105 protein-coding genes, 1 tRNA gene, 1 pseudogene and 1 riboswitch are annotated in these 106,741 nt (G+C 63.4%); of the genes and pseudogenes, 59 read left to right on the top strand and 48 right to left on the bottom strand.

Annotated elements, in window-relative coordinates:
- From M653_RS0111920 to M653_RS0111895, 5 genes are all read left to right on the top strand, one after another.
- Window positions 1–369 (top strand): 2-oxo acid dehydrogenase subunit E2 (locus tag M653_RS0111920; protein WP_027143565.1); only part of this gene is annotated, 369 nt, incomplete at its 5' end.
- Between the two features lie 238 nt (window positions 370–607).
- Window positions 608–1,594 carry an ABC transporter substrate-binding protein gene (locus tag M653_RS0111915; RefSeq protein ID WP_027143564.1) on the top strand — a complete coding sequence of 329 codons (987 nt, stop codon included), beginning with the start codon at window positions 608–610 and terminating at the stop codon, window positions 1,592–1,594.
- A gap of 143 nt (window positions 1,595–1,737) precedes the next feature.
- Window positions 1,738–3,441: an iron ABC transporter permease gene (locus tag M653_RS0111910; protein ID WP_027143563.1), complete on the top strand. Its 1,704-nt coding sequence runs from the start codon at window positions 1,738–1,740 to the stop codon at window positions 3,439–3,441.
- A complete protein-coding gene (locus M653_RS0111905) occupies window positions 3,429–4,508 on the top strand; it encodes an ABC transporter ATP-binding protein (RefSeq protein ID WP_027143562.1) in 1,080 nt (359 codons plus the stop codon). Before M653_RS0111910 ends, M653_RS0111905 begins: the two co-directional genes overlap by 13 nt.
- A gap of 215 nt (window positions 4,509–4,723) precedes the next feature.
- The gene (locus M653_RS0111895; protein WP_027143561.1) at window positions 4,724–5,872 is read left to right on the top strand and encodes a DUF930 domain-containing protein; all 1,149 of its coding nucleotides are present in this window, start codon (window positions 4,724–4,726) and stop codon (window positions 5,870–5,872) included.
- On the opposite strand, the gene M653_RS0111890 is transcribed toward M653_RS0111895, so the two are convergent.
- Window positions 5,869–6,543: an HAD family phosphatase gene (locus M653_RS0111890; protein WP_027143560.1), complete on the bottom strand. Its 675-nt coding sequence runs from the start codon at window positions 6,541–6,543 to the stop codon at window positions 5,869–5,871. The two genes, M653_RS0111895 and M653_RS0111890, sit on opposite strands and share 4 nt — an antisense overlap.
- A 107-nt stretch (window positions 6,544–6,650) precedes the next feature.
- Window positions 6,651–7,292, bottom strand: a complete 642-nt coding sequence (locus tag M653_RS0111885) for a hypothetical protein (protein ID WP_027143559.1) — start codon at window positions 7,290–7,292, stop codon at window positions 6,651–6,653.
- Between the two features lie 192 nt (window positions 7,293–7,484).
- On the opposite strand from M653_RS0111885, the gene M653_RS0111880 reads away from it, so the two are divergent.
- The 5 genes from M653_RS0111880 to ptsP all read left to right on the top strand — a co-directional run bounded on the left by M653_RS0111880 (window position 7,485) and on the right by ptsP (window position 12,356).
- A complete protein-coding gene (locus M653_RS0111880) occupies window positions 7,485–7,922 on the top strand; it encodes a transcriptional regulator GutM (protein ID WP_015315467.1) in 438 nt (145 codons plus the stop codon).
- A gap of 113 nt (window positions 7,923–8,035) precedes the next feature.
- Window positions 8,036–8,803 (top strand): PTS glucitol/sorbitol transporter subunit IIC, encoded by a 768-nt coding sequence (locus M653_RS0111875; protein ID WP_027143558.1) that lies wholly within the window; start codon window positions 8,036–8,038, stop codon window positions 8,801–8,803.
- A gap of 16 nt (window positions 8,804–8,819) precedes the next feature.
- Window positions 8,820–9,818 (top strand): PTS glucitol/sorbitol transporter subunit IIB, encoded by a 999-nt coding sequence (locus M653_RS0111870; protein ID WP_027143557.1) that lies wholly within the window; start codon window positions 8,820–8,822, stop codon window positions 9,816–9,818.
- Window positions 9,819–9,844: 26 nt separating this feature from the next.
- Entirely contained in the window at window positions 9,845–10,225 is a 381-nt protein-coding gene (locus M653_RS0111865) for a PTS glucitol/sorbitol transporter subunit IIA (RefSeq protein WP_027143556.1), read from the top strand.
- A gap of 151 nt (window positions 10,226–10,376) precedes the next feature.
- Window positions 10,377–12,356 carry a phosphoenolpyruvate--protein phosphotransferase gene (gene ptsP, locus M653_RS0111860; RefSeq protein ID WP_027143555.1) on the top strand — a complete coding sequence of 660 codons (1,980 nt, stop codon included), beginning with the start codon at window positions 10,377–10,379 and terminating at the stop codon, window positions 12,354–12,356.
- 40 nt (window positions 12,357–12,396) lie between these two features.
- Here the strand turns inward: ptsP and M653_RS0111855 are convergent, their stop codons facing one another.
- Window positions 12,397–13,197, bottom strand: coding sequence for a hypothetical protein (locus M653_RS0111855; RefSeq protein WP_027143554.1), 801 nt, complete (start codon window positions 13,195–13,197; stop codon window positions 12,397–12,399).
- A gap of 157 nt (window positions 13,198–13,354) precedes the next feature.
- On the opposite strand from M653_RS0111855, the gene M653_RS0111850 reads away from it, so the two are divergent.
- A complete protein-coding gene (locus M653_RS0111850; protein WP_027143553.1) occupies window positions 13,355–14,410 on the top strand; it encodes a sugar-binding domain-containing protein in 1,056 nt (351 codons plus the stop codon).
- Here the strand turns inward: M653_RS0111850 and M653_RS0111845 are convergent.
- The 3 genes from M653_RS0111845 to M653_RS0111835 all read right to left on the bottom strand — a co-directional run bounded on the left by M653_RS0111845 (window position 14,397) and on the right by M653_RS0111835 (window position 17,575).
- On the bottom strand, window positions 14,397–15,248 hold the full coding sequence (locus M653_RS0111845) for a TIGR01459 family HAD-type hydrolase (RefSeq protein WP_027143552.1): 852 nt from the start codon (window positions 15,246–15,248) through the stop codon (window positions 14,397–14,399). The two genes, M653_RS0111850 and M653_RS0111845, sit on opposite strands and share 14 nt — an antisense overlap.
- Entirely contained in the window at window positions 15,245–16,519 is a 1,275-nt protein-coding gene (locus M653_RS0111840; protein WP_027143551.1) for an FGGY-family carbohydrate kinase, read from the bottom strand. Before M653_RS0111840 ends, M653_RS0111845 begins: the two co-directional genes overlap by 4 nt.
- Window positions 16,520–16,534: 15 nt before the next feature.
- Window positions 16,535–17,575: a class II aldolase/adducin family protein gene (locus M653_RS0111835; RefSeq protein ID WP_027143550.1), complete on the bottom strand. Its 1,041-nt coding sequence runs from the start codon at window positions 17,573–17,575 to the stop codon at window positions 16,535–16,537.
- 180 nt (window positions 17,576–17,755) lie between these two features.
- Here M653_RS0111835 and M653_RS0111830 point away from each other — a divergent pair, with 180 nt between their 5' ends.
- The 9 genes from M653_RS0111830 to M653_RS0111790 all read left to right on the top strand — a co-directional run bounded on the left by M653_RS0111830 (window position 17,756) and on the right by M653_RS0111790 (window position 26,790).
- The gene (locus M653_RS0111830; protein WP_027143549.1) at window positions 17,756–18,538 is read left to right on the top strand and encodes a DeoR/GlpR family DNA-binding transcription regulator; all 783 of its coding nucleotides are present in this window, start codon (window positions 17,756–17,758) and stop codon (window positions 18,536–18,538) included.
- Complete coding sequence (locus M653_RS0111825) at window positions 18,535–19,914, top strand: FGGY-family carbohydrate kinase (protein WP_027143548.1); 1,380 nt, start codon at window positions 18,535–18,537, stop codon at window positions 19,912–19,914. Before M653_RS0111830 ends, M653_RS0111825 begins: the two co-directional genes overlap by 4 nt.
- The gene (locus tag M653_RS0111820; protein WP_027143547.1) at window positions 19,911–21,455 is read left to right on the top strand and encodes a sugar ABC transporter ATP-binding protein; all 1,545 of its coding nucleotides are present in this window, start codon (window positions 19,911–19,913) and stop codon (window positions 21,453–21,455) included. The genes M653_RS0111825 and M653_RS0111820 overlap by 4 nt, the downstream gene beginning before the upstream one ends.
- Window positions 21,452–22,450: a ribose ABC transporter permease gene (locus M653_RS0111815; protein WP_027143546.1), complete on the top strand. Its 999-nt coding sequence runs from the start codon at window positions 21,452–21,454 to the stop codon at window positions 22,448–22,450. Before M653_RS0111820 ends, M653_RS0111815 begins: the two co-directional genes overlap by 4 nt.
- Before the next feature lie 80 nt (window positions 22,451–22,530).
- Window positions 22,531–23,469 (top strand): ABC transporter substrate-binding protein, encoded by a 939-nt coding sequence (locus M653_RS0111810; RefSeq protein ID WP_027143545.1) that lies wholly within the window; start codon window positions 22,531–22,533, stop codon window positions 23,467–23,469.
- Window positions 23,470–23,543: 74 nt separating this feature from the next.
- Window positions 23,544–24,437: a sugar phosphate isomerase/epimerase gene (locus tag M653_RS0111805; protein WP_027143544.1), complete on the top strand. Its 894-nt coding sequence runs from the start codon at window positions 23,544–23,546 to the stop codon at window positions 24,435–24,437.
- A 133-nt stretch (window positions 24,438–24,570) separates the two neighbouring features.
- Window positions 24,571–24,924: a cupin domain-containing protein gene (locus tag M653_RS0111800; RefSeq protein WP_027143543.1), complete on the top strand. Its 354-nt coding sequence runs from the start codon at window positions 24,571–24,573 to the stop codon at window positions 24,922–24,924.
- A gap of 279 nt (window positions 24,925–25,203) precedes the next feature.
- Window positions 25,204–25,668 carry a DUF2231 domain-containing protein gene (locus tag M653_RS0111795; protein ID WP_027143542.1) on the top strand — a complete coding sequence of 155 codons (465 nt, stop codon included), beginning with the start codon at window positions 25,204–25,206 and terminating at the stop codon, window positions 25,666–25,668.
- Between the two features lie 234 nt (window positions 25,669–25,902).
- Complete coding sequence (locus M653_RS0111790) at window positions 25,903–26,790, top strand: MBL fold metallo-hydrolase (protein WP_084636609.1); 888 nt, start codon at window positions 25,903–25,905, stop codon at window positions 26,788–26,790.
- Window positions 26,791–26,833: 43 nt separating this feature from the next.
- Here M653_RS0111790 and M653_RS0111785 read toward each other — a convergent pair.
- Window positions 26,834–26,910, bottom strand: a tRNA-Arg gene (locus M653_RS0111785).
- A gap of 86 nt (window positions 26,911–26,996) precedes the next feature.
- Window positions 26,997–28,160: a M20 aminoacylase family protein gene (locus M653_RS0111780; protein ID WP_027143540.1), complete on the bottom strand. Its 1,164-nt coding sequence runs from the start codon at window positions 28,158–28,160 to the stop codon at window positions 26,997–26,999.
- Window positions 28,161–28,454: 294 nt separating this feature from the next.
- Between M653_RS0111780 and M653_RS0111775 the strand changes: the two genes are divergently transcribed.
- Complete coding sequence (locus tag M653_RS0111775) at window positions 28,455–29,621, top strand: D-alanyl-D-alanine carboxypeptidase family protein (protein ID WP_027143539.1); 1,167 nt, start codon at window positions 28,455–28,457, stop codon at window positions 29,619–29,621.
- A gap of 62 nt (window positions 29,622–29,683) precedes the next feature.
- Window positions 29,684–30,793 (top strand): GTP-binding protein, encoded by a 1,110-nt coding sequence (locus M653_RS0111770; protein ID WP_027143538.1) that lies wholly within the window; start codon window positions 29,684–29,686, stop codon window positions 30,791–30,793.
- Window positions 30,794–30,796: 3 nt separating this feature from the next.
- On the opposite strand, the gene M653_RS0111765 is transcribed toward M653_RS0111770, so the two are convergent.
- From M653_RS0111765 to M653_RS0111745, 5 genes are all read right to left on the bottom strand, one after another.
- Window positions 30,797–31,045 (bottom strand): sulfurtransferase TusA family protein, encoded by a 249-nt coding sequence (locus M653_RS0111765; RefSeq protein ID WP_027143537.1) that lies wholly within the window; start codon window positions 31,043–31,045, stop codon window positions 30,797–30,799.
- Between the two features lie 51 nt (window positions 31,046–31,096).
- The gene (locus M653_RS0111760; RefSeq protein ID WP_027143536.1) at window positions 31,097–32,416 is read right to left on the bottom strand and encodes a murein L,D-transpeptidase family protein; all 1,320 of its coding nucleotides are present in this window, start codon (window positions 32,414–32,416) and stop codon (window positions 31,097–31,099) included.
- Window positions 32,417–32,658: 242 nt separating this feature from the next.
- Window positions 32,659–33,609 (bottom strand): acetyl-CoA carboxylase carboxyltransferase subunit alpha, encoded by a 951-nt coding sequence (locus tag M653_RS0111755; protein ID WP_027143535.1) that lies wholly within the window; start codon window positions 33,607–33,609, stop codon window positions 32,659–32,661.
- Between the two features lie 97 nt (window positions 33,610–33,706).
- Entirely contained in the window at window positions 33,707–34,624 is a 918-nt protein-coding gene (locus M653_RS0111750; protein ID WP_027143534.1) for a site-specific tyrosine recombinase XerD, read from the bottom strand.
- A gap of 35 nt (window positions 34,625–34,659) precedes the next feature.
- Complete coding sequence (locus tag M653_RS0111745; protein ID WP_027143533.1) at window positions 34,660–34,812, bottom strand: hypothetical protein; 153 nt, start codon at window positions 34,810–34,812, stop codon at window positions 34,660–34,662.
- Between the two features lie 210 nt (window positions 34,813–35,022).
- Between M653_RS0111745 and M653_RS0111740 the strand changes: the two genes are divergently transcribed.
- The 3 genes from M653_RS0111740 to M653_RS0111730 are packed head-to-tail and all read left to right on the top strand — an operon-like array spanning window position 35,023 to window position 37,659.
- Complete coding sequence (locus M653_RS0111740; RefSeq protein ID WP_027143532.1) at window positions 35,023–35,634, top strand: shikimate kinase; 612 nt, start codon at window positions 35,023–35,025, stop codon at window positions 35,632–35,634.
- On the top strand, window positions 35,631–36,767 hold the full coding sequence (gene aroB / locus M653_RS0111735; protein WP_027143531.1) for a 3-dehydroquinate synthase: 1,137 nt from the start codon (window positions 35,631–35,633) through the stop codon (window positions 36,765–36,767). The genes M653_RS0111740 and aroB overlap by 4 nt, the downstream gene beginning before the upstream one ends.
- A 1-nt stretch (window position 36,768) precedes the next feature.
- A complete protein-coding gene (locus M653_RS0111730) occupies window positions 36,769–37,659 on the top strand; it encodes an HlyC/CorC family transporter (RefSeq protein WP_027143530.1) in 891 nt (296 codons plus the stop codon).
- Between the two features lie 286 nt (window positions 37,660–37,945).
- Here the strand turns inward: M653_RS0111730 and M653_RS1000000137615 are convergent, their stop codons facing one another.
- Together M653_RS1000000137615 and M653_RS1000000137610 are read right to left on the bottom strand one after the other, a co-directional pair.
- Window positions 37,946–38,209, bottom strand: coding sequence for a hypothetical protein (locus M653_RS1000000137615; RefSeq protein ID WP_245262099.1), 264 nt, complete (start codon window positions 38,207–38,209; stop codon window positions 37,946–37,948).
- Window positions 38,210–38,261: 52 nt separating this feature from the next.
- Window positions 38,262–38,555 (bottom strand): FAD-dependent monooxygenase, encoded by a 294-nt coding sequence (locus M653_RS1000000137610; protein WP_027143528.1) that lies wholly within the window; start codon window positions 38,553–38,555, stop codon window positions 38,262–38,264.
- A 339-nt stretch (window positions 38,556–38,894) separates the two neighbouring features.
- Between M653_RS1000000137610 and M653_RS1000000137605 the strand changes: the two genes are divergently transcribed.
- Entirely contained in the window at window positions 38,895–41,171 is a 2,277-nt protein-coding gene (locus tag M653_RS1000000137605; RefSeq protein WP_051442647.1) for a sulfotransferase family protein, read from the top strand.
- 91 nt (window positions 41,172–41,262) lie between these two features.
- Here M653_RS1000000137605 and M653_RS1000000138080 read toward each other — a convergent pair whose 3' ends face one another.
- Window positions 41,263–41,631, bottom strand: coding sequence for a DUF1515 family protein (locus M653_RS1000000138080; RefSeq protein ID WP_280940101.1), 369 nt, complete (start codon window positions 41,629–41,631; stop codon window positions 41,263–41,265).
- Between M653_RS1000000138080 and M653_RS1000000138220 the strand changes: the two are divergent.
- A pseudogene (locus M653_RS1000000138220) lies at window positions 41,567–42,237 on the top strand (alpha/beta hydrolase); the annotation flags it as partial. The gene M653_RS1000000138080 and the pseudogene M653_RS1000000138220 overlap by 65 nt on opposite strands.
- Before the next feature lie 75 nt (window positions 42,238–42,312).
- Here the strand turns inward: M653_RS1000000138220 and M653_RS0111700 are convergent.
- The 3 genes from M653_RS0111700 to M653_RS0111690 are packed head-to-tail and all read right to left on the bottom strand — an operon-like array spanning window position 42,313 to window position 47,149.
- Window positions 42,313–43,857, bottom strand: a complete 1,545-nt coding sequence (locus M653_RS0111700) for a SpoVR family protein (protein WP_027143527.1) — start codon at window positions 43,855–43,857, stop codon at window positions 42,313–42,315.
- 9 nt (window positions 43,858–43,866) lie between these two features.
- Window positions 43,867–45,180 (bottom strand): YeaH/YhbH family protein, encoded by a 1,314-nt coding sequence (locus M653_RS0111695; protein ID WP_027143526.1) that lies wholly within the window; start codon window positions 45,178–45,180, stop codon window positions 43,867–43,869.
- Between the two features lie 19 nt (window positions 45,181–45,199).
- The gene (locus M653_RS0111690) at window positions 45,200–47,149 is read right to left on the bottom strand and encodes a PrkA family serine protein kinase (protein ID WP_027143525.1); all 1,950 of its coding nucleotides are present in this window, start codon (window positions 47,147–47,149) and stop codon (window positions 45,200–45,202) included.
- Window positions 47,150–47,467: 318 nt separating this feature from the next.
- Between M653_RS0111690 and M653_RS0111685 the strand changes: the two genes are divergently transcribed.
- Complete coding sequence (locus tag M653_RS0111685; RefSeq protein ID WP_027143524.1) at window positions 47,468–49,021, top strand: acetolactate synthase large subunit; 1,554 nt, start codon at window positions 47,468–47,470, stop codon at window positions 49,019–49,021.
- 39 nt (window positions 49,022–49,060) lie between these two features.
- Here M653_RS0111685 and M653_RS0111680 read toward each other — a convergent pair whose 3' ends face one another.
- Window positions 49,061–49,363, bottom strand: a complete 303-nt coding sequence (locus M653_RS0111680; RefSeq protein ID WP_027143523.1) for a BolA family transcriptional regulator — start codon at window positions 49,361–49,363, stop codon at window positions 49,061–49,063.
- Between the two features lie 177 nt (window positions 49,364–49,540).
- On the opposite strand from M653_RS0111680, the gene M653_RS0111675 reads away from it, so the two are divergent.
- The 6 genes from M653_RS0111675 (at window position 49,541) to M653_RS0111650 (ending at window position 55,228) form a co-directional block, all read left to right on the top strand.
- The gene (locus M653_RS0111675; RefSeq protein ID WP_032922426.1) at window positions 49,541–50,170 is read left to right on the top strand and encodes a J domain-containing protein; all 630 of its coding nucleotides are present in this window, start codon (window positions 49,541–49,543) and stop codon (window positions 50,168–50,170) included.
- Between the two features lie 123 nt (window positions 50,171–50,293).
- A complete protein-coding gene (gene cobS, locus M653_RS0111670) occupies window positions 50,294–51,280 on the top strand; it encodes a cobaltochelatase subunit CobS (RefSeq protein WP_027143522.1) in 987 nt (328 codons plus the stop codon).
- An 11-nt stretch (window positions 51,281–51,291) separates the two neighbouring features.
- Window positions 51,292–53,190, top strand: a complete 1,899-nt coding sequence (gene cobT, locus M653_RS0111665) for a cobaltochelatase subunit CobT (RefSeq protein WP_027143521.1) — start codon at window positions 51,292–51,294, stop codon at window positions 53,188–53,190.
- Window positions 53,187–54,209, top strand: coding sequence for an esterase-like activity of phytase family protein (locus M653_RS0111660; RefSeq protein ID WP_027143520.1), 1,023 nt, complete (start codon window positions 53,187–53,189; stop codon window positions 54,207–54,209). Before cobT ends, M653_RS0111660 begins: the two co-directional genes overlap by 4 nt.
- A 168-nt stretch (window positions 54,210–54,377) precedes the next feature.
- A complete protein-coding gene (locus M653_RS0111655; protein ID WP_027143519.1) occupies window positions 54,378–54,746 on the top strand; it encodes a metalloregulator ArsR/SmtB family transcription factor in 369 nt (122 codons plus the stop codon).
- Entirely contained in the window at window positions 54,743–55,228 is a 486-nt protein-coding gene (locus M653_RS0111650) for an SRPBCC family protein (protein WP_027143518.1), read from the top strand. The genes M653_RS0111655 and M653_RS0111650 overlap by 4 nt, the downstream gene beginning before the upstream one ends.
- A 28-nt stretch (window positions 55,229–55,256) precedes the next feature.
- On the opposite strand, the gene M653_RS0111645 is transcribed toward M653_RS0111650, so the two are convergent.
- The 3 genes from M653_RS0111645 to rpmB all read right to left on the bottom strand — a co-directional run bounded on the left by M653_RS0111645 (window position 55,257) and on the right by rpmB (window position 57,078).
- A complete protein-coding gene (locus M653_RS0111645; RefSeq protein WP_027143517.1) occupies window positions 55,257–55,931 on the bottom strand; it encodes a hypothetical protein in 675 nt (224 codons plus the stop codon).
- Between the two features lie 3 nt (window positions 55,932–55,934).
- Window positions 55,935–56,618, bottom strand: a complete 684-nt coding sequence (locus tag M653_RS0111640; protein ID WP_027143516.1) for a queuosine precursor transporter — start codon at window positions 56,616–56,618, stop codon at window positions 55,935–55,937.
- A gap of 163 nt (window positions 56,619–56,781) precedes the next feature.
- The gene (gene rpmB / locus M653_RS0111635; RefSeq protein WP_027143515.1) at window positions 56,782–57,078 is read right to left on the bottom strand and encodes a 50S ribosomal protein L28; all 297 of its coding nucleotides are present in this window, start codon (window positions 57,076–57,078) and stop codon (window positions 56,782–56,784) included.
- A 258-nt stretch (window positions 57,079–57,336) separates the two neighbouring features.
- Between rpmB and M653_RS0111630 the strand changes: the two genes are divergently transcribed.
- The 3 genes from M653_RS0111630 to M653_RS0111620 are packed head-to-tail and all read left to right on the top strand — an operon-like array spanning window position 57,337 to window position 59,818.
- Window positions 57,337–58,125: a DUF3108 domain-containing protein gene (locus M653_RS0111630; protein WP_027143514.1), complete on the top strand. Its 789-nt coding sequence runs from the start codon at window positions 57,337–57,339 to the stop codon at window positions 58,123–58,125.
- Window positions 58,126–58,169: 44 nt separating this feature from the next.
- Window positions 58,170–59,147: an EamA family transporter gene (locus tag M653_RS0111625; protein WP_027143513.1), complete on the top strand. Its 978-nt coding sequence runs from the start codon at window positions 58,170–58,172 to the stop codon at window positions 59,145–59,147.
- Complete coding sequence (locus tag M653_RS0111620) at window positions 59,144–59,818, top strand: lysoplasmalogenase family protein (RefSeq protein ID WP_027143512.1); 675 nt, start codon at window positions 59,144–59,146, stop codon at window positions 59,816–59,818. Before M653_RS0111625 ends, M653_RS0111620 begins: the two co-directional genes overlap by 4 nt.
- Here the strand turns inward: M653_RS0111620 and M653_RS0111615 are convergent.
- Both M653_RS0111615 and gloB read right to left on the bottom strand, forming a co-directional pair.
- The gene (locus M653_RS0111615; protein ID WP_027143511.1) at window positions 59,815–60,234 is read right to left on the bottom strand and encodes a cupin domain-containing protein; all 420 of its coding nucleotides are present in this window, start codon (window positions 60,232–60,234) and stop codon (window positions 59,815–59,817) included. The two genes, M653_RS0111620 and M653_RS0111615, sit on opposite strands and share 4 nt — an antisense overlap.
- 22 nt (window positions 60,235–60,256) lie before the next feature.
- Entirely contained in the window at window positions 60,257–61,024 is a 768-nt protein-coding gene (gene gloB, locus M653_RS0111610; protein WP_027143510.1) for a hydroxyacylglutathione hydrolase, read from the bottom strand.
- A 196-nt stretch (window positions 61,025–61,220) separates the two neighbouring features.
- Between gloB and M653_RS0111600 the strand changes: the two genes are divergently transcribed.
- The 3 genes from M653_RS0111600 to M653_RS0111590 all read left to right on the top strand — a co-directional run bounded on the left by M653_RS0111600 (window position 61,221) and on the right by M653_RS0111590 (window position 64,857).
- Window positions 61,221–62,009: a methyltransferase domain-containing protein gene (locus M653_RS0111600; protein WP_027143509.1), complete on the top strand. Its 789-nt coding sequence runs from the start codon at window positions 61,221–61,223 to the stop codon at window positions 62,007–62,009.
- A 126-nt stretch (window positions 62,010–62,135) separates the two neighbouring features.
- On the top strand, window positions 62,136–63,953 hold the full coding sequence (locus M653_RS0111595; protein ID WP_027143508.1) for an ABC transporter ATP-binding protein/permease: 1,818 nt from the start codon (window positions 62,136–62,138) through the stop codon (window positions 63,951–63,953).
- Window positions 63,954–64,053: 100 nt separating this feature from the next.
- The gene (locus M653_RS0111590) at window positions 64,054–64,857 is read left to right on the top strand and encodes a DUF1194 domain-containing protein (protein WP_027143507.1); all 804 of its coding nucleotides are present in this window, start codon (window positions 64,054–64,056) and stop codon (window positions 64,855–64,857) included.
- A 13-nt stretch (window positions 64,858–64,870) separates the two neighbouring features.
- Here M653_RS0111590 and M653_RS0111585 read toward each other — a convergent pair whose 3' ends face one another.
- The 5 genes from M653_RS0111585 to M653_RS0111560 all read right to left on the bottom strand — a co-directional run bounded on the left by M653_RS0111585 (window position 64,871) and on the right by M653_RS0111560 (window position 69,896).
- A complete protein-coding gene (locus M653_RS0111585; protein ID WP_027143506.1) occupies window positions 64,871–65,806 on the bottom strand; it encodes a glycosyltransferase family A protein in 936 nt (311 codons plus the stop codon).
- 289 nt (window positions 65,807–66,095) lie between these two features.
- Window positions 66,096–67,118, bottom strand: a complete 1,023-nt coding sequence (locus M653_RS0111575; RefSeq protein ID WP_245262095.1) for a glycosyltransferase — start codon at window positions 67,116–67,118, stop codon at window positions 66,096–66,098.
- 78 nt (window positions 67,119–67,196) lie between these two features.
- On the bottom strand, window positions 67,197–68,045 hold the full coding sequence (locus M653_RS1000000135465) for a Stf0 family sulfotransferase (protein ID WP_156938184.1): 849 nt from the start codon (window positions 68,043–68,045) through the stop codon (window positions 67,197–67,199).
- Window positions 67,991–68,605 (bottom strand): methionine biosynthesis protein MetW, encoded by a 615-nt coding sequence (gene metW / locus M653_RS0111565; RefSeq protein ID WP_027143503.1) that lies wholly within the window; start codon window positions 68,603–68,605, stop codon window positions 67,991–67,993. The genes M653_RS1000000135465 and metW overlap by 55 nt, the downstream gene beginning before the upstream one ends.
- 121 nt (window positions 68,606–68,726) lie before the next feature.
- Window positions 68,727–69,896 carry a homoserine O-acetyltransferase gene (locus tag M653_RS0111560; RefSeq protein WP_027143502.1) on the bottom strand — a complete coding sequence of 390 codons (1,170 nt, stop codon included), beginning with the start codon at window positions 69,894–69,896 and terminating at the stop codon, window positions 68,727–68,729.
- A 120-nt stretch (window positions 69,897–70,016) separates the two neighbouring features.
- Window positions 70,017–70,094, bottom strand: a riboswitch (SAM riboswitch).
- 136 nt (window positions 70,095–70,230) lie between these two features.
- Between M653_RS0111560 and hisC the strand changes: the two genes are divergently transcribed.
- Window positions 70,231–71,340, top strand: a complete 1,110-nt coding sequence (gene hisC, locus M653_RS0111550; protein ID WP_027143501.1) for a histidinol-phosphate transaminase — start codon at window positions 70,231–70,233, stop codon at window positions 71,338–71,340.
- Window positions 71,341–71,345: 5 nt separating this feature from the next.
- Complete coding sequence (locus tag M653_RS0111545) at window positions 71,346–72,281, top strand: prephenate/arogenate dehydrogenase family protein (RefSeq protein WP_027143500.1); 936 nt, start codon at window positions 71,346–71,348, stop codon at window positions 72,279–72,281.
- Here M653_RS0111545 and M653_RS0111540 read toward each other — a convergent pair.
- Both M653_RS0111540 and M653_RS0111535 read right to left on the bottom strand, forming a co-directional pair.
- Window positions 72,278–73,207 (bottom strand): sugar kinase, encoded by a 930-nt coding sequence (locus M653_RS0111540; protein WP_027143499.1) that lies wholly within the window; start codon window positions 73,205–73,207, stop codon window positions 72,278–72,280. The two genes, M653_RS0111545 and M653_RS0111540, sit on opposite strands and share 4 nt — an antisense overlap.
- A 7-nt stretch (window positions 73,208–73,214) precedes the next feature.
- Window positions 73,215–74,213, bottom strand: a complete 999-nt coding sequence (locus M653_RS0111535; RefSeq protein WP_027143498.1) for a DUF2125 domain-containing protein — start codon at window positions 74,211–74,213, stop codon at window positions 73,215–73,217.
- A gap of 153 nt (window positions 74,214–74,366) precedes the next feature.
- On the opposite strand from M653_RS0111535, the gene M653_RS0111530 reads away from it, so the two are divergent.
- From M653_RS0111530 to M653_RS0111520, 3 genes are all read left to right on the top strand, one after another.
- Window positions 74,367–74,888, top strand: a complete 522-nt coding sequence (locus M653_RS0111530) for a gamma-glutamylcyclotransferase (protein ID WP_027143497.1) — start codon at window positions 74,367–74,369, stop codon at window positions 74,886–74,888.
- Window positions 74,889–75,010: 122 nt separating this feature from the next.
- Entirely contained in the window at window positions 75,011–75,958 is a 948-nt protein-coding gene (locus tag M653_RS0111525) for an aldo/keto reductase (protein WP_027143496.1), read from the top strand.
- A 93-nt stretch (window positions 75,959–76,051) separates the two neighbouring features.
- Window positions 76,052–76,678 (top strand): LysE family translocator, encoded by a 627-nt coding sequence (locus M653_RS0111520; protein ID WP_032935221.1) that lies wholly within the window; start codon window positions 76,052–76,054, stop codon window positions 76,676–76,678.
- A 19-nt stretch (window positions 76,679–76,697) separates the two neighbouring features.
- Here the strand turns inward: M653_RS0111520 and M653_RS0111515 are convergent, their stop codons facing one another.
- A complete protein-coding gene (locus tag M653_RS0111515) occupies window positions 76,698–77,486 on the bottom strand; it encodes a 1-acyl-sn-glycerol-3-phosphate acyltransferase (protein WP_027143494.1) in 789 nt (262 codons plus the stop codon).
- Between the two features lie 77 nt (window positions 77,487–77,563).
- Complete coding sequence (locus M653_RS0111510; protein WP_027143493.1) at window positions 77,564–78,469, bottom strand: LysR family transcriptional regulator; 906 nt, start codon at window positions 78,467–78,469, stop codon at window positions 77,564–77,566.
- Window positions 78,470–78,570: 101 nt separating this feature from the next.
- On the opposite strand from M653_RS0111510, the gene M653_RS0111505 reads away from it, so the two are divergent.
- From M653_RS0111505 to M653_RS0111495, 3 genes are read left to right on the top strand one after another with little or no spacing between them, the layout of a single operon-like run.
- The gene (locus M653_RS0111505) at window positions 78,571–79,122 is read left to right on the top strand and encodes a peroxidase-related enzyme (RefSeq protein WP_027143492.1); all 552 of its coding nucleotides are present in this window, start codon (window positions 78,571–78,573) and stop codon (window positions 79,120–79,122) included.
- A gap of 60 nt (window positions 79,123–79,182) precedes the next feature.
- Entirely contained in the window at window positions 79,183–79,653 is a 471-nt protein-coding gene (locus tag M653_RS0111500; protein ID WP_027143491.1) for a DUF1348 family protein, read from the top strand.
- Between the two features lie 25 nt (window positions 79,654–79,678).
- Window positions 79,679–80,311 (top strand): pyridoxamine 5'-phosphate oxidase family protein, encoded by a 633-nt coding sequence (locus tag M653_RS0111495; protein ID WP_027143490.1) that lies wholly within the window; start codon window positions 79,679–79,681, stop codon window positions 80,309–80,311.
- 7 nt (window positions 80,312–80,318) lie between these two features.
- Here M653_RS0111495 and M653_RS0111490 read toward each other — a convergent pair whose 3' ends face one another.
- The 3 genes from M653_RS0111490 to ftsE all read right to left on the bottom strand — a co-directional run bounded on the left by M653_RS0111490 (window position 80,319) and on the right by ftsE (window position 82,792).
- Window positions 80,319–81,044: a YdcF family protein gene (locus M653_RS0111490; RefSeq protein WP_027143489.1), complete on the bottom strand. Its 726-nt coding sequence runs from the start codon at window positions 81,042–81,044 to the stop codon at window positions 80,319–80,321.
- 109 nt (window positions 81,045–81,153) lie between these two features.
- Entirely contained in the window at window positions 81,154–82,140 is a 987-nt protein-coding gene (locus M653_RS0111485; RefSeq protein WP_027143488.1) for an ABC transporter permease, read from the bottom strand.
- Entirely contained in the window at window positions 82,133–82,792 is a 660-nt protein-coding gene (ftsE, locus tag M653_RS0111480; protein WP_010911739.1) for a cell division ATP-binding protein FtsE, read from the bottom strand. Before ftsE ends, M653_RS0111485 begins: the two co-directional genes overlap by 8 nt.
- A 188-nt stretch (window positions 82,793–82,980) precedes the next feature.
- Between ftsE and M653_RS0111475 the strand changes: the two genes are divergently transcribed.
- From M653_RS0111475 to M653_RS0111465, 3 genes are all read left to right on the top strand, one after another.
- Complete coding sequence (locus M653_RS0111475; RefSeq protein ID WP_027143487.1) at window positions 82,981–83,622, top strand: hypothetical protein; 642 nt, start codon at window positions 82,981–82,983, stop codon at window positions 83,620–83,622.
- 23 nt (window positions 83,623–83,645) lie between these two features.
- A complete protein-coding gene (hpt, locus tag M653_RS0111470) occupies window positions 83,646–84,188 on the top strand; it encodes a hypoxanthine phosphoribosyltransferase (RefSeq protein ID WP_027143486.1) in 543 nt (180 codons plus the stop codon).
- A 75-nt stretch (window positions 84,189–84,263) separates the two neighbouring features.
- Window positions 84,264–84,635, top strand: a complete 372-nt coding sequence (locus M653_RS0111465; RefSeq protein WP_027143485.1) for a response regulator — start codon at window positions 84,264–84,266, stop codon at window positions 84,633–84,635.
- On the opposite strand, the gene M653_RS0111460 is transcribed toward M653_RS0111465, so the two are convergent.
- A complete protein-coding gene (locus M653_RS0111460) occupies window positions 84,636–85,583 on the bottom strand; it encodes a DMT family transporter (protein WP_027143484.1) in 948 nt (315 codons plus the stop codon).
- A 220-nt stretch (window positions 85,584–85,803) separates the two neighbouring features.
- Here M653_RS0111460 and M653_RS0111455 point away from each other — a divergent pair, with 220 nt between their 5' ends.
- Window positions 85,804–86,682 (top strand): LysR substrate-binding domain-containing protein, encoded by an 879-nt coding sequence (locus tag M653_RS0111455; protein WP_027143483.1) that lies wholly within the window; start codon window positions 85,804–85,806, stop codon window positions 86,680–86,682.
- Window positions 86,683–86,708: 26 nt separating this feature from the next.
- Here the strand turns inward: M653_RS0111455 and M653_RS0111450 are convergent, their stop codons facing one another.
- Both M653_RS0111450 and M653_RS0111445 read right to left on the bottom strand, forming a co-directional pair.
- Window positions 86,709–89,306 (bottom strand): TIGR02302 family protein, encoded by a 2,598-nt coding sequence (locus M653_RS0111450; protein WP_027143482.1) that lies wholly within the window; start codon window positions 89,304–89,306, stop codon window positions 86,709–86,711.
- A gap of 213 nt (window positions 89,307–89,519) precedes the next feature.
- Window positions 89,520–90,461, bottom strand: coding sequence for a threonine/serine dehydratase (locus tag M653_RS0111445; RefSeq protein WP_027143481.1), 942 nt, complete (start codon window positions 90,459–90,461; stop codon window positions 89,520–89,522).
- A gap of 50 nt (window positions 90,462–90,511) precedes the next feature.
- Here M653_RS0111445 and M653_RS0111440 point away from each other — a divergent pair, with 50 nt between their 5' ends.
- Window positions 90,512–90,814, top strand: coding sequence for a metalloregulator ArsR/SmtB family transcription factor (locus M653_RS0111440; RefSeq protein ID WP_027143480.1), 303 nt, complete (start codon window positions 90,512–90,514; stop codon window positions 90,812–90,814).
- A 19-nt stretch (window positions 90,815–90,833) separates the two neighbouring features.
- Here the strand turns inward: M653_RS0111440 and lysA are convergent, their stop codons facing one another.
- The 3 genes from lysA to argH all read right to left on the bottom strand — a co-directional run bounded on the left by lysA (window position 90,834) and on the right by argH (window position 93,894).
- Window positions 90,834–92,102 (bottom strand): diaminopimelate decarboxylase, encoded by a 1,269-nt coding sequence (lysA, locus tag M653_RS0111435; RefSeq protein ID WP_027143479.1) that lies wholly within the window; start codon window positions 92,100–92,102, stop codon window positions 90,834–90,836.
- Between the two features lie 69 nt (window positions 92,103–92,171).
- The gene (locus M653_RS0111430) at window positions 92,172–92,378 is read right to left on the bottom strand and encodes a lipoprotein (protein ID WP_015315543.1); all 207 of its coding nucleotides are present in this window, start codon (window positions 92,376–92,378) and stop codon (window positions 92,172–92,174) included.
- Between the two features lie 115 nt (window positions 92,379–92,493).
- Window positions 92,494–93,894, bottom strand: a complete 1,401-nt coding sequence (gene argH / locus M653_RS0111425; RefSeq protein ID WP_032935218.1) for an argininosuccinate lyase — start codon at window positions 93,892–93,894, stop codon at window positions 92,494–92,496.
- Between the two features lie 36 nt (window positions 93,895–93,930).
- Between argH and M653_RS0111420 the strand changes: the two genes are divergently transcribed.
- The 6 genes from M653_RS0111420 (at window position 93,931) to M653_RS0111395 (ending at window position 100,188) form a co-directional block, all read left to right on the top strand.
- Window positions 93,931–94,611, top strand: a complete 681-nt coding sequence (locus M653_RS0111420; protein ID WP_027143477.1) for a TlpA disulfide reductase family protein — start codon at window positions 93,931–93,933, stop codon at window positions 94,609–94,611.
- Between the two features lie 356 nt (window positions 94,612–94,967).
- Window positions 94,968–96,320, top strand: a complete 1,353-nt coding sequence (locus tag M653_RS0111415; RefSeq protein ID WP_027143476.1) for an extracellular solute-binding protein — start codon at window positions 94,968–94,970, stop codon at window positions 96,318–96,320.
- Window positions 96,321–96,423: 103 nt separating this feature from the next.
- Window positions 96,424–97,308 (top strand): ABC transporter permease subunit, encoded by an 885-nt coding sequence (locus M653_RS0111410; protein WP_027143475.1) that lies wholly within the window; start codon window positions 96,424–96,426, stop codon window positions 97,306–97,308.
- A gap of 7 nt (window positions 97,309–97,315) precedes the next feature.
- Complete coding sequence (locus M653_RS0111405; protein WP_027143474.1) at window positions 97,316–98,230, top strand: ABC transporter permease subunit; 915 nt, start codon at window positions 97,316–97,318, stop codon at window positions 98,228–98,230.
- Window positions 98,231–98,244: 14 nt separating this feature from the next.
- Complete coding sequence (locus M653_RS0111400; RefSeq protein WP_027143473.1) at window positions 98,245–99,345, top strand: sn-glycerol-3-phosphate import ATP-binding protein UgpC; 1,101 nt, start codon at window positions 98,245–98,247, stop codon at window positions 99,343–99,345.
- 33 nt (window positions 99,346–99,378) lie between these two features.
- Entirely contained in the window at window positions 99,379–100,188 is an 810-nt protein-coding gene (locus tag M653_RS0111395; RefSeq protein ID WP_027143472.1) for a phosphodiesterase, read from the top strand.
- Between the two features lie 28 nt (window positions 100,189–100,216).
- On the opposite strand, the gene M653_RS0111390 is transcribed toward M653_RS0111395, so the two are convergent.
- The 5 genes from M653_RS0111390 to M653_RS0111370 all read right to left on the bottom strand — a co-directional run bounded on the left by M653_RS0111390 (window position 100,217) and on the right by M653_RS0111370 (window position 106,587).
- A complete protein-coding gene (locus tag M653_RS0111390; RefSeq protein ID WP_027143471.1) occupies window positions 100,217–101,299 on the bottom strand; it encodes an ABC transporter ATP-binding protein in 1,083 nt (360 codons plus the stop codon).
- Window positions 101,296–102,876, bottom strand: a complete 1,581-nt coding sequence (locus tag M653_RS0111385) for an iron ABC transporter permease (protein ID WP_027143470.1) — start codon at window positions 102,874–102,876, stop codon at window positions 101,296–101,298. The genes M653_RS0111390 and M653_RS0111385 overlap by 4 nt, the downstream gene beginning before the upstream one ends.
- Window positions 102,877–103,047: 171 nt before the next feature.
- Complete coding sequence (locus tag M653_RS0111380) at window positions 103,048–104,055, bottom strand: iron ABC transporter substrate-binding protein (protein ID WP_027143469.1); 1,008 nt, start codon at window positions 104,053–104,055, stop codon at window positions 103,048–103,050.
- A gap of 120 nt (window positions 104,056–104,175) precedes the next feature.
- Window positions 104,176–105,528: a hypothetical protein gene (locus tag M653_RS0111375; RefSeq protein WP_027143468.1), complete on the bottom strand. Its 1,353-nt coding sequence runs from the start codon at window positions 105,526–105,528 to the stop codon at window positions 104,176–104,178.
- 9 nt (window positions 105,529–105,537) lie between these two features.
- Entirely contained in the window at window positions 105,538–106,587 is a 1,050-nt protein-coding gene (locus M653_RS0111370) for a hypothetical protein (RefSeq protein WP_027143467.1), read from the bottom strand.
- Window positions 106,588–106,741: the final 154 nt, after the last annotated feature.

Here is a 106,741-nt window from a genome sequence, read left to right as displayed (position 1 = left end):
CCGATCATCCGGCATGCGGACGAAAAGACGCTGTCCGTCATCTCCAACGAGATGAAGGATCTGGCCAGCCGCGCCCGCAGCCGCAAGCTGAAGCCGGAGGAGTATCAGGGTGGCACGACCGCGGTCTCCAATCTCGGCATGTTCGGCATCAAGGACTTCGCCGCGGTGATCAACCCGCCGCATGCGACGATCCTGGCGGTCGGCGCCGGCGAGGAGCGGGCGGTGGTCAAGAACGGCGAGATCAAAATAGCCACGGTGATGTCGGTGACGCTGTCGACCGATCATCGCGCCGTCGACGGAGCCCTGGGTGCCGAACTGCTGGTCGCCTTCAAGAAGCTGATCGAAAATCCGATGGGCATGCTGGTGTAGCACCGATCTCCGGCTTTATCGGATGACCTCCCGCCCAGGCTCCTCCCGGCGGAGCCTTACACAAAGCGCCTGTCGGGCGTCGACGCGCCTCTCGCGCGAGAAGGCGGCCATGATCTCATGTTGATCCAAGCCTTGATGCGCTGTGTCATCCACCAGTCATATGCGCCGTGCAGGGAGGAAGAGACGGGGTGCTGGTCAGGGGCCAGACCGGTCATGCACAGACAGGACAGGAGGTCTCATGAAGACGCTATTCATCAAGCTGTTGGCCAGCCAGCTGGCGCTCGCGGCAACTTTGTTCGCCGGCGTGGCAAATGCCGAAACACTGACGCTCTACACATCCCAGCCGGAAGCGGACGCGGCCAAGACGGTGGATGCCTTCAAGAAGGCGCAGCCCGGCATCGACGTCACCATCTATCGCTCCGGAACCAGCGACATCCTGACCAAGATGGCGGCCGAGTTCGCCGCAGGCAGCCCGCAGCCCGACGTGCTGCTCATCGCCGACGCGGTCTCGATGGAACTGCTGAAGAAGGACGACAGGCTGATGGCCTATCCCGAGGCCAAGCTCGACGGGGTCGACGCGGATGCCTATGATGCCGACAAGACCTATTTCGGCAGCAAGCTGATCACCACCGGCATTGTCTACAACACCGCCGCCGCCGAAAAGCCGCAGCATTGGGCCGATCTCGCCAAGCCGGCCTATGCCGATGGCCTGGTCATGCCAAGCCCGCTCTATTCGGGTGCGGCCGCCTACCTGCTTTCGGGCTTCGCCGGCGATACCAACTATGGCTGGGATTTCTTCCAGAAGCTGAAGACCAACAATACCGTCAGCGTGCGCGGCAATGGCGCGGTACTGAAGTCGGTGGCTTCGGGCGAGAAGCCCTATGGCATCCTCGTCGATTTCATGGCGATGAACGCCAAGAAGAAGGGCTCGCCGGTCGAGTTCGTGTTCCCTAGCGAAGGCGTGCCTGCCGTGACCGAGCCGGTCGCCATCATGAAGACCGCCAAGAACGTCGATGGCGCCAAGAAGTTCGTCGACTTCATTCTGTGCGATGAGGGCCAGAAGCTGGCGCTGTCTATGGGCTACCTGCCGGCACGCGCCTCGGTCGGCCGTCCCGACTGGCTGCCGGAAGGCGTCAAGGTCAAGGTGATGAAGTTCGACACCAAGGCGATCGTCGCCAAGACCGACGCCGACAAGGCGAAATTCCAGGAACTGTTCGGCGGCTGAACCGTCGATCGCGGCGGCATGCCGGCAGCGGCATCCCGCTCGCTTCGCCAGAGCAATTCCAGGAAAAGTGCGAAGCGTTTTCCGTCCGGAATTGCGCCGAAAATGAACCGCACCCGGTCGCATTGACCCCAGGAAACGCAATCATGCCGACACGCATCAGGGAAAGCCGTGGCCAGGAAATGGTCCTGACGGCGGCGGCGGCCGTCGTCATCGTCCTGCTTTCGATGTTGCCCATGCTACGCCTCGTCAAGGAGATCGTGGCGCCCGGCGGCATCTTGTCGACCGCGGCCGTGGAAGCCGGGCTGAGAAGCCCGGCAACCTGGATCGCGACCTGGCACACGCTGGTCGTCGGCATCGGCGGCACGCTTCTGGCGGTGCTTTCGGGAACACTGGTGGCCGTGCTCGTCTCGCTGACCGACATACGCTGCCGAAGCGCCCTGGTGCTCTGCTACGTCATGCCGCTGATGATCGCGCCGCAGGTGACGGCGCTGGCCTGGCTGCAACTGTTCGGCCCGGCGAGCCCGTTCCTCAAGCTTTTCGGGGCGGCTCCCCCGCTCGGCACGAAGAACCCGCTCTATTCGACCTCGGGCATCATCCTGCTGCTTGGCGTACAGTACGGGCCGCTGGTCTTCCTGCTGGTGCGTGCCGGCCTGCGCAAGCTGCCGCGCGAACTGGTCGAGGCCGCACGTGCCGGCGGTGCAAACTGGTTCACCGTACTGGCCACCATCGTCCTGCCCTTGATGACGCCCTCCATCATGGCGGCGGCAGCACTTGCCTTCGTCTCCTGCGTCGGCAATTTCGGCATTCCGGCCTTTCTCGGCATTCCCGCCAACTACCTGGTGCTGCCGACGCTCATCTATCAGAAGTTGGCCGGCGGCGGTCCAGCGGTGCTTGGCGAGACCGCGTTCCTGTCCGTGCTGATCGGCATGATCGCCATGGCCGGCATCCTCGCCCAGGAGGTGATGAGCCGCCGCCGCGACTACCGCATCTCTTCGACATCGCTGCCGGCCGAACCTTATGAACTGGGCCGCTGGCGGCCGGTCGTCCAGGCCGGCATGTGGCTGCTCATCGTATTGGTGCTGGTCCTGCCGCTGTTCGGGCTGGTGCTGACCTCGCTGGTGCCGGGCTACGGCATTGCGCTCACCGCCAAGACGGCGACGCTCGACAATTACCGTTTCGTGCTGTTCGAGCATGATGCCGCCACTCGCGCCTTCTTCAACAGTTTCTGGCTGTCGATCGCGGCAGCGTTCTTCGCCGTCATCGTTGCCGTGCCGGTTGGCTATCTCATCGCCTGGGGCAAGCAGCGCTGGGTGCGGCTGCTCAATCTCTCGGTCGAACTGCCCTACGCCTTGCCCGGCGTGGTGCTGGCGATCGCTTCCCTGCTGTTGTTCCTGCGGCCAATCCCGCTGACCGGCATCCAGCTGTACAACACTGTCTGGATCATCCTCTATGCCTATCTCGCCCGTTTCCTGGTGCTGGCGCTGCGGCCGACCATCAGCGGCTATCACCAGATCGACCGGGCACTGGAGGAGGCAGCGCAGGTGGCGGGCGCCGGCCTGTTCACGCGCATGCGCACCATCATCTTTCCGCTGGTCGCGCCGGCTGCGGTCGCCGGTGGCCTTTTGATTTTCATGACGGCGCTTAGTGAACTCACGGTCTCGGCATTGCTGTGGTCCTCGGGTTCGGAGACCATCGGCGTGGTGATGTTTTCCTTCGAGCAGGGCGGCGATTCCAACTACGCGGCGACGATGTCAGTCGTCACGGTCGCCGTCACCTTCGCGCTGATGCTGGTGACCAACCTACTTGCCCCTCATCTTCCGAACGGAGTTCTGCCATGGCGCGACTGACCCTGGACCATGTGACCAAGAGCTTCGCCGATTTCGATGCCGTGAAGGATGTCTCGATCGATGTCGCTGACGGCGAGTTTCTGGCGGTGCTCGGACCTTCCGGCTGCGGCAAGACGACGTTGCTGCGGCTGATCGCCGGTTTCGAGAAAGTGACCTCGGGCGAAATCCGCATCGGCGGCGACGTCGTTTCGAACAGCGGCGGCAGCGTCGGGCCGGAAAGGCGGCGCGTCGGCATCGTCTTCCAGAATTACGCACTGTGGCCGCACATGAGTGTCGCCGAGAATATCGGCTATTCGCTGAAGGTGGCCAAGCTCGACAAGGCGGTTGCGCGTCAAAAAGTGGAAGACGCGCTTGCCTTGGTCAATCTGCAGGGCCTGGGTGAGCGCAGGCCCGCCAATCTTTCCGGCGGCCAGCGGCAGCGCGTGGCATTGGCGCGATGCCTGGTGGCGGCACCCTCGCTGGTGCTGTTCGACGAGCCGCTCGCCAACCTCGACGTGCATCTCAGGGCCTCGATGGAGGACGAGTTCGCCGCCTTCCACGAGCGCACGGGCACGACCATCGTCTACATCACCCATGACCAGACCGAGGCGATGGCGCTGGCCGACCGCATCGCGGTGATGGATCGTGGACGCCTGGTGCAGCTTGCGAGGCCGCGCGACCTCTATCATGAGCCGGCAAATGAAATGGTCGCCTCCTTCATTTCGCAAGGCATCCTGCTGACGGCGGACGTGCTGACGGGCGAGGAAAGCGGCCATTGCAAGGTCCGGGTTCTCGGAAGCGAGCTGGTGGTCCGCTGCCGGCCTGGCGAGCGGCCGCGCGCCGGCGCCAAAATCTGCTGCCGCTCCGCCGACATCGAGATTTCGGCCGATGCCTCGGGCTTTGACGGTCTCGTCAAGCGGGCGGTTTACCAAGGTGGCGCGGCGCGTATCGAATTCTCGCCCAAGGCCGGTCCCGACCTCATCTTGCATTTCGAGCAGCCCGATCCGGTTGTGCTGGAGAACGGGGCGCAGGCGCGCCTGCGCATAAAATCCGGCTGGCTGATCCCGGCGGCAGGAACAGCCTTTTGATGATGCTGGACCTGCTTGGCGGTTTCGGCGAAAAGGGCCGCACCAGCCTCGCCGCGAGCCGCGGCAATGATCGCATCCTGCTCGATGTCGTGCCGACGCCTCGCTAACACGGATCTGCTCGTGGTGATCCAGATCACCAACCTGTCAGCGGCCAAATTGCGCCAATCCAATGCTTATGCTTGAAGCCGCCGCTATTTCATTCCACATCGGTCAGGATGAAGGGCGAGACAGGAGAGCGGCGTCGGAATTTGCTGTGGGGTATCCCCGCATCGCTGATCCTGCATGCGCTTGTCGCGGGGCTCCTGATCTATGGCCTGCCCACGCCTCGCCAACAGCCGCAGGAGGAGGAACCGGTCAATGTCGCGCTCGTGCCCCCGCCCGAGCAGCCAAAACCGAAACCGGCCCCTAAGCCACCGGAACCGAAGGTTGAAAAACCGCCTGAGCAGAAAGTTGAAAAGCCGGCTCCGCAGCCGCAGAAGCCTCCGCCAATCGAGGTGCTGAAGCCTGTTTTTCAGTTCGGCGACAAGGATGCGGGCCCCCGGAAATCCCTGGATGGGACCAGCGCTCAAGACAGTCCGTCGTCGCCGACCAAGGATGCGAAACCGCCGGTCGTGCAGAAGCCTGCTGAGACCCAATCCGGCGTGCCGGCAGGCACCGAGAAGCCGGCGGATTCAGCTGAGGCCGGCGAAAAGCCGGTAGCCCACGCGAAGGACACCGAGCCCGCGCAGGACAAGCAGGCAACTCTGACCCAGGACGCAGATAAGCAGCAGGCCGCCAAACAACAGGCGGGATCGCAGGATGCCGCCAAGCAGACAGGCGCGGCACCAACGCCGCTGGCCACCGACGGGGACGGTGAGGTCGAGCTTCCAATGTCGGCTGCGAAGCCGGAGCCTAAACCGACAAATACACCGAAGCCCAGCTCCTCAAAGGTTGCGAAGTCCCGAAGTGGGGGCGCCGGAAGCCCAGGTTCCACTGATGTAGCCAGCGCCGCATCGCGCAGGTATTCAGGCCTTCCGGGCGTTCGCAGGCTTTACTCGCAGGGCGCTACGGGTGACGCGCTGGCCACGACCTCGATGGGTGGCGTGCCTCGCGGTCAGCGTGGTGCCAAACTTTGCGCCAGCGCGTTGCAGCAGCAATTGCTGGACGCCTCCTATTTTCCCATTTTGATCCCAAGTGTTCCGCTGAAGGCCGGCAATGTTCTTGACGCCCCTGACGTTGCTTTCCGTACCTCAACCACATGGTACCATCTGGGCTTCCGCTGCGAGGTCGACAGCGACGCGACCAGGGTCTTGTCCTTCGACTTCCGCGTCGGAGCTGTGATTCCGCCTGGCGAATGGGCGCGCCTTGGACTACCCGCTCGCTAGGCCGGCACGCCGAGCCCCGACAATTGCCGGCTAACTTCATGCCAGTCGGCGCAGATGAAATCAGCACCGGCGGCCGTCAGCCGTGCGCCATGTTCCGCATAAGTATGTCCGCCACCGATATAGCCGATCGCGGTCATGCCGGCGGCGACCGCGGCCTGGATGCCGAAAGGTGAATCCTCGATGACGATGCAGTCCGCCGGGTTGGCACCCATCTTCGCAGCGGCGAACAGGAAGATGTCCGGCGCCGGCTTGCCGTTCTTGACCATCGAGGAGCTGTAGATCGCATCGCCGAAGAACCGCGCCAGTCCGGTGATGGCCAGGCTGTGGTTGATGCGCTCGACGGAGGACGACGAGGCAACGCAACTGCCGCCCTCGAGCGTTTCCAGGAATGCGGTGATTCCCGGTGTCGGCTTCAATTCCTGCGAAAACAGGGCTTTAGTCTCGGCCCAGATATCGCCATCGGCCGTCGCGGGAAACTGATGGCCGGTCAATTCCTTGATCCTGACGATGATGTCGGCCTGCTTCATGCCGACGCACTGGGCGATGATACCGCCGTGAACGCCCGGCATGCCATGCTTATCGTAGACACGTTCATAGGCCTTGGCGGCCAGTGGCTCGCTGTCGACGAGAACGCCGTCGCAATCGAAAATGATCAGTCTTGACGGCGCCACGCGTTTCTCCCGGCCTCTGTCAGATTTGGCACATCGCTATCGACAAAAAGTCAAATGTTCAATGGCGGGCACTCACGGCCTCGTGAATAGGGGCAATAGAGGCCAATTCAAAGCTGGCGCAAGGCGTCGCTGGCGCGGGAGGACCCCAACGCTCGTTGCATGGCCTGCCGCGACTGCGCACGGTCGGGCGTGATCCAGTTCGGTTCCGCACCCAGGAAGCGGTCGAGGAAAGCCACGGCATAAGCCGGCATTTCGGTGACGTTTTCGCGATAGGACCACCAGGTGCGCAGGTCGTCGGCGCATTTGTCGATGCTAGGCGCTGAACCGAACTCCTGCTCGTAGATGGCCGAAATCACCGAGACGCAGTAGTTGGTGTAGAGAAAGCCTTCCGGCCAGAAGCGGATGATGTCCAGCGTGCCGGCATTCTGATCCGTTTCGATGAGCTGGGTAAGGCCGGAGATCTCCCTGGCCGGCGCCTGCTTGATCAGTTCGCGCAGCACGAGGCCGGCGGCAAAGACGATGAAATCGGCGCGGTCGATCGCGGCGAAGCGCTTCTGCGCTTCCATCACCTCGATCCAGTCGAGAAAAGCCCGGGTCAGCTTCGCCTCGTCGATTTCGAAGCGTACGCCGAATGTGTCCGAAACCACCTTGGCGCTGCCGCGGAAGGTGGCGCGGAACCAGCGCAACTGCCGAAGCCGGTGGCGCAGATCGGGCATGAGGGCAAGTTCATCCCTGAAGGGCAGTTCCATTTCCTGTATCCCGTTTCCCCACAGGCTAGCACAGTCGTGCCCCCGCCGAAATCGCGCGGCGGCCCTGTGGATGACCGTGGTTGAGGCTAATATCATACATATTGACATTCGCGGAAACAAATGTTCTCACTTTGCTGTTGTCGCGTGCCGGTCCAAGGTGCGCCTCGACTGAGGCTTCGGGAGGAGAACCGAATGGCGATTTGGCAGTGGGGACTGCTCCTGCTGGTTATTGTGTGGGCGTTGCAGTCGCTCGGCGTCTGGCTGCAGATGCGGCACTATTCGGATGTCTTTCGGGGCGTCACCGATCAGTACAAGGATGGCTTCGTCGGAGCTGGCAATTTTCGGGGCCGATTTGCCAAGGGAACAATCGCGCTGGTCGTGGTTACGCCCGACCTGATCGTGCGCCGCATGATGGTGATGAGCGGCCGTTCCGTGTTCACCAAATTCAAGCGACATGAAGAATTCGAGGGTGTCCCCCTCGATCGACTCCGGTCCAACCCTGCGATCATGGGGGAGGGGGAACCCGGTGTGGCCGAGGCCGTGAAGCGGGCGATCGAACAGATCGACAAAGCACGGTCGGAGCCGGGGAAGAAGCCGGGCCTGGCCGGCTTGAATGTAGCAAGGGCCTAGAGTCGGATGATTTCCAGGTCAAACCTGAAATCTGAATCCGCCTCTGGATCAAAGGGATAGAGGAGGCCGTGCGCCGACTGGGATCAACCGGCGGGCCGGCATAAGGAGGAGAAATGTCTGTATTTTCGTTGTTGGCGCAGCATGCCGACATGGCCGTGCATAACCTGCATATCGCGGGTGCCATGGTTTCGGACGCTGCATTGCATGGCAGGCTCGCCGTCGAGCATGCTTCCGATCATCTCGTGATCCTTGCGCAGGCGCAGACCGACGGGGCGCCGGTTACCGCCGAGCAGCTGAAGGAACAGCTGAAAAATGTGCAGCAGGAGGAGCAGCTTGGCTGGCTCACTGCCATCGGCAAGTACTTCATCGGCATCTTCCAGAAGGGCGGCGAGGTTTTCGCCGGCTTTGTCACCGGCATCATCCCGACACTTGTCGTGCTGATGACAGCCTTCTACGCCGTCACCGAACTGGTAGGCGAAGAGCGTGTCCACGGCCTGGCGCGTGGTGCTGGCCGCATCGCGCTGACCCGCTATACCGTGCTGCCGCTGCTGGCGGTGTTTTTCCTCACCAACCCGATGGCCTACACCTTCGGGTCGTTTCTGGAAGAGAAGCACAAGCCCGCCTTCTACGACGCGGCCGTGTCCTACGTGCATCCGCCGCTCGGCCTTTTCCCGCACATCAACCCTGGCGAATATTTCGTCTGGGGAGGCATGCTCGTTGCCTTGCTCGATCTCGAGAAGCGGGGCGTTGTCGTCGCCGGTTACCACGTCAAGGTGGCGATCTGGTACGCGATCGTTGGTCTCGTCGTCATCCTGCTCAAGGGCATGCTGACCGAGCGCATCACAGCCATCATGGCACGCCGCCAGGGCGTTGAGCTGTAAGGGCGGGGAGGACATCATGGCCAAGACATACAAAGCCGTAAAAGTATCCCGGGGTTCCACCGGCTGGGGCGGCCCGCTCGTCATCGAGCCGACCGCGCAGCGCGACAAGGTCGTCTCCGTCACCGGTGGCGGGATCCATCCCGTGGCCCAGCTCATCGCCGACATGACCGGCGCCACAGCCGTAGACGGTTTCAAGGCGCCGCCGGTGGAAGGCGAGATGGCGGTTGTCGTCGTCGATTGCGGTGGCACCGCGCGATGCGGCGTCTATCCGCGCAAGCGTATCCCGACCGTCAACCTGACGCCGGTCGGCCAGGCTGGGCCGCTCGCCCAGTTCATCACTGAGGATATCTACGTTTCGGGCGTGAAACCGGCCAATGTCACAATGGCGGACGGTTCCGAGGCGGTCACAACTGCGGGGGGAGCAGCGTCGATGAGTTCTACCAACAACACTGCGACGCCGACGGCGCTGCCCAGCGAAGGTGGCTTGATCGGGTTCATCAGCACGATCGGCCGCGTCATGGGTCGTGTCGTCGGCATTTTCTTCAATGCCGGCCGCCGGACCATCGACCAGGTCGTCCGCAACGTGCTGCCGTTCATGGCCTTCGTGACCATGCTTATCGGCCTGATCCTGTACACCGGCATCGGCGACGTGCTGGCGCAGCCGATGGGACCGCTGGCCAACAACATCGTCGGCCTGCTGGTCATCTCGGCCATCTGCGGCCTGCCGTTCCTGTCGCCCATCCTGGGGCCAGGCGCGGTCATCGCGCAGGTCATCGGCGTCGCCATCATCGGCCCGCAGATCGCCAACGGCACGATTTCGCCGGCAATGGCGCTGCCGGCGCTGTTTGCCTACAACACCCAAGTCGGCTGCGACTTCGTTCCTGTCGGCCTTGCACTGGGTGAAGCCAAGCCGAAAACCATCGAAATCGGCGTGCCGGCGGTGCTCATCAGCCGCCAGATCATGGGGCCGGTCTCGGTGCTGATCGCCTGGATCGTCTCCCTGATCGTGTTCTAAACACCAGAAATAACGAGGTTCGCCATATGTCGGTTCTTCTCAAGACACGGGTCACGGCAATAGGACCCGAAGTGGCGGACCTCGCCGAGGGCGGCGTGGTCATCCTGTTCGCGGATGGCTCGCCACCGGAGCTTGCCGAGGTTTCCGTGCTCCACAAGACCGAGATCGGACCCAGCGACGGCGGGCCTGAAAAGGGCGCGTCGATCACCCTTGGCCCGGTTTCGGCCGTTATAACCGCCGTCGGCTCCAGCGCCTGGAGCAAGGTCCTCGAGATGGGCCACGTCGTCATCTCGTTCAACGGCGCCACCGAGGCCGAAAGGCCGGGCGAGATCTGCGCATCGCAGGTCGATACACAAGCGCTCGTGGCCGCCCTGAAAACAGACGCGATCATCACCATCGCCGCCTGAAAGCATTCGCGCCCCAGCCGGTCTGGCTTTGGCGCTGGAGCAATTCCAGGAAAGTGGAAACGGTTTTTCCGTCCGGAATTGCGTTAAAACAAAGAAGTAGAGCAGTTCGCCGTGAGACGGCGATCTGCTAGGAAACAGCAGAGTATTTGCCATGGAACGCTCGACCATCGTCAGAGTGCATGAAGGTTTGCACGCCCGTCCCGCCACGCGCTTCGTCAAGCTCGCCAAGGCTTTCGAATCCGACGTCGAACTGGTCAAGGACGGCAAGGCGGTCAGCGCCAAGAGCTCGGTCAAGCTGATGCTGCTGGCGGTCAAGGAAAACCAGGAAGTCACCGTGCGGGCGAACGGCGCCGATGCCATCGAGGCGATCGAGGCGCTGATCGGCTATCTCGAGAACCCCAAAGCGGGTCTCGACGACGACGAAGCCCACGCCCCGGCGAATGACGCAGGCAAGGAAGCGGCGCCCGCGTTCCAATCCGCGCCGGCGGTATCAGCCGAAGCAAGCAGTGGTTTGCGCGGTGTCGCCGCAAGCGAAGGCGTCGCCATCGGGCCGGCCTTCGCGCATTTCCCGCCTGATATCGCTGGACAGGGACGGATGCTGCGGGCCGATGAGATCGCTGGCGAGATCGACAGGTTCCGCGCCGCCGTTGCCGCCGTCCAGACGCGCATGGATCGGGCGCTGGCGCAGGATAGTCTGTCGGCCGGTGACCGGGGCATCGTCGCGGCGCTCAGGGATATCGCCGCCGACGACAGCCTGACCGGCGAGGCCGAGAAGGCGATCAATGGCGGCAATGACGCGGTCTCGGCCACGATCACCGCCGCTTCCACCATCGCCGCCGATTTCAGCGCCGTCGACGATCACTATCTCAATGCACGGGCGGACGATGTCCATGCGGTCGGACGGCAGATCTGCCTGGTGCTGCTNGGGCAAGACGACGTCAGCCTCGAAAATATTCCGCAGGGTGCCATCCTGATCGCCGACGACATCGGCGCCTGGGACCTGGCGCGTGCGCCGCTGAAACGCATCGGCGGCGTGGTGTGCGGCCATGGCGGCGCCACTTCGCACATCGCCATCATCGCTCGCTCGCATGGCATCCCGGCGGTACTGGGCCTTGGCGACCGGATCAATGCCTTGCGCACGGCGCAAGAAGTAGCGCTCGACGGCAATACCGGCCAGGTTATCATCGATCCCGATGCGGCGACACGCGCCGATTTCGCCGGCCGTGTCGAAGCGGCGGCGACGGAACGTGCCGGCCTGGCCGCCTTCAAGACGGTGACGCCGAAGCTGGCGGACGGCAAGGTGATCGAAGTCGCGGCCAATATAGGCTCGCTCGAGGAGATCGAGGCGGCGCAGGAAGCCGGCGCCATGGGTGTCGGCCTGTTCCGCACCGAACTCCTGTTCATGCGCCATATGCACCTGCCGTCGGAAGACATGCAGGCCGAGACCTATGCGGCGCTGGCCAAGGCCTTCGCGCCTTATCCGGTCATCGTGCGCACGCTCGACATCGGCGGCGACAAGCCGATTGCCGGCATCGAGTTTCCCGAGGAGGAAAATCCGTTCCTCGGCTGGCGCGGCATCCGCATGTGCCTCGACCGGCCCGATATCTTCAAGCGCCAACTCAGGGCGCTGCTAAGGGCCGCCGTACACGGCAACATCAAGGTGATGCTGCCGATGGTTTCCGATCTTGGCGAGGTGCGGCAGACGCGCGTTCTTGTCGACGAATGCGCCATCGAACTCAAGGCCGAAGGCGTGCCGCACGCTACGTTCGATCTCGGCGTGATGATCGAAACCCCGGCCGCCGTGCTGATCGCCCCGGCACTGGCCAAGGAGGTGGCTTTCTTCTCGATAGGCACCAACGACCTGACCCAGTACATCATGGCCGCCGACCGGCTCAACCCGACCGTTGCGAAGCTCAACGACGTCACCAATCCAGCCGTCATGTCTGCGATCGAACTGACGGCCAGGGCCGGCGTCGCCGCCGGTATCATGGTGGGCATGTGCGGCGAGGCGGCGGGTCGGCCGGATCTCATTCCCGCCTTCCTGGAGATGGGTCTCACCGAACTGTCGATGAGCCCGGCCTCGATTCAGCGCGCCAAGAAGACGATCATGGCGATGGCGGCCGGGGAGTAGCCCTGCGGCCGCTCTGTTTTCTGAACCGCGCCAGGAGGCCTTATGGCAAATGCGCAAGCAAGGTGGCGAAGACAGGTGTCAATTCATCGGCCGGGCTCGTTTTGGCGCAGGCCTGGATGATGCGGTCGCGGCGGATATCGGCGGCCAGGATCGCGATTTCCAGCACGTCGGGCTCCGGCGCGTCGTTGCGGCCGTTTGTCGCCAGCCCGCAGGCCAGGACGACCGGCGCCAGGCAGCTTATGTCGAGCGCCCTATCACCCATTGCCGTCGCTTCCGGGGCGGTGTCATCAAAACGGATCGGGCGCTGGCCGAGGCACTCGATCAGCAACGCCGAACACGTCGCCGCGATCGCCTGCAGTCCAGCACCAGGCGCGGCCAGCGCAGCCAACAGATCGCCATGGCGCCTGCGCATGGCCGCGTGGACGGCGGCGAACCCGGCTTCATGAATACGGGCATGGTCGATCTTCAGCCCGGCAAGCACCGCCTTGGTCAGATAATACATGTCGCGCCGGAACAGGCGCTCGGCGCTCAATTGCTGGTCTTCGTCCCCTACCGGGAAATAGGTGCCGAGGCCTTTTACGGTCGTTCCGTCGACCCTTATCGGACGTTCATGCGGGACGAAGGATTCGGCGATCGACAGCGCTTCGTCGACGGCACTCGCGGCATGGCTGAGCAGGCCTTCGATGCCTTTGCCTGGAAACGGCGGCAGATGGCTGGTCGCTTCGTGCAGCAGGCTGGCCTCGCTGGCGCCGTCATGGCGGCTCTGGCGGATGATGTCACGGACTTCCCGCAGCCGGTCCTTGAGGTTGACGCGGACATCTTCGGAGATTTGTCGGAGCATCGCGGTTCGCCTCGAATGTGCCGTGCGGGGCCACCTACAATGGCCCGCCCACCGACTCTACATTGTTCCTATCGATTGGTAGATCAATAGGCGATACTAGACCAGCACGCAGAATCGGCGACGGCGCGCGCGTCCGCCGCCGCGGGGGAGGGATCATTTGGCCAGGGGACGACAAACCGACGAAAGGCGGGCCGACGAAAGGCGGGCCGATGAAAGGCGGGCCGATGAAAGGCGGGCAGGAGCCGAAGCGACCGAGCAGGTCGTCAGCGAGAGCCGGACGGACCGCCTCAGGATCCGCGCCGCCTGGATGTATTTCGTCGAGCAGATGACGCAGAACGAGATCGCCGACGTGCTTGGGGTCGGCCGTGTCACCATCGTGCGCATGCTGGCGGAGGCGCGGTCGCGCAACGAGGTCAAGATCACCATCGAGAGCGAGCTTCTGGAGATCGTGCGGCTGGAACGCGCGCTCGAAAAGACCTTCGGTCTGCAGCAGGCGCTGGTGGCGCCGCTGACAGCGGCCAATGCCGACCCGATCCCGGCAATCGCCGCCAAGACCGGCATGTTCCTGTCCGACGCGATGAAGTCCGGGATGCAGGTCGGCGTCGGCTGGGGCAATACGCTGTTCCACACCTTGCCGTTCATCAGCGCCAAATCGCTGACCGATTTCAAGGTGATTTCGCTGCTTGGCGGCGTCGGCATCGCACGCCGGACCAACCCGGCCGAGTTCGCCTGGCGCTTCGCCCAAATCTTCCAGGGCGACGGCTATCTGATGCCGACGCCGGCCGTCGTCGACAGCGTCGAGACCAAGATCGCGCTGGTCGAACGTTGCGGTCTGCAGGAGGTTTTTGAAATGGCCGACGCGCTCGATGCCGTTCTGCTGAGTGTTGGCGGCATCGCTTCAGCCACCACCTTCTCGCGCGGCGGCTTCCTCAGGGAAGCGGACCGGGAGGCGCTGCTGGCGCGCGGCGCCGTCGGCGACCTCCTGTTCCATTTCTACGACCGCAATGGCGATCTGGTCGACCATCCCGTCAACAACCATGTGATGTCGGTGAACGTCGACCGGCTGCGCAAGGCGCCGATCCGCATTCTGACCTCCGGCGGCGCGGAAAAGACCGATGCGCTGCTCGGCGCCATGAACCTGATTGCGCCGACAATCTTGATCACCGACGAGGAAAGCGCAAGGCGGATGCTGGAAGCGGTCAGCGAAAGCTGAACGAACTCGTGGTGTAATCCGGCCAGGCCTTGTGTTCGTCGAAAACAGCGGCAAGGTCAGGCGTGCCGGCCAGTATTCCACCCAGCACCAGCGCCGTTGCGATTCCGACACCATTGCCGCCTGCAACATCGTGTTCGACACTGTCGCCGACGCAGATCACGCTGCCGTGCTCTGGTTCGCCGGCCAGTGCGAGTGCCGCCTCGAAGATCGCCGGATAGGGCTTGCCGATGCGGGTGACCTTGCCGCCCAGGGTTTCGTAGAGATCGGCGATCTCGCCGGCGCCGAAGCGAGGTCCGCCCGCCGTCAGCATGATTTTGTCGGGATTGGTGCAGAAGCACGGTACTTGCCGCGCCGCCGCCGGGGCGAGCAGCCGGCGATAATGGTCGAGGTCGTGGCGGTCCCCCTCGCTGGCCGAAATCAGCACCAGTTCGGCGTCTTCGCCAGCCTCCGCCAGCCCGAAGGGCAGGCCTTCGATCGCGCTGCGGTCGCCGTCGCGGCTGATCAGCAGGCACCTCGTGCCGGCCCGCAAGGCTCCGGTTGCCGCCATCTCGTGGAAACGTCGCCACGCCACCTCGCCGGAGGACACGAAATGGTCCCAACTGCCGGCCTCGAAGCCAAGCTTCAGCAGGCGTGCCTCGTTGGGCCGGGCGCGCTTGCCGGAATTGGAGATCAGCACCACGGTCTTGCCGGCGCGCTTCAGCGTGGACAGTGCCGCCACCGCGCCGGGATAGGGAGCCTGCCCGTCATGCAGCACGCCAAACTGGTCGAGCAGGAAGACCTGATAGCGTTCCGCCAGCGGCCCGATGCCGTCGAGACGTTCGAGCTTTTTCGTATTCATAGAAGCCCTGCCTCGCTTGCGCCTTTCAGCGCCAGCCGTGCCGTACCCGCGGCGGCCTCGTCCGACAATGCCGGCAGGAACGCGACGCCGAGCTTGCGCTGCCGGATCGCGCTCCACACCGGGTTAGCGGCGCCGCCACCGACGCTGCGAATGGAGGTCAGGGCCGGCGCGCCAAGTTCGGCCAGCCTGCTGTAACCAAGCGCCTCAATCGCCGCCATGCCCTCGAACATCGCCTTGAGGTAATCGGCATCGTCAGCGGGCCGTNGGGTGAGACGCGGCGGCAAGGCCGGATCGGCCACGGGAAACCGTTCGCCAGCCGTACCAAGCGGATAGTAGTCGAGGCCGGTCTCGGTCGTGGGGTCGATGATCGCGCTGAGTTCGATGATCCGCGCGAGCGGAAAATGCTGCGCCAGCACCTTGCCGCCGGAATTCGAGGCGCCGCCCGCCAGCCAAACATCGCCGAGCCGATGGCTGTAGATGCCGAAGCGCGGCGCCGAGATCGGCCGGTCGGACAGGATCTTGATGGTTAGCGAGGAGCCCAAAGCGGTGACGCCGTCGCCGGCCGCGGTGGCGCCCGTCGCCAGGAACGAGGCACAGCCGTCAGTGGTGCCGGCAACCACGACCACATCGCGAGGCAGGCCGAAAAGCTCCGCGGCGGCCGCGGTGAGCGTGCCGGTGACATCGCCCGGTTCGATGACATCAGGCAGCAGGTCCATGCGCATGCCGGTGGTCGCGATCCAGTCCGGCCAGCGGCGGGCCTCGACATCATAGCCGGTCTTGAGCGCATTGTTCTCGTCGCTGACGCCGAAGCGTCCGGACAGGTTGCCGGCGATCCAGTCGGCCTGGTGCAGCACGGCCGCTATGCCGGGCTGAGGCTGGAACCGCAAGGCTTTGGCGAGGCCGGAAGTCGCCCCGTGGGCGGCGCTCGCCGCCGGCGCCTCACGGGCGACCATGGCCAGGATGTCGGCGTCATCGATCTTGTCGTTGTACATCAGCGGCTCGGCCAGCGGCCGCCCATCGATGTCGACCGGCAGCAGCGTGCCCGACGTGCCGTCGACGGCGACGGCCCGGATCGCGGCGCGGTCAATGCCCGAAAGCAGATCCGCCAGCGCCGCCTGGACCGCTTGCCACCAAGTCCGGGGATCACGGGGGTTCTGGCCAAATCTGTCGAGTGGCACGGCGGATTGGCCGGCGATGGAAAAATCCTGACGCATGGCGACGGCGCGGGCGCCGGAGGTGCCGATGTCGATGCCGACGACAAGTGGCGTCATGTCGTCCGTCCCCTGTTAGGCCGTGCTGGCGGCGTTTAGCTTCTGGCGATACTGCTCGGCGTCCCAGTTGACCAGCTCGTCGTTCTCGGCGGCGGTGAGATAGTTCAGCCGCGCCTCGCCATCGACGCGCGCGGTCACGTCGGCGAGGCAACGCTGCATGGCATCGGCACCGGCGCTGGCGTCGCCGCGCATCAGCACGCCGGCGCGGGGAAACAGGATTGCCACGGGTGCCGCGCCGAGCCGCGCGATGACGCCGGCCACGTCCTCGCCCGGCTTCGCAACGACCGAGCCCTGGCCGAGGAAGATGACATGGTCCGGATAGAGGCTGCCGGCCTCGGCCATATCCAGGCTTTCCGCATCGAGCGCGACCGCGTGCGCTTCGACATCCGCCGGCAATCGGTAGTTGCCGGCCAGCGCCGTCAAAGCGGCGATATCAGGTGCTGCGGTCGTGCGCGGCTGCCGCGCCAGCAGCGACCGGACGCGGTGCAGCAAGGCTTCCGCCGCGGCGACGGTTTCGGCGGCGACCACCAGCCCGTGATTGCCAAGGATGAGCACGTCGACCCCCGGCCGCAATTTCTCGGCAATGCCGCGGGCGAGCGGTAGGCCTGGCCGGAAATAGGGCACCCAGGCCCATTCGATGCCGCCCAGCCGCCTGGCGACCTCGGCCTCGCCATCGGCTTGGACGGCAAGCGAAATCGTGTCGACGCAGTGGACATGCAGAACCACGCGTTGCGGCATCAAGGCATGCACCGTGGTCTCGATCGACGGGCGCAGGCCACGCGGATTGAGGTCATCGATGGCGAAGGCCTGTGGTTTGTCGGCGGCTGGATCACGCTGTTCGACGGCCTTGAGCAGCGGTGCCATCGCCACCGGCACCATGATGTCGTCGCTGAGCGCATCCTTCAGCCAGGTTCCCGAGGCCTTGATCCACAGCGTGTCGCCGGCCTTGAGCGAGGTGTTGCCGCCCGCCGCCTGCGTCATATGCGGGTTCAGTCCGATGCTGGCCGAAAGCGCCCGCAAGGCGGCAAGTTCCTGTGCATCAGCTTGGGTTGCCATGGCCCTTTTCTCCAGCGCTCGCACAAAATCCCGTCGTCGGGATCGGTGTTGGCGATGGTATCGCAGATGTGAGTGATCTGCGTCAATGCTGATCTACTATCGTCAAATCAGCTTGCAATCCGACTAATGTTGAGTAAGTTGCACCAATTGACACGGAAAATGGCGTCAGGGAGGAAAAGGTTGAGCGACCTCGGCCGCCAACGTCAGATCGTCGAACTGCTGCGGGACCGCCCGTTCGCCTCCGTGCGCGAGTTGCAGGAGCGGCTCGGTGTCTCGGCGGCGACGGTCAGGCGCGATATCGACCGAATCGATGAGGCCGGTGAAGCCCGCAAGGTCTATGGCGGTATCTCGGCACTCGACGGCGCTTCGCATGCGGACGTGGCCTTTGCCCGACCCTATGACGAGAACCGTGACCTTGCCGTCGAGGCCAAGCGGCAGATCGCGGCGGTCGCCGCGACCATGGTGCGCGATGGCGATGCCGTCATCGTCCATGGCGGCTCGACCTGCTTTCATCTCGGCGTCAAGCTCGCCGACCGCAGCATCCGGCTCTACACCAACTCGATGCCGCTCGCGGCCTATCTCAGCGATCATGGCCATTGCAGCCTAACGGTTGCCGGCGGCGACCTGCACCGCGAACCAGGCATCATCCATTCGCTGACCCAGGCAACGCCTTTCTATGCCTCGAAATTCTTTCTCGGCACGCAAGGCCTCAACCAGGAAGGGCTGCTGGAATCGCATCCGCTGCTGGTGCGCTCCATCGTCGACCTCAGCCTCTGCGCCGATCAGATCGTGGTGCTGGCCGACAGCCGCAAACTGTCGATCCACGCCCGCAATGTCGCGCTGCCCCTGTCGCGCATCGGCACGCTGGTCACCGATGACGGGCTCTCCGATGCCGATGCACGCATGCTGGAGGATGCCGGCGTCATGGTACGCATTGCTTCAACCTCGGGAGCCCTCGCGTGAACGTGGCGGTGCTCGACTTCGGCAAGACCAATTCGAAGCTGTTCGTCTTCGGCCAGGACGGACGCATCCTCGACGAGCGCCGCACACAGCCGAAATGGACGCGACAAGGCGGTTTCAGCGTACTCGACGAGGCCGGCCTCCATGGCTGGGCGTTCGGTGCCGTCACCGACGTGGTCGAAAGCCACGGTGTGGAAGGAGTAATGGTGTCGGGCCATGGCTGCACCTTCGCCCTTGTCGACGACAAGGCGCTGACCCATCCGATCCTCGACTACGAGCAGGAGCCGCCGGCCGAAATCGCGGCGCGGATCGACCGCCGTATTCCGGATTTCGCCGAGACGTTCTCTCCCCGCCTGCCGCTCGGCTTCAACTATGGCCGTCACATGCTGTGGCTGCAGGAAGTCGATCCCGACACGTTCGCGGCGGCGAAATGGTTCCTCGGCTATCCCCAGTACTGGAGCTGGCGCCTCGGCGGCCTGCCGGTCTGCGAAGTGTCCTATCTCGGTTGCCATTCGCATTTGTGGGCGCCGCGCGAACGCGACTTTTCCTCGCTGGTCGACGCCGAGGGTTGGCGCGGCCAGATGCCGGCTTTCGAACGCGCCGGCGCGGTCATCGGCGAGCAGCGCTTCGGCAGTGCCGGGCGCCCGATCGCCATCCACAACGGCGTCCACGACTCCAATGCGGCGCTGTACGCCTATCGACGGCAAGGGCTTGGACCGCTGACCGTCGTGTCGACCGGCACCTGGGTCGTCGTGCTCAATCCCGACTGTCCGCTCGAAGCGCTCGACCGCGACCGCGACATGCTGGTCAATGTCGATGTCGACGGCGGCCCGGTGCCGACCATACGCTTCATGGGCGGGCGCGAATTCGCCGTCATCAGCGGCGGCTGGCAAGGCGCCATCCCGCATGGCCCGATACAGCAGGCGATCGATGCCGGCATCATGGCGCTGCCGAGCTTCGCGCCGGGCGGGCCGATGCCGGATCACCCTGGCCGGCTGGTCGGACGCATGCCCGATGCCGGTGAACGCGCGGCGGTGGCGCTGCTTTACGTGGCGCTGATGATCGATCTCTGCCTCGACCTCATCCATTCCGACAACACTGTCATCGTCGATGGCGGGTTGAACACCGGCGGCCTGCTCGCCGGGCTGCTGGCGCAGCTGCGTCCCGGTCAGGCCTTCCTGCAAGGTGCCTCGCTGGAAGGCAGCGCCACGGGCGCCGCAGCGCTCGCCTTCGAGAGCGTGGGCCGAGACTTCGCCGCCGAGCCGCCGGAGCCGGTGCAGGCGACACAATTCGGCGGCCTCGCCGGCTATCGCGACACCTGGCGCGATCGCGTTGCCGGGCATGATAGCGCCGCCAAGACGGCAGGGGGTGCGCGATGAGCGCGGCAGTCCGCACGCCAGCGGCGCGCCAGCCGGTGCTGGAGATGCGCCACATCTCCAAGACCTTCGGCGCGATACGCGCCCTGCAGGACGTCTCGCTCAGCGTCCACGCAGGCGAACTGCACGCGCTGATGGGCGAGAACGGCGCCGGCAAGTCGACGCTGATGAAGGTGCTGTCCGGCGCCTATCGGCCGGATCCCGGCGGTGAGATACTGATCGATGGCGCGCCCGCCGCGACCGGCGATCCGATCAAGGCGCGCGCCGCCGGCATCGCGGTGATCTACCAGGAACTGTCACTGGCGCCGAACCTGACGGTGGCGCAGAACATTTTCCTCGGCAACGAGCCGCGCCGGTTCGGCGTCGTCGACCGCGACCAGTGCAACCGGCGCGCCGCCGAGATCGTCGGCCGGCTCGGTGTCTCCTTCTCGGCGCGTGCCCTGGTTTCCAGCCTGTCGCTCGGCGAGCGCCAGCTGGTCGAGATCGCCCGGGCGCTGTCGACCAATGCGCGCATCATCGTCATGGACGAGCCGACCACGTCGCTGACCTCGCGCGAGACCGACCGCCTGTTCGAGGTGATCGCGACGCTGAAAGCGCAAGGCATCGCCATCATCTACATCAGCCACCGCATGGAAGAGGTCTACCAACTCGCCGACCGCGTCAGCGTGCTGCGCGACAGCGGCTATGTCGGTACGCTCGATCGCGCCGACCTCAACGCGTCGCGCCTGGTCTCGATGATGGTCGGCCGCGATCTCTCCGCCTTCTACAAGAAGGATCATCGTCCGCCGGACGAGAAACGCGCCGTCGCGCTCTCGGTGCGCGGCATGTCCGACGGGCGTCTGCTGAAGAACTGTTCGTTCGACCTCCATCACGGCGAGGTGCTGGCACTGGCAGGCCTCGTCGGCTCGGGCCGCACCGAGCTTGCCAGGCTGATCTTCGGCGCCGACAAGCGCAGCGCCGGCACGATGCAACTCGACGGCAAGCCCGTGACCGTCGGTTCGCCGCGCGAGGCGCTCGACGCCGGCATCGCCTATCTCACCGAGGACCGCAAGGAACTCGGCCTGTTCCTCGACATGTCGATTTCGGACAACATCAGCATGGGCGTGCTGGCCGGGGATGCGCGAGCCGGCGGCTTTCGCGATTTCACCGCCGCCGACAGGAGAGCGGCAAAGGCTATTGCCGACCTGTCCATCCGCACCGGCTCGGCACAGGCCAATGCCGGCTCGCTGTCGGGCGGCAACCAGCAGAAGGTGCTGCTCGCGCGCCTGCTGGAGACCGAGCCGAAGGTCGTCATCCTCGACGAGCCGACCCGCGGCGTCGATGTCGGCGCCAAGTCGGAAATCTACCGGCTGATCGACAATCTCGCCAACAAGGGCATCGCTATCCTGATGATCTCCAGCGAATTGCCCGAGGTGATCGGCGTCGCCGACCGCGTGCTGGTGATGCGCGATGGCGCGATCGCTGGCGAGGTGACGGCATCCGAAGGCGAGCCGCTTCGCCAGGAAGCGATCATGGAACTTGCGACGGGAGCGTCTCAGCGATGACAGACAGGACGACCGGGACGAAGAGCGTGGATCAGGTGGCGGTCAGGAGCCGGCGGCTGCGCACCGCGCTTGCGGCGCTTGGCATGCTACCGGTGCTGGTGCTGCTGGCCGCCGGCTTCCAGTTCATCAATCCGCGCTTTCTGACCGGCACCAACCTGCTCATCGTCACCCAACAATCGTCGATCAACATCGTGCTTGCCGCCGGCATGACCTTCGTCATCCTGACCGGCGGCATCGACCTGTCGGTCGGCTCCATTCTCGCCGCCTCGGCGATGGTGGCGGTGCTGGTGTCGCTGGTGCCGGACTGGGGCCTGCTCGGCGTGCCGGCGGCCATCCTGGTCGGTCTCGGTTTCGGGCTCATCAACGGGCTGCTGGTCGCCTATATCAGGCTGCCGCCGTTCATCGTCACGTTGGGTTCGCTGACCGCCGTGCGCGGCGTTGCCCGCCTGCTCGGGCAGGACACGACGGTGTTCAACTCCGACCTGCCGTTCGACTTCATCGGCAACGGGTCGGTGCTCGGCATCCCCTGGCTGGTCATCATCGCGCTGTCGGTGGTGGTGCTGTCCTGGCTGGTGCTGAAACGCACCGTGCTCGGCACCTGGATCTATGCCGTCGGCGGCAATGCCGAGGCAGCCAGACTGACCGGTATCAAGGTGCCGCTGGTGCTGCTCTTCGTCTACGGCGTTTCCGGCCTGCTCGCCGGTCTCGGCGGGGCGATGTCGGCGGCCCGGCTCTACGCCGCCAACGGCTTACAACTCGGGCAGAGCTATGAACTCGACGCCATCGCCGCCGTCATCCTCGGCGGCACCAGCTTCGTGGGCGGCGTCGGGTCGATCTGGGGCACGCTGATCGGCGGCCTGATCATCGCGGTGCTGTCCAACGGGCTCATCTTGGCCGGTGTCTCTGATATCTGGCAGTACATCATCAAGGGATTGGTCATCATCGTGGCGGTCGCCCTCGACCGCTACCGGCTCCAAGCAGGGGCGAGAACGTGAGTGACCTGGTCGCCGGCATTAAAGACCGGCTTGTGTAACGCACCGTGAGAGGCGCGGGGCATCAGGAGGAAGTAAGCGTAATGAAGACCATCGCCAAACTGCTCTGCGGCGCCGCCCTCGCGGCCGTCGCCATCGCGCCGGCATCGGCCAAGGACCTCAACAAGGTCGGCATCTCGGTCGGCCTGCTCGGCAACCCCTTCTTCGTCGCCACCATCAAGGGCATCGAGGATGCGGCCAGGAAGATCAATCCGAAGGTCGAGGTGACGTCGGTGTCGGCCGACTATGACCTCAACAAGCAGGTCTCGCAGGTCGATTCCTTCATCGCCGCCGGCGTCGACGTGATCATGCTCAACGCGGTCGACGCCAAGGCAATCGCTCCCGCGGTGAAGAAGGCGCAGGCCGCCGGCATCGTCGTCGCCGCCTTCGACGTTTCGGCACCGGGCGCCGACGTCACTGTGATGACCAACAACGTCAAGGCCGGCGAGGAAGCCTGCCAATACCTGGTCGACCACACCGGCGGTAAGGGCGACTACGTCATCCTCAACGGACCGGCGTCTTCGTCGATCCTGGAGCGGGTGAAGGGCTGCAAGAACGTGCTTGCCCAGCATCCCGACATCAAGATCCTGTCCGACGACCAGAATGCCGAAGGCTCGCGTGACGGCGGCCTGAAAGTGTTCCAGTCGCTGCTCACTCGTTTTGACAAGATCGACGCGGTATTCGCCATCAACGATCCGACGGCGATCGGCGCCGAACTCGCCGCCAAGCAGCTCAACCGTTCCGAGTTCGTCTTCACGGCAGTCGATGGCGCACCCGATATCGAGAAGGAACTGGCGTCCGGCAAATCGATGATCAAGGCCTCGGCCTCGCAGGATCCCTATGTGATGGCCGGCCAATCGCTGACCATGGCGGCCGATCTGCTGGCCGGCAAGAAGCCCGCTGAGCCGACGGTGCTACTTGACCCGAAGCTGATCACGGCCGAGAACCTGAAGGATTACAAGGGCTGGACCGCGGCCCGCTAAGCCTCCCAAGACTGGTGCGGCCGGGCGATCCCGGCCGCACCCATTCTCATCCCATCTCAATGCCGGAGACGATCATGTCGCGCATCGGAATCCATTCCTTCGTCTGGTCGGCAAGCTCGGCGCATAGCGAGCTCGATCGCACGCTGGCCAATACCAAGGAGGCCGGGTTCGACCTGATCGAATTCTCCTATCTCGACCCCGCCAATGTCGATATCGGCAGGCTTGCCAAACGAATTGCCGCTCTTGATCTCGGCGTCGCGATCAGCATTGGATTGCCTGGAGATGGCGATATTTCGAGTGCCGACAAGGCGATCGCCGCGCGCGGCGTCGAGATACTCAACGGCACCATCGCGCTGACGCGCGATCTTGGCGGCCGCAAGGTCGCCGGCATTCTTTCGACCAGCCATGGGCTGCAGGTCGAGGCGCCGACACGCGATCAATGGAACCGCAGCGCGGCAACGCTGGCAAAAGTCGCCGAGACGGCGAAGGCCGCCGGCGTCACGCTCAACCTCGAAATCGTCAATCGCTTCGAGAGCAACCTGCTCAACACCGCCGCGCAGGGCCTCGCCTTCATCGAGGACACCGGGTCGGACAACATCTTCCTGCATCTCGACACCTTCCACATGAACATCGAGGAGGCCGATGTCGGTCTCGCCATCCGCCACGCGGCAGCCAAGATCGGCTATGTCCATATCGGCGAGAGCCATCGCGGCTTCCTCGGCACCGGCAATATCGACTTCGCCGGGATATTCGACGCGCTGACCGCCATCGGCTATGCCGACGACCTCAGCTTCGAATCCTTCTCCTCGGAGATCGTCGACGAAAACCTGTCGAAGAAGACCGCCATCTGGCGCAATCTGTGGACCGACAATATGGCCCTCGCCAAGCACGCGCGCGCCTTCATCGGCCTCGGGCTGGAGACGGCGCAGCGCAGGGCGGAGCTGATCTCGGCACGGCACAAGCCGTAGCACTCCAAGTGCGTGGGCAGCGGGCGGGTCATGCCCGGATGCGCGGCCGCGCCTGTTTCGCACTGCACGGCATTGCTCCCGTCATGTGCATCGGCTATCCGACCGCGAACACACGAAGCAAACGGAGCCCGACATGACGAACAAAACCATCTTCAAATTCGGCGCGGTCGAGCACGCGGAAGCCGGCGATCTGCCTGGCTGGATCGTGGTCGAGGGCCAGCCGACCATGCAGACCGCCGTCCAGCACACGACAGAAGACGGCAAGGTGATATCGGGAACCTGGCGGGCGTCGCCCGGCACCTATCATGCGACCTACACAGACTATGAGTTCGTGCACATGATCGCCGGCCGCATCATCATCACGCCCGACGGCGGCACGCCGGTCGAAGTTGGCCCCGGCGACGCCTTCGTGGTGGAAGCCGATTTCAAGGGCACCTGGAAGATCATCGAGCCGGTGACCAAGCATTTTGTCGTCCGGGTCGGCTGAGCCGGCCTGATCGCATCCGAAGCATGAAAAATCCCGCCATGGTTCGCCATGGCGGGTGAGCACGGCCAGCTTTGCGCACGTTGCGGCATGGCTACGCGCCCCACCACTTCGCTCACCCTGCTCCGCCATCGAACGGGTTTGCTCCCCGCATGCATCTCCGCACCTGAGGTCTCTGCCGCTTCCGGTTGTGGAACATTCAGCCGGCGCCGGCGTTCTTACCTCACGCTGTCTTTCAGAGATGCAATGCAGTCGCGCGCGACTGGCTTTGGAGGCACTACCATGGCCCGCAACCCACAAAGCACCGCAAGTATAGCCGGCCATCCGATCCATCCCATGCTGATCCCGTTCCCGATCGCTTTCTTCGTCGCCACCTTCGTTTGCGATCTGATCTTCTGGCGAACGGGCAATCCGGGATGGGTCACCGGTAGTCTTTGGTTGCTCGGGGCGGGTTTGATAATGGCCGCCTTGGCAGCTCTTGCCGGGCTGACCGATGTCTTGGGCGATGTTCAAATCCGCAATCTGCGTGACGCGTGGCTCCACGCTGGCGGCAATGTGGTCGTCGTCCTGATCGAACTCTACAATTGGTATTCGCGCTATGCCCATGGCGAGACGGCGGTGATGCCCACCGGTCTTGTCCTCTCGCTGATCGTGGTTCTCATCCTTCTGTTCACGGGTTGGAAGGGATGGGAAATGGTCTACCGTCATCGCGTCGGTGTCGCCGATGGCTCAGACGAAGTGCGCTGACTCTGCGCGGACTATCCTTCGGGGCGGCAGGTGCCCTTGAGCACGACAGGGGCCGTCCGGCCTAGTCGATAGAGCCGCACGAGGGGGCGGCTATCGGCAACGGGTCGCCCATTGCCGGAACATGCCCAGGGCCTATATCCCCTAGCGAATTTGTGATCGCCCGACCCCGGAATTGTGCGCCCCACTAGTGGTGTTCCGCTACGGTCGTGCCTACCGCAGCCAGAGGATGCCCATATGAAAAGGTTCAACCCCACGATCAGGCTGACGGCCATGACGGTCTTGATGGGTTTTTATCAAGGCCTGGCAATGGCGCAGATGCCGGCGCAGCAGCCGGATGCAAAATCATTCAAGCTTGGCAAGCTCGACATCGTCGCCCTGCACGACGCCCAGTTCGTCAAACCCAACGATGGCAAGACCTTCGGCCTCGATCACAGCCCCGCGGAAGTCGGCGAACTGCTCAAGGCGGCGGGGGCGCCGACCGATACCATCACGCTGAGCGTTGACGCCCTGCTGGTCAAATCGAAGACCAGTGTCGTGCTGATCGACACCGGTGTCGGCGGCGCGCTGCAGGACAGCCTGACCAAGGCCGGTGTCAAACCCGGTGACGTCAACGAGATATTGATCACCCATTCTCATCCCGATCACATCGGAGGACTGGTCAAGGATGGCAAACTGGCTTTTCCCAATGCCACGATAAGGATGTCGGACGTGGAGTGGGACTTTGCCAAGTCCAACAAGGATGCGGCCGATATCGTCAAGGTCATCGCCGACCATGTGAAACCATTCAAGGCCGGCGCCCAAATTGCGCCTGACATCACGTCGGTAGCGCTCAAGGGCCATACACCTGGCCATGTCGGCTACCAGATCAAATCCGGAAAAGAACGGCTGTTCGATATTGGTGACACGGTGCACAGCTCAATCATCTCGCTCGCCAAGCCGGACTGGGCCTTGGTCTTCGACAGCGACAAGCCGGAAGCGGAGCAGAACAGGGCCAAGACACTGACGACGCTGGCCGAGGACCACGAGATGATCTTCGCACCACACTTCCCGTTCCCGGGTGTCGGGCAGATCGAGAAGGACGGCGACCACTTCAAATGGGTGCCAAGCGACAAGCCTCGGTAGGGATTGCTTCAGGCAATGGAACTGCCAGCCGCTTGAACCCGAGTGGTGATCCCGACAGGAATCGAACCTGTGACCTACAGATTAGGAATCTGCCGCTCTATCCTACTGAGCTACGGGACCACGCGGCCCGACACATAGCCGCTTCGGATCGTTTCGCCAAGAGGGCCGGCCGAACGCAATTCGGCCGGCGTTTTTACTGACCGGCCTCAAGCGGCTAGCGCCGTCTCCGCCAGTTTCACCCAATAGCTCATGCCGTGCGGGATGGCTTCGTCGTTGAAGTCATAGGCCGGGTTGTGGAGACCGGCGGTCTCGCCATTGCCGATGAAGATGAAGGCGCCGGGCCGGGCTTCCAGCATGTAGGAGAAATCCTCGCCGCCCATCACCGGCTGGATCGCGCGGTGCACCTGGGCATCGCCCGCCACGTCGGCGGCCACATCGCTGGCGAAGACCGTCTCATCCGCATGGTTGAACGTTACCGGGTAGTTCGCGTCGTAGTCGACTTCGATCGTCGCGCCATAGGCGGTAGCCAGCCCCGCGCAGATCGCCCGGATACGCTCTTCCGATTTCTTGGCCACTTCCTTCTTCAGCGTGCGTACGGTGCCGGCGATCTCGGCCGATTCCGGAATGATGTTGTAGGCGTCGCCCGCGTGGAACTTGGTCACCGACACCACCACGGCCTCGACCGGATCGGTGCTGCGCGAGGCGATCGTCTGCAGGGCGCCGACCAGTTGGCTGGCGATGACGATCGGGTCGATCGTGCCGTGCGGCATCGCCGCATGGCCGCCTTTGCCTTTCACGGTGATGGTGAATTCGGCCGTCGCCGCCATGATCGGGCCTGGACGGATGGCGAACTGGCCGACCGGCAGGCCGGGCATGTTGTGCATGCCGAACACTTTCGCGATAGCAAAGCGCTCCATCATGCCGTCCTTGACCATCTCGTTGCCGCCGCCGCCGCCTTCCTCCGCCGGCTGGAAGATCACCGCAACGGAGCCGGTGAAATTGCGCGTCTCGGCGAGATATTTCGCCGCGCCGAGCAACATCGCGGTGTGGCCGTCATGACCGCAGGCATGCATCTTGCCCGGAACGGTCGACGCGTAGGGCTTGCCGGTGATCTCCTTGAGCGGCAGTGCATCCATGTCGGCGCGCAAACCGATCGTGGGGCCTTCCCCCAGACGGCCGCGAATGATGCCGACGACGCCCGTCTTGCCGAGGCCGGTCACCACATCGTCGCAGCCAAACTCTTTCAGCTTTTCGGTGACGAAGGCCGCGGTCTTGAAGACATCGAAGTTCAGCTCTGGCGTCTGGTGCAGATGCTGTCGCCAGCCGGCGACTTCGTCCTGCATTTCGGCGGCGCGGTTCAGGATTGGCATGGTGGTTCCATTTCGTTGTTGGTGCAGCCGGCTTCAGCCTGAGGTTTTGCAAATGGGCCGGTGCTTTGCAATTGTGCCGCAGGCTTTGCAATTGTGCCGCAGGCTTTGCAATTGTGCCCCGGGCTTTGCAATTGTGATTGTCAGGCGCTTTGCCATGTTGGCGTCACATAGGGTAAATAGCACCGCAATAATGCGGTCCGGTTTTTGAGGGTCGGATCCTTATGCTGGCGGTCACGTAACGAAATCTTACGGAGCCAGGGGCAATCAGGGCAAGAGGCGATTTCGGATTCGATCATGCGGCACAGGCATTTCCTCAAACTATTCCCGGCTGGCGCAATCATGCTGTCGGTTCTGGCCGGATCGGCGCTGGCCAATCCGGTGGTGGTCTTCGACCTGAAGAGCGGCCAAATCCTGCAGCATCAGGATGCGTTCAAGCGTTGGTATCCGGCGTCGCTCAGCAAGCTGATGACCGCCTATGTGACCTTCAGGGCGATCGCGGCGGGGGAAGTCCAGCTCGATTCGCCGATCAAGGTGACCAAACACTCCGCCGGCGAACCGCCGAGCAAGATGGGTTTCAAGCCGGGCTCTGTGATGCGGCTCGACAATGCGCTGAAGATGATGCTGGTCAAGTCGGCCAACGACATCGCCATGGCGGTCGGCGAGAATGTCGGCGGCTCGCAGGCCGCTTTCGCCGAAAGGATGAACGCCGAGGCGGCCCGGCTCGGCATGAACGGCACCCACTTCGTCAACCCGAACGGCCTTTACTCGCCCGACCAGTACACGACGGCGCGCGACCTTTCGATCCTGGTGATGGCGATCCGCCGCGAGTTCCCGCAATATGCGCCGTGGTTCTCGATCGAGGGGCTCGCGGTCGGCAAGAAGGCGATTCCGAACTACAATCTCCTGATCGGCCGTTATCCCGGCGCCGACGGCATGAAGACCGGCTTTGTCTGCCCGTCCGGCTTCAACATGATCGGTTCGGCGACCCGCAATGGGCGCACGCTGGTGGCTGTTGTGCTCGGCGAGAAGTCGGCGGTCAGCCGTGCCGAAACCGCGGCCAAATTGCTTGATCTGGGCTTTGGCACGCCTGCCGCCGGGTCGACCACCGTCACCACGCTCGCCCCCTACGGCGATCTGATCTCGCCCAACGACATGCATGACGAGGTCTGCAAAAAGAAGACGAAGGCGGAGCAGTCCGAAGCGCCGCCCGCCACCGCCGCCAAGGACGCGCCGAAATCAGCCTATCAGGAGAAGCTCGACCATGTGCCGACACTGGTTGCCGTCGGCCTCGGCGGCGCCACCGGTCCGGCGCCGAAAGCGATCCTCGACGAGGGCGCGCAGGAATATGCCGATGTGCCGATCCCTACCTGGCGGCCTGACAAGCCCATNCCCGCCGGCACCGGCCCGAAAGTCGTGGGTGCCGCCGCGCAAGGCGACCAGTCGGCCAAGGTCGCGAATTAGAGCATAATCCAAAAAATCCGGTTCTCGCTGGAGATCATACTCAAATCAAAAGGCAGAATCAGATGAACGGTTTCCCGATCCCCGTCTCGGTGCTGACCGGCTTCCTCGGCGCCGGCAAGACCACGCTGCTCAACCGGCTCCTGAAGGATCCGGCGCTGGCCGACACCGCGGTCATCATCAACGAGTATGGCGAGGTGGCGATCGACCATCTGCTGGTCGAGCAGGCCTCCGACGGCATCATCCAGCTTTCCGACGGTTGCCTGTGCTGCACGGTGCGCGGCGAACTTGTCGACACGCTGGCCGACCTGGTCGATCGGCTGCAGACCGGCCGCATCGTCCGCCTTGCCCGCGTCATCGTTGAGACCACGGGGCTGGCCGACCCGGCACCGGTGCTGCAGTCGATCATGGGCCATCCGGCCCTGGTCCAGGCTTTTCGGCTCGACGGCGTCATCACCCTGGTCGATGCGGTCAACGGCGATGTGACACTCGATGCCCATGTCGAGGCGGTCAAGCAAGCCGCGGTCGCCGACCGCATCGTGCTCTCCAAGGCCGATCTGGTCGCTGATCCCGGCGATCTCGAAACGCTGCGGGCACGCTTGCGGCAGATCAATCCCGGGGCTCAACTGCTCGATGTCGGGGAGACGAAAACCGGCGTGGCGGCACTGTTCGACTGCGGCCTCTACAACCCGGCCACCAAGTCCGCCGACGTGCGGCGCTGGCTCGGCGAAGAGGCCGCGCATGATCACGACCACCATGACCATGGAGGGCACGAGCATGACCATCACGATCATGCCCATCGCCACGACCAGCGCGTAAAAACCCATTCGCTGGTGCATGACGGGCCGGTGCCGTTTTCAGCCATCGAGATGTTCCTCGATCTCCTGCGTTCCACACATGGCGAGCACCTGCTGCGGATGAAGGGCGTCATCGAACTGCAGGAGGACCCGTCGCGGCCGCTGGTCGTGCATGGCGTGCAGAAGATCCTGCATCCGCCGGTGCGGTTGCCATCCTGGCCGGACAGCCAGCGCGGCACGCGTCTGGTGCTGATTACGCTCGATATGCCGGAAGACTATGTGCGCCGGCTGTTCGCTGCCTTCACCAACCGGCCGTCGGTCGACACGCCCGACCGCGCGGCGCTGGAACACAATCCGCTGGCGATCGCCGGACGTTGAGTCTTACGGGCGCTGTTCGCCGCGTTCGACCAGAAAGCGATGGCCATCGGGCATCGCCGCTGTCTCGATCAATTGGTGACCGCTGTCGGCGCAGAATGCCGGAATGTCGATGACGGCCAGCGGATCGGTCGTCTCTAGCCAGAGCCTGCTGCCGGGCTGCATACCGGCCAGGCGCTTTTTCGCCTTCAGTACGGGCAAGGGGCAGTTCAGCCCTTTCAGGTCATAGACCGCGGCTTGTTTTAAGTCATGCATATCGCTGACCCAAAACCGCTACGCACTTTTGGGCGACATGCATTGGCCAACTCAGCCGCCGAACATGCCGAGCAGCTTGTTCTTCAGCTTCGTCACGCGGCTCTCGTCGGCACTTGCAGCCTGCGTCTCGGCCGCAGGTGCGGCCTCGGTTGGGGCAGCGATGGTCGCGGTGGCGACGGGAGCTTCCTTGGCGGCCTTGGCCGCTTCCTTTGCAGCCACAGCTTGCGCCTTGGCTGCTTCCTTTTCAGCCAACGCCTGTGCCTTGGCTTGCTTGGCGGCCTCGATGGCCGCCAGCCTCTGCTCCTCCGCCTTCTGCTTGGCTGCCTTCTCGGCGTCGAGCGCGGCCATCTTGCGGCCGGCGGGCGAATCGATGCGGCCCATGCGCGCCGTCTCGGTCACCGAACCGTCGGTGTTGAGCGACGGCGGATCGATCGGCACGCGCTCGCCACGAGCCCGGCGCTTCGACCAGTCGGAGACGATGCTGGCTTCCTTGATGCCGGCAATCGTCGGCTTGGGTGGCGGCACGCTGGCCTTGAGCGCGCTGTTGAAGGCCGCGTCATAGGTGCTTTGATAGGCGTTGTAGGCGCTCTTCAGCGAATCCGGCTGCGTGGTCGCCGGGCAGGGGCCGGTCGGATTGAAGGTCTGCCCATCGGCGGCCACCTGGTTGAAGACGTAGCGTTTCTCGCAGACGTCGACCTTCGGCGGCACCTTGGTGACCTCGAAATTGTCGTAGCCGACCTTGAGCATCTTCCAGAATTCGTAATTCGGGTCGCTGCGGTAGCGCGCCATATTGGCCGCGGTCATGCGGAACGGAAAAGCCTGGATCTGGAACTCGGTCTGCCCGCCTTGGAAGGCGTCACGACCGAAGGCGTAGATCTGCTCGATCTGTGCGTCGGTCATCGAATAGCAGCCCGATGACGAGCAGGCGCCATGAACCATCAGATTCTGCCCGGTGCGGCCATTGGCACGATCATAGGCGTTGGGAAAGCCGATGTTGAACGACAAATGGTAGTTCGAGCGCGGATTCATCTGCGACGGGCGAACCGTGTAAAAACCTTCCGGCGCCTGGCGGTCGCCTTCTGTGTATTTCGGCCCGAGCTTGCCCGACCATTTGCAGATGTCATAGCTCGCTACCATGTCGTAGCGGCCGTTGGTCTTGGCCTTCCAGATCTCGAGCTTGCCTTCTTCCTTGAAGATGCGTGCCATCACCGACGAGGTGCGGACCATACCCTTGGCTCTCATGTCGGCAAGGATTTTGTCGGGCAGCGGCTTGTTGGCTTCCGGGGCAAAGTCCTTCATCGACGAATCATTGCAGCCCGCGACGGCTATCGAGGCGGCAAGGACTCCAGTACGTGCAAGCTTGGCAAACATGGGCAAGGCTATGTCTTTTTTCTCGGGCCAATGGCTTCGAAACGGCCAAACCCGCATGCTGAACACCGACGGACCGTAAGCCCGTTAACCTTGAAAATTCCTTACCGCAAGGCTCGGCCAATCTCTCACGGTGATTTCATTGAACCGAATGGGGCGGCATTTTTGTGGCGAAATTGCTCATCGCCGCCACATTGCCAAGGACAGGGAGCTTCCGCCAGCCGTGTTCCGCCGCCCAAGGGGCGTCAGAGGCTGCGGCCCATCGCCAGATATTTCTCGCGGCGCTGTTCGCGGAAATCGGTGTTGGCGCCGGCAAATTCCTTCATCGTCTTGGCGATGAGATCGCCCGTCGCGGCAATCACCGTTTCGGGCGCGCGCTGGGCACCCCCCATCGGTTCGGGGATGATGGCGTCGATGATCTTCAGTTCCAGCAGGTCCTGGGCGGTGATCTTCATGTTGGTCGCTGCGTCCTTGGAGCGGGTTGTGTCGCGCCACAGGATGGAGGCGGCGCCTTCAGGCGAAATCACCGAATAGATGGCGTGTTCCAGCATGTAGACGCGGTTGGCGGTGGCGATCGCGATGGCGCCGCCCGAACCGCCTTCGCCGATGACCACCGAGATCGACGGCACTTTCAGGCCAAGGCAGGCCGAGGTCGAGCGGGCTATGGCTTCGGCCTGGCCGCGCTCCTCGGCGCCGACGCCGGGATAGGCGCCGGCCGTGTCGACCAGCGTCAGCAGAGGGATCTTGAAGCGATCGGCAAGCTCCATCAGCCGCACCGCCTTGCGATAGCCTTCGGGGCGCACCGAGCCGAAATTGTGCTTCAGGCGGCTGGCCGTGTCCGAACCCTTTTCCTGGCCGAGGATTGCGATGGGTTCGCCGCGAAAACGGGCAAAACCGCCGACGATCGCCTGGTCTTCGCCGAAATTGCGGTCGCCGGCGAGCGGCGTGAAGTCGCTGAACAGGCTCTTGATGTAGTCGACGCAGTGCGGCCGGTCCGAGTGGCGCGCCACCTGCACCTTCTGCCATGGCGTCAGCGCTTTGTAGAGTTCGCGCAGCGCATCGCGCGAGCGCTTCTCGAGCCTGGTGATCTCATCGGCGACATCGACCGCCTCGCCGTTCTCGGCAAGCTTCTTGAGCTCGAGGATCTTGAGCTCAAGATCCTGCACCGGCTTTTCGAAATCGAGATAATTGTACATGCTTGGGCGGACCGATGCGTCGGAAGGCAAGACTGCGGAACCATTGAAACCAAGGCTCCGGGCGGTGAAATGTCGTCCTCACATAGCGATATGAGGTCTAGTCGGCAAGCGGATGATGATCGTTGACCAGCCGCACCAGCCGCTCCTCCAGCACATGGGTGTAAATCTGTGTCGTCGATATGTCGGCATGGCCGAGCAGTTGCTGCACGGCCCTGAGATCGGCGCCGTTCTGCAGGAGGTGGCTGGCGAAAGCATGGCGCAGCACGTGCGGTGAGATCTTGGCCGAGGCAATGCCGGCGCGCGCCGCCAATCCTTTCAGATCACGGGCAAAGACCTGGCGCGAGAGATAGCCGCTGTCGGATGCCGCCGGAAACAGGAACGGGCTGTTGGCGAAGGCGGGCAGCTTGGCCCGAGCGCCAAGCCAGCTCCGCATCGCCGCCCGCGCCTTGGCCGACAGCGGCACCATGCGTTCCTTGTCGCCCTTGCCGCGCACCATGAAGAAACGGTCGTCGCGTTGCGCCACCGTCACCGGCAGGCCGACCAGCTCGGAAACGCGCAGACCCGTGGCGTAGAGCACTTCGACCAGCGCATGCAGGCGCAGCGCCGCCAGCCTGTCGGCGTGGGCGAGCCCGGCATCGCCGGCTTCGTGCGCGGCGCGGTCGATCAGCCGGCCGGTTTCGGCCTCGCTCATCGTCTTGGGCAGCGGGCGGCCCTTTTTCGGGCTGTCAAGCGTGCCGGTCGGGTCGTCGCCGCGCAGACCTTCGGCATAGAGGAACTTGAAGAATTGGCGGATCGCCGATAGTTTGCGCGCCTGCGAGGTCGGCGCGAAGCCGCGCGCGGCAATGTCGTCGAGATAGGCCCTGATATCGGCGGCACCTGCGCGGGCAAGTCCGCCATCGATCCCGTCGGAAGCATCCTCCAGATCGCGGCGATAGGAGGAAAGCGTATTCTCGGCCGCCCCCCGTTCGGCACTCATCATTTCCAGGAAGGCCTCGATGCGGGCGGCGCTGTTCATTTCCTTGAGGCGGTTCCGAGTCAGTTTTTTGGGATTCAGTTTTTCTTAGGATTGAGCTTTTCCGGCGGAATACGCACGCTCATTTCCGCTTTTTTCGGCTCGACGAACATCACCAGCGCGAACATCGTACCATAGGCAATGCCGGTCAGAATCGCGAGGGTCACGACAAAGCGAAACAGTGTCGGCATCAATTCTCGCCCGTCTTTTTCTTCTGCGTTTCCAAACCCTGTGCCCTTATGGGACGCCAATCCGGCCAATTCAAGGAAGAAGCGGGGCCCTGTTAGCAACTTCTGATGCGAGCGTCGCCCTGTCCATATCAGCCCAAGGCACTCGGCACGCTTGACGCAAACCGGCTTTTCATGTCGATACGCCGGCAAAGAGGGCCCAAGAAACAGCTGATGAACGCGTTACAGGCAAATCCTCCAGGCGAGACCCATGCCGCGCTGCTTGGCCGGCTGGGCGGCCGGTCCATTGTCTTTGTCGGGCTGATGGGCGCCGGCAAGACGGCGATCGGCCGCAAGGTGTCGACGATGCTTTCGCTGCCTTTCATCGACAGCGACCAGGAGATCGAGAGCGTGTCGCGAATGACCGTTCCGGAACTGTTCGAGCGCTATGGCGAGACCGAGTTCCGGGCTTTGGAACAGCGTGTCATCCTGCGCGTGCTTGAAAACGGCCCGCAGGTTCTGTCGACCGGCGGCGGTGCCTTCATGAACGCGCAGACGCGCGAGGCCATCGCCACGCACGGCGTGTCGGTGTGGCTGAAGGCCGAGCTCGACCTTCTGATGGACCGCGTTTCCAAGAAGCAGAACCGGCCGCTTTTGAAAAGCGCGGATCCCCGCGCCGTGCTGGAGCGGCTGATGGGGGAACGCTATCCGGTCTATGCCACCTCTGACATCACCGTGCCGACCCGCGACGATCGCAAGGAGGTCATCGCGGCCGAAGTGCTTGAGGCGCTGTGCCGGCATTTCGGCATCGATGCGATAGCTGCGACGGGCGAGGTCGATACATGAGCGCGGATCAGCCAGTCACCGTCGAAGTCGGTCTGGGTGACCGGGCCTACGACATCTTGATCGGCTCGGGCCTGCTGTCGCGCGCCGGCGCCGAGATTTCGCGCCGGCTGCCCGGCACACGCGCCGCCGTCGTGACCGACGAGAACGTCGCCGCCGCGCATCTCGAGGCGCTGAAGGCCGGGCTCGAGAGGGGTGGCATCTCGCCGGCCGTCATCACGATGCCGCCCGGCGAGAAGACCAAGAGCTTTGCCCATCTCGAGGCGGTGGTCGATGGCGTCCTGGCGGCCAGGCTGGAGCGCGGCGACGTCGTCATCGCGCTTGGCGGCGGCGTCATCGGCGATCTCACCGGTTTTGCAGCCGGCATCGTTCGGCGAGGCATGAATTTCGTGCAGGTTCCGACCTCGCTTCTGGCGCAGGTCGATTCCTCGGTCGGCGGCAAGACCGGCATCAACAGCCCGCGCGGCAAGAACCTCGTCGGGGTCTTCCTCCAGCCCAGGCTGGTGCTGGCCGACACCGAAGTGCTCGACACGCTGCCGATCCGCGAATTCCGCGCCGGCTATGCCGAGCTTGCCAAATACGGGCTAATCGACCGGCCGGAATTCTTCGCCTGGCTGGAAGCGAACTGGGAAAAGGTGTTCGCCGGCGGACCGGAACGGGTCGAGGCCATTGCCGAGGCCTGCCGCGCCAAGGCCGATGTCGTTGCCCGCGACGAGTTCGAGACCGGTGACCGCGCCCTGCTCAATCTCGGGCACACATTCGGCCATTCGCTGGAAGCCGCCACGCAGTATGACGGCGCTCGCCTTGTCCATGGCGAAGGGGTGGCCATCGGCATGGCGCTGGCGCACCGGTTCTCGTCGCGGCTCAATCTCGCCAGCCCCGACGACGCGGCCCGCGTCGAGGCGCATCTGCGTGCCGTCGGGCTGCCGTGGCGGATGGCCGATATCCCGGGCGAACTGCCAGATGCCGAAGCCCTGCTTTCATTCATCACGCAGGACAAGAAGGTGTCGCGCGGCGCGCTGACCTTCATTCTGACGCGCGGCATCGGCCAGGCCTTCATCGCCAAGGACGTGCCGGCCTCGGAAGTGCTGTCGTTCCTCAGGGAAAGCCACCCAGCCAGCCGGAAAGCCGGCTGAGATGGACACTGGCTGGGTCGTCGTCGCCGTCCTTACTATTATCGTCGTGCTGGTCGTTGCCGTGCGCACACGCCTGCTTGCTATGTTCGGCTATGAACTGTCGCACATCGAGCCGCCGCGCTCGAGCCAGGACGAATTGCGCGGCGCGGTCGACGATTTCCGCCGCGACGGGCAGATGGTGCGCGAGGACCGCGACCGCATCGGCGGTCTGTTCGATCTCGAAGAGCTTGAAGTGTCCGACGTCATGGTCCACCGCACCAACATGCGCTCGGTCAATGCCGACAACGCGCCGGAAGCGGTGGTGCGCGAGATCCTGCAGAGCCCGCATACCCGCATGCCGCTCTGGAAAGGCTCGCTCGACAACATCGTCGGCGTGCTGCACGCCAAGGATCTGCTGCGGGCGCTGAACGAGGTTGGCAACGATTTTTCGCAGATCGATGTGATGAAGATCGCGTCAAAACCCTGGTTCGTGCCCGACACCACGACCTTGCAGGAACAGCTCAACGCCTTCTTGCGCCGCAAGGCGCATTTCGCCGTCGTCGTCGACGAATATGGCGAGGTCGAGGGGCTGGTGACGCTGGAGGACATCATCGAGGAGATCGTCGGCGAGATCGCCGACGAGCATGATGTCGACATCCAGGGCGTCAAGCAGGAGGCCGACGGTTCCGTCGTGGTCGAAGGCACGGTGCCGATCCGCGACCTCAACCGGGCGCTCGACTGGAACTTGCCCGACGAAGAGGCGACCACCATCGCCGGCCTCGTCATCCACGAGGCGCAATCGATCCCTGAGGAGAAGCAGGCTTTTACGTTCCACGGCAAGCGCTTCGTCGTCATGAAACGCGACAAGAACCGGATTGCCAGGGTCAGGATCCGGCCGGCCGGAGATAGTTGAGCGGCTCAGTGCTTGATGGGATCGCCTAACTCTTTGTTCTTACGCAAGACCACTAGAGACGCCCGATCTGTGCTGAGCGAGAACGGGACTAGCAGGAGCGCTTCACGCCAACTGCGCTGCCAAAGAGGCCAACGGGTATGCCGGTATTGACGCAACCGACCTCTCAACCTCTTCCTTACCAAGGGAGTGCTCTACCACTGAGCCACAGAAGATGGGGTGGAAACCAGACTGGGAAAGCGTCGACTGCGTTGACGAGCCTGGATTTCGGCGGCCATCAGCTTCTGGATTAGGTCACGGAGCGAGGGCCGAATTGCTGCGGCGAGACCGCAAGGTCGAATTCGATCGCCAGTGAATGCGCCTTCGATTGCTCGACGCGCTCCACGCCGATGGCGCGCCGAACCGCCTCACTATAACCCGTAGCGACCACCAACAAGCGGGCAGCGATAATGGTGCCGTTCGTGAGCACAAGGCGCTGCCAGTTCGGCCCGGTCGAGATCTCCGCGACCTTCCCTACCGTCAGGGGGATCTCGGGCGGCAGGGCTCCGCGCAAACCGTTCACCAGTGGGCCGTACGAAAATCCGAACTCGGCGCTCTCCTTGCGCTCAAAGAGTCGTCCGAAGCAGAAGACTTGGATTTCGTTTGTCGGGGTGACCAGGGTTTTTATGAGAGGCCGAGGCCAGCTTCTCGAAAAGTTGCATCTGCTCCGAGCGGGTCTTCTCGGCCCGGAACTCATCGTGGTGTGTGAAGTGCGGATCAACCAGCGCCACTTTGCGCCCGGCTTTGCCCAACACCGTGGCCATGGTCGTACCGGCCAGTCCGGCTCCGACGATGGCCACGTCGACTGGGGTCGGTGGGTCGTTTTCGGCAAACAGTTGAGGACCGTTCTGGCTGTTCATCGTGTCTCTTCGGGTGAGATACCCGATATCTTGTCGGCTCTTGTTCCCCTCCAAGTGCCCATTTTGATATCAGCAGTGACTAATGTTTTTCGTTAACGGTGCGGAGTGAACTGTGCCGCCATGAAACAGCAATGGAAAGCCCGCCGCGTGGCCACCGCAACGGGCCTTGGATTGAGGAGTGGCTACATCCTGGGGAATCGACCACTTATCCTGGGGGATCGACCACTGCATGGTTAACGTGCGCCGCCGGATAATGTTCCGGACACCAAAAGGGCCCGCCAGGTGGGACCCGACGGGCAAAAGTTCAGGATGCTGGGATAAACCAGCATAGGTCAACGAATGGCGGCGGCATTGGTTGCGGAGGGATTGACCCAGCAGATGCGCCACTTGGGTTTCTTTGACGGCCAGCTACCCGGATCACCCCAAAAACAGTCACATTGTGCAGTCGTCTTGTACCGATTTCTATTTGCGGATGCCGACGTGATCGGGCTATCGGAAGGCCTAGGCTGGGTGGGATCGGTGGATAACGGAATGGATATCGGAATAGCAACGCGCCCGAGCGGCGACATCGGCGACATCGTTGAAGACAGCGTCGAATTTGTGCTGCTTGTCGAGGCGGGCATTCTCGAAGCGCAAGCCCTTTTGCTATGCGAAAGCCTACGGTGTTTCGCCGGCGCCTATTCGCGGTGCCCGATAACGGTCGTGTCGCCAAGAAGCAGCCGTCGCCCATCCTTGTCTACACTCCACCAACTCAAGCGACTGAATGTCGAATATCTACCGATCGAGATAGAAAGCTGCTGTCCGCACTACGGCCCGTCCTATCGTGTTCATGCGCTCGCCCACGTCGAACGTCGGCCTGGACCGCCAATCATTATCCAGATCGATAGCGATACGGTATTCATCGCTGAGCCGGACTTTTCGTTGGGCACAAATTCGGCCGCCGCACGCCCGGTGGACGTTAAAGGGATGTGCACGACGGGTTCTGGTGACCCATTCGACGATTACTGGAGGAAGGCATGCGCACTTGTCAGCGTCGACTATGAGCATCTCCCGGTCGTGCAAACAACTGTCCATGGTCAGGCAGTGCGAGCGAGCTACAATGGAGGGCTTTTTGTAGCAAAACGATCACACGGGCTATTTCAGCGTGCCGAAGACATTTTGGAACGATTGGTGGCTGCCGATATGAAGTCGTGGCCCGACGGCCCAATCATCAACACCGGGACCGGGGCTCTGGACGGAGAGGCCACCGCTTTTTGGGGGACGAGCCAAGCCGCCCTTTCGCTGGCTGCAGTCGCCGGAAACCACCCCGTGCGAACGTTGCCAGCCACGCATAATTTCCCTCTCTACCACTTGGCTGCGCTTGCGGCCCCTGACACGGCGCGGTTGGTCCACGTCCACTATCACGGACTGTTCAGCGCCGGGTCGGCGGGTGCAAATCCGGTGTTGGACGGAACGCTGGAGCTTCCGGCAGGAATTTCGGAATGGCTTGCGGCCCGGCTGCCGCTGTCGGAACACCCGCAACAGGCGGCCCCGACGCGTGACCTCCCAAAACCGCCCCGGAGAAAGGCAATCCTCATCTTGGGCATGCACCGCAGCGGCACCTCGGCGCTTGGTGGCGTGATCAACGCACTGGGAGCGACCGGTCCGAAGAATCTGCTGCCCGCCAATTCCCACAATCCCACGGGATACTGGGAGAGCGCCCGCCTCAATCTGGCCAATGACGACTTACTCGCATCGGCAAACTCCTCTTGGCATGACTGGCGAGCGCTCGACCCGCAATGGATGCAATCGCGGGCCGCAGAGCGGCATCGACACAAGATCAGAGCAGTCCTCGGCAACGAATTCGGCGACGAGCCCTTGTTTTTTGTCAAGGATCCGCGGATTTGCCGATTTGCCTCGTTCATATCGTCGATCTTGGCCGAGATGGAGGTCGATACGGTCGCATTTCTGCCGATCCGCAACCCTCTTGAGGTCGCGCTGTCGTTGAAGCGGCGAGATGGCTTGCCGATGGCGAAATCACTTCTGCTTTGGCTGAGGCACGTGCTCGAAGCGGAGCACCAGTCACGAGACATGCCACGTCATTTCTTGCGTCACGAAGATTTCCGCACTGACTGCCGGCGGCAATTGAACCATGCGGCTGACGAAACCGGGGTCATCTGGCCGGCTCCTTCTAGCCAGTCCGATATCGAGATTGAAAAGTTCCTGAACGAGGACCTGCATCACGAGAGAGCCTCGATCGAAGAGCTGCGAAACCATCCGGACATCACACCTCTGATCCGGACCGCGTATGAGATTTTGCGTTCCATGGCGGTCGACGGCGAAAGCCGTGAACTGCGCGCTCAACTGGATCTGGTACGTACGATATTCAACGAGAGCTGTGATGTTCTGGCGATAGCGACGGCGGAGGCTGAACATCTCCGTGGAGAGCTTCGAGGGCGGATTTTAGATCATGAGGCGGTCGTTCGTGCTCACCACGAGCTCAGCCTCGAATGTGACGTGATTGTCCGCGATCGGGACGCTTTCCTCGCAGAACGCAACGCGCTTCTCGCGTCCCGCAGCTGGCGCTGGACCGCACCCTTGCGATGGGTACGCGGTCCCTTCGTGCGCCGAACTTGATGACGGCAAGATAGAACGCAGCCCGCGCGATGCGGTGCTCGACACGAACTGTGGTTGGTTTGTCGAGGAACAGTCATACGCCTCCCCAAATTCACCCTCCCCGCAGCACGCGCCAGATATCCGACCAATACGCCGTGACGAGGGAGGCCAGGGCCGCGGCTGCCATGCCGGTTACGCCAAGTGCCCCCAGCCCCATGAGTTTCCAGCGCGTCACCTCGGCCGTCACTGTCTTCACCTCGGTCATGTCTTCCGTCAGCGATTTCACGGCGCTTTCGGTGACCGCCATTCGCTGACCCAGCTCTTCGGTCTTGGCGTACATCTTCGCCCGGCTGGACGCGGCGCGCTGTTCCGATTGTTCGTAGCTCAGGGCGGCTCGCGCGTCGCTGTCCTTGACGCCCGATGACGCGAGAAACCTGCCGGTGGTCTTCTTCGTCCATGGCGGCGCCTGGCGGTTCGGCAAACGCAGCCAGGTAAACGCCAAGCCGGCCTTCCTGCTCGCCAACGGCTTCTGTTTCGTCTCCACCGACTACCGCATGCTGCCGCAGGCGGATGTCGCCACCCAGGCGGGCGACGTCAAGAAAGCCTATGCCTATATCAGGGCCAACATCGCCCAACATGGGGCGAGCCCAACCGCATCGTCGGCAGGGGCCATTCGGCCGGCTGCCATCTGATTGCGTTGACCGGCATGCGCGGCGAATTGCCCGGCGTTGCCGGGCTGCTTCTCGACGATACCAGAGCCTATGATCTTGCCGCCCTCGCCAAAAATGGCGGCATGGTGCGAGCCTATTCGCGGGTCTTTTCCGATCCTTCGCAATGGGCGGCGCTGTCGCCGGCGAGCTATGTGGATGGTCGCAAGCATCCGCCGACGTTCATCGCCTATTCTCGCGCCGATGGTCGCGGCGAGCAGTCCACGGCCTTTGCCGAGCGCCTGCGCGCCAGCGGCACTGATGTGACGCCGTTCGACGGTAGCGCCTGTACGCACATGTCGATCAACCGCGACTTCGGCGAGGGCGACGATGCGCTGACCGTAGCGGCGCTGGCGTTCCTGAAATCGACGGTCGGCTGAGTGCACCCAGCGTGCCCGCGGAGCATGTTCCACCCGTTCCGCTCGACAGCCTGCGATGCCGCCCGAAGCCGAAACTCAGCAGTCATTGCTGGAGCGTTCGTTGAGTGTCGCACCGGTTTCGGCGTCGACCGAAGCCAGGCTGACTTCGTAACCCCAGAGGCTCCGGATATGGCGCAGGGTCGCGTCGCGGCTGCCATTGTCGAGCAGTACGCCCTCCTTCACCTTGTGCTGCAGCCGCAAATGCCGGTTACCGAGCAGGTCGACGTCCACTACCTGGATATCCGGCCGGCTCGCCCCGATGTCGTAGCTCTGGGCCAGCGCGGCACGTATCTTTTGGTAGCCGCGCTCATTGTGGATCGAGGCGACCTCGTAATGCGAGTCGTCGGCTTGGTCGGCCAGGACAAACATCCGCCATTTCCGTATCAGGGCTGGGCTGAGGTGCTGGCGGACGAAGGATTCATCGCGGTGATTGGCCCATGCGTCCAGCAGCACGTCGCGCCAGTCACCGCGGCCCGCAATGTCGGGAAACCAGTCGCGGTCCTCCGCCGTCGGTTCGATCGAAATGCGCTGGATGTCCTGCATCATGTCGAGGCCGAGCGCGTATGGGTTGATACCGGAGAACCGGGGGTCGTCGAAGGCCGGCTGGAAGATCACATTGGAATGGTTGCGCAGGACCTCGAGCATGGCGCCCTCGCTGATCTGGCCGCGGTCGAACAATGCGTTCATGAGGGTGTAGTGCACGAAGGTGGCGCAGCCTTCATTCATCACCTGCGTTTGCCGCTGCGGATAGAAATACTGCGCAACGACACGCACGATGCGGATGATCTCGCGTTGCCACGGCTCCAGGACAAGGCTGTTCTTTTCGAGGAAATAGAGCAGATTTTCCTCGGGCAGGTTGAGCGATTTCTTCCGCTCCGTCAGGCCCTCATCCTTCTTCTCGGACTTGCTGGTGTCCTGTGAAGGAGGCAGCGTGCGCCATAAATCGTTGTAGGAGCGCTCTTCGTATTCCAGGCGCTCGCGCAGCCCTTCACGCCGCCGCTCGGACGACAGCTTTGGCGGCCTGTGATATCGGAACACGCCTTGCTCCATGAGCGCGTGGGCGCTATCGAGAATGCTTTCCACGGCTGACAATCCGTGCCGCTCCTCGCATCGGGCAATGTAGCCCTTGGCGAACTCCAGGTAGCTCAGGATTCCCCCGGCGTCGGTCCACTGCTGGAAAAGATGATTGTTCTTGAAGAAATGATTGTGTCCGAGCGCCGCATGCGCCGTCACCAGGGCCTGCAGGGCCATGGTGTTTTCCTCCATCAGGTAGACGATGCAGGGATTGGAATTGATGACCAGTTCATAGGCCAGCCCCCGTCCGCCCTTGCGGTAGAGAAAGTCCTGGTACAGGAAATGCTTGCCGAACGACCAATGACGATACATCAGCGGCATGCCGACCGATGAATAAGCGTCGAGCATCTGTTGCGAAGAAATGATTTCCATCTGCACCGGATAGGTGTCCAGCTTGAGCTCCTCGACGGCGATTGCCGCGATCGCCTCGTAAGCCTGCGACAATTTCTGGAAATCCCAGTCGGATCCGGAAAAGAGCAAACCCGGTTTGCTGGCTGTCCTGGCCATGGTTTCCCCTCAGGCACTCTTCCGGAGCGCGGGCTGTTTGGCAAAGAGCTGACGAAAGACAGGATAAATATCGGCGGCCGTGGCTATTCGGCTCATCTGGAAGTTCGGCCAGTTTGACTCAATGGCGCTGTAGGCCCGCCAGAGCGACGTCCCGTTTTCGGTCGCGCCGAAGATGTGGCTCTCGCGTTCGTCGATGATCTCGACATAGGCGAAATACTGGCACAGGCGCATGAGCTTGCGGTTCAGCAGGGCGATGCAGCGCTCGGAATCGGTGGCGAAATTGTCGCCATCCGAGGCCTGGGCGGCGTAGATGTTCCACTCGCTCGCGGGATAGCGCTGCTCGATGACGCGATGCATTTCCTCGAGCGCGGTGGAAACGACGGTGCCGCCGCTTTGCGTGCAGTAGAAGAAGGTTTCCTCATCCACCTCCTGCGCTTCGTGCGTGTGGCGGATGAAGACGATTTCGGTGCGCTCATAACGTCTTTTCAGGAACAGGTGCAGCAGCACGAAGAAGCGCTTGGCAAGGTCCTTCTCGCGCTCGCCCATCGAGCCCGACACATCCATCAGGCAGAACATGACCGCTTTCGCATTCGGCACCGGGCGCGGGTCGAAGCGGTTGAACCGGATGTCGACCGGGTCGACGAAGGCAATCCGCCGGCGTCGGCGTTCCAGCCGCTCGATCTCTTCTTTGAGGGCCGCGACGCGCTCGCGCGTCTGAGCATTGGGCCCTGCGGCCTCCAGCGAGGCGAGATCCTGCATGATCGCGTCGACCGCCGCTTGCTTGGGGCGCCTGAGCGCAATGCGGCGGCCGTGGCTGTTGCGCATCGTGCGGCCGACATTGATGTTGGTCGGCGAACCGGTGGCCGCGAAACCCGCCCGGCGCGGCTTGAAGGCAAGGATCTCCTTGAGATTGAGCTTCACCAGGTCGGGCAGTTCGAGATCCTCGAAGAAAAGATCGAGCACCTCCTCGCGCGACAGGACGAAACGAAAGTCGTCCTCGGACGCGGTGTTTCCCGGTGACGAACCGCCCTTGCCTCCGCCCTGGCCAGGTTTGGGGATCAGATCCCCCTGGGCGAATTGCCTGTTGCCCGGCAGGATGTGCCGGCGCCGGCCGGTGTCCCTGGCGTCGTTGAATGTCGGCTCGCCGGTGCCTCTCTCGGGCATCGGCACGACATGCTCCGCGTCCACGTCGGCGATCCGCCCAGCGCGGATCTGGTCGCGAATGCTGCGCTTGAGTTCCTCGCGGGCACGCCTGAGGAAGCGCTGGCGATTGCCAAGGCTTTTGTCCTTCGGATTCAGGCGGCGGTCGATAAAGATCGGCATGCAACCATTCGGGCTGCTCTCAGCCCGCCTTGTTCACCCGCATGTACCAATCGACCAGCCGGCGGACCTGCCGTTCCGTATAACCGCGCTCCACCATCCGCTGGACGAATTCACTGTGCCGTTTTTCGGTGACGCTATCCTGCTTGGAGCCGAAGCTGATCACCGGCAGCAGGTCCTCGACCTGGCCGAACATGCGCTTTTCGATCACCTCGCGCAGCTTCTCGTAGCTCGTCCATGACGGGTTGCGACCGTGGTTGCGCGCCCGGGCACGCAGCGTGAACTTCACCACCTCGTTGCGGAAATCCTTCGGATTGGCGATGCCTGCCGGCTTTTCGACTTGCGACAATTCGCTGTCCAGCACCTCGCGGTTGAGGATTTGGCCGGTATCGGGGTCCTTGTAGTCCTGGTCCTCGATCCAGGCATCGGCATAGGCGATGTAGCGGTCGAACAGGTTCTGGCCATATTCGCTATAGGACTCCAGATAGGCCTTCTGGATTTCGTGGCCGATGAACTCGGCGTAACGGGCGGCCAGTTCCGACTTGATGAATTCGAGATAGGCCGCTTCCATCTCCTTCGGAAACTGCTCCCGCTTGATCGCCTCTTCCAGTATGTACATCAAATGCACCGGATCGGCGGCCACTTCCGCGGTGTCATAATTGAACGTCTGCGACAGGATCTTGAAGGCAAAGCGCGTGCTGACGCCGGTCATGCCTTCGTCGACGCCGGCGGCGTCGCGATATTCCTGGACTGACTTCGCCTTCGGGTCGACTTCCTTCAGGTTCTCACCGTCATAGGCGCGCATTTTGGTGTGCAGCGGCGAATTGTCGTGCTCGGCAAGGCGCGTCGAGACGCTGAACCGGCTGAGGATGTCCAACACCTCGGGCGCGCAGGGGCTGGCGGCCAATTCACTCTCGCGCAGCAGTTTTTCGTAGATTTGCCTTTCTTCGGTGATGCGCAGGCAATACGGCACCTTGACCACGAGAATGCGATCGAGAAACGCCTCATTGTTCTTGTTGTTCTTGAACTGTTGCCACTCGGATTCGTTGGAATGGGCAACGATGATGCCCTGGTAGGGAAAGGCACCGAAATTCTCGGTGCCGTTGTAACTGCCTTCCTGGGTCGCCGTCAGCAATGGATGCAGCACCTTGATCGGCGCCTTGAACATCTCGACGAATTCGAGCAGACCCTGCGTCGTCCGGTTCAGTCCACCGCTGTAGGAATAGGCGTCGGGGTCGGACTGGCTGAAATTTTCCAATTGCCTGATGTCGACCTTGCCAACCAGGGCGGAGACATCCTGATTGTTCTCGTCGCCAGGCTCTGTCTTGGCAATGCCGATCTGGCGCAGCCGCGACGGCATCAGTTTGACGACGCTGAATTTGGAAATGTCGCCGGACAATTCGTCGAGGCGCTTGGCCGCCCATGGCGAGATAAGCCCGTTCAGGCGGCGCCGGGCTATTCCGTATTTGTCCTCCAGGAGATCGCCCATGCGATCCGGATGGAACAGGCCAAGCGGCGATTCGAAAACCGGACTGATCTGGTTGCCGACCTTCAGCGTGTAGATCGGGCGCTCCTCCATCAATTTCTTCAACCGTTCGGCCAAGGAGGACTTACCGCCGCCGACCGGGCCTAGGAGGTAAAGGATCTGCTTGCGCTCCTCAAGGCCCTGAGAGGCATAGCGGAAATATCCGGCGATGCGCTCGATCGTATCCTCCATTCCGTAGAAATCGGAAAAGGAGGGATATATCTTGACGGTCCGGTTCGAGAAAATGCGGCCGAGCCGCTCGTCCTTGCTGGTGTCGACCAGGTCAGGCTCGCCGATCGCCTCGACCATTCGTTCCGGCGCCGAGGCATACATCGACTTGTCCTCGCGGCAGGCAAGCAGATATTGCTGGAGACTTATCTCCTCCTGGGCGGCGTTCGCATAAATTTCCGAAAAGAGATGGAAGACGTCGGATGGGTTCTCACGCATGATCGTTGCCTTCAGAGCCATTCTGGCGGGGCCCACACATTCAACTGCGGGAAGGCATTGTTTGTTCCGTCGACGCGCGTGCATCTGGCATCAAAATCCTGGCATCGCTCCAGCCCGAATGGCTGCCTGTCCTGATTGAGCGCTCGCAGCGTCCGCGGAGACTCTTGCGATCTGGAGATCGACCGCGACTTCGGCAGGGATGGCGACGCGCTGACGCCGCGGCGCCCTGTGGCTGGATCATGCCAGAAGCGGCGGCGGGATATTGCCGTGCGGACATCCGCGGGTGCAACTGCTCTTCGTGAATGGGAGAAATTATGCATGAATGGCGCCGATGTCTTGTGCGACGTACTGCTGGCCAATGATGTGAAGATGTGCTTCGCCAATCCCGGCACATCCGAAATGCATTTTGTCGCCGCGCTCGACCGCAAGCCCGAGATGCGTTGTGTGCTTGGCCTGTTCGAGGGCGTGGTGACCGGTGCGGCCGACGGCTATGCGCGCATGACCGACCGTCCCGCCGCGACGCTGCTGCATACCGGGCCGGGGCTGGCCAATGGTCTTGCCAACATGCACAACGCCCGGCGCGCCATGAGCCCGATGATCAACATCGTCGGCGACCACGCCTCATACCATTTGCCACTCGACGCGCCGCTGACCAGCGATATCGAAGGCCTCGCGGCGCCGATGTCCAACTGGGTTCGACGCATCGAAGGGCCCGCCGATGTCCAGCCGGCCACGGAGGCTGCCTTTCGCGCCTTGCTGACGCCGCCTGGTGTCACGACGCTGATCCTGCCGGCTGATGCCGCCTGGGGCGACGCCAACGCGGATACGCCCGGCAAGGTGGAACTCGCACCGCCGCCAGCCGTCGGCATGGAGGCCGTGCGAACGATCGCTACCGCGATCGGCGCGGCTTCGGGCCGTGTTGGCATGATCGTTCGGGGGCGGGCGGCACGGGCCGATGCTCTTGAAATCGCCGGCCAGATTTCGACGGCCTGCGATGTCAGGCTGTTCAGCGAGGTCCTGATCGCCCGGATGCAGCGCGGGCGCGGGCGTGTCGCGCCGACGCGCATCCCCTATCCGGTCGACGCGGCGACGGCGATGCTCAGGGATATCGATGTCCTTCTGCTGGTCGGCGGAAAGGAGCCGGTCGCCTTCTTTGCCTATCCGGGAAAACCGGGACGGCTTGTCCGTGATGACTGCCAGGTGCTGACACTCGCCGCCCATGGGCAGGACCTGCATGCGGCGCTGGAAGCGCTTCGCGACGAACTGGGCGTCAAGCGGTCACAGCTGACGGCGGTTGGCAGTGCCTTCCCTGACGAGGCAACACCGAACGGCCGGCTGACGGAAGATGCCATTGCGCTGTCCGTCGCGAGAAAGCTGCCGGCCGAAGCGATCGTCTGCGACGAGGCCGTCACCTCGGCGCGGCGTTTCTTCGCACTGTCGGCCTTTGCCGCGCCGCATGATTACATGATGGGCACGGGCGGGTCGATCGGCGGCGGCATTCCGCTGGCGACAGGTGCGGCGATCGCCTGTCCCGGCCGCAAGGTGATCAATCTCGAGGCAGATGGCAGCGGCATGTACACGGTGCAGGGGCTATGGACGCAGGCGCGGGAACATCTCGACGTGCTGACGATCGTCTTTTCCAACCGCACCTATGCGATCCTGCATGGCGAGATGCGTAATGTCGGCGTGAACGCGATCGGCGAGAATGCTAGGCGCATGCTCGATCTCGACCATCCGGCGCTGGACTGGGTTTCGCTGGCCAAAGGCATGGGCGTGGAGGCGGCGCGTGCGGATAGCTGCGAACGTTTCGACGCGCTGCTCGACGCTGCCTTGTCTCGACCGGGGCCGTTTCTGATCGAAGCGGTCATTTGAACGCAGCGTGAGAGGCGCAGGGCTGGCTCGCAGCTTGGCCTACCAGCGCGTCTGTTCACCGGGCGCCGCGGGCTCGATCGCCAGCGCGTGCACGCCCGCGTTCAACTCGTCGGCCAGAAGCTGGTTGACGGCGCGATGACGGTCGATGCGGCTCATGCCCGTAAAACTCCGAGAGACGATGCGGACCCGGAAATGCGTCTCGCCGGTGCCGTCGAATTCTGTGTGGTGACCGGATTCCACGTGATGATGGCCGGCGTGGAGATGGCTTTCGTTGAGGATGACGAGCCGCTCGGGCGAAAATGCCTTGTTGAGCTTGTCTTCCATGGTCGCCTGTATGGACATCGTCTTTTCCCTTCACCACATATGGCTGGCCCGCCCATGAAAACCGAAAATCGGTTTCACCAGGCCGCCGGCGTACAACAAAATCGGTCATTCGCCCGCTTTAAGCCGCGATTCAGCGGTTAGGGCGATGATCGCGAAAATGTCAATTCTTGTTTCGCATCTGCGAACGCCCCATAAATGGGTGAGATGAAGCCGTATCCCAAATATTTCGAGAAGATTCGCGTCCGTCCAGACAAGGACGCGGAGGTGAAGGCGCACGCGCCGATTTGCCAGTGGGATGGCTGCAAGGAGGCGGGCACGCATCGCGCGCCTGTCGGGCGCATGAAGGAGGGCGAGTATTTCCGCTTCTGCTTCGACCATGTGCGCGAGTACAACAAGGGCTTCAACTACTTCTCCGGCGTGCCGGACACCGAGGTCGCCCGCTTCCAGAAGGAAGCGATGACCGGCCATCGACCGACCTGGAAGATGGGCGTCAACGGCGCCTCGACACGCTCCTCGCCCGATATGGCGCAGATGCGCTCCGGCCGCGCCGGCTACTACAACCGCATGCGCGACCCGTTCGACCTGTTCAAGGGGCCGAAGGATCCGCGCGAGGCGCGCGAGCGCAAGGCCAAGCCCCTTGAGGCCAAGGCGCTGGAAACGCTTGGCCTTGATACAAAGGCGACTGGCAAGGACATCAAGGCGCGCTATAAGGAACTGGTGAAGCGTCACCATCCGGATGCGAATGGCGGCGACAGAGGTTCGGAAGACCGGTTCCGCGATGTGCTTCAGGCCTATCGCGTGCTCAAACAGGCAGGCCTGTGCTGAGCGACCCTACGGTTCGTGTCGTTTTGCAACTTTCATAAGGTTGGAAAAGGCTCTAAGACCGCCCCCGAACAAAATGGATTGCCGGCGAAACGCGACGTTTCGCCCGTGGAGACGTTGAGAGATATGAACAAGGTCGATCGCGACATCGCCAATCTGCCCGACACGACGGTGTCGGTGAAGGAGAAATTCGGCTTCGAGTCCAAGATGGTGGTGCCGGCCTATTCGGTGACATCAGAGCATGTGCCCGACATCGATCCCGACTATCTGTTCGACAAGGCGACGACCTTGGCGATCCTCGCCGGCTTCGCCTACAACCGCCGCGTCATGGTCTCGGGCTATCACGGTACCGGAAAGTCGACCCATATCGAACAGGTCGCCGCCCGCCTCAACTGGCCGTGCGTGCGCGTCAACCTCGACAGCCATGTCAGTCGTATCGATCTTGTCGGCAAGGACGCGATCGTCGTCAAGGACGGCCTGCAGATCACCCAATTCCGCGACGGCATCCTGCCCTGGGCCTACCAGCACAATGTCGCGCTGTGCTTCGACGAATACGATGCCGGTCGCCCGGACGTGATGTTCGTCATCCAGCGCGTGCTTGAATCGTCCGGCCGCCTGACGCTGCTCGACCAGAGCCGGGTTATCCGCCCACATCCGGCGTTCCGCTTGTTTTCGACCGCCAACACGGTCGGGCTGGGCGACACGACCGGCCTTTATCACGGCACCCAGCAGATCAACCAGGCACAGATGGACCGGTGGTCGATCGTCACCACGCTGAACTATCTGCCGCACGACAATGAAGTGAACATCGTGCTCGCCAAGGCCAAACATTATCGCGACACCAAGGGCAAGGACATCGTCAACAAGATGGTGCGCGTGGCCGACATGACGCGCTCGGCCTTCATCAATGGCGACCTGTCGACGGTGATGAGCCCGCGTACCGTCATCACCTGGGCCGAGAATGCCGAAATATTCGGCGATGTCGGCATGGCGTTCCGGCTGACCTTCCTCAACAAGTGCGACGAGCTGGAACGTTCGGTGGTCGCCGAGTTCTACCAGCGCGCCTTCGGCCAGGATCTGCCAGAGAGCGCGGCCAACGTGGTGCTGGGCTAAGCAGAGCCTCGATGGCGGGTCCAGGCGACAACACACGCAACAAGTCGAAGACGGGGTCTGAAGCCGACAGCTTCAAGCGCGCCGTCACCGTCTGCATGCGCGCCATCGCCGGCGACAAGGAGATGGAAGTCGGCTTCGCCAAGGACAGGCCGGCGCTGGCGGGCAGCCGCGCGCGGTTGCCCGAGCTGCCCAAGAAGGCATCGAAGGCCGACATCGCGATCACCCGCGGACTCGGCGATTCCATGGCGTTGAAGCGCGCTTGCCATGATGTTCGCATCCACAGCAAGCTGGCGCCCGAAGGCAAGGCCGCCCGCGCCATCTACGATGCGGTCGAGCAGGCTCGCGTCGAGGCGATCGGCAGCCGCGCCATGCAGGGCGTCGCCGACAATATCGGCTCGATGCTTGAGGACAAATACACCAAGGCCAACCTCGTCGACGTCAAGGACAAGGCCGACGCGCCCATCGAGGAGGCGCTCGCGCTGATGGTGCGCGAAAAACTGACCGGCCGGCCGGTGCCGAAGAGCGGCGAGCGGCTGGTCGAACTCTGGCGGCCCTGGGTCGAGGAGAAAGCCAAGGCCGACCTCGATGGCCTGTCGGAAAAGCTCGAGGATCAGCAGGCCTTCGCCCGCGTCGTGCGCGAGATGCTCGCCTCCATGGAAATGGCCGAGGAACTCGGCGACGACCAGGAGACCGAAGACTCCGAGGACAATGACGACAACCAGCCCCAAGGCGAGGAACAGAGCGAGGAGGGCGGCGAAGACGATTCCGGCTCCGAGCAGTCGCAGTCCGAGGACGCAGAGGCGTCGGCAGACGACGAGCAGTCGGCGGAGACCGAAGCCTCCGACGCAACGGCCGACGATCTGTCCGACGATGACGATGCCGACGCCGAGACACCCGGCGAGGCGCGCCGCAACGACAATCCCTTCACCAATCTGCCGAAGGAAATCGACTACAAGATCTACACGTCAGCTTTCGACGAGACGGTTGGCGCCGAGGAGCTTTGCGAAGAGGAAGAGCTCGACCGGCTGCGCGCCTTCCTCGACAAGCAGCTCGCCAATCTGTCGGGCGTCGTCGGTCGGCTCGCCAACCGGCTGCAGCGCCGCCTGATGGCGCAGCAGAACCGGTCCTGGGATTTCGACCTGGAAGAGGGCTATCTCGACCCGGCGCGGCTGGTGCGCGTGGTCATCGATCCGATGCAGCCGCTGTCGTTCAAGCAGGAGCGCGACACCAAATTCCGCGACACGGTGGTGACGCTGGTGCTCGACAATTCCGGTTCGATGCGCGGCCGGCCGATCACGGTCGCCGCCACCTGCGCCGACATCCTGGCGCGCACGCTGGAGCGCTGCGGTGTCTCGGTCGAGATCCTCGGCTTCACCACGCGGGCATGGAAGGGCGGGCAGGCGCGCGAGAAATGGCTGAAGGACGGCAAGCCGCCGAACCCCGGCCGGCTCAACGATCTGCGCCACATCATCTACAAGTCGGCCGACCATCCTTGGCGGCGGGCACGGCGCAACCTCGGCCTGATGATGCGCGAAGGCCTGCTCAAGGAAAACATCGACGGCGAGGCGCTGCTGTGGGCGCACAACCGGCTGATCGCCCGGCCCGAACAGCGCAAGATCCTGATGATGATCTCGGACGGCGCGCCGGTCGACGATTCGACGCTGTCGGTCAATCCGGGCAATTATCTCGAACGTCATCTGCGCGCCGTCATCGAGTTGATCGAGACGCGCTCACCGGTCGAACTGCTGGCCATCGGCATCGGCCATGACGTGACCCGCTATTACAGGCGCGCCGTCACCATCGTCGATGCCGAGGAACTGGCCGGCGCCATGACCGAGCAACTGGCTTCGTTGTTTGCCGAGGAAAGCGCGAAGGATACGCGGCGCGGCGGCACGCGACGCGCCGGATGATCCTTTCGCGGCGCGGGCTTCGGGACACGCTTTTCGCCGTCATCGCCTTGCTTGCCGGCATGGCTTCGGCGCCAGCCGGTTCGGCCGGCTCGGCCGCAGTTGAGCCTGTCGCAATCTCGGCCCGCCCGATCACCGAATTCCATATTGGCGGCACCGACAAGCAGTTTGGCCAACTCGAATTCGTCGGCGGGCTGGAGATGACCTCGCCATCACACGATTTCGGCGCGCTGTCGGCCTTCCGGTTTCTGAAAGCCGGCAGCGATTTCATCGGTGTGGCCGATACCGGTTACTGGTTCTTCGGCTCGGTGGCCCGCGACGCCGATGGGGTCGGCATCCAGAATTTTCGCATGCAGCAAATGGTCGACCAGAGCGGCCAGCCGATCGACGAAAAACGGGAAGTCGATGCCGAGGGCCTCGCGGTCAAGGACGGCATCGCCACCGTCGGTTTCGAACGCAACCACCGCGTCGTCCAGTTCAGGATCGACCCGGACAACATGAAGGCGCCGTTCAGGCAGCTGGATTTCCTGGCGCCGGCGCGGGAACTGCGGAAGAACCGCGGCTTCGAGACAGTCACCCATTCAAATGCCAACGGCCAGCATCGGGGCGGCCTTGTCGTGGTCTCGGAAAAGAGCCTCGACAAGACCGGCAACATCTACGCCGCCATCATCGAAGGGCCGCGCAAGGGCGTCTTCACCGTCAAGCGCAACGGCGATTTCGACATCACCGATGGCGCCTTTCTGCCCGATGGCGACCTTTTGCTGCTGGAGCGCAGTTTCACCATGACGGGCGGGCTCAAGATGCGGCTGCGGCGCATTTATGGAGAGAGCGTCGAGAAGGGCGCCGTTGCCGACGGGCCGGTGCTGCTGCAAGCCGACATGGGCTACCAGATCGACAATATGGAAGGGCTAGACGTCTGGACCCGCACTGACGGCGCGCTGATGGTTTCGCTGATCTCCGACGACAACCAGTCGATCCTGCAGCGCAATCTCTATCTGGAATTCATTCTGCACCAGGATTGAGTGGCAGCTCCGCCGCGACGCCTCTTGGCGATTTTGTCCATGCGTCGGCCATTCCCAGCGTTCCTGCAGACCACTAAATCTGAATGAGTTTATCGACCATGACCGTGTTTGCGAAAACACTTTAGTCTGGACTTGACAATTGAGATGGCGCGAACGATACTCAAGTCCATGCTTAACCATTCAGAGATCGACGGCATCCTTCGCGCTCTTGTCGAGCCCACCCGTCGGCAGATCCTGGAACGGTTGAGCAGTGGACCGGCCACCGTCAGCCAGTTGGCGGAGCCGTTCGGCATGACCTTCGCCGCCGTGCTGCAGCATCTCCAGGCGCTGGAGGCCTGCGGTCTGATCCGCAGCGAAAAGATCGGGCGGGTGCGCACCTGCCGGATCGAACCCGGCGGGCTCGCTCCGCTCGCCGACTGGATTGCCGAACGCCGCCTACCGGCGGAACGCCATCTCGACCGTCTTGGCCAGATCCTGGCCGAGACGGATCAATCCCCCGAGAAAAATCAGAACCAGAAAAAGGACGAACCGCAATGAACCAGATTGCCCCCGTCAAGGATGAGCATTCCGTCATCCACTCCACCTTCACCATCGAGCGGACCTATCCGCAATCGCCGTCACGTGTCTTCCATGCCTTCGCCAACGAAGCGACGGTGCGGCGTTGGCGCATCGAAGGCGATGGTTTTGCCGTTGCCGAGTTCAGCTTCGACTTTCGCGTCGGCGGCGGCGAGGTGTCTCGCTTCAGCTATGGCGGCGGCCCGGAGATCAGGCTCGACGCGCAATTCCAGGACATCGTCGCCGACCGGCGCATCGTGTTTTCCTACAGGATGGCGGTCGGGCCGCAGCCCATGTCGGCATCGCTGACCACCGTGGAGCTGACGCCTTCAGGCGATGGCACAAGGCTGACCTACACCGAGCAGGGCGCTTTCTTCGACGGCATCGATTCCGCCAAGGGACGGGAGGAGGGGACTCGCGGGCTGCTGGAGGCCCTTGCCGCCGAACTTCAGCGGTCAAACTAGCCCCGGCCGCCGACGATCTTGGTCAAGATCATGAGGCTTTGGTGGCTATCCAGATGACATGACGCGCGCCGCGCTTGCCGTTGGCGCGCGTGTTGACTTCGTCGACCGCGAAACCTGCCTGTTTCAGCCGCCGCGTGAAGCCGGCATCCGGCCCCTGCGACCACACCGCCAGCACGCCGCCCGGCTTGAGCGCGGTACGCGCGGCGGAGAGGCCAGCCGCACTATAGAGGGCGTCATTGCCGTTGTGGACGATGCCCTCGGGGCCATTGTCGACGTCGAGCAGGATCGCGTCCCAGGCGCCGGCCCCCGACCGTATCAACTGGCCGACATCGGTTTCGCGGATGGTGACGCGGGAATCATCGAGCGACCCGGCGAAAATCTCGGCCATTGGGCCGCGCGCCCAGGCGACGACGGCCGGCACCAGTTCCGCGACAATGATTTCGGCATTGTTGCCCAGTTCGGCGAGAGCAGCGCGCAGCGTGAAACCCATGCCAAGCCCGCCGATCAGGATCTTCGGCCGAAGATGCCCCGCAATCCTCTGGCAGGACAGTTTCGCCAGCGCTTCCTCGGAGCCGCTCAGCCGGCTGTTCATCAGCTCGTTGGTGCCGAGCATGATCGAGAATTCGGAACCGCGCTGTTTCAGCCGCAATTCCTGCTGGCTGTCGGGCGTTCTCGCGGAGTCCAGCTGGATCCAGGGAATCACGGCTTAGGCCGCGGCAATGGCCGGCTGGCTCCAGCGGGCGGCGAGCAGCCGGTAGGGGATCAGTGCCACGACGGCGATCATCAGTTTCACGCTGAGGTCGCCAAGCGCCCAGGATACCNAGCGCATGGCATCGACATGAAACACGCCCATCAATGGGGCGCTTTCGAGCGCGAAACTATCGCTTGGACCGACAAAGGCAAAGGCGGCCGAAAAAGCCACACCGAAGAACACGACGGTGTCGAATACCGATCCGACCAGCGTGCCGATGATCGGTGCCCGCCACCAGCTCTGCCGACGCAGCCGGTTGAACACGGTGACATCGAACAACTGCGCGGTCAGGAAGGCAGCGCCCGAAGCGGCCGCGATGCGCACCAGCCGGTCGGCTGATGTCTCGAACTCGATCAGGCCATGACGGAACAGGAAGGGCGGGACGAGGATCGAGCAGACCACCGCCGTCATGAAGCCGACAAAGACGATCCGGCGCGCCACGGCGGGTCCGTAGCGGCGGTTGGCAAGGTCGGTGACCAGGAAGGAAAAGGGATAGGTGAAGGCGCCCCAGGTCAAAACGTCGGCGAGCGACAGGCCGCCGATCTGGCCCTGCATGGGGAACTGGACGAGGATGTTCGAAGCCACGACGACAAGCGCCATGGCGGCCACAAAGGGCAGGTATCGCGAAAAGGAAGACATTTTTTTATCCTGGGTAATGGAACCAGCGGAGCGTTTTGCCGAAAACCGGATCACGCTCGCTTTGTTCGAGCATCGAATCTATGGCCGCTACGCGATCTCGATCCGATACTCAGTGGCCAACAAGAGGTTGGTCAGGGCGGTTGTCCCCCGCCTGAGAGACGAATTAAGCGGCAGCCTGTTCGGCGGTCTTCTTGGCGATCTGCTTCTTCAAGAGACGCGCGCGCTGCGACAGTTCCTTGACGTCGGCCTTGGCCAGGAAGGCGTCGAGGCCGCCGCGATGTTCGACCGAACGCAGCGCGTTGGCAGAAATGCGCAGGCGCACATTCTGGTTCAGCGCTTCCGAAATCAGCGTCACATTGACGAGGTTCGGCAGGAAACGACGCTTGGTCTTGTTGTTCGCGTGGCTCACATTGTTGCCGGTCTGGACTGCCTTGGCAGTGAGTTCGCAGGTGCGGGACATGGTTCTAACCTTCAGTTCTCTCGTGGCCTGCCAAACTTTTGTGCCCACGCCGGGTGGCGCGCGGTTCTGGTCAGGCGGCCTTATGGAAAAGTTGGCGTTCCTTAGTTGCATTTCACCGGGGCGTCAAGCTCCGGCTTCCCCACGGAAGCGCCCGGCATTTCATATTAAGGCCGGATTTCACCCTATAAGCGGTCTCACAGGGACATGCCAGACCGGAGTCGCCCGCCTCCGGCCGAAAATCAAGGATCCGATCCCGCCATGCCTCGTTCATCTCACGCGCTTGTTGCCGCGCTTGCCGTCGCCTTGCCGTCCGCCGCGTCCGCTGCCTCGCCGCAGTCGTTCAAGGGCGAGTACACGGTGTCGTTTCTGGGTCTCTCGATCGCGAGGTCGACTTTCTCCAGCCACTATGAGAATGGCGCCTACGCGATCGAAGGCAGTGTCTCCGCGGCGGGTCTCGCCAAGCTGTTCGACGACACGCGGGGCACGATCTCGTCCAAGGGTACGATCTCCGGGCAGAAGATGGTGCCGCAGGCATTCCGTGCCGACTACACTTCCGGCAAGAAGGCATCCTCGATCGACATTCGCTTTACCAACGGCAACGTGACCTCGACGCAGGTCATCCCCGCCCCCGGCAAGCGCGACCCCGAGGCCTGGGTGCCGATCGGCGCCGGCGACCTGGCATCGGTGCTCGATCCGATGGCCGCCACCGTCATCCATGCCGACGGCCTCGACCAGGTCTGCGGCCGCAAGGTCAAGTTCTATGATGGCGAGATGCGCGCGGACCTGACACTGACCTACGCCTCGAAAGGAACGATCTCGGTGCCGGGCTACAAGGGCGACACCGTTACCTGCCAGATGGGTTTCGAGCCGGTGGCGGGCTATCGCAAGGGCCGCAAGGCGCTCAACTACCTCAAGAACAAAAGCCGCATGATGGTGACGTTTGCACCGCTTGGCCAAACCGGCGTATATGCGCCGATCCACGCCACGGTCGGAACGCAGATCGGTACCTTGACCATCAGCGCCAGGCGGTTCGAAGCAGTACAATAAGGCACGCCACCGGGGACAGGATGGGGCGCGCCACTGGAGACAAAATGGGGCGCGCAACACTGATCGGCTTTTCGGCGGTCGCCATGTGGGCGTTGCTTGCGTTGCTGACGGATGCGTCCGGCAAGGTGCCGCCATTCCTGTTGTCGGCGATCACTTTCTCGATCGGCACGGGCGTAGGGCTTGTCGCACGCCTGTTCATGCCGGCCACCGACAGGAACCAGAAAATCCCGCCCCAGGTCTGGGTGATCGGTATTGCCGGCCTGTTCGGCTACCATTTCTTCTATTTTACCGCGCTGCGCAACGCGCCGGCGGTGGAGGCGAGCCTGATTGCTTATCTCTGGCCACTGCTGATCGTGCTGGGCTCGGCGCTGATGCCGGGCGAAAAACTGGCTTGGAATCATGTCGTCGGCGCGCTGCTCGGCCTTGCCGGCACCGTGCTGATCGTCACCAAGGGTGGCGGCCTAGCCTTCGACGCGCGCTATGCTTTCGGCTATGCCATGGCCGCCGTCTGCGCCCTGCTATGGTCGTCCTATTCACTGCTGTCGCGACGTTTCCCGTCGGTGCCGACCAGCATCGTCACCTGGTTCTGCGCGGCAACCGCCGTGCTGTCGCTCGCCTGCCACCTGGCGCTCGAGGAAACAGTGCTGCCTGACGGCGCCGGCCAGTGGCTGGCCGTGCTCGGGCTCGGCCTGATGCCGGTGGGCGCTGCCTTCTATGCCTGGGACATCGGCGTCAAGCGCGGCAACATCCAGGTGCTGGGTGCCGCAAGCTACGCGGCACCGCTTTTGTCGACACTTGTGCTGATCGCGGCCGGCGTCGCCGAGCCTTCGTTGCGCATTCTGGCCGCCTGCGTGCTCATCACGGGCGGCGCGGCGCTGGCGGCAAAGTCGCTCTTCTTGCGCAAGCCAGCGGCGACCGGGAGCGGAGCCGGGGCATCCGAAAGCGGAGCCGGGGCATCCGAAGGCGGAGCTAGGGCATCCGACAGCGGGGCCAGGGCATCCGAAGGCGGAGCCAGGGCATGACGATGCCGTTTGCCGGCGGCATCGACGCCAATGCCAATGCAACGCTGATCTTTTCGCTGGTGGCGGCGGTGATCTATGCCTTCACGCTTGGCATGCGGCCGACGCTGGCCCGCTCGGCGGCAAAGACGCTCGCCGTGGCTATGCTCGCCGTACTCGCCGCAATCCAGGGCGGCCCGCTGCTGCTGGTCGCCGCCCTTGCGCTGAGCGCGGTTGGTGACGCCTTCCTGTCGCGCGACGGGGAAAAGGCATTTCTCGGCGGGCTGGCGAGCTTTCTCGTCGCCCACATCGTGTATGCCGCGCTGTTCCTGCGTAGCGGTGGCGGATTGGAGTTGCTTGCCGCCGAATCCTGGCTGGGCGCGATTGCACTGGCCATGGCGGTGTTCGCAATTGTCATGCTGGCGGCGCTCTGGCGCCGTGTCGGTCCCGGCCTGCGTATTCCGATCGCCGCCTATATCCTTGCGATCCTGGCCATGGGCATGTCGGCGCTGACGACAAACAGTAGCTGGGTGATCGGCGGCGTGGTGCTGTTCATGGCATCGGACGGGCTGCTCGCCACGGAGAAATTCCTGGTCGCCGCCATATCACCGCAGCGCGCCTTGATGCGCCTCGTCGTCTGGGTGCTGTACTACGCCGCCCAGCTCGCGATTACCCTGGGTTTCCTGCTGGGTTAGGGCTGCCAGCCCGGCTCGGCGAGTTCGAAGGCGGCGAAATCGAAACCTGGTGCGACGGTGCAGCCGACCAGCGTCCACTCGCCCAGGCTGCGCGCAGATTGCCACCAGCCTGCCGGCACGACGATTTGCGGCCGTTCGCCCGCCGCGAGGTCGATGCCGAGAACCTGCTCGATAATGGCGCCGCCTTCTTCCCACATCGACAGCGCCAGCGGGGCACCGGCATAAAAATGCCAGACCTCGGCGGCGTCCCTGACCCGATGCCAGGCCGAAAGCTGATGCCGTTCCAGCAGGAAATAGATGGCGGTCGAATGGCCCCGCGCACCGCCGGCTTCGTCGCGAAAAGTTTCCGCGTACCAGCCTCCTTCCGGATGCGGCTTCAGTGCGAGCGTTGCTATGATTTCCGCGGAACTGGTCATCGGCAGAAAGCCAACACGGCGCTCAGAAATTGTCCTTGCGCTTGCGGATCTCGGCGAAGACCTCGGCATCTCCAGCCTTCTCCATGCCCAGATGCTTGCGGATTGCCGGATCGTGCCAGCGCAGGAAGGGATTGGTTGACAGTTCCTCGCCGATCGTCGTCGGCAGCGTCGGCTTGTTGTCGAGCCGCAGCGCCTCGATCCGCGCGGCGCGCTCCTTCAATGCCGAATTGGTGGGGTCGACGCTCAGCGCGAAACGGGCATTGGTGAGCGTGTATTCGTGGCCGCAATAGACCGTCGTCTCGGCCGGAAGGGCCGCGAGCTTCTTCAGCGATTCGTACATCACCGGCGGCTTGCATTCGAACAGCCGGCCGCAACCCAGCGCGAACAGCGTATCCGCGGTGAACGCCACTTTCGATGCCGGCAGATGGTAGGAGACATGACCGGCGGTATGTCCGGGCGTGGCGATCACCTCGATGCGCTCATCGCCGAGATGAAGGATGGAGCCTTCTTCGACGGTTTCGTCGATGCCGGGAATCTTGGCCTTTTCCGCCTCCGGCCCGACGATGCGCAGCTTGAAGCGCTCCTTGAGCGCCAGATTGGCCTCGACATGGTCGACATGGTGATGCGTGGTCAGGATCATCGTCGGCGTCCAGCCGGTGCGCTTGATCGCGGCCAGGATCGGCGCTTCCTCGGGCGCGTCGACGATTGCGGTCTGGCCGCTTTCGGGATCATGCACCAGCACACCGAAATTGTCGGTGCGGCACATGAACTGTTCGATTTCGACCGGCATCGCATCTCTCCCTTTACCGCTGCAGACATAGGGTGCCGCTGCGTGAATGTCATCCCGGATGTCAAAGCGAATGACATCCAGGATGTCAAAGCGAATGACGTCCGAATGTCATCCTGGGATGTCAAATTGACATCCGCCGTGCCGCCGCTTTGGACCTTTTGTTGAATCCACCCCACATCACGGCTACATCCCTGACATGCATTCCGACATCGTCGACCTTCGCTCGTTCTATTCGACAACGCTCGGCCGGTTCGCCGAGCGTTCGATCACCATGGCGCTATCGTCGATATGGGCCGCGGTGCCCAATGAGCGGCTGGTAGGTCTCGGCTATACCTTGCCCTGGCTGGAGCGCTTCGGCTCCGACGCCGAGCGGGTCTTCGCCTTCATGCCGGCGACCCAGGGCGCCGTGGTCTGGCCGGCGACGGGGCCGACGGCAACGGCACTGGTCTTCGACGAGGAGCTGCCGCTGGTCGATTCCTGCATCGACCGCATGCTGCTCGTCCATTCGCTGGAACATGTCGAGAACCCGCGCGAGACGCTGAACGAGATCTGGCGGGTACTGTCGCCGGCGGGGCGCGTCGTCATCGTCGTGCCCAACCGGCGCGGCGTCTGGGCACGCTTCGAACATACGCCGTTCGGCAACGGGCGGCCCTTCTCACGCGGGCAGCTCACCGAACTGCTGCGCGAGGCGAATTTCACGCCCGCCGCGTGGTCCGATGCCTTGTTTTTCCCGCCATCGCGACGGCGCTTCATGATGCGCTTCCACAATGTGCTGGAGCGCGCCGGCCGGCGGCTGTGGCCGATCTTCTCCGGCGTCATTGTCGTGGAAGCGCAGAAGCGACTTTATCAAGGCGTGCCGGTGGCCCAGCGCGCGTCCCGCCGCGTCTTCGTGCCGGTGCTGTCGCCACATGGCGCGACACGGCTCGGCCGGCGGGCCGAGGGAAGCGGTGCGGCATCGTCGGCTCGGCAAGCGACACCTTCGTGATCGCGATGGAAACTTGCATCGCGCGGCATCTTTCCGACCTATCTGTCGTGCTGGACTGGCAAAGTGGTTGAGGGGCTGCCGCCTCATCCGGTTTCAGCTTCGCTACTTAACGCAAGGACTTCGGCTATGGCTGATCAACTGGACAATCAGGCCACCGTTCAGCCGGTCGCCGTGGTCAGCAGCCTGCGCGATCAGGTGGCGGCGATCAAGCGGGCGCTGATAGAATCGCCGGTTCGCAAATGGTTGCTGTGGACGTCGGCCGGCATCATGGCCGTCATCGTCGCGACGTCGATCGGCCAGGTTCTGCTCAATCGCTGGAACCAACCCTTTTACGACGCGCTCGCGCGCCGCGACATGGCCGCCTTCCTGCATCAGCTTCTCGTCTTTGCCTTGATCGCCAGTGGGCTGCTGGTGCTCAACATCGGCCAGACCTGGCTCAACCAGATGATCCGGCTGAAGTTGCGCGAGGCGCTGACGCTGGATTTGATCGACCAGTGGATGCGGCCGGCGCGTGCTTTCCGGCTGGCCAATGCCGGCGCCATCGGCGTCAATCCCGATCAGCGCATGCAGCAGGATGCCGCGCATCTGTCGGACCTGTCGACCGATCTTGGTGTCGGCCTGCTGCAGTCCTTCATCCTGCTTGCGTCTTTCGTCGGCGTGTTGTGGGAGTTGTCTTCGGGCTTCGTGTTCCACATTGGCGGCTGGTCGCTGGCGATACCGGGCTACATGGTCTGGGCGGCGTTCCTCTATGCCGGCACCGCCTCCTGGCTGAGCTGGCTGGTCGGGCGGCCGCTCATCCGCCTCAACAGCGACCGCTACACGCGCGAAGCGGAGCTGCGCTCCTCGATGGTGCGCGTCAACGAGAATGTCGATGCCATCGCGCTGTACCGTGGCGAGAATGATGCCAAGCGACGGCTCGAACTCGACCTCGGCACGGTGCTGGGTGCCATGCGGCGCATCTACACCGCCCAGATCAACCTGTCCTGGGTAACCGACACCTATGGCTGGATCACCGTCGTGGCGCCTATCCTGGTCGCCTCGCCGGTCTATTTCTCGGGCGACATCAGCTTTGGCGGCCTGATGATGGCGGTCGGCGCCTTCAACCAGGTGCATTCGTCGTTGCGCTGGTTCATCAACAACATCGGCAGCATCGCCGACTGGCGTGCCACGCTGATGCGTGTCGCCGACTTCCGCATCGCGCTCGATGAAACCGATGTGCTGCACGACAAGGAGAAGCGTATCTCCTTCGGTCAGAACGCCAATGGCAGCCTGACGTTGGAGAAACTCCAGGTGGCCTCGCCGGAGGGCTGTACGAAGCTCTCCGACCAGCATGTCGAAATCCATGTCGGCGAGCGCGTGATGATCACCGGCGAGCCCGGCGCCGGCAAGACGCTGTTCTTCCGCGCCATTGCCGGCCTGTGGCCATGGGGGAGCGGAAAGATCGGCATGCCGGCGGGAGAAGCTCCCATCTTCGTGCCTCGTGTCCCGTATTTCCCGGCTGGCACGCTGCGCGAGGTTCTTGACCATCCCTATGGTGTTGCTCTGGCAAGCGATGCCGATATCTCGGCGGTGCTTGCCGAAGTCGGCCTCGGGCGGCTGTCATCCTCGCTCGACCGGTCGGCCCGCTGGGAGCGGGAGTTGGGCGATGACGAACAGCGATCGCTCGCCTTCGCGAGGCTCGCCTTGCGGAAGCCGAAATGGGTGGTTATCGATGAAGCGATGGATGCATTCGACGGCCCGTCGCTAAGGCGCGTGCTGTCGCTGCTGGATAAGCATCTGAAGGACGCCGCGATCATCAATATCGGACGCGGCCTGCACAACAATCAGTTCTTCCCGCGCTCCCTGACGATCGTGAAGGATACCGGCGCGCCCGCCCTGAAACCCGCCCCCGTCCGGGCAGGTGCCATCGAACCGCCGCCAGTCGCCGCACGGCGCAAGGCATAGAACAGCCGGCATTCGGACCGGCCGGGCGCGCGCCTGCCACAAGCTTTATTTCGCCGTGATCGCGAGCGATGTTGCGATCGAAACATCGCTTGTGCTGGCCATGCTTGATACGATGAGCCTGCTTGCCTGCCTGGCTTGCGCCGAGGCCGCTCCGGTTCCTTCGGCGCCGGATACGCTGGCCGTCGACGTCGAACTGGTGCTGGCGGTCGATATCTCCCTGTCGATGGACGAAACCGAGTTTGCCCTTCAACGCGCCGGCTACGTAGAGGCGCTGCGGCATGCCGATTTCATCGAGGCGGTCCGTTCCGGCCATACGGGCCGCATTGCGCTCGCCTATTTCGAATGGGCCGGCACGGCGCGCGACGACGCGGTCATCGGCTGGCAGATCATCGACAGCGCCGAGAGCGCTAACAGCTTTGCCGACAAGCTTGCGGCCCGCCCCTTCCGGAGTTTCCGCGGCACCTCGATTTCAAGCGCGCTTGCTTTCGGTACCGAGCTTTTCGACGGCACCAATTTCGCGGGCGAACGCAGCGTCATCGACATATCTGGCGACGGCCCCAACAATATCGGGCCGCCGGTCACCGTGATGCGTGATGCGGCCATTGCCAAGGGCATAGTCGTCAACGGCCTGCCGATCCTGATCAAGCCATCGCCGACCTTCAGCCATCTCGATCAGTATTATGCGCAGTGCGTGACCGGCGGACCTGGTTCCTTCGTGCTGCCGATCCATGCGGCCGCCGAATTCTCGACGGCGATCCGGCGCAAGCTGATTCTGGAAGTCAGCGGCATTCAGGACAAGCCCAAGATCACGCCTGTCGAGATGGACGCCCCGATCGACTGCCTTCTGGGGGAACGGGACAGGCGGTTCCTGTCGGATCCCTATTTCCCGGAACTGGACCGATAGGCCTGGCCGTGGGTCAGGCAGGCCGGGCGCCAAACTCGTTGCGGAATGTGTTGAAGAGATCGCGGCGCCAGCGCCGGCCCTGGACATAACCGTTGACCAGTTCCGGCAAGGAGTAGCCGAGCGCCTTCGACGACCGATTGGCCATATAGCCCTCGAACGCCTCCGGTATCCGGCCCCTGAGAATATCGGCGATGATCTGCCGTGAGATCATGTAGGGCGGAATGTGCGGGTAGGAGCGGGCGATATGCGGGTGCTTGCCCATCAGATTGGCATAGGCTTCGACATAGCCTGTCCTGCGGCCCGAAATCGAATTCTCCGAATTGTATTTCGTCCAGTCGATATCTCCCGACAATTGCGCGCCGAACCGCTGCGCGAGGCGCAGCAGCAACTCCCGGTCCTGCATCCGGGTGATGTCGCTGTCATAGCCGCCAACCGCCAGCAGGGCCTCGCGGCGGGCCGATATCGCCGAGCCGGCGATGAAGATCGTCTGCGCCACAAGCGTGCGCTCCAGTACCATGGAACTCACGAATGCCTCGGGATTGATGCAGTTGGTGGCGCGGCCGCTCTTCAGCGAGACGTATGAGCTCAGCAATACTTCGAGCGACGGATCGTCATCGAACCGGGCCAGCGTGCGCTCAAGCCGGTGCGGCAGGTAGACGTCGTCGGAATCGAGAAATGTCACCACGGGGGTCCGCGCAAGTTCGATGCCGGCGTTCCTGGCGGCGTTGGCGCCGCGCCATTTCGCGCCGACATAGATCAGCCGCGGATCGCTGACGCGGGCGAGCGCCGCCTCGGTTCCGTCGGTCGAGCCATCGTCGACGACGATATGCTCGAACCGCGGCATGCTCTGGGAAAGCACGCTTTCGACGGCGCGGAGCACCGTTTCGCGCCGGTTGTGGGTCGGTGTGATGACCGTGATGAGGGGCGCCTGCTCCGTCTTCCCGCTCATATCGCGTCAGCCATCTTCAGCGCAAAAACACACTTCGCGCCAGGTCCTTTGATCTTCAGGATGGTTGAACGGATCGGACTTCCCCCTGGATGGCCCTCATCGGATTCAGCGCGACGCTACAAAGAACAACCTGTTATGTCATCCTATTCTGCTGTCGTTCGACCGACAAGGCGTGATGAATTCCGGCTCCTGGAGCTTTAACTGCAACACCATCGCTGCCTTCCATGCTTGCGAAGTGGCCTTGACGATCAATTTTCGCAAGGGCGATCGAATCCACCGCTAAAATCAGCTAGCTGTGCCCGACATAGTCGGGCACGATCTCGATGTCGTCGCTGACCAGGCCTGTAGCGAGACTGAACTGGCCCCAAAACGCCAAACTGTAGAATGCAAGGCCGACAAGAAGGGAAAATGGAATCTGCCAAAGCGGCATCCCGGTATCCCCGGCATGGCCGACAATCCGTCTTATGGTGCGCCATGACATGGTGAACCAACGGCTGAAGGACTTGGCGATCCGTTGCGTGCGGCCAGGCGATTTGAGCTCCACGAACTTTCGGTCGGCGTCTCTGCCCGTGACCAGGGCGCGCCAGAAAAAAAAACGCCAGCCCCGCGGTGAGTAATGGTAGACGCGTGCGTTGACATTACGAATTGTCTGGCCTTCGCGTTGCAGTTCGCGCATCAGCAATGTGCACGAGACCTTGAAGCCATTGTGTCTTGGAAAAGGATGATCGACGATCCAGTCGCGCCGAAACCCTACATTGTTGGCGTTCATCGCTCGTTTCGAGGCAAACCGCTTGTCCCCGTGAGCCATTGGGAAAAACCAGATCAGTGCAAACGTCCTCGAAAAGAAATCATCGTATGAAAGATAAGTATATCCATTCACACACATAACTTCTGGATCGCTAAAGGGCTCAAGCAAACCTGATAGCCAGCCTGGTTCGGCCACTACATCGGAATCGGTGAAAAGGACGATATCCCCGTCCGTTGCCAATATGCCGTTGTTTTTTAGATCGTAGTATCGGCCCCCGGGGAAAGCGGCAAAGATCAGATCGGCAACTTGTTCCAGCTGTGGCGCTACCGCCCTGACGTCGATGCGAAGCGATCCAGCGTCGGCGTCCGTGCCGCCGTGAGAGATAACAACCTTGGGTCTGTGCAAGCCGGCTGAAGAAACCGTGGTGATTTCACGTGCCAAGGCCTTCAGGCCAACGCCGACTTCGTCCCAATCGATGGACTTGGCGTTCTCCATCTCCACCACGAGGGAATATGTTGTGTGTGGTTCAACCATTTCCGCATGGACCAGATCGCTGCGTCGCACTGGCGATAGTCCCTGCAAGTCGGCCTAAAGGCAACCCTTTCAAGATCACGCGGGGATGTTTCCCAACAATACTGACGATCAGCCACCGCCACCAAATCGGGACCAAAGGGAACCGCGAGTGCGGTCAACCGGGAATCTTGAAGTGTCTGAATATTGCGCCAAGAAACGCTGCCGCCATTCTACATTGACGGTGTCTCGTTGAATTGCGAGGCCGGACGCAAAGCCAAATCCGACGTCACGGCCAAGCTCGGCGTCAACGAGACCAGCGATTTGCTTAAGACTGGTCTGTGGGTCTTGCAAAAGATCCTCATATGTCAACGACAGGAAAGGCACACCGTTTTTTGCAAACCAGAGGTCCCAAACCAGATTTTCCAGCACAAGTTTATCAAGCGACTGTGCGATCGCCGCGCCGTCGTAACGTGGCGCGTTGTTGGCGGTCTCAGTGGAACGGAATCGGCCGGTCTGACGGGCGCGCGCCCAGGAGATTGCCTGGCCAAGGAGATCGCGGCGCGTCAAACGGACATAGCGCAATTCTGGGAGGGTGGCTGGTAGGTCGATGGTTCTAGCCACTTGTGAAAATTGGCTGGCAAACAGTTTGACTGCGTAAATTCCGGAAGCGGATCGCCCATCCCTCAATGCCCGCAAGACTTGAGCGCGGGGATCGCGAGGATAGTTCGGCAATTCAAGAAGACGGCGGCCGCCGAACCACTCCAACGGGTTGCCAAGCCCGGCGGCTGCCATCAATCCAGCGAGATGATTGCTGCCGCTGCGCGGTGACGTGCAGACCAGAATTCCAGCCTTTATGCCAGACAGGATGTCAGGTGGTATTTCAACCGGAAGAGGCCGTCTGCGAAAGAGATGCATGGCAACCACTACCGCTTCAGCAGGAACACAGCCTGTTGGCCAAAGAAATTCCAGAACCACCATGGCATCGACAGGCCGATCTTCTGGCCGTTGGCGTCGAGCGCTGTCGCCTTTTCCACCGTCGCGCCAAGCTCTTCGCACAGATTGACGAAGTCGCGGATGGTGCAGAAGTGGATGTTGGGCGTGTCGTACCAGGAATAGGGCAGATCCTTGGTCACCGGCATTCGGCCCTTGACGAACAGCGACAGGCGCACCCGCCAATGGCCGAAATTGGGGAAGGAGACGATCGCCCGATTGCCGATCCTGAGCAGTTCGTCGAGCACCAGTTTTGGATTGCGGGTGGCCTGCAGGGTCTGCGACAGGACGACGAAGTCAAAACCCTTGTCGGGATAGAATTCGAGATCCTTGTCAGCATCGCCCTGGATGACCGAGAGGCCGCGCGCCACGCATTCGTTGACGCCGCGCTGCGACAACTCGAGCCCGCGGCCGTCGACCTGCTTGGTTTCCTGCAGCAATTCGAGCAGCGAACCGTCGCCGGAGCCGACGTCGAGCACGCGCGATTGCGGCGGGATGAGGTTGGCGACGACCTCGAGGTCGACGCGCTGGCTGCCGTTGACGCTCATGGTTTCGCCTCCTGAGTGGCGCATGACCATGGTCCGGAAAGTCCGCAACTCCTCGGGGTCATGGCTTCGCCTTTCTGTTTGGCGCATGACCTTGATCCGAAAAGTCTGCAACTTTTCGGGGTCATACGCCCAGCCCCCTGGCGCGCGCGGCCGAGCCGATGAAGCCGTTGATGGCGGCAAACAGTTCCGGTTCGTCGAGCAGGAAGGCGTCGTGGCCGCGATCGGTCTCGATCTCGACGAAGGATACCGAGGCGCCGGCGGCGTTGAGCGCATGGACGATGGAGCGGCTCTCTTCGGTCGGAAATAGCCAATCCGACGTGAAGGACACCAGGCAAAAGCGGGTTTTGGTGCCGGCAAAGGCGTCCGCCAGCCGGCCGCCATGGTCGGCGGCGAGGTCGAAATAATCCATCGACCGTGTCATGTAGAGGTAGGAGTTGGCGTCGAAACGGTCGACGAAGGTCATGCCCTGGTGGCGCAGATAGCTCTCGATCTGGAAATCGGCATCGAAGCCGAAGGTCAGCGCTTCGCGGTCCTGCAGGTTGCGGCCGAATTTGCGGTGCAGGGCGGCTTCCGACAGATAGGTGATGTGGGCGGCCATGCGCGCCACTGCCAGCCCCTTTTCCGGGCGCTTGCCGTGCTCGAAATATTTGCCGCCATGCCAGTCCGGATCGGCCATCACGGCCTGCCGGCCGACCTCGTGGAAAGCGATGTTCTGTGACGAATGGCGCGCGCCGGTGGCGATCGGCAGTGCCGAAAAAACCCGTTCGGGATAGCTCGACGCCCATTGCAGCACCTGCATGCCGCCCATCGAACCGCCCAGCACGCAGAACAGCTTCTCGATGCCGAAATGGTCGACCAGCATCTGCTGCGCACGCACCATGTCGCGGATGGTGATGACCGGAAGGTCGAGCCCATAGGACTTTCCCGTGGCGGGGTTGGTCGAGGCCGGCCCGGTGGAACCAAGGCAGCCGCCGATGACGTTGGAGCAGATGACGAAGAAGCGGCTGGTGTCGATGATCTTGCCGGGGCCTATCAGCACTTCCCACCAGCCTGGCTTGCCGGTCACCGGATTGGTGCTGGCGACATGCTGGTCGCCGGTCAGCGCATGGCAGACGAGGATGGCATTGGAACGGGCGTCGTTCAGCGTGCCATAGGTCCGGTAGGCGATCTGGAATGGCGACAGCAGCGTGCCGGCGTCGAGCTTGAGCGGCTTGTCGGGCCCGAAACGCAACACCGGGCTCGACGGTTGATCGGCCTCGTTGTTGGTCTTTCCTGCACGCAGAACAGCCATCACGTCTCTCTTGCTGCACCATGCTTTTTGCGGAAATCGCTGCCGATCTCCGCGCCGCCGATGCGTTCGTCCGGCCGGTCGCGGACAATAAAAAACCGGCATTGCCTTCGCAAAGCCGGTTACGTCACGCAAACGGCCCTTTAGCGAATTGTTTAACGTGGCTGCAAGCCGACCGGCCAAATCACCACGGAACTGTCCCTGTCCTTCTAGAACTCACCCGCCTCGCCGTCAATGCCGGCGGCCGGCACCACTGCCGCCCCTCGACATTGCCTGCCATGGCTTGTATTTCCGCAGCGGCTTCCGGATGGAGGCGTTTTCGACGGATTTTGCAAAAATGAACCAGACACCTGATCAGGCACGTCCGACCCCGCGCTTGGGCATCATGGACATAGACGCCTACGTGCCCGGCAAGAGCACGGCGCCGGCCGGTGTCGCCAAGGTCTACAAGCTGTCGTCGAACGAGAATCCGCTTGGGCCCTCGCCGAAGGCGATCGAGGCCGCGCGTGAGGTCGCCGGCAAACTCGACGTCTATCCCGACGGCACCGCCAGGCGGTTGCGCGAGGCGATCGCCGAGGTGCATGGCCTCAACGCGCAGAACATCATCTGCTCGAACGGTTCCGACGAGATCCTCGGCCTGCTGGCACAGACCTATCTCGCGCCCGGCGACGAGGCCATGTTCACCGAACACGCCTTCATGGTCTACAAGATCTACATCCAGTCGGCGGGCGCCACCCCGGTGGTGGTCAAGGAGACCGACGAGCGCGCCGACATCGATACGATGCTGGCGGCTGTCACACCGCGCACGAAAATCGTGTTCCTGGCCAATCCCAACAACCCGACCGGCACCTATGTGCCGTTCCAGGAGGTGCGCCGGCTGCATGCCGGACTGCCGAAAAACGTGCTTCTGGTGCTCGACGCGGCCTATGCCGAATATGTCCGCCGCAACGACTATGAAGCCGGCATAGAACTTGTCGGCAGCGCTGAGAACGTGGTGATGACGCGCACCTTCTCCAAGATCGGCCTCGGCGGCGCGCGCATCGGCTGGATGTATGGTCCAATGCACATTGTCGACGCCATCAACCGCGTGCGCGGCCCCTTCAACGTCAATGCGACGGCGATCGAAGCCGGCATCGCCGCGATCCGCGACCGCGCCCATGTCGAGCGCAGCGTGGCGCATAACGAGACCTGGCTCGCCTGGCTGAGCGAGGAGATGACCGGGCTCGGACTGCGGGTGACGCCGAGCGTCGGCAATTTCCTGCTCATTCATTTTCCCGACGACCAGAAGCATTCGGCGGCGGCTGCTGATGAGTATCTGAGCGCGCGCGGCTATATATTGCGGCGCGTTTCAGGCTACGGCTTTCCCAACGCGCTGCGCATGACCGTCGGCACTGAAAAGGCCAATCGCGGCGTTGTCGCCGCGATCACGACATTCCTGAAAAGCTAGAAACCATGACATCTCCGATGTTTGAAAAAATCGCGCTGGTCGGCATTGGCCTGATCGGCTCGTCGCTCGCCCGCGTCATTCGCCGTGAGGGTTTGGCTCGCCACGTCGCCATCTCGACCCGCAGCGCGGCAACGCTCAAGCGGGCCGAAGAACTGGGCCTCGGCGATTCCTACACCACGGCTGCCAGGGAAGCGGTCCACGACGCCGATCTGATCATCGTCTCGGTGCCGGTCGGTTCGTCCGGCGCGGTGGCGCAGGAAATCGCGCCGGCGCTGAAAAAGGGGGCGATCCTCACCGATGTCGGCTCGACCAAGGCCTCGGTCATCGCGCAGATGCAACCGCATGTGCCTGATGGCGTCCATTTCATTCCCGGCCACCCGCTGGCGGGCACCGAAAAATCCGGCCCGGATGCCGGGTTTGCCGACCTGTTCGACAATCGCTGGTGCATCTTCACGCCGGTACCGGGCACCGATCCGGAAGCGCTGGAACGGCTCTCGGAATTCTGGCGCCGTTGCGGCGCCAACATCGACACGATGGACCCGCAGCATCACGACATGACGCTGGCCATCGTCTCGCATCTGCCGCACATCATCGCCTACAACATCGTCGGCACCGCCGACGATCTGGAATCGGTGACCAAGACGGAAGTGATCAAATATTCCGCCTCCGGGTTTCGCGATTTCACGCGTCTGGCCGCCTCCGATCCGACCATGTGGCGGGACGTGTGCCTGCACAACAAGGATGCCATCCTGGAAATGCTGGCGCGGTTCTCGGAGGATTTGGCCTTCCTGCAGCGTGCGATCCGCTGGGGGGACGGCGACAAGCTGTTCGACCTGTTCACCCGTACCCGCGCCGTGCGCCGCTCGATCATCGAAGCCGGCCAGGATATCGACGCGCCCGATTTCGGCCGCCAGGCGGTCGAGCACCCGGCAAAGAGCTAAGCTGTCTCAGGCCAGGTCGCTGCCATCATGGCGAGCGTCTCCGTCCGATCCGGCGCGCCCAGCCTGCCGCCGAAGCGCAGACATTTGAGCGCGGCGGCCGCACTTGCGAAACGCAAGGCCTGTTCGACCGGCATGGCTTCCGCCAGCCCGACGGCAAAGGCGCCATGAAAGACATCGCCGGCGGCCAGCGTGTCGACCGCCTTGATCCTCAGTGCCTCGACATGGCGGGCTGATCCAGCGCTTCGATCGAGCCACCAGGTTCCCGCCGCACCGCCGGTGACCGCGACGAAGGCATCGGTGCGGGAGGCAAGGTCGGTGCAGGCGGTCTCCAGATCCAGCGCGTGGCCACATATGATGCGGACTGCCGGTTCGGAGGCGACGATGTGCGAGGCCAGCGGCAATAATTGTTCCAGCACCGCAAGCGGCGCGGTATCGGCATCGAGGATAGCCGGCCGGCCAGCGCCGCGCGCCGCCTTCAGGGCCAGGGCAGCGGCACCCGGCCAGCGCACGTCGGCCAGCACGACATCGAATGTCGTGAAGTCGGTGAACGGCAAGGCGTCGGGATCAGCCTGAGCGCGTGTGTCGTAGAAAGGCACGATGATCCGCTCGCCATGCGCATCGACCAGGATCGAGGCCAGTGCCGAGCGCGCACCGCTGACGCGGCGCACATGGCTGCAATCGACGCCCTCGGCCTCTATTCCCGCAATCAGCTGATCGCCGACCGGATCGTCGCCGGCGCTCGCCCATAGCGATACCTCGGCGCCGAGACGATGCGCGGCGCAGGCCGCGCTCGTGGCCATGCCCGAGGCGATCTGGATGCCGTCGGAGGCGATGAACTTTCCCTGATGATGGGGCAATGTATCGACACGCAGGATCGTATCCAGCGTCAGCGCCCCGACACTCAGGAGCTTCACGGGTCTTGCCATGGCGAGACTATTGCACCGGCTTGATCTTGCCCAGCGGGATGAAGCCGAGCGAGGCCTTGCCCTTGACCACTTTCAGCGGCATCGACGGTTCGCTGCCAAGCAGCGCCAGGGCGCCAAAACCCTGCTCGATCGCATTCTTCTGCTCGGGTATGGCGCCGGCAAGAATGGATGCCACGGCCTTGGGATCCTTGATCCTGATCATCAGATCGGCGTCGACCAGGCCCTCGGCATCGACCGAAAGCGGCCCGGAAACGGTGACACGCGCCGTTCCCGACGACAGATCGAGGGTGCGGATTTCGATCCTCTGGCCGCGCAGGCTTTTCACCTGTGTGCCGATCACCGCGACGCCGTTCTTCAGTGTCACGTCGCCACTGGCATCGAGCGCCGGCAGCACGCGCCCGCCGATCGCGTCGGGATCGATCTCGAGATCGCCAAAGCTGCCGACATAGTCGAGATCCCCGCCATTCGGCTGCAACTGGCCTGATGCATTGCCAGCACTGAACAGTTCGACCGGATCGGTGTCGTCGGCCGGGTCGGTTTGGCCTGACAGGCCCTCGGCCTGCAGCGATATACGCCGCGGCAGCGGGTACCACAGTTTGACGTTGGCCTGCAGATTGTCCCAGTCGATCCAGAGCGGCATCATGCCCGGGACGGAGGTCCGGAGCGGACCGCGCAGACTGGCAACCGGCGACAAGGGTTGGACGATCTGGGCGGTGGCATTGAAACTACCGGCCGAGGCGGCGATGTTCTTGGCATCGTCCTCGTAAGCGAGGTTGTCGCAAGAGACGGCAAAGCTCAGGGGATAGCCACCGACCTGGAGATTGGCGCAGCCGGCCGCGATGCCGCTTTTGTTGAGCGTGGCAACCGCCTTGTCGGCCTCGGACCTCACCCTGCCGGCCATATAGAACCAGCCGGCGCTGTAAATGGCGAACAGCACCAGGATGAACGCGGCAAGCCACCACAGGCGGCGACGGCTACCCGGTTGGCGTTCGTCACTTGACGTCATGCTTTGGCTCTCGTTAACGCATGGATGGTGTGGACGGATTCTCGATTCCGACAACACCAGGGGACAGAGACGAATAGGTAGACGGACACGGGCGGAAAAAACACCGGTTTCCGGTGCGGTGTTGCCATTCTTTTTGCAATCAGGCGCGTTGATATGGGCGATTTTTGGGTGTTCGGCTACGGTTCGCTGATCTGGCGGCCGGGTTTCGCGCATGTCGAGACACGACGCGCCCACCTGCATGGCTATCGCCGCTCGCTCTGCGTCTATTCCTTCGTGCACCGCGGCACGCGTCAGCGGCCCGGACTGGTGCTTGGCCTCGACCATGGCGGCTCCTGCGTCGGCCTTGCATTCCGCGTGCCTGGCGAATTGCGCGACGAGGTCATTGCGTATCTACGCGAACGCGAGCTCGTCACCAGCGTCTATCTCGAACGCACGCTCAAGGTGCGCCTCGACGGCGGCGGCGCGGTTGAAGCCGTGGCCTACATCGTCGACCGCAGGCATGAGCAATATGCCGGTGCGCTGGATGCGGCCGATGCGGCGGCCCTGGTGCGCGGCGCGGTCGGCCGATCCGGCAACAATGAGGACTATGTGCTGAGCACGCTCAAGCATCTGGAAGCGCTCGATATCCGCGACCACTGGCTGGAGGATGTGGCGCGCCGGATAGCGACTTCGTGAAGCGCTGGCTCTGCGGAAAAAGGCGGCCAGGCCTTTGACCTCGATGCGGCAGGACCTAGGTTAAGCTCCGAACCCAGCCAGCGGGCGGCATCGCCCGGTCCCAATCATCACGGAGATCCGTCTTGCAGAAACGCCGTCTCGGTCGCACCGACCTTTCCATCGCGCCGCTGGTTCTGGGCGGCAATGTCTTCGGCTGGACCGCTGACGAGAAAACCTCCTTCGACCTGCTCGACCGCTTCGTCGGCGCGGGCCTCAATGCCATCGATACGGCCGACGCGTATTCGCGTTGGGTTCCCGGCAACAAGGGCGGCGAATCGGAAACCATCATCGGCAAATGGATGAAGGATCGTGGCAATCGCGACAAGGTCGTGGTGGTCACCAAGGTCGGCTCGGACATGGGGCAGGGCCACAAGGACCTGTCGGCCGCCTATATCGAAAAGGCCGTCGACGCATCGCTGAAGCGGCTGCGGACAGAATTCATCGACCTTTATCTATCGCACTGGCCGGATCCGACCACGCCCTATGAGGAAACCCTCGGCGCCTATGAGAAACTGCTCGCCAAGGGCAAGATCCGCTATGCCGGCTGTTCTAACCTCGATGCCGGTCAGTTGCGCGCGGCACTTGACGTGGCAAGCCTGCGCGGCTTGCCACGCTATGAGGTGCTGCAGCCGGAATACAATCTCTACGACCGTTCCTCCTTCGACGGCCCGCTACGCGACCTCTGCGTGGCCGAGGATATCGGCGTCATCACCTATTTCAGTCTGGCCAAGGGTTTTCTCAGCGGCAAGTACCGCACGGAAGCCGATCTCGGCCAGAGCGAGCGCGGGGAGGATGTCGGCAGCTATCTCAATCCACGCGGCATGCGCATTCTGGCGGCGCTCGACGCCGTATCCGCCAGGCATTCGGCCAAGCAGGCGGAAGTGGCGCTTGCCTGGGTTATCGCACGGCCAGGCGTCACCGCGCCGATCGCCAGCGCCACCAAGCCGAGCCAGATGGACAGCCTGATCAAGGCGGTGTCGTTGAAGTTGAGCGCGGACGACATGGCCGAACTCGACAAAGCCAGCGTCTGAGGCGGCCGGCAGCGCGGGGCGCACGAACGTCCAAGACGATCCTCATGCCTTGCCATACCGTCCTTCGCACGGGGTTGCAGGGCGGAGGATCAGATGGCCGGATCGCTTGTTTCGCAGCCGGAGCTTTGGCGCCAATTGCTTGCGCTGTTGCTGGCCGCCACCGTGGTGATGGGTAGCCCGGGGCCGGCGACGATAAGCGTCACCGCCGTTGGCGCCGCCTTCGGCCTGCGCGATTCGCTGCGCTACACCGGCGGCATCGTGCTGGGCACGATCGCCGTGCTGCTGGTCGTGGCGACCGGTGTCATGGCGGTGCTCGGGTCGATGCCGAAGCTGGCGCCGTTGCTGGTTGGCGCGTCCGCGGCCTACATCTTCTATCTCGCCTTCAAGATCGCCACCGCCCCGCCATTGGCTGTACGCGCCGCCGACGCGTCGCGCCCGACATGGCTGGCCGGTTTTCTCCTCGCGGTGGCCAACCCGAAGGCGTATGTGGCGATCGCCGCCGTGTTCGCGGGTGCTTCGTCGAGCGCGGGCGATGCCGAGCTCCGGCTGTGGACGAAACTGACCGTTCTCGCGGTGATGATCGTTGTCATCCATGCCGTGTGGCTTCTTGCCGGTGCGGCGTTCTCGCGCTTCCTGCGCCGGCCTGTCGCCTCGCGGATCATCAATCTGACTTTTGCCGCGACGCTGCTGCTGACCACGGCGCTGGCGGTGCACGGTTGACGGCTTGGCCGGAGAGCCTTCAGGCCTTCGTGCCCAGCTCCCGAAGCCGCTTGATCGCCGTTGGCGGCAGGGCCGGCGGATTGGGGGCGCGCGATGCCTCGACGAGAAGCTGGTCACAGGCAGCCTCGGTCTCGCCGATCAGCCGCGCCATGAACTCGTCCTTGCCCAGACCAGGCGGTATGGGCGGCAGGAAGCGCGCCTTGACGGTCCCGGGATAGCGCAGGAACTTGCGGCGCGGCCAATAGAGGCCGGCGACATGGGCGACCGGCACCACCGGAACGCCAAGCTGCGTGTAGATTTCGACGATGCCGTATTTGTAGGCCGGCTCGTCGCCCGGCGCCCGGCGCGTGCCCTCGGGATAGATGATCAACTGGCGCGGGTTGCGCGCCATCTCTTCCTTGGTCGCTGCGACCACGGCCTTCAGCGCCTTGGAGCGGCTGCCGCGATCAACCGGGATCATGCGCATCTTCAAGATATACCAGCCGAAGAACGGGATCCAGGTCAGCTCGCGCTTCAGGATGTAAAGCGGGTCATGGAGGTAAGGAAAGAAGGCGATAGCGTCCCAGAACGATTGGTGCTTGGGCGCCAGGATGAAGGAGCCCTCGGGCAGGTTTTCCTGCCCGGTGATGTCGTTTGTCGTTCCGGCGATCTTGTCATAGAGCCACATCGAGGTGCGCGACCAGAATTTCGGCACGAACCAGGCGCGGTGGCGGGACGACAGGAAATAGTACGGGGTCCAGAGGATCATCTGGACGATCAGATTGACGTAGAAGACGAAATTGAACGCCAGCGATCTGACATAAAGCATGGGGGAGGTCCGGTGAGGAAGTGTGCGTTGGTTACACCAAGCGCGGGGAAAAAGGAAACGGTGCGATACTGCCCGTGCTACCAGGTCGCCTGCGCCAGCCGTTCCCTCAGGCGTGGGGCGGCGAAGTCGAGGAAGGCGCGCAATTTTACCGGCAGCCGGCCCTGGCCCGCATGCACCAGGTTTACCGGCCAAGACTCGGGTTCGAAATCCCTGAGCACGGGGCGCAGTGTTCCTGATCGTACGGCGGCGACGATCTGGTAGGAAAGCACCCGGGTCAACCCGACCCCGGCGATCGCCGCATCGGTCGCCGCCTCAGCGGTGTTGACCCGAAGCCTTGAGCGGACCGGTACGACAAAATCAGCCTTGTCCACGGTGAAGGTCCAGGTGGCAAGCGAGCCAAGGCCCTCGAAGGTGATGCAGCTGTGCGTCTCGAGCTCTCCCGGCGTCCCAGGAATGCCGTGTCCGGCCAGATAGGCCGGGCTTGCGCAGACAACATGACCGATCGAGCCGACCCTGATGGCGACCATCCGCGAATCCGGCAGCCTGCCGATGCGGACGGCGAGGTCGATATGGTCTTCGGCCAACTGGCTTATCCTGTCGCCGAGCGTGAGGCGGATATCCACCAGGGGATAGGCGGCGAGGAACTCGGTGACAACCGGCAACACGTGAAGGCGGCCGAAGACGATCGGCGCGGTGATGATCAGTTCCCCTGTCGGGGCGCTGTATTCGCCGCCGGCGGTGCGCTCGGCGTCGCCGACCTCGTCGAGAATGCGGCGGCAGGCAGCGAGATAGGCATGGCCCGCATCGGTCAGTGTCAGCCGCCGCGTCGAGCGGTTCAACAGGCGTGTCTTCAGATGGCGCTCCAGATCGGAGACCTTGCGGCTGACCGTTGCCAGCGGAACATCCGAACGGCGCGCGGCGGCGGAAAGGCTGCCGCCTTCCGCTGCCGCGACAAAAAGGGACATGGCTTCGAGACGATCCATCATTTCTTCCAGAAAATGGAAGGATTGATTGCAAATATGACATCTACATCCGCAACATGGAAGGCTGCATATAGGCGGGGTACCTCAACAAGGAAATCTCCATGCCCCGCATTGCCACGCCTTCGTCCATCGCAAACGCTCCCGCCGCCGCGCTGCCCATGCTGCAGGCGGTGGAAAAACAGCTCGGTGTCGTCCCGAATCTGTTTCGGGTGGTCGCCAACAGTCCGGCCGCGCTGGAAGGCTATATCGGCATGATGGGAGCGTTGGCCAAGGGCCGGCTGCCGGCGCCGACGCGCGAGCGCATCGCGCTGGCGGTCGCCGAGATCAATGGCTGCAACTACTGTCTTTCCGCCCACACCTATCTCGGCAAAAACCTTGCAAGGCTCGACGATGCCGAGATGATCGCCAACCGCCATGGCGGCTCCACGGATCCCAAGGCGGCCGCGGCGGTGCGTTTTGCCGCCGGAGTAGCGCAAAGCCGCGGGCATGTCGGCCAGGAGGATCTCGCCGCTGTCAGGCTCGCGGGCTATGACGACGGGGAGATCATCGAGATCGTCCAGCATGTCGCCCTAAACGTCTGGACCAACTACATCAACGAGGTTGCCCAGACGGAGATCGATTTTCCGGTTGTTTCCGCCCGCGATGCTGCCTGAATCCGGAAAAGGGGCGGCGGTGCCCGCCGGCCTCAACCTTCATGCCGCAGAGGAAATCCCATGTCTGAGAGCCGCCCGCCGCTTCCGCCCTTCACCGCCGAGACGTCAGCACAGAAAGCGCGCATGGCCGAGGATGCCTGGAACTCGCGCGATCCTGCGCGGGTGGCGCTCGCCTATACGGCGGACAGCCGTTGGCGCAACCGCGCCGAGTTCCTGCAAGGCCGCGATGCGATCCAGGCGTTCCTGACGCGCAAATGGACACGCGAACTCGACTACCGGCTAATCAAGGAGGTCTGGGCCTTCGACGGCAACCGCATCGCCGTGCGCTTCGCCTATGAATGGCACGACGACAGCGGCTCATGGTTCCGCAGCTACGGCAATGAGAACTGGGAATTCGACGAGCACGGGCTGATGCGGCTGCGCATCGCCAGCATCAACGACCTGCCGATCGCCGAGGCCGAGCGCAAATATCGCTGGCCTCTCGGCCGGCGGCCGGACGACCATCCGACGTTGTCGGAGCTCGGCCTTTAGAAACGTTTCATGCAAGGAGGTTTCGATGAACGCACACGCTTTTACGAGCGATGTCGCCTTCACGCCGACGGTCAAGGCGATCCAGGCGCGTAAGGGCTCGCGTCAGTCCTACGCCCGCGTCGAGGAGCGCGGCGGCTGGCAGTCGGCGATCACACCGGACCTCGCCGCCTTCATCGAAGTGCAGACCAGCGTCTTCCTGTCGACGGCCAATGGCGATGGCCAGCCCTACATCCAGCACCGCGGCGGCCCTGCCGGCTTTCTCAAGGTGCTCGACGAGAAGACCATCGGCTTCGCGGATTTTTCCGGCAATAAGCAGTTCGTCACGCAGGGCAATCTGGCCGACAATCCGAGGGCCTTCCTGTTCCTGATCGATTACATGATGCGCCAGCGCATCAAGATCTGGGGCACGGCACGCGTTGTCGAAAACGACGCCGGGTTGACGGCGCGGCTGATGCCGCCGGACTACAAGGCGCGTCCCGAACAGGTCATCCTGTTCACCGTCTCGGCGTGGGATGCCAATTGCCCGCAACATATACCGCAGCGCTTCGAGGCGGCTGATGTGGCGGCGGCGCTTGGCGAGCGCGACCGGCGCATCCAGGACCTTGAGCAAGAGATCGCGCGCCTCAAGGGCGTTTCAGGGGCTGGCGCCAAGCAATGACACGGGCTCAGCCGCCGGCGGCGGTCTCGGCCAGCGCGATGCCTTCAGGCGTCGGCTTCAGCGGGATGATGCCGCGAGCCAGCGCCAGCAGGTATTTGGTGTATTCGGTGAACAGCACGCGCACCGCCCGCGGCTTGGTCAGCCAATTGCCGTTATCGAGGTTGGAATTGACCACCGGGTAGGGTTCGAGCTTGGCGCCATGCAGCAGCCGGCCCATTTCCAGCAGGCTGCGCGGCATGTGATAATTGTTGGTGACCAGGATCACCGTGCCATAGGCATGGTTTTCCACCCATTTGGCGCTTTCCTCGGCATTGCCGATCGTGTCGAGCGCGGCGCGGTCGATGTCGACGCAGCAGGAAAACAGCTTCTTGTCGCCGCCGGTCGCCGCCTGGAGTTGGTGACGGCTGGCGGAGGGATGCACGCCGCTGATCAAAAGCCGCTCGCCCTTGCCGGACGCCAGCAGCTCCATCGCCGCGTCGAGGCGCGACTGGCCGCCGGTCAGCACAATGATGGCGTCGGCCTTGGCCGGATTGGCGGGCGTGGTCAGATGGCTGACCTTGCTGGCAAACCAGCCGAAGCCGCCAGCGAACACTGTTGCGAGCACAAACAGGGAGACGGCGAAGAGACGCAGGGCGGTCCTTAAATGGCTAAGTCTGCCATGGCCGCGCCAACGGGCAACCACCACTGGCAGCTGTCCAGCCGTCCCGGTCGAGTCCCGCACGTCCATGGTCATATGGTTAATCCCGAAATGCGGCCTTTGATAGGTAAAAGACGCACTTTGCGTTACGCGAATTCTCCATCCGTGATCGCGCTCTTTCGATCCACGCCAAGACGAGTTCCTTTCATGCGTCGGGTTGGCGAACGTCGATGTCGCTGAGATAGGCGACGACCGTGGCGTGCGAAGTTGCCGCCGTCAGCGCGCCAATCACCAGCACCATCAGGACGACACCTAGGTAGCCCGCGGAGCCGATGGCGAAGTTGCCGAACAAGGCGGTGGCCTGATCGGCCTGCGGCGTTGCCATATTGCGCGACGACCACCAGGAAAACACGATGAAGACGAGCACCGCCGCCGCTCCGCCGGCGGCCGCGCCCTTCATGCCGGTGACCAGAAAATGCCGGCGGAATTCGCGCGCGATGAAGCGCGCTTCGGCGCCGACGAAATGCAGCACCTCGATGATGTGGCCGTTGCCGTCCATGGCGCCACGGGTCGCGAACACCACGGTCAGCACCGTTGCCGACAGCATCAGGGCCAGAACGGCGACGCCGATGGTCACCGTGGTGCGGGCCATGGCCACCAGCCGGTCGACCCAGGTGCGGTGGTCGTCAAGCGATGCACTCGGCAGCTTCGGCGTGATCGCGGCGCGCATGGCGGCGAAGTCCGGCGGACTGTTCTCGTCGATGGTTACGATGATCAGCCGCGGCACCGGCAGGTCGTCGATGTTGAGGCCCGATCCCAGCCAGGGCTCCAAGAGCCTGGCGGTCGCTTCGCGGTCGATGATCCGGGTCGACTTCACGCCGGGGAATTCGCCGGCGATCTGTGAGGCCTGGCTGAGCGCTGCCTCCATGTCGAGGCCGTCGGCCGGCTTGATCTGGATGGTCGCTTCGCGCGAGATCTGGTTTTCCCAAACCGAGGCCGTGTCGCGCACCAGCGTCACCGCGCCGAAGGTCAGGCAGGACAGGAAGGTCATGATAGCGATGACCAGCACCAGGGCGCGGCCGGCAATGTTCTGCGCGGGCACGATCGGCGCCATCTTGCGCTGGGCGCGCGGTCTTGCCTCGACCGCCTCGGCATCCTGTTCCTCGAAATGGTCAGCCGATAGCTCAGTCATAGATATCAAGCCTTCCGCCGGCCAGGATCATGCGGCGCGCGTCGACCTGTTCCATAAGGCCAAGATCGTGGGTCGCGATCACCACGGCGGTGCCGAGGCGATTGAGTTCGATGAACAGCCGCAGCAGCCGCCGCGCCAGCGGCGGATCGACATTGCCGGTCGGCTCGTCGGCCAGCAAGATCTCCGGCTGCTCGATCAGGGCGCGCGCGATCGCGGCGCGCTGCTTCTCGCCGCCTGACAGAACCGGCGGCAGCACATGCATGCGTTCGCCGAGCCCCACCCATTTCAACAGTTCGGTGACATCGGTGCGGTAGCTCGCTTCTTCGCGCCCGCGCACGCGCAATGGCAAAGCAACATTCTCATAGGTGGTCATGTGGTCGAGCAGGCGAAAATCCTGGAACACCACGCCGATGCGGCGGCGCAGATGCGGCAGTTCGGTGCGTGAGATGCGCGAGCGGTCCTTGCCGAAGATGGTGATCAGTCCACGCGTCGGCTTCAGCGACATGAACAAAAGGCGCAGCAACGTCGTCTTGCCGGCACCCGAAGGCCCGCTCAGGAACTGGAAGGAGCGCTCCGGTATGTGCAGAGAGATGTCGCGGAGGATTTCCGGACCCATGCCATAGCGGAGGCCGACATTTTCGAAGCGAATCAATTTCGGCGACCTGAAATTCCTGCCGGCGGCGAGCCGGCCTGTTCTGCGAAAAGACCATCGGCCGGCATGGTTAACCGGCGGTTAATTCCTGGGTTGTTTCGGCTTGTCACGACAGCTCCGGTGGGGAAGCGTTAACCATTTGTGTTTACGCAAAAGAAACGAAAAGCGAACAGGTGCAATACTGGGCCATGATGGCTGACCAGCGAACCGCGCGCCCGGTTTCCGGCGAAATCATGACCGATCCACCGGCAATTGCCGTGGCGGACCGGATCGTGCGCGGTCCGGCGGCCGATATCATCGATGCCGACTATGAAGTGATGCCGCGCCTTGCTCCTGCGGTGGAAAGCGATTCACCACCGCCGCGTGCGATCGTCACCCCGCCCATCGAGGGCATGGACATGCTGCGCAAGCCGGAAGCGCCAGCGAAACGGCCGGCATCACGCGGTGGGCCGATCTTCTGGATCGCCGGCGTCGGCGCCGCTCTTGCCGCCTTCTGGGTCTCCGGCGGCCATGCGCTGGTGCGCCAGGCGCCGTTCTTCGCCGGCGCGCAAGCGTCGGCGCTGACCATTTCAGGCGTCACGTCACGCGTCGACGTCTCCGGCACGAACCCGGTGCTGTTCGTCGATGGGGAGGCGGCGAACGACGGGATGGGCCCCGCGACCCTGCCGCCGCTCGAAATCCGCGTGACGGGCAAGGACGGGCGCACAATCCGCTATACGTTGGGGACATCAGGCCGTTCACTGGCATCCGGCGAAAGATTCGGCTTTGCCAGCCGGCTCGACGTGCCTAAGAACGGCGTAAGAACCGTTTTGGTTACTTTCGCCGAGTAGGCGATCACCGGGGAAGACCATCAATGCCCATCGTACGCGGCAAGGACATCGAAGTCCTGTTTTCGGCATCGGCGATCGCGCGGCGCAATCTCGAACTCGCCAAGGAGATCGCCGGGCACGACTATCACGATCTGCTGGTGATTTCGGTGCTGAAAGGCTCGTTCATCTTCGCCGCCGACCTGATCCGGGCCATGCACGATGTCGGCCTGTCGCCGGAAGTCGAGTTCATCTTCATCTCCAGCTATGGCGCCGGCACCACCAGCGGCGAGGTGAGGGTACTGCGCGACATCGACAACGAGGTTGCCGGCCGCGACGTGCTGTTGATCGACGATATTCTGGAATCGGGCAAGACGCTGAGCTTCACCCGCGACCTGATGCTGTCGCGTGGCGCGAAAAGCTGTTCCATCGCCGTGCTGCTCGACAAGCGCATGCGCCGCCAGACCGCGCTCAATGCCGACTATGTCGGCTTCGACTGCCCCGATTATTTCGTCGTCGGCTACGGCATGGATGTTTCGCATGCTTTCCGCGAACTGCCATTCGTGGGCGTCGTCAAAGGCGACGTTTGAGCGGCTTCCAAAAAGACTTCCCGACCGGCTCCGCTTTCAGGAAAAGTCAACTTTTGCCCGCCAAATATGCCGGCCATGGCAAAGCTTCTGATCGTCGAGGACGATGAGTCCGTCCGCACCCTCGCAGCCCGCGCGCTCGAACGCGCCGGCCACGCAATCGATATCGCCGCCGACGGCGCTCGAGGTCTGGCGCTGATTAAGGCCGCGCATGGCGGATACGATCTCGTCGTCTCCGACATCCGCATGCCGGAGATGGACGGCATCGAGATGGCAGTTGCGGCCGCGGCGCTTTTCCCGGCGATGAAGATCATGCTGATGACCGGCTATGCCGACCAGCGCGAGCGCGCCGAGGAATTGAACGGCATTATCCTCGATGTCGTGCAAAAGCCCTTCACGCTGGCCGAGATCCGTTCGCGCGTCGAACGGGCGCTGATCTGCTTCGCCTGATCAGGCCGGATCCCTGGCGACAAGCGCCGGCGCCGGGCTGGTCCGCCGGTCGGTGTTGAGCGCCAGTAGGCCGGCGCCGATGATGAGCGCCGCGCCGATCACGGTCGTCGAGCGTGGTACCTCGGCGAAGAACAGGAAACCCCACAGCGGCGACCACAGGATGCCGGTATATTCGAACGTGGCGACGCGGTTGGCCGGCGCCAGCCGGTACCCCTGCGAGAGCAGGATCATGCCGGCGGAGGCGACGAAACCGCACGCCGCCATCTTGAGAAAATCCGGCGGTGTCGGCCAGATCCACGGCCGCACCAGGAATTCGAGGCTCGGGTGGACGGCGTGGGTTATGCCGGCGAGGTGGAACGTGCCGGCGACCACGGCGGCGCCGGTCAGATAGGCGCCGTTCTGGTAGAAGGCCATCACGGTGGAGGATTCGGTGTCGCCGATCTTGCGGGCCATCAATTGCGAAAATCCGTAGAGCACGGCCGAGCCCAGCGACAGCAAGGCCGCCCAGTCGAACAGTCCGGCGCCGGGGCGCAGCATCACCAGGACGCCAAGCATGCCGATCAGCACGGTTGCCAGCGTCTGCCAGGAGACGCGCTCGCCAAGATAGGGGCCGGCCATCGCCATGATGCAGAGCGGCGCCATGAAATAGAGCGCCACGGCGTCGGCCAGCGGCAGGGCGGCGATGGCCAGGTAATAGACGGTGTAGGACGTGAACTGGATGAAGGCGCGCACGGTCAGCATGCCGAAGCGCCGCGACAGGATGGCGCGCAGCCCGACATCGGCATGGACGAGAAGGATCAGGATCGGCAGGGCGATGATCGAGCGGATCGCCATCACCTCGGTCACCGGGTAGCCGCTCGACACGGCTTTGACGAGCGGGTCCTGCAGCGAGAAGACCAGCACGCCCAGGCACAGGCTCAGGATGCCGCGCACCATCCTATTCTGCATCCGCGTCCAGGCTCCCGCGCATACGATCCGGTGACCCTCCAGATCAAAAAGAACCCGCCACCGTTTTCGGGCAGCGGGCACGAGTGAGGACTCTTTGATTGGTCCGCTGCCGATTTCGCGGCCGCATATCCAATGGGTGAGGCGACTATCGCCCGGTGTTTGACATGTTGCAAACGAATTGGAATGATGCCAGCAATCAACTTTGCTTATGACGGATGCGATGCGGCCAGCCCTCGACAGCGATCTCCTGCGCACCTTTGTCGCCATCGCCGAGGCCGGCAATTTCACGAGGGCCGCCGAGCAGGCCGGCCGCACGCAGTCGGCCGTATCGATGCAGATGAAGAAGCTCGAAGAGCTGGTCGGCGACAGCCTGTTCGAGCGCGGTTCACGTGGCGTCGCCCTGACGCGGCGTGGCGGCGAACTTATCGTCAATGCCCGCCGCATCGTCGCGCTGCTCGACGAGACGGCGGCGTCAATGGCGGCGGCGCCGCTGGGCGGGCCGGTGCGTATCGGTATTCCGGAGGAATATGGCCACGCCATACTGTCGCGTGCGCTCGGCGCATTCTCGAAGCGGCATCCAAAGGTTGAAGTCACGGTGCGCTACGCCCATTCGTGGGCGCAGGTTGCGGCGCTCGCCGCCGGTGAGCTCGATCTCGCCGTGGTCTTCGAATGGCAGGACCTTGCCGGTGGCGAGGTGCTGATGCACGACCCAACCGTGTGGGTGACGTCGAACCTGCATCACGTGCATGAGGAACAGCCGCTGCCGATCGCGCTCTACAACCGTGCCGGCTGGTGTAAGGATTTCGCCATCAAGTCGCTGGAGCAGCGCGGCCTTGCCTATCGCGTCGCCTATACCAGCGACACCAATGGCGGCCTGAAGCTCGCCGTCACTTCAGGCTTGGCGATCGCGCCGATTTCGCGGAGCAACATTCCGGCGGACTGCCGCGAACTCACTGCAGCCGACGGGTTCGGCGACATCGATGCGTCCAATGTGGTGATGCATCGCAACCCGAATGCGTCAGGCGAGGCGATCGACGGCATGCAGGAGGCGATCCGCGAGGCGTTCGTCAACAGACAGGTCCAACCCGCCGCGTCATAGACGTCGCCAGTTGCTCCCGCCGCCTGCTACTTCAGCTCGAGCAGCCGTTCCAGATAGCTACGCTCGATGTCCGGGCTGAGCGCGTTGCCGAGCCGCTTGCGGATCGCTTCCAGGATCTGGCGGGCGCGCTGCACGTCGATCTCGTCGGGCACTTTCACCGAATCGCCGAAATCAGGACCCTGGCTGGCGCGCGGCCGGCCGAGCGGGTCGCGGTCGGCGTCCTGCTGACGACCGCCTTGCTGGCTGCCGCCCTGGTCGCCCTGCATGGCCTGCATCTGCTTCATCATGTCCTTGGCGCCCTTGCGCAGCGCCTCGAGTGCCCGGCCCTGGTGGCCGACCGCCTCGTCGCCCTGGCCCTCGCCAAGCGCCTGCTCGGCGCTGCCCATGGACTTGCCGGCCTCGCCAAATCCTTCATTGGGCTCCATGCCCATGCCTTCGAGGCCCTTCTTCAGCTGCTCGAGATCGCTTTTCAGCTGGCCCTGGCCTTCCTGCAACTGCTTCAGCGCATCGGCGAATTCCTGCGGCGTCATCGACTTTTGCCTGGCACGCGGATCGCGGTCCTGCCCAACGCCTGGCTTGTCCTGCTCCTCGCCACCGCCCTGGCCAAGCTGCTCGTCGCGGTTCTCGCCACGCTGGCGCTCGCCGCGCTGCATCTGGTCCATGCGGAACGTGTCGTTCATCATCTCCTGCTGGCGCCGCAGGATCTCGCCGAGCTTGTCCATCTGCTGGCGCATCTGGCTGTCCTGCTCACCGCCCTGCTGCTGGCGGCCGGCCTGGAGGTTGTTCATCATGTCCTGCAGCTGCGACAGCAATTGCTGCGCCTTGTCGCGATCGCCCGACTTGGCCAGGTTCTCGATCTGGTCCATCATGCGGTCGATATCGCTCTGCCGCAGTTCCTGGCCGTTCTGCTGCATTTGCGGCGCGTTCGGGTTCTGCTTGGCGCGTTCGGCGAATTCCTGCAGGAACTGGTTCATCGCCTCGCGCAGTTCCTTCATCGCCTTCTCGATCTCGGCGTCGCTGGCGCCGTTCTTGATGGCGTCCTGCAGCGCCTGCTGCGCTTGGCGCAGCCGCTTTTCGGCGGCCGAGAGGTTGCCCTCCTCGATGCCGAGCGCGATCTCCCAGAGATAAGCGACCTCGCTGCGCAGCTGATCGTCGTTCCCGGCCAGTTTCAGCCGGCTCATCGCGCTCATGATGGCGAGGTAGTGGGACATGTTGTCGAACGTGTCTTCGGGCCGCAGCGTGATGGCGTCCATCAGGTCGAGCACGCGCGGCTTGGCATTGGCGTCGAGTGCGAGCAGGCGGCGCTGTTCGATCACGGCGCGCGCCAGCGGGTTGGCGAACGGCCGCTCGGGCATCACCAGCGTCTTTGTCTCGCTGGACGCGGTGTGTCCGGCGTCGTCGGTGGCGACCAGCGTCAGCTTGATGCTGCCGCCGGCCCAGACATGCTCGGTCAGATCCTTCGTGGTGCGGGCGGCATTCGCCTTGCCGCCGCGGCGAGGCAGCGTCAGCGGCATGTCAGGCGGGCCATAGAGTGGATGCGCATCTGGCGCCTGCGGATCGGCCAGCGCGAATACCGCCTTGGCGGTGGCGGCGCCGTAGTCGTCGTCGATCTGGTAGTTGAGCTCGAAGGCGCCGTTGGCGGCGCGCTTGGGCTCGCCGACGAAGCGGATCTGAGGCGGCTTGTCCGGCAGCACGGCAAAGGCCCAGCGGGCAAGCTGGTCGTCGCCCGACTTCAGCGTCAGCGTGCCGTCGCCGGTCAGCTTGCCGTTGAACTGGCGTATCTTCGAGGATGAGGCGGGGGCCGGCACCGCCGGGCTTGCCGCAGGCTTGGCGACGGCTTGCGGTTCGATGGCGCGCGCGTTGCCATCCTTGTCGGCATAGGCAAGCGTTTCCTCGCCCGATCCACCGGTCACACGCAGCGAGACATCGCTGCCTTCCGGAATGGTGAAGGTCGGCGTCGCCTGGTTGGCATCAGCGGTCAAGAAGATCGGCGGCTTGCCGGTATAGGCCGGCGGCGTCACCCAGGCGTCGATGCGCGGCGGCACGGTGTCGAGTGTGCCGTGTGCGCTGAAACCGTCTGCTATCCTGCCGCCGGTCGGCCCGAAGGAGAAGGCGAAGGCGGTGACCAGCAGGAGCGCCGCCACGGCGCGAAGTCCCCAGGGGTCACGCTCCGGCACGCGCGCGCGCGGCAGGTCGGCGCCGAGACCGTCGAGCTTTCCAGCCATGCGCTTCTGATGCTCGCGCCAGAGCGCCTGCGAGAAACTGCTTTCCTGGCCGCTGGGCCGGTCGCTCTGCACCTGTACGGGACTGTGCAGCAATCTGTTGGCGGCCTCGATGCGGCGATCGACCTCGGTGGCGCCAGGCATGCGGAAAAAGCGCAGCGGATAAAGCGCGGCCAGCCCTGCCAGGCCGAAAACGGCGATAAGGCCGATGCGCGCTACATCCGGCAGCCGAGGGAAAATACCGAACCAGGAGACGCTGAGGAACAGGCTGGCAATAACCGTGAGCGGGAGCAGCAGCGGCCAGCCGCGCTCGACGGTCATCGCGACACGCGTCGCCAGCCGGCTCAAGGCAAGGCGTCCGGCCAGGCCGCGATCGTTGCTGAAGATGGGTCGTTGCGTCATCGGCCCTTCCTAGAGCCTGTTCCGCCCTGAAAGGACCGGAATGGGGCTCTATCTCTTTGAGCATGATCTGTTCCGAAAACCGGACTCCACTTTCGAGGATCATGCTGCCAGGCGGGGCGGGATAGCCCAAGCCTCACGACTCGAAGAATACCAGCAAACACGGCAAAGGCGAGGCAGTTTGAGAAAACGTGAAGCCGGCCGAATTGGTTGCAATCAGAAATTGGCGGGGTTTGCGTTGGCGCCACAGACCAGCACGGCGACCCGCTCGCCCGGCGCCGGCGCGTAGCGGCCGGACAGGATCGCGGCGAAGGCGGCGGCACCACCTGGTTCCGAGATGATGCGCACGCTGTTCCAGAGCGCCTTCTGGGCGGCGATGATGTCGTCGTCGCTGACCAGGATGGAGCGTTCGACGAAGGCTTCGGCGATCGGGAACATCATTTCGCCGACGCGCTTCGGCGCCAGCGAATCGGCGGCGATACCTTCGGCCGGCGCGTCGACCGGATGGCCGGCCTCGAAGGCGCGATGAAGCGTCGGCGCGCCCTCGGGCTCGACCGCGACGATGCGTATGCGGCCGGCGTACCAGGCGGCGACGCCGCCGATCAGGCCACCACCACCGACGGCAACCAGCAGCGTGTCGATCTCAGGCAGATCGTTTTCGATCTCAAGCCCGAGAGTGCCCTGGCCGATCAGCGTTTCCTCCTGGTTGAAGGCGTGGATCCGCAAGGCCCCGGTTTCCTTAGCGAAACGTTCGCTGGCGGCCAGCGCCTCGGCATAACGGGCGCCGCCCACCACGAGGTCGGCGCCATAGCCGCGAATGCGGTCGAGCTTGGCCTGCGGGCTCACTTCGGGAACGAAGATGGTCGCCTTGTGGCCAAGCCGCATGGCGGCATAGGCGACAGCGGCGCCATGATTGCCGCCCGATGCGGCGACGACGCCGGCCTCGGGAACCGGCCGCTCCAGAAGGTTGGTGAAGGCACCGCGCGCCTTGAACGAGCCGGAATGCTGCAGGCATTCGAGCTTGAGGTCGACCGCCAATGGCGGCCGGTCGAAGTCGGCCATGTCGACGCGCAGCACCGGCGTGTGCCTGATATAAGGGCGGATGCGCGGTTCCATCGCGGCGATGCGTTCGCGTGTGACGGTTTTGTCCTGCGACATCAAGATCTCCTCGGGATTGACAGTAATCAGTAACTTGGCAAAATGGCTAAATGCAAGAGGTTGATGTCTTCAAGGCGATCGCCAACGGACGCAGGCTGCAGATTCTCGACTGGCTCAAGGATCCGCGTGCGCATTTCCGGGCACAGGCGGATGGCGATCTGGTCGAGGACGGCGCCTGCGCGCTGCTGATCGCCGAGAAGCTCGGCATCACGCAGGCGACGCTTTCCGAGCATATGCGTGTACTTACCCAAGCCGGCCTGCTCAGAACCAAGCGCATCAAGCAATGGACCTTCTACCGCCGCGACGAGGACAGGATCGCCGACGCAAGGGCGCTCATCCAGAACCGGCTATAGCGTCGCGGCCAGGCGGCCTTTATGCAAGCCAGTCTGGCACCGAATCCAGCCCGATCAGCTCGTCATAGGTCAGCCGCGGACGCACGACGTGGAAACGGTCGCCGTCGACCAGCACCTCCGGCACCAGCAGGCGGGTGTTGTAGGTGCCGGCCTGGACCGCGCCGTAGGCGCCGGCGGTGGAAACGGCAACGAGATCGCCCGCCTTCAGCCGGGGCAGGTCGCGATCGAGCCCGAGATAGTCGCCGGTCTCGCAGACCTGGCCGACCACGTCGACCATCATGCGCGGCGTGTCGGCCGGCGGCTGCACGACCGGCTTGATCTCGTGGAAGGCGTCGTAGAGCGTCGGCCGGATCAGGTCGTTCATGGCGGCGTCGACGACGAGGAAGTTCTTGGCGTCGCCTTCCTTCACGAAAATCACTTCCGAGACCAGGATGCCGGCATTGCCGACGATCAATCGGCCTGGCTCGAACATCACCTTCAGCCCGAGCTTGGTGACATGCTTGCGGACGATCTGGGCATAGGCGTCGGGCAAGGGGGGCGGGTTGTTGTCGACCCGGTAGGGAATGCCGAGGCCGCCGCCGAGGTCGATATGCTCAATGGCGTGGCCGTCGCCGCGCAGCGCGCCGACCAGGTCGACCAGCAGGGCGAAGGCGTCGTCGAAAGGCTGCAGTTCCGTGATCTGGCTGCCGATATGGGTATCGATGCCGGTGATCTTGATGCCGGGAAGCGTTGCCGCGCGGGCATAGACCTGGCGCGCACGCTGCCACGGAATGCCGAACTTGTTCTCGGCCTTGCCGGTTGAGATCTTCTTGTGGGTCCTGGCGTCGACATCGGGATTGATGCGCAGCGAGACCGGCGCCATCTTGCCGAGAGCAGAGGCGCGGGCCGACAGGAGTTCGAGTTCCGGCTCGGATTCGACGTTGAAGCAGAGAATGCCGGCTTCGAGCGCAAAGTCCATTTCACGCGCCGTCTTGCCGACACCGGAGAACAGGATCTTGCTGGGCGGGACGCCGGCGGCCAGTGCCCGGCGCAATTCGCCTTCCGAGACCACGTCGGCGCCGGCGTCGAGCTTGGCCAGGGTCCGCAGCACCGCCTGGTTGGAATTGGCCTTCATCGCGTAGCAGACCAGCGTGTCGAGCCCGGCAAAGGCCTTGACGAAGACACGGTAGTGCCTGGTCAGGGTCGCCGTCGAATAGCAGTAGAACGGCGTGCCGACCTGCGCGGCGATATCAGGGATTGCCACGTCCTCGGCATGAAGCACGCCGTCGCGGTAGTCGAAATGGTTCACGAGAGTGGTTCCGGAAGTTGGGGCACGATGCGATCGGGTTTGGAAAGACCAATCCCGCCTTCATCGGAGCTAGATCAGCGGGTCGAGGATGAACTTCTTGTCCACGACCGGTTTTTCCGGTTCCGGCGGCACGGGCTGGTGGGCCTTCTCGGCATCCTTGCGTGCCTGGACGGCCGCCTCGTAGGGCGTGTCGAGACCGGCCTTGCGGCCGCAGGCGGTCACGGAGGCAAGCGCCGCAAGCAGCGTCAGCGTTACCAAAATCCTGCTTCCGGTCATCGATCCATCCGTCCGAAACGTTTGCCAGCGCCGCTTTTAGCCGAGTTCTCAGCGCATTGCACCCCGGATATTGCTGATCGCAATATCGGGATATTTGTGGTCGCAATATCCGGCATCACGCCTTGGCGATGCGCTTTTTCCAGGCGCGTATCTGCTTCCGCACTTCCGATGGCGCGGTGCCGCCGAAGCTGGTGCGGCTCTTGACCGAGTTCTGCACCGCCAGCACCGAGAATATGTCCGCCGTGATGCCTGGGTTGATCGATTGCAGATCCTCCAGCGAAAGCTTCTCCAGGCTAACCTTCTTGTCTTCGGCCAGCGCCACCGCGCGGCCGGTGACATGATGCGCCTCGCGGAACGGCAAGCCCAAAGTGCGCACCAGCCAGTCGGCGAGGTCGGTGGCGGTGGCGTGACCGGAGCCGGCAGCCTTCTTCATCGCGGCGGCATTGACCGTCATGTCCGAGACCATGCCGGTCATCGCGGCAAGCATCAGGTCGAGCGTCTCGGCGGCATCGAACACCGATTCCTTATCTTCCTGCATGTCCTTGCCATAGGTCAAAGGCATGCCCTTCATCACCGTCAGCAGGCCGACCAGATGGCCGTTGACGCGGCCGGTCTTGCCGCGCACGAGTTCGGCGGCGTCGGGGTTCTTTTTCTGCGGCATGATCGAGGAGCCGGTGGAAAAGCTGTCCGACAGCCTGATGAAGCCGAATTGCGGCGTCGACCAGATGATGATTTCCTCCGCGAGCCGCGACAGGTGCGTGGCGCAGATCGCGGCCATGGCGAGGAATTCCAGCGCGAAATCGCGGTCGGAGACGCTGTCCAGCGAATTGCGCATCGGCTCGCGGAAACCGAGCGCGGTGGCGGTCTGATGGCGGTCGATCGGGAAGCTGGTGCCGGCAAGGGCCGCGGCACCGAGCGGGCTCTCGTCCATGCGTTCGATGGCGTCGCGCACGCGCGACAGGTCGCGCGCGAACATTTCGACATAGGCCATGCAGTGATGGCCGAAGGTTACCGGCTGCGCCGCCTGCATGTGGGTGAAGCCCGGCATGACGGTCGCCGCATGTTCCTCGGCCCGCGCCAGCAACGCCATGATCAGGCCCTTCAACGCCTCGGCGACACGAAAGCATTCGTCCTTGACCCAGAGCCGCAGATCGACAGCCACCTGGTCGTTGCGCGAGCGGGCAGTGTGCAGCCGGCCGGCCGCCGACCCGATAAGGTCCGCGAGGCGGGCCTCGACATTCATGTGGATGTCTTCCAGCCGCGTTGAAAACTCAAAGCTGCCGGTTTCGATCTCTTTCAGGATCGTGTTCAGCCCGTGAGCGATTTTTTCTTGATCGGCCGCCGAAATAATGCCCGTTTGCGCCAGCATCTCGCTATGGGCGATCGAGCCTCTTATGTCCTGCGCATAGAGTTTGCGGTCGAACGAGATCGACGCGTTGATCGCTTCCATGATCGCGGCCGGACCCGAGGCAAATCGTCCGCCCCACATCTGGTTGCTGGTCTTCTTGTCGCTCATGGCTATAAAACCCGTGCTTCGGAGCAGTTTGAGAACATGGCAGACGGAAACAGATTTTTCCCGGCCCCGCGCCTGATCCTCGCCGCCCTGGTGGCGGGAGCGCTGGCCGGCGCGGTCGCGGTATATGTCAGCGAGAGCCGGTCTGGCAACAACGCCGCGCCCCAAGTGGCGGCGGGTGACAGCAAGGACGACGTCGCCTGCGCCGCCAAGAGCGACCGCGCCAAGAAGATCGCGGCCGCGGCCACCGGCGAGGTCGCGGCACTTTTGCCGGCCGATCCGCCGCAGTCGATGAGGAGCCTCGCCTTCAACGGTCCGGACGGCAAGCCGATGACGATCGCCGACCATGCCGGCAAGACGGTGCTGCTCAATCTGTGGGCCACATGGTGCGCGCCATGCCGTGCCGAAATGCCGGCGCTCGACGCGCTGCAAAAGGAGAAAGGCAGCGACGCCTTTCAGGTCGTCGCCGTCAACGTCGATGCCGGCGACGATGTGAAGCCGAAGAAGTTTCTCGCCGATACCGGTGTGCACACGCTCGGCTACTACCGGGATTCGACGATGACGCTGTTCAACGACCTCAAGGCGCGCGGTCTGGCGTTCGGCTTGCCCGTCACCATGCTGATCGATGGCGAAGGCTGCCTGATCGCCCATATGAACGGTCCGGCCGAATGGTCGGGGCCTGACGCCAAGCGGTTGGTCGAGACGGCGCTCGGGTCGTGAGCAATCAGGCCGAGTGAACGCTCGGCTTAGCAATATGAGGCTGACATCCTGGCGGTCGGTGCGCATCGCAATACGCTTGCCGTGGCCGACGGTCAGGTCTCGTCAGCTGCTCCACCCGCATTTCATCATCCCTTTAGCCGGATAACCATGACGACCTTTACGTCCTCGAGAGCCGCCCTAGCTACCTAAGGCGCCGGTATGACGTTTTCATGTCGGCGCCACCGCCGAGGGGAAGGAAAGACCAGCTGCCCACAGGCCCGGGAGGCCACAACAGAACTGTCACATACCTTCTCTAAGAGAGCGGGCAAGGACTTGCGCAAGACCCTTGTCAACAGTCATTCAAGAGGGAAGAAACCATGACGATCATCAAGCGGGGCCTCGCTGCCCTTGCCGCAGGCGCGCTTAGCACCGCGCTGGCGGTTCCTGCCTTTGCGGAGCCGGTAAAATTCGACTTCTGGTTCGGCCTGTCGGGCGACCTCGCCCGCGTCGTCGACACGCTGTGCAAGAACTTCAATGCCTCGCAGAAGGATTATGAAGTCGTCTGCACCAGCCAGGGCAATTACGACGCCACGCTGCAGAACACCATCGCCGCCTTCCGCGCCGGCAAACAGCCCGCCGTCGTGCAGGTCTACGACGTCGGCACCGCCACGATGATGCTGTCGGGCGCCTACAAGCCCGCCGACAAGCTGATGGAAGAAAACGGCTACAAGATCGACTACGCCGACTATTTCCCAGGCATCGCCCGCTATTACGCGACCTCGAAGGGCGAGATGCTGTCCTTCCCGTTCAATTCCTCGACCGCGCTGATGTACTGGAACAAGGACGCCTTCGCCAAGATCGGCAAGACCGAGGCGCCCAAGACCTGGGAAGACGTCGGCGCCGACCTGCAGGCGATGAAGGACGCCGGCTATGAATGCCCGATGGCGATCAACATCTCGGCCAATGAAAGCTGGCAGCTGATGGAGCAGTTCTCGGCCATCCACAATCAGCCGATCGCCACCAAGAACAACGGCTATGACGGTCTCGACGCGCGTCTGGAAGTCAACAAGACCAAGTTCGTCCAGTACGTCACCGATCTCAAGAAGTGGTATGACGCCGGCCTGATCAAGATCAAGTCCAAGGATCTCGGCCAGGATATGGTCCAGGCCTTCGCCTCGGGCACCTGCCAGGTGATCATGACCTCGGTCGGCGATCACGGCACGGTCGGCAAGACACAGAAGGAAGGCATGAAGTGGGATGTCGCCGAACTGCCGGCCTATGCCGGTACCGAGCGCAAGAATTCGCTGGTCGGCGGCGCTTCGCTGTGGGTGCTCTCCGGCAAGTCGGACGCTGAGTACAAGGGCGTGGCCGCGTTCCTTAACTTCATCCACGACCCCAAGACCGCTTTGTTCTGGTCGACCAACACCGGCTACATCCCAGTGACCAAGTCGGGCTTCGACTACATGAAGTCCACCGGCTTCTACGACAAGGCGCCCTACAAGGGCCGTGAAGTCGCCATCGCCAGCCTGACCGCGTCGGAGCCGACCGAAATCACCCGTGGTATACGCCTGGGCAACTTCACCCAGATCCGCGCCGAGTTCGGCACGCAGATGCAGGCGATCTTCGCCAACAAGGTCAGCGTGCAGCAGGGCCTCGACACGCTGGTCAAGAATGGCGACGCCATCCTCGACCGCTTCCAGCAGACCTATCCGGGCAAGACCCTGCCCTGATTTCGAAGATTGCCGAGGCCGCCCGCCGAGATTCGACGGGCGGCCGTTTCGTATATAATCTTATCTTGCTTTGGGCTGGCCGTTCCGCGGCCACGGCGGACCGATGGAAAAACGCGTTACCTTCAGCAGTTGGACAATCGGCATCCTTTTCGCGGTGCCGCAGCTCCTCCTGATCTTCACGTTCTTCTACTGGCCTGCCGGCCAGGCCGTATACTGGTCGCTGACGCTGCAACAGCCCTGGGGCGGCGGCAACATCTGGGTCGGGCTCGACAATTTCCGCTCGATCCTGGCCAACGCCGATTACTGGAACTCGATTACCGCCAGCCTTGTCTTTGCCGGCATCAGCACCGGGCTTGCAATGTTCGTCGCGCTTGTGCTCGCCGCGCTCACCGACCGCCAGCTTGCCGGCTCGCGTCTCTATCGCGTGGTGCTGATCTGGCCTTACGGTATCGCCGCACCGGCTCTGGCGATGGCGTTCCGTTTCGTCCTGGCGCCGGAGGCTGGCTTCATGGCCGTGATCAACCAAGTCTGGCCCGGCTTCTGGGATCCCGGCCTCGACGGCGCTGATGCCATGGCTTCGATCATCATCGCCTTCTCATGGAAATATGTCGGCTACAATTTCATCTTCTTCCTCGCCGCGTTCCAGGCCATCCCGCGTTCCCTCATCGAAGCGGCCGCGATGGACGGCTCGGGCGTCATGAGGCGTTTCTGGGACATACAGTTCCCGCTGATCACGCCGACAATCTTCTTCCTGCTGGTCATCAACATCACGGAGAGCTTCCAGGATTCGTTCGGCATCGTCGACATCATGACGTCGGGCGGCCCGGCGAACGCCACCAATCTGATGGTCTACAAGATCTATTCCGATGGCTTCAAAGGCCTCGACTATTCGGGCGCCGCTGCGCAGAGCATCATTCTGATGCTGCTCATCGTGGTGCTGACCATTTTCCAATTCCGCTTCATCGAGCGGCGCGTGCACTACAGGTGAGACTGAAATGGTCGAGCGCACCCCGTTCCTCAACTTCTTCACGCATCTGATCCTGTTTGTCGGCTTTGTACTTTGCATCGCGCCGTTCGTGGTTGTGGCCGTGGCCGCGTCGCACAATCTTAGGGATGTCAACGACGTGCCGATGTCGCTGCTGCCGGGAAGCGACTTTTGGACAAACATCAAGACGGCCTGGACGACGGCCGACCTTGGCCCCAAGCTGCTCAACAGTTTCATCATGGCTGCCGGCGTCGCGGCCGGCAAAGTGATCATCTCGGCGCTGACCGCCTTCTCGATCGTCTATTTTCGCTATCCCGGCCGCACCTTCATCTTCTGGCTGATCTTCGTCACGCTGATGCTGCCGCTGGAAGTGCGCATCGTGCCGACCTACGCGGTCGTCGCCAATGTGCTGTCGCCCTACCAGACCATCCTCGACATCACCGGGCTGAGCTGGCTGATCGAGAAGGTCTCGGGCGTGCAGGTTTCGCTCAGCCTAGGGCTGCTCAATTCCTATACCGGACTGATCCTGCCGTTGATCGCCACCGCCACCGGCACCTTCCTCTACCGGCAGTTCTTCCTGACCGTGCCGGATGAGCTGACCGAGGCGGCGCGTATGGACGGCGCCGGCGCGCTGCGTTTCTTCATCGATATCCTGCTGCCATTGTCGCGCAACAACATGGCGGCACTCGGCACCATCATGTTCCTGTGGGCCTGGAACCAGTATCTGTGGCCGCTGCTCATCACCACCGACCAGTCGCACGCGACGGCGGTTACCGAGCTCAAGCAGCTCATCCCCAATGTCGGCGGCATTCCGGAATGGAACATCGCCATGGCCGGAACGCTTATCGTCATGCTGCCGCCGCTGATCGTCGTGGTGCTCATGCAACGCTGGTTCGTGCGCGGCCTGATCGCCACCGAGAAGTAACAAGGAGACAAAAGATGGCCTCCATCGCAATACGCGGCGTCAAGAAGAACTATGCCAAGACGCAGGTCGTGCATGGCGTCGATCTCGACTTCGCCTCTGGCGAATTCGTCGTCATTCTCGGGCCGTCCGGCTGCGGCAAGTCCACGCTGCTCAGGATGATCGCCGGGCTGGAAGAGATTTCCGACGGCACGATCGCCATCGACGGCATGGTGGTCAACAAGCTCGAGCCGCGCGAACGCGGCTGCGCCATGGTGTTCCAGAACTACGCGCTCTATCCGCATATGAGCGTGGCCCAGAACATCGGCTATTCGCTCAAGGTCTCCGGTGTTCCCACGGCCGAGCGCAACCAGCGCATCCAGGCGGTTGCGCGCACGCTGGGGCTCGAGCAGTTGCTCGATCGCAAGCCGATGGCGCTTTCGGGTGGCCAGAGGCAGCGCGTCGCGATGGGCCGTGCGATGATCCGCGAGCCGAAAGTCTTCCTGTTCGACGAGCCGCTGTCCAATCTCGACGCCAAGCTGCGCGTCCAGATGCGCTCGGAGATCCGCAAGCTGCATCGCCGGCTGAATGCCACCTCCGTCTTCGTCACCCACGATCAGGTCGAGGCGATGACGCTGGCCGACCGGCTGGTGGTGATGAATGGCGGACGGGTCGAACAGGTCGGCACGCCAGGTGAAATCTACACCCGCCCGGCCAGCCGCTTCGTCGCCACCTTCGTCGGCGCGCCGGCCATGAACATCCTTGAAGGCACGGTCGAACTCGACGGGCTGTCGCTGCTCGGCGGCAGCCGCCGCCTGGCCATGGCGCGCGCCGGCCTGCCGGTCGGCACGAAAGTGGCGATGGGCATCCGCCCGGAAGCGGTCCGGCTGGTCGCACCGGGAACGGCCGGCGCGCTCGATGCCACTGTGGACCTGGTCGAGGAACTGGGCGCGGGGCGGGTCATCTATGTCGACCTCGACGGCGCGCCGTTCTCGGTGATGACCTCGGAGGCCGTTCACCCCGAGCCCGGCAGCACCGTCGGCTTGAAGATCTTCCCGGACGACATGCACTTCTTCTCGTCGGAGACAGGCACCCGTCTCGATGTCTTCAAGGCTTCCGTGCCCGAACCGGCGCTTTGATTTCCGAAAACACGCGCAGCCAAAGAGACGCACATGAAAATCATCCAGGTCACCGATGTACATCTTGGCCGGCAAGGTGAGCGCCGCTATGGGGCGGACCTGCATGAGCGGCTCGATCAGTGCATTGCGCACATCAATGCGCACCACGCCGACGCAGCACTTTGCGTCTTCACCGGCGACCTGACGGAGACCGGCGCGCCGCAGAGCTATGCCGATCTGCGCGTTGCCCTAAGCGCGCTATCGATGCCGTACAGGCTGCTCCCGGGCAACCATGACCGGCGGGCCAATCTCATCGCTGCGTTTCCCGAAGTTGCGGTCGACAAAAACGGCTTCGTGCAGTCGGTCCATGATACCGGCGACGACGTGCTGTTGTTTCTCGACTGCCTGGCGGAAGGACGCATCGAGGGCGAACTGTGCGACAGCCGGCTTGCCTGGCTCGAAGCCCGGCTCGAACAATCAGGCGGCAGGCCCGCCTACGTTTTCCTGCATCATCCGCCGGTCGCGCTCGGCCTGCCGCAGCTCGATCCGCTGGCGCTCGAACGGCCCCAGCGGTTGCTCGGCCTGCTGCGGGATCATGGCAACGTTCGCCATATTTTCTTCGGCCACGTTCACCGCGATATCGCGGGAACCGTCGCCGGCATTCCGTTCTCGGCGCAGCGGGGCCTGCATGCCCGGTTCGAGCTTGCCCTCGACCGATCGAGCGAGATCGTCGAACAGGCGCCGCCGTCCTACGCCGTCATCCTCATCGACAGCGCCAACGAGTGCGTGGTGGTGCACGGTTGCGATTTTCTCGAGCAATGGCCGATCTATTCAGCGGAAACCGGCGAACGCGTCACGGCGTGAACCGGCCACTTCGCGTGGGTTCAGCGCCTCAAGCGAAGACGTGCGCCTTGCCCGATACGGTCAGCCGCACGATCTCGCCGACCGCCGGCGCGTCCATGCCGGATTTGCGCAGGATCAGCGGCGTGCCGCCGATCGCGGCGGCGTCCGGCGGATCGGAATTGTTCAAGAGCCGCACCGCGATCGTGCATGTCGAGCCGGCGAATTCCGATTCCGTCACCTCGCCGAAGGGCATGTCTGGTGTGCCCGACATGCCCTCGCGCGAGGTGCGTTTTAGCCCAATCTGCTCCGGCCGCAACATGATGCGGGCGACATCGCGGCTGTCCGGCGTGTCGACCGCGATGCGGCCCAGCGGCGAACTGGCGAAGCCGCCCGAAATGCTCGCGGGCAGGATGATGGCATCGCCGAGGAACTCGGCGATCATCCTGTCCTTCGGCTTGAGATAAAGCTCGCGCGGCGTGCCGACCTGGGAAAATTTCCCGTCGCGCATGACCGCCACCTGGCTGGCGAAGGACAGCGCCTCGGCTTGGTCGTGCGTCACCAATATGGTGGTGATGCCGGCCCCCTCCAGAAGCTCGGCCACCGCCTTGCGCATCGAGGCGCGCAGGCCGGTGTCGAGAGCCGAGAACGGCTCGTCGAGCAGCATCAGCCGCGGCTTCATCGCCATGGCGCGGGCCAGCGCCACGCGTTGCTGCTGGCCGCCGGAGAGCTCGTGCGGACGGCGTTTGAGGATCGCCTTGTCCAGTCCAACGATATAGGCAAGTTCGATGATGCGCTCGGCGCGCTTGTCGTCGTCCCGTGCCATGCCGAAGCCGATATTGTCCGAGATGGTCAGATGCGGGAACAGAGCGCCGTCCTGCGCCACCAGGCCAATGCCGCGGCGATGCGCCGGCACAGCGGCGCCGCCATTGGCCAGCACCTGCCCGTCGAGCACGATGCGGCCCTGATCGGGCGCCTCGAAACCGGCGATCAGCCGCAGCAAGGTTGTCTTGCCGCAGCCGGAAGGTCCCACGATCGCGGTGCGACTGCCGCTGGCGACGTTCAGGTCGACGCCGGCAAGTGCGGCGACCGCGCCGTAACGCTTGTGCAGATTGCCGAGTTCAAGAAAGCTCATCGTCCGGCCATCCGCTTCGACTGGACATAGAGCAGCCAGGTCAGGGGCAGCGACATCGCCACCATGATGAAGGCGTAAGGGGCCGCCGAGGCGTAGTCGATCTCGCCGCTATAGGACCAGAACGCCATGGCCAGCGTGCGGGTGCCGTTGGGCGCCAGCATCTGCGTCGCGGTCAATTCGTTCATGATGCCGAGCGCCACCAGCGCCATGCCGGCCGCGGCACCCGGCGCCGACAGGCGGATTGTCGTCGACCACAGCGCGTTGAGCGGCCGCCGGCCGAGGCTGGAGGCGGCGCGCTCGAGTTCGACCGGGGCCTGGGCGATCGACGCGCGCAGGCTGACCAGGGCACGCGGCAGGAACATCAGGGCATATGCGACCAGGATGGTGAACAGGGTCTGGTAGAGCGGCAGGGCGATGCGCACAGTGATGGTGACCAGCGCCAGCGCAATGACGACACCCGGCAGCGAGCCGACAATGTAATTGCATCCCTCCAGCAGGCGCTGCAACGGACCGGGCGCACGGATCGAGATCCAGGCCATCGGCATGGCAGCGACGGTGGCAAGCAACGCGCCGGCGAGTGACAGGAACAGTGTCTGACCGAGTGCCAGGCCAATCTCGTCGAGACGCCAGACATCGGCGCCGCCGGCGATGAGCCAGCGGCCGATGGTGATGAACGGCACGCCAAGCGCCAGCAGGGTGGTGACGACGAGCAGCAGCAAGCTGGGCAGGGTGGCGCGACCGAGGCTCATCCGCTGCTGATATCGCGCGGCACCCGAGCCGACACGGGCATAACGCTCCTCGCCGCGCACCAGCACCTCGAGGCCGAGCAGCACGAAGCAGCAGGTCACCAGCACGCCGGCCAGCATGTTGGCGGCCGGACCGTTGAAGGTCGACTGGAACTGGTCGACGATCGCGGTGGTGAAGGTGTCGAAGCGGATGAAGACGTAGAGGCCATATTCGGCCAGCAGATGCAGGCCGACCAGCAGCGAGCCGCCGCAGATGGCGAGCCTGAGCTGCGGCAACACGACACGCCAGAACACACGCCAGGGTCCGAGACCAAGTGCCGCCGCGGCATCCTCCAGGGCAGGATCGAGGCGGCGCAGCGCCGCCGACACCGGCAGATAGAGGAAAGGAAAATAGGCGATGACGGATACCAGCACGCCAGCCCAGAGGCCGTGCAGCCCCGGCACCATGGTGATCCAGGCATAGGAGTGTACGAAAGCGGGGATGGCGAGCGGCGCCACGCAGAGCCAGGACCAGAGCCGGGCACCAGGCAGGTCGCTGCGTTCGGTCAGCCAGGCCAGCGTCACCGACAAGGCGATGGCGATCGGTACGGCCAGCAGCACCAGCAGGCCGGTGTTGACCAGCAGTTCGCCGACACGTGGCCGGAAGACCAATGCCGCGACAGTGTCCCAACCGGTCTGCACCGCGATCCATATGATGAAGGCAAGCGGCACCAATGCCAGCAGGGAGACTGATATGGCGGCGATGACAAGCCAGGGCGCCACACGCCGCTGCGTTCTTCGGCGCATCTTCGGCGGCAGGCCAGGGCGCGCGAGATCGACTGCGGGCTGCATCAGCTCAGGCGCCATGCCATCGCGGCGCGGCGGCGGCAATCAGGGGACCACGGTCGCGGTCAGGAACGAAGCGTGTCGTCATGGACGAATGCATCTCGGAACAAAACGCTCCCGCGGAAAGTGAATTCCCGCAGGAGCACGGTTTGACGTTCTTATTAGGAAGAACGACGACTAAAGCAAGCCGGCTGCGGTCATCAGGTCGGTGACCTTCTTGGAGTTCAGCGTCGCGGCGTCGACCTTCGGCGCCTGCAGGTCGACCAGTGGCACCAGCTTCGGATTGGACTGCGCACCCTTGCCGACCGCGTATTCGAAGGAGGTTCCGTTCTTCAGCACGTCCTGGCCACCCTTGCCGGTCACCCATTTCAGGAAGGCCTGGGCTTCCTTGGGGTGCTTGCTCGAGGCGAGCACGCCGCCGCCGGAGACCGATACGAAAGCGCCCGGATCCTGGTTCTTGAAATAGTGCAGCGCGACGTTCTTGGAGTTTTCGCCGGTCTTGGCCTGATCGCCGAAATAGTAATAGTGGTAGATCACGCCGCCTTCGATCTCGCCGGCATTGACCGCCTTCATCACCGTGCTATTGCCTTTGTAGGCGGTGAAGTTCGCCTTCATCGCCTTCAGCCAATCGGCCGTGGCGGCCTCGCCCTTGAGCTGCAGCAATGCGCTGACAATAGCCTGGAAATCGGCGCCAGAAGGCGAGGCCGCCCAGCGGCCCTTCCAACTCGGGTCGGCGAGGTCGAGCATCGACTTGGGCAACTGGTCGGCCTTGAGCTTGGTCGTATTGTAGGCAAAGACGGTGCTGCGCGCGGCCACGCCCACCCATTTGCCGCTGGCGGCCTGATAGTCCTGCGGGACCTGTGCGAGCGTGTCGGCGTCGACCGGCGCGAACAGGCCGGCATTCTCGACCAGCACCATGGCCGGCGAATTTTCCGTCAGAAACACGTCGGCGGGCGAGGAGGCGCCTTCGGCGACGATCTGGTTGGAGAAGTCGCTGTCGCCGCCATTGCGCAAGGTAACCTTGATGCCGGTTTCCTTGGTGAACCCTTCGGCCCAATCCTTGGCCAGGCTTTCATGCTGGGCGTTATAGACGATGATGCTGGCATCTTCCGCCGTCGCCGGACCGGCGGCCAGGCTGATTGCAAGCGCCGCTACGCTGGCCAGGGCAAAAAGGGGGGATTTCATAAGGTACTCCTCGGGGTTGCCCGCACTGCGGGTGCGTCCGAGTATCAATTCATGAATGGGTTAGTCAAGATTGAAAGGCAATCGGCGCCATCACGGTTTCGCGTGTCGGACGCTGATGCATCATCCGATATGCGGTGCTGGTGGCTGCTCCTGCGGGATGCAACCATCGACCATCGGATGAATGGTCCAGCGCTGGTCCAGCCCCTGCTGTGCTCGTTTGGTCTCCGGATCGAACGCTTCGTTCAGCATGGCGCACCAGGTTCTGCGCAGATTCTCGCAGCGTGTCCTGAACGCGGCGCTGCCCAGCCCGTCACGCATATCCTGCGCGGTGAGGTCGATGGCTTCGCCTGGCGGTTTGGGCGGGACCGTGCCCGTGTCGGGAAAATCCGGATTCCACTGAAGATAGTGTCTTGCGTCGACACCGGCCGCCGCATCGAATTTGACCACCGCCATCAGCGGATGAAACTCGTGCCAGCCCTTGTGATAGCCGTCATAGACATGTTCGCCGAGGACGGCGACATGATCGCCCATCCTGATGGGGCCGAGCGCCTTGTCGCCGACATTGGCGTCCTCGACATTGCCGGGATTCCAGTTGAACAATCCCTGCAGGACCGGCTTGACCCCGCCGAAGTAGGACGCCGCTCCGCCGATGGCGCCGCCAATGGCCGCTCCGAGCAATCCTCCCAGGAACGAGCCGATGGCGCAGCCCAGCGCACCCAGGAAGAACGACCCTATGGCGCAGCCGACAGCCGCCCCAACACTGGCACCGGCAGCCGCCGCGGCCGCCGTGACGACCAGAGCCGCCGTCAGCAGGATGACGATGGCCGGCGCCCACTGGCGCATCTTGATCCAGAAGTCACCCTCGGCCTCGCAGTGCAGGGCCCAGCGGGCATGATCGTCGGCGGGTGCGTATCCCAGATCCGTCTTCAGGTCATCGCGCGGCAACAGCAGTTCATGACCCTGAAAGCCGTCATTGAGAATGTCGTTCGCCGGATGGGCCGTGATGTTGGCGGCGAATTCCGCGACGACGGTGCCGTCGCCATTGTAGCGATTGGCGGCGGCCAAAGCCGCCTCATTGGTTTCGGCGTTGAGAATTTCAGTCGTCGGATGCGGCATCAGTATGATGTCGAAATACTGGCCGTTGTCGAAGGCGCCGAGATCGCTGCGGAACGGATTGTAGGAGACGATGCCGACGGCGCATTTCGGATTGTCCTTGTCGAGGCAGACCAGGCGATGGTTGAGCCATTCCCCGGCGGCCTTGTCGATCGTCGCGGTGGCGGACGCCAGAAACGCGATTGCCGCGGCAAGTGCTGCGCCGACCGGCCCCAGCAGCAAGCCGAAGGCGGCCGCCAGCCCGGTGATGACGATGATCTGCAGCGCCTGGCCGGCGAGGAAAGCCAGCCGGTCGGCCTCATTGTAGGGCTTGCCACCGGCCGGATAGAGAAAGCAGCTCGTATAGTGCTTGTAGGCCATCGGAGCGCCTCAGCCTTTCGTGGCGATGAGCGTCACGCCGCCGGTCAAGGTGCGTGATCCGCTTTCGCCGATCGTGAAGACATGGACGTTGAAGGCCTTTGAGCCACGGAAGGCGGCGTCCCTCGGTTCGATCTCGACGGTGATCTCGGTTATCTGGCGGGGCTGCAGTGAAAGCGTTCTTGGAACGATCCTGACCGACCAGTCATCGGGAACGGGAAACCGGCCATAGGCCTGTTCCTCCAGCGCCTTGGCCCAGCGCGCCTTGCTCTCCGCGAGCCTCGGCTGCGGGGTGTCCGTGCGTTCGTCTCGACCTTGGCCGCGTGGCGGGGTACATGGTTGCAGCTTCGGCAGGCCGTAGCAGTCCGCCTCGATCTGGAAACGCCGGACGACCGAGGCCTCGTTGCGGACGCTGAAGGAGAACTTTGCCGGTGAGCGCATCTCGGCAATGTTGACGTTCTTCTGGCCGAGGTTGTTGCCGGGGTTGGCGTCATCGGCCCAGGAAAGCTGTGCTTGCAGGCAGTAATGGCCGCCGGTGGCGGGCGTGGTCCAACTGAATTCGGCATAGGCAGGGCAATCGATCGTGCCCTTGGCCCCGAGATTGACGGCGAGGTTGGCGATCGGCCGGGAAACGGTCTGTGCGCCGAAGGACAGGTAGGACAGCGCCACCCCGACGCCGACGGCTGGCGCATCATAGGACCCGTTCCAGACACGCACGCGAACGCGATAGGTGCGAGAGGGCTGCAGCGCACCGGTGACTGGCGCGGCGCCGTCGAAAATGTCGATGTCGGGATTGTCCCAGGTGACCGCGAGACCCTGCGCCATAAGATAGTACTGGGCATAGAGAAGAGGATCGGCGCGCTTGTAGATGTCGGGCGGCAGCTGGATACAGCAATCGTTCTGCGCAGGGCCTGGCAGCCGCTGGCGCTTGGCCAACCGGCACAGCAGCATGCGAATCGTCGCAAACAGCACCTTCAGCCCGACGGCAAGACGCTTCCAGAATTCGGCGGCGAACAACAGCAGTGCCGCGGTTCTGACGTGGTTGACCAGAGATCCTGCCATGTCGTGTTTCCCACGCTGAGAGGACGCAACGGTAGTGTTTTCCTGGCGACGTATCCCCGCCGGTTCTCCCGGCTATTTCTTCAGTGATCCCCGTCTTCTGTAGAAGTAGATGGCAGTGACAAAGACTATGGCCGCAATGACAAGGCCGCTCTCG

This window comes from Mesorhizobium sp. WSM3626 (assembly GCF_000513935.1).
Classification (GTDB): Bacteria; Pseudomonadota; Alphaproteobacteria; order Rhizobiales; family Rhizobiaceae; genus Mesorhizobium; species Mesorhizobium salmacidum.
The sequence above is the reverse complement of the archived record's forward strand: the minus strand, read 5'-3'. Positions and strand labels throughout refer to the sequence as shown.

Excerpts from the sequence above, each read along its gene's own strand:
- M653_RS0111895 (WP_027143561.1), top strand. The coding sequence starts at position 4,724 with ATGAAGGGCGAGACAGGAGAGCGGCGTCGGAATTTGCTGTGGGGTATC.
- cobS (WP_027143522.1), top strand. The coding sequence starts at position 50,294 with ATGAACAAGGTCGATCGCGACATCGCCAATCTGCCCGACACGACGGTG.
- M653_RS0111420 (WP_027143477.1), top strand. The coding sequence starts at position 93,931 with ATGGCAGACGGAAACAGATTTTTCCCGGCCCCGCGCCTGATCCTCGCC.
- M653_RS0111400 (WP_027143473.1), top strand. The coding sequence starts at position 98,245 with ATGGCCTCCATCGCAATACGCGGCGTCAAGAAGAACTATGCCAAGACG.
- M653_RS0111685 (WP_027143524.1), top strand. The coding sequence starts at position 47,468 with ATGAATGGCGCCGATGTCTTGTGCGACGTACTGCTGGCCAATGATGTG.
- M653_RS0111915 (WP_027143564.1), top strand. The coding sequence starts at position 608 with ATGAAGACGCTATTCATCAAGCTGTTGGCCAGCCAGCTGGCGCTCGCG.
- gloB (WP_027143510.1), bottom strand. The coding sequence starts at position 61,024 with ATGCCGGTCGAAATCGAACAGTTCATGTGCCGCACCGACAATTTCGGT.
- M653_RS0111765 (WP_027143537.1), bottom strand. The coding sequence starts at position 31,045 with ATGCATGACTTAAAACAAGCCGCGGTCTATGACCTGAAAGGGCTGAAC.
- M653_RS0111625 (WP_027143513.1), top strand. The coding sequence starts at position 58,170 with ATGGGGCGCGCAACACTGATCGGCTTTTCGGCGGTCGCCATGTGGGCG.
- M653_RS0111505 (WP_027143492.1), top strand. The coding sequence starts at position 78,571 with ATGCCCCGCATTGCCACGCCTTCGTCCATCGCAAACGCTCCCGCCGCC.
- M653_RS1000000135465 (WP_156938184.1), bottom strand. The coding sequence starts at position 68,045 with ATGGTGGTTCTGGAATTTCTTTGGCCAACAGGCTGTGTTCCTGCTGAA.
- M653_RS0111690 (WP_027143525.1), bottom strand. The coding sequence starts at position 47,149 with ATGCGTGAGAACCCATCCGACGTCTTCCATCTCTTTTCGGAAATTTAT.
- M653_RS0111805 (WP_027143544.1), top strand. The coding sequence starts at position 23,544 with ATGTCGCGCATCGGAATCCATTCCTTCGTCTGGTCGGCAAGCTCGGCG.
- M653_RS0111910 (WP_027143563.1), top strand. The coding sequence starts at position 1,738 with ATGCCGACACGCATCAGGGAAAGCCGTGGCCAGGAAATGGTCCTGACG.
- M653_RS0111870 (WP_027143557.1), top strand. The coding sequence starts at position 8,820 with ATGGCCAAGACATACAAAGCCGTAAAAGTATCCCGGGGTTCCACCGGC.
- M653_RS0111510 (WP_027143493.1), bottom strand. The coding sequence starts at position 78,469 with ATGGATCGTCTCGAAGCCATGTCCCTTTTTGTCGCGGCAGCGGAAGGC.
- M653_RS0111680 (WP_027143523.1), bottom strand. The coding sequence starts at position 49,363 with ATGTCCATACAGGCGACCATGGAAGACAAGCTCAACAAGGCATTTTCG.
- M653_RS0111845 (WP_027143552.1), bottom strand. The coding sequence starts at position 15,248 with ATGAATACGAAAAAGCTCGAACGTCTCGACGGCATCGGGCCGCTGGCG.
- M653_RS0111780 (WP_027143540.1), bottom strand. The coding sequence starts at position 28,160 with ATGCCAATCCTGAACCGCGCCGCCGAAATGCAGGACGAAGTCGCCGGC.
- M653_RS0111595 (WP_027143508.1), top strand. The coding sequence starts at position 62,136 with ATGGCTGATCAACTGGACAATCAGGCCACCGTTCAGCCGGTCGCCGTG.
- M653_RS0111790 (WP_084636609.1), top strand. The coding sequence starts at position 25,903 with ATGAAAAGGTTCAACCCCACGATCAGGCTGACGGCCATGACGGTCTTG.
- M653_RS0111395 (WP_027143472.1), top strand. The coding sequence starts at position 99,379 with ATGAAAATCATCCAGGTCACCGATGTACATCTTGGCCGGCAAGGTGAG.
- M653_RS0111515 (WP_027143494.1), bottom strand. The coding sequence starts at position 77,486 with ATGCTTTATGTCAGATCGCTGGCGTTCAATTTCGTCTTCTACGTCAAT.
- M653_RS0111450 (WP_027143482.1), bottom strand. The coding sequence starts at position 89,306 with ATGACGCAACGACCCATCTTCAGCAACGATCGCGGCCTGGCCGGACGC.
- M653_RS0111760 (WP_027143536.1), bottom strand. The coding sequence starts at position 32,416 with ATGTTTGCCAAGCTTGCACGTACTGGAGTCCTTGCCGCCTCGATAGCC.
- M653_RS0111585 (WP_027143506.1), bottom strand. The coding sequence starts at position 65,806 with ATGAGCGGGAAGACGGAGCAGGCGCCCCTCATCACGGTCATCACACCG.
- M653_RS0111495 (WP_027143490.1), top strand. The coding sequence starts at position 79,679 with ATGAACGCACACGCTTTTACGAGCGATGTCGCCTTCACGCCGACGGTC.
- M653_RS0111600 (WP_027143509.1), top strand. The coding sequence starts at position 61,221 with ATGCATTCCGACATCGTCGACCTTCGCTCGTTCTATTCGACAACGCTC.
- M653_RS0111835 (WP_027143550.1), bottom strand. The coding sequence starts at position 17,575 with ATGGCAACCCAAGCTGATGCACAGGAACTTGCCGCCTTGCGGGCGCTT.
- M653_RS0111520 (WP_032935221.1), top strand. The coding sequence starts at position 76,052 with ATGGCCGGATCGCTTGTTTCGCAGCCGGAGCTTTGGCGCCAATTGCTT.
- M653_RS0111475 (WP_027143487.1), top strand. The coding sequence starts at position 82,981 with ATGATGGCTGACCAGCGAACCGCGCGCCCGGTTTCCGGCGAAATCATG.
- M653_RS0111385 (WP_027143470.1), bottom strand. The coding sequence starts at position 102,876 with ATGCAGCCCGCAGTCGATCTCGCGCGCCCTGGCCTGCCGCCGAAGATG.
- M653_RS0111415 (WP_027143476.1), top strand. The coding sequence starts at position 94,968 with ATGACGATCATCAAGCGGGGCCTCGCTGCCCTTGCCGCAGGCGCGCTT.
- M653_RS0111460 (WP_027143484.1), bottom strand. The coding sequence starts at position 85,583 with ATGCAGAATAGGATGGTGCGCGGCATCCTGAGCCTGTGCCTGGGCGTG.
- M653_RS0111660 (WP_027143520.1), top strand. The coding sequence starts at position 53,187 with ATGATCCTTTCGCGGCGCGGGCTTCGGGACACGCTTTTCGCCGTCATC.
- M653_RS0111615 (WP_027143511.1), bottom strand. The coding sequence starts at position 60,234 with ATGACCAGTTCCGCGGAAATCATAGCAACGCTCGCACTGAAGCCGCAT.
- M653_RS0111540 (WP_027143499.1), bottom strand. The coding sequence starts at position 73,207 with ATGGCAAGACCCGTGAAGCTCCTGAGTGTCGGGGCGCTGACGCTGGAT.
- M653_RS0111490 (WP_027143489.1), bottom strand. The coding sequence starts at position 81,044 with ATGACCATGGACGTGCGGGACTCGACCGGGACGGCTGGACAGCTGCCA.
- M653_RS0111500 (WP_027143491.1), top strand. The coding sequence starts at position 79,183 with ATGTCTGAGAGCCGCCCGCCGCTTCCGCCCTTCACCGCCGAGACGTCA.
- M653_RS0111675 (WP_032922426.1), top strand. The coding sequence starts at position 49,541 with ATGGGTGAGATGAAGCCGTATCCCAAATATTTCGAGAAGATTCGCGTC.
- aroB (WP_027143531.1), top strand. The coding sequence starts at position 35,631 with ATGAGCGCGGATCAGCCAGTCACCGTCGAAGTCGGTCTGGGTGACCGG.
- M653_RS0111855 (WP_027143554.1), bottom strand. The coding sequence starts at position 13,197 with ATGCTCCGACAAATCTCCGAAGATGTCCGCGTCAACCTCAAGGACCGG.
- M653_RS0111440 (WP_027143480.1), top strand. The coding sequence starts at position 90,512 with ATGCAAGAGGTTGATGTCTTCAAGGCGATCGCCAACGGACGCAGGCTG.
- rpmB (WP_027143515.1), bottom strand. The coding sequence starts at position 57,078 with ATGTCCCGCACCTGCGAACTCACTGCCAAGGCAGTCCAGACCGGCAAC.
- M653_RS0111380 (WP_027143469.1), bottom strand. The coding sequence starts at position 104,055 with ATGAAATCCCCCCTTTTTGCCCTGGCCAGCGTAGCGGCGCTTGCAATC.
- M653_RS0111370 (WP_027143467.1), bottom strand. The coding sequence starts at position 106,587 with ATGGCAGGATCTCTGGTCAACCACGTCAGAACCGCGGCACTGCTGTTG.
- cobT (WP_027143521.1), top strand. The coding sequence starts at position 51,292 with ATGGCGGGTCCAGGCGACAACACACGCAACAAGTCGAAGACGGGGTCT.
- M653_RS0111655 (WP_027143519.1), top strand. The coding sequence starts at position 54,378 with ATGCTTAACCATTCAGAGATCGACGGCATCCTTCGCGCTCTTGTCGAG.
- M653_RS0111375 (WP_027143468.1), bottom strand. The coding sequence starts at position 105,528 with ATGGCCTACAAGCACTATACGAGCTGCTTTCTCTATCCGGCCGGTGGC.
- M653_RS0111865 (WP_027143556.1), top strand. The coding sequence starts at position 9,845 with ATGTCGGTTCTTCTCAAGACACGGGTCACGGCAATAGGACCCGAAGTG.
- M653_RS0111405 (WP_027143474.1), top strand. The coding sequence starts at position 97,316 with ATGGTCGAGCGCACCCCGTTCCTCAACTTCTTCACGCATCTGATCCTG.
- M653_RS0111905 (WP_027143562.1), top strand. The coding sequence starts at position 3,429 with ATGGCGCGACTGACCCTGGACCATGTGACCAAGAGCTTCGCCGATTTC.
- M653_RS0111875 (WP_027143558.1), top strand. The coding sequence starts at position 8,036 with ATGTCTGTATTTTCGTTGTTGGCGCAGCATGCCGACATGGCCGTGCAT.
- M653_RS0111545 (WP_027143500.1), top strand. The coding sequence starts at position 71,346 with ATGACATCTCCGATGTTTGAAAAAATCGCGCTGGTCGGCATTGGCCTG.
- M653_RS0111880 (WP_015315467.1), top strand. The coding sequence starts at position 7,485 with ATGGCGATTTGGCAGTGGGGACTGCTCCTGCTGGTTATTGTGTGGGCG.
- M653_RS0111820 (WP_027143547.1), top strand. The coding sequence starts at position 19,911 with ATGAGCGCGGCAGTCCGCACGCCAGCGGCGCGCCAGCCGGTGCTGGAG.
- M653_RS0111590 (WP_027143507.1), top strand. The coding sequence starts at position 64,054 with ATGCTTGATACGATGAGCCTGCTTGCCTGCCTGGCTTGCGCCGAGGCC.
- M653_RS0111445 (WP_027143481.1), bottom strand. The coding sequence starts at position 90,461 with ATGTCGCAGGACAAAACCGTCACACGCGAACGCATCGCCGCGATGGAA.
- M653_RS0111695 (WP_027143526.1), bottom strand. The coding sequence starts at position 45,180 with ATGCCGATCTTTATCGACCGCCGCCTGAATCCGAAGGACAAAAGCCTT.
- M653_RS0111410 (WP_027143475.1), top strand. The coding sequence starts at position 96,424 with ATGGAAAAACGCGTTACCTTCAGCAGTTGGACAATCGGCATCCTTTTC.
- M653_RS0111700 (WP_027143527.1), bottom strand. The coding sequence starts at position 43,857 with ATGGCCAGGACAGCCAGCAAACCGGGTTTGCTCTTTTCCGGATCCGAC.
- M653_RS0111755 (WP_027143535.1), bottom strand. The coding sequence starts at position 33,609 with ATGTACAATTATCTCGATTTCGAAAAGCCGGTGCAGGATCTTGAGCTC.
- M653_RS0111535 (WP_027143498.1), bottom strand. The coding sequence starts at position 74,213 with ATGACGTCAAGTGACGAACGCCAACCGGGTAGCCGTCGCCGCCTGTGG.
- M653_RS1000000137610 (WP_027143528.1), bottom strand. The coding sequence starts at position 38,555 with ATGAACAGCCAGAACGGTCCTCAACTGTTTGCCGAAAACGACCCACCG.
- M653_RS0111750 (WP_027143534.1), bottom strand. The coding sequence starts at position 34,624 with ATGAACAGCGCCGCCCGCATCGAGGCCTTCCTGGAAATGATGAGTGCC.
- metW (WP_027143503.1), bottom strand. The coding sequence starts at position 68,605 with ATGAGCGTCAACGGCAGCCAGCGCGTCGACCTCGAGGTCGTCGCCAAC.
- M653_RS0111530 (WP_027143497.1), top strand. The coding sequence starts at position 74,367 with ATGGGCGATTTTTGGGTGTTCGGCTACGGTTCGCTGATCTGGCGGCCG.
- M653_RS0111810 (WP_027143545.1), top strand. The coding sequence starts at position 22,531 with ATGAAGACCATCGCCAAACTGCTCTGCGGCGCCGCCCTCGCGGCCGTC.
- M653_RS0111390 (WP_027143471.1), bottom strand. The coding sequence starts at position 101,299 with ATGAGCTTTCTTGAACTCGGCAATCTGCACAAGCGTTACGGCGCGGTC.
- M653_RS0111795 (WP_027143542.1), top strand. The coding sequence starts at position 25,204 with ATGGCCCGCAACCCACAAAGCACCGCAAGTATAGCCGGCCATCCGATC.
- M653_RS0111630 (WP_027143514.1), top strand. The coding sequence starts at position 57,337 with ATGCCTCGTTCATCTCACGCGCTTGTTGCCGCGCTTGCCGTCGCCTTG.
- M653_RS0111885 (WP_027143559.1), bottom strand. The coding sequence starts at position 7,292 with ATGGAACTGCCCTTCAGGGATGAACTTGCCCTCATGCCCGATCTGCGC.
- hisC (WP_027143501.1), top strand. The coding sequence starts at position 70,231 with ATGAACCAGACACCTGATCAGGCACGTCCGACCCCGCGCTTGGGCATC.
- M653_RS0111465 (WP_027143485.1), top strand. The coding sequence starts at position 84,264 with ATGGCAAAGCTTCTGATCGTCGAGGACGATGAGTCCGTCCGCACCCTC.
- hpt (WP_027143486.1), top strand. The coding sequence starts at position 83,646 with ATGCCCATCGTACGCGGCAAGGACATCGAAGTCCTGTTTTCGGCATCG.
- M653_RS0111770 (WP_027143538.1), top strand. The coding sequence starts at position 29,684 with ATGAACGGTTTCCCGATCCCCGTCTCGGTGCTGACCGGCTTCCTCGGC.
- M653_RS0111430 (WP_015315543.1), bottom strand. The coding sequence starts at position 92,378 with ATGACCGGAAGCAGGATTTTGGTAACGCTGACGCTGCTTGCGGCGCTT.
- M653_RS0111650 (WP_027143518.1), top strand. The coding sequence starts at position 54,743 with ATGAACCAGATTGCCCCCGTCAAGGATGAGCATTCCGTCATCCACTCC.
- M653_RS1000000137605 (WP_051442647.1), top strand. The coding sequence starts at position 38,895 with ATGGCGGCGGCATTGGTTGCGGAGGGATTGACCCAGCAGATGCGCCAC.
- M653_RS0111740 (WP_027143532.1), top strand. The coding sequence starts at position 35,023 with ATGAACGCGTTACAGGCAAATCCTCCAGGCGAGACCCATGCCGCGCTG.
- M653_RS0111560 (WP_027143502.1), bottom strand. The coding sequence starts at position 69,896 with ATGGCTGTTCTGCGTGCAGGAAAGACCAACAACGAGGCCGATCAACCG.
- M653_RS0111745 (WP_027143533.1), bottom strand. The coding sequence starts at position 34,812 with ATGCCGACACTGTTTCGCTTTGTCGTGACCCTCGCGATTCTGACCGGC.
- M653_RS0111485 (WP_027143488.1), bottom strand. The coding sequence starts at position 82,140 with ATGACTGAGCTATCGGCTGACCATTTCGAGGAACAGGATGCCGAGGCG.
- M653_RS0111455 (WP_027143483.1), top strand. The coding sequence starts at position 85,804 with ATGCGGCCAGCCCTCGACAGCGATCTCCTGCGCACCTTTGTCGCCATC.
- argH (WP_032935218.1), bottom strand. The coding sequence starts at position 93,894 with ATGAGCGACAAGAAGACCAGCAACCAGATGTGGGGCGGACGATTTGCC.
- M653_RS0111620 (WP_027143512.1), top strand. The coding sequence starts at position 59,144 with ATGACGATGCCGTTTGCCGGCGGCATCGACGCCAATGCCAATGCAACG.
- M653_RS0111800 (WP_027143543.1), top strand. The coding sequence starts at position 24,571 with ATGACGAACAAAACCATCTTCAAATTCGGCGCGGTCGAGCACGCGGAA.
- M653_RS0111730 (WP_027143530.1), top strand. The coding sequence starts at position 36,769 with ATGGACACTGGCTGGGTCGTCGTCGCCGTCCTTACTATTATCGTCGTG.
- M653_RS0111815 (WP_027143546.1), top strand. The coding sequence starts at position 21,452 with ATGACAGACAGGACGACCGGGACGAAGAGCGTGGATCAGGTGGCGGTC.